Source organism: Pseudoalteromonas sp. 68 DY56-GL68 (assembly GCF_041414825.1).
Lineage (GTDB): Bacteria > Pseudomonadota > Gammaproteobacteria > Enterobacterales > Alteromonadaceae > Pseudoalteromonas.
Genome location: NZ_JAOCZL010000006.1, coordinates 576,715 through 692,057, shown reverse-complemented (window position 1 = coordinate 692,057; position 115,343 = coordinate 576,715). Strand labels below are relative to the sequence as shown.

Sequence of the window (115,343 nt, the reverse complement as noted above, 5' to 3'; positions counted from 1 at the left end):
TGCCTTAGTGCTTGCGCCAACTCGTGAACTTGCAGAGCAAATTGCCAATAACTTTAAAGCATTTGCAAAATACACGGAGTTAAAAACAGTGAGTTTATTTGGTGGAGTTAACCTAGCCGGCCAAGCAAATGATCTTAAAGCAGGTGTTGATATTGTCGTAGCGACACCAGGGCGCTTATTAGATCAACTACGTTTAGGTAATATCAGCTTAGCAAGTGTTAAACACCTTGTGCTTGATGAAGCTGATCGCATGCTTGATATGGGCTTTATTAATGACATGCAAACAGTCATTAATGGCTGTGATGAAGCTCGTCAGATTTTACTGTTCTCGGCGACGTTCCCTGCCGCAATTAAGCAGTTCGCAAGTAAAATACTTAAACAACCTGAAATCATCCGCGTTGACCAAACTAATAGTACTGCCGAAACCGTTCAGCACGTGGTTTATCCGGTTGAAGAGCGTCGTAAACAAGAGTTGTTGTCTGAGCTTATTGGTAAGAAAAATTGGCAACAGGTTTTGGTTTTCGTAAACATGAAAGAAACCGCTGATGAGCTTGTTGAAGAGCTAAACCTTGATGGTATTCCTGCAGTTGTATGTCATGGTGACAAAACCCAAGGCAATCGCCGTCGTGCATTACGTGAGTTCAAAGAAGGTAAAGTTCGCGTATTAGTTGCAACAGAGGTGGCAGCCCGCGGTATTGATATAGAAGGCTTACCACGTGTTATTAATATTGACCTGCCTTGGCTTGCTGAAGATTATGTACACCGTATCGGTCGTACTGGCCGTGCTGGTAAACCAGGACAAGCTATCTCATTCGTTAGCCGCGAAGAAGAAAATACCCTATTCGATATCGAAAAGTTAATCGGCCAGCGTATTAAACGTATTGTGTTGCCTGGCTATGAAGTCAGTAGTCGTGATGTACTGATTGATAAAATTGGTAAAAAGCCATCGCATTTACGCCGCAGCCGTACAAACAAGGCGTCTGGTCAGGCGACAGGCGAAGCACGTGCTAAGAATCGCTCGCGGATTGCCAAGGTACGTAAGTCGTTAAAAGGCGGAAAACTAAGCTTAAAAAAATAACTAATTGAATTTTCGTTAATTTTAAAAAGCCCTGTCGCGAATACGCTACGGGGCTTTTTGTTATCTGCTCAAAACTAATACAAATTGCGTATTTGTTAATTTTTATCGACAAAATTATTAACAAGTCTACCTCGTTGAATTACAATCGCTTTTCGATAAAATTAAATGGCGTGAAGGTCACGCTTGTATTTAAATGGATGTTTATGCAGTACGTAAGAAAAATAATTACCCGTGCTATTTTACCTGGCATTTTTTTTAGCCTTGCACATGTACCCCTCAAAGCTGTTGCTTATGATAAAGTCGAATTTTCATTAGCTCATATCAATGAGTCTATTCGTGTTGACGGTGTCATGGACGAAGCACATTGGCAGCACGCAACCCAGGTACCTCTTAAATATCAAAACGAACCCAATGAAAAAGGTGAGCCACCTGTACAAACTGATGCTTATATGTATGAAGATGGTAAGTATTTGTATGTTGGATTTGTTGCCAAAGATAATGATCCGAGTCAAATTCGTGCAGCACTTCGGGACCGTGATACGTTGTGGCAAGATGATAATGTCGCCTTAATGATCGATACCTTTAACGACGAGCGTACAGGGTATGAATTTTATGTAAATCCGCTTGGTGCTCAAGGGGATATGCGTATGACAGACATTGATGATTGGGTTGAAGACCCTTCATGGGATGCAATTTGGGATAGTGCAGGGCAGATCACTGAAGACGGTTATGTGGTGGAAATGCGGATCCCTTTTACTGCATTACGTTTTCCTAAAAACCAAGAGCAATTAACATGGAGCTTTGCTGTTTGGCGTAACTACCCGCGAGACGTATTTTATCAAATGTCGAATGTCGGTTTTGACCGTGATGTTAAGTGCAGTTTTTGTCAATTTGATAAATTAACTGGTTTTAGGAATATGAGTGAGAGTAAAAATATTCAGCTCACACCGACATTAACAGCACTTCGCCATGATACAAAAGACACTGTGCCAGGAGATTGGCAAAATGGAGATATCGACACTGAGGCTGGCCTTGATTTGCGTTGGGGGGTGACTCAAGATGCGGTCATTAACGCTACAATTAATCCTGATTTTTCGCAAGTTGAGGCTGACTCACTTGAGCTTGATGTGAATACCACTTATTCAATTTACTACGCCGAAAAACGTCCATTCTTCTTAGATGGTGCGTCTTACTTTGACACTAACCAACTTGAATTACTGTATACACGTACCATTGCAGAGCCAGAAGTCGGTGTTAAGTTAACAGGTAAAACAGGGACGCATAGCTATGGCTTTATGTATGCGGATGATGAAAATACCAGCGTTTTGCTACCGACTAACCAAGGCTCTGGTTTTGCCAATCTTGGTGATAAAACACATTCAGCTGTAGGACGTTATCAACTTGATATAGGCCAAAAGGGGACGATTGGGGTTATGACAACACACCGTGAAAGTGGTGATTATCACAACACGGTTTTATCCCTTGATGGTAGCTATTGGTTTAATCAAACCGATAGTCTTCAATACCAAGCTGTAACAACAGACACGAAAAACTCTGATTATTTAGTTGATGTGTATGGTCTTGAAAAAAATCAATCAGACGAAGCCTACAATATTGAGTTTAGCCGCAATAAACGTGACTACGAGCTTTACGCAAACTATGAAAATATAGGCAAAGACTATCGCTCTGACTTAGGTTATCAGGCAAAGGCTGACTATGAGCAAGTTCAACTTGGTGGAGGTCAAACTTGGTATCGTGACGCTGAGGATGTAATTACTGAGTACAGTTATAATGCTGAGTGGGATAAAACGTGGGCGCAAAATGGTGATTTACTCGAAGAAGAGTACGATGGCTTTATTACTTTTAAAGGCAAAATGCAGTCACAAACAGAAGTTGGTTTTATTCACCGTAATGAGTTTTATGCTGGTGAGTTCTTTAATCAAAATATTGGCTATATCTACGGTGGTTTTAGGCCTATTCGTGACGTGCGTTTCTTATTGTATGCACAATATGGTAGCAAAATAGATTATAGCAATGCTGCCCTTGGCACCATGGTACGAATTGAACCAGAAATGACATGGGACATTAACGACCATTGGCAGGTTCAATTAGAGCACAGTTACAGTTATTTAGATAACGAACAAAACGACCGTGTTTATACCGCTAACTTAACGGATCTGCGAGTTTATTATAAATTTAATATGCGCTCGATGTTGAAACTCGTTTTACAATTTGAAGATGTCGATCGAAATCATGAAGCTTATCTTTATGATGTAAGCCAAACGAATCGTGACTATGGTAGTCAACTGGTCTATTCCTACAAAATTAATGCCCAAACTTTATTTTACTTAGGTTACTCAGATAGAGGGTATGAGGATGACTCTCTTAAAGGACTAGAAAGAGACCAACGAACCTTTTTTACAAAGTTAAGTTATGCGTGGCAGCTTTAGTTTCATTTAAAAGTTGGTCAGCTTAGGGCTGACCAATTTCTTCGTTTACTTTACTTCGTACAACCCCTTCAAGGCTTTTTAAGCCCCATTGCTTTCCAATCTCGACAGCTTCATCAATTGGCTTTTTCAAGGTAATAGCATTGTAAAGCGCAACAAGTGCACCAACACGGTTGCTGCTAGCACAATGAAGCAAGGTTGTTTGCTGTTGATGTTCATTGAGCAAGTTTTGTAGCTTAGTGGCATTTTCAATCGTAATATCAGCTTTCGATTGCACAGGAATATGGTAATAATTCATGCCAAGCTCAGTCACTAAATCCTGCTCAGACCAATTAGTTTCATTATCTCCACGTAGGTTAATGATGTTTTCAACCCCCAGCTCTTTTAACTTTGCAAAATCAGTTTGATTTGGCTGACCTGAGGTCAATACATATTCAGACTGAGCTTTCAGGTTTAAAATATCCAACTCTGTGGTGACTGTTTGTGTAGCCAGCACAGAAAATGACAGCAAAGCGGTAAATACTAATTGTATTAACTTGTTCATATTTTTCCTTCAAATGTATTTAATTTTTACTGTAGACGGTTTTACCACGGCTAATAGTTTCTTCAAAGTGTTGATACGCAGGCCATGTTGTCATTGCTTGCAATGCAGTAAACACAGAACCCCGTTGCCCTGTGACGACATCATAGTCTGTTTACATAGCTTGTGTTTAAAAAATGGGCTTAAATTTGATTAAAGTCAAACTGGGTTTTCGAAGCTACTATCTGATTTTTACTATAAAGCTGAGTACCACAAGGGTAATTACACAGGCAAAAAAGCCAAGCGAGTGCTTGGCTTTTTCTTCAGAAGAGGTGCTAATTAAGGCTGATAATAAATCGGTGATTCAGGGCCCACTGGTAATCCCAGTACAAACACCCACAAGTAGAATAACGCGACCCAACCCACAAAGAAGATCATGCTGTAAGGAAGCATGGTCGCAACCAGTGTACCAATCCCCATATCTTTCTTATACTTAGTTGCAACAGCTAGTATTAAGCCAAAGTAACTCATCATTGGAGTAATAAGGTTTGTTACCGAGTCACCAATTCGATACGCTGCTTGAATAGTCTCTGGCGCATAGCCTATAAGCATTAACATTGGTACGAAGATTGGTGCAGTGACAGCCCATTGTGCTGATGAAGAGCCCAAGCTTAAGTTTACTAGCGCACACATTAAAATGAATAGCACGAAAACCTCAGGACCAGTTAGGTTTAGCGCTTGTAATAGAGCAGCGCCGTTAATGGCTAAAATTGTGCCTAAGTTGGTCCATTTAAAGAAGGCAACGAACTGTGCTGCAAAGAAAACCAGCACAATGTACATCCCCATCGAGCTCATGCTTTTACTCATGGCATCGATGACATCTTTATCGTTTTTCATGGTGCCAACAACGCGGCCGTAAACAAACCCTGGGATACCGAAAGTCACAAAGATAAATACTACAATGCCTTTTAAAAATGGCGAGTGTGCTACAAGGCCTGTTTCTGGGTTACGTAAAATGCCGTCGTCAGGAACAATTGTCCATGCAAGTAATAATGAAACCACTAACAATGAAACACCAGCCCACTTTAGGCCTGACTTTTCTTTATCGGTTAAACCGGCAATGTCGTTTTTTGGTAAATCATTACTAGCTTCTTCTGGGTTGTATTTGCCAAGCCGCGGCTCAACAATTTTCTCAGTAACGAGAGTACCCAAAATAGCGATTAAAAATACTGAAATCATCATGAAATACCAGTTTGCTTCAGCGCCAACTTGGTAGTTCGGATCAATCATTTGTGCTGCAGGCGTTGTGATACCGGCTAGTAAAGGGTCAATGGTGCCTAATAATAAGTTGGCACTGTAACCACCCGAAACACCCGCAAATGCGGCAGCAAGACCCGCAAGCGGATGACGACCAAGGCTGTGGAAGATCATTGCAGCGAGTGGAATAAGTACTACGTAACCAAGCTCTGATGCCGTATTTGATAAAATCGCAGCAAACACCACCATAAAGGTAACTAGGCGTTTAGATGCACCCATTACCATGCCACGCATAGCTGCAGAGAGTAAACCTGAGTGCTCTGCAACACTGACGCCCAATAAAGCAACCAGTACCGTACCAAGTGGCGCAAAGCTGGTAAAGTTAGTCACAAGCCCTGTAACGATACGTTGTAGGCCTTCGGCACTGAGTAAGCTGACAACTTCAATTACACCATCAGGGTCGCGACCTGCAGCACCTTCAGGGCGTGGGTCGATGGCACTTAAACCATACCAATCGGCAATACCACTGAATACGATGATCGCAACACAGAACATTGCAAATAATGTAATAGGGTGGGGTAACATATTACCCAGAAATTCAACGGTGGCTAAAAATCGGTTAAATAACCCATTATTGCCACCCTCATGGGTGTTGTGAGAGTTTATTGTTTTTGACATATCCAGTTCTCGTATTTTCAAAATGGCGCTAACCTAGCATTTTTTGCCGGACAGATCATGTTTTAGCGGTGGGAATCGTTCTAGGTACGCTCAATGACACCCTTGTATAGCAAGGGGTAGCGGCGCAAACGTTTACCAATATAATCATCAGCTAGAATTTGCGCGCAAATTTGCTCTACATCATTGCTTGCTTCAAACACCCAATCAAAGCGCTCAATTGCCAGCAGAAAACCACGCTTAAGAAACTGTTGCTCACGATAGTAGCTAAGGTTTTCGCGTATGATATCTAACTTATCTGGGTTAGATTTAAGTTCATTAATAACCTCATTGATAAATACAGCCTGTTGTTTTGACTCAGCTTTTACCCGTCGTTTCATTATGTATTTAGAGTTCCTTTTCTGCGATATAAAGCACTTTCTTTAAAAAGTCTTCTTTGTTTTTTTCGTGTTGATAGTCAAGGTGATAGGTATTGTGAAAACCAAAGCGTAGTAATACACCGCTGCCTTTTAGATATACTGTATAACCATCAATATCTGAAAAAGCGCAAATACCTTCGTAGAGTTTACCGTCTTCGTGATCTTCACCGTGTTGAATAATTTTCTCATACACAGAAAGAATTAATTTACCGTCTAACTCGTTTTTCATGATGACTCCTTTTTGATGTAATACGTTTACTATCTATAAAAAGTTTAGTGCTATTCTTAATGTTTTGAGTGTTAATAAGCTTCACTTTGCGATAAATCATTAAAATGACATTAGCATGGCTGATGTCGAAAATTTACAATCTTTTGGCTTACCTTACGCTTAAGCTAAGTTTTATTTGAGGATCGCACAATGAAATATAAGTTTTTTCCTTTGGTACTGCTAACAGGCTTGTTGCTTTTAAGCCAAAGAATATCGGCGAATACAACCCTCCTTGTTTTAGAAAATGAAGCAGGGCAAATTGTTAAACTTGGCAGTTACTTAGGCAAAAAACCAGTTTACTTAAAGTTTTGGGCTACGTGGTGCAAGCCATGTATGGAGCAGATGCCGCATTTTCAGCATGCTTATGAGCAATATGGCGATAAAATTCAATTTGTAGCTATTAATATTGACCTAAATGATGATGCACACGCTGTTGCTAAGGTTAAAGAACGTTTTTCACTTAGCATGCCTCTATTTACCGATCACACAGGCCAAGTTGCGAAACATTATGAGTTTATGGGCACCCCTTTTCATGTGTTAATTGATAGCGATGAGAAAGTGATTTTTCAAGGCCACGAAGCCGATAAATCGCTTGATAACACATTACGTTTGTTATCACACAATGGCAAAGTTGAAAAAGCACGACTGCTTAGCGAAAAACAAGGCCAAGCGACTCCATTGACTATTCCGAAAAAAGGCAAAAAAGCAGTACTATTTACCGCAACGTGGTGCGACTGGTACTTAGCCGACACTCGCCCTGCCATGGCAAAGCAGTGTGTATTAGCGCAGCAACATGTTAATAAGTTGGCAGAGCAAGGGATTGATGTAGAGGTTAAAGTGAGCCAGCTATGGACAGATCAAAGTGCAGTGCAAGAATATGTTGATAAATTCTCTGCAAGTATGTCGGTTTCAATCGATTATGGTAACGATTTATTTCTCGAAAATGGCATTAATTCGGTACCAACTTTACTTATCTACAACGATGGAAAGTTAGCCACTACACAGGCTAAATTTTAGCTAAAAACCGATTAATTTAGCTTTGTAATTATACAAATTTAGCCTATGCTCTAGGCTCATTACACAGTGAGCCTAGAGCATGATAGATAAGGCATTATTAGCAAAAACACGCGAGTTATCTGACCGATTAATCGCACTGCAAACACCCATTCGTATTCTTGATGCGATCAATTGGGATAAACAAATCAAAGAAGAGTTTTTTAAGCACAAATGCCAGAAAAACCCAACGGTTGATCAAGCCTATTACCAGCAACGTGATCTTGGTTTTGTACCAAGTGAGTTACGTCGTGCGTTCTCTGATTTAAATCGCGATATCATCAGCCAGTTAGGGCAACTCAATCCGATTGCCCAATACATGAGCAAGATGTGTACTGAATATAAAACTGTACTTAGTATGATTGAGTATCGTGGCACGCCTGAATTTCATGATTTGTCTGTTGAGCTGTTCGGTCATCCAAAAGATTTATTTCATGCTGGAGAGCCTTCACTTGCCGAGCTTGCCACCATGCTTGAGCAGCCGCTAAAGAGTATGCTTGATGCCGATATTTTACCTGATGATCCCAAAAATATTGATGCAGAAGATGCAGTTAAAATCCTTGCATCACAAGTGTCTCAAACGATGCCGGGTATCGATGTTGAGGTCATTCTGAGCGACGGTATTGTTAGTGACGCTGCAGCGGGTGCAAATAATATTAAACTTAATCAAGATGTTAAGTTTTCACAGCGTGAGCTTGATATTCTTGAAGTGCATGAAGGCTGGATCCATGTTGGTACGACCCAAAACGGTCTTGCGCAGCCTTATTTAACTTGTTTAAGTAAAGGCACACCGAGCTCTACGGTTACCCAAGAAGGCCTTGCGGTGTTGACCGAAATTATTACCTTAAAGTCGACGCCTCGACGTTTAGCAAAATTAGTTAACCGTATTCAAGGAATTACCAAGGTTATTGATGGCGCTGAGTTTGTTGATATTTATCGTGACTATGTAGCACAAGGTTTGAGTAAAGACGACAGTTATACACTTACTCAACGGGTGTTTAGAGGCAGTACAGCAACAGGCTTACCTTTTACAAAAGATATAGCCTATATTAAAGGTTTCGTGTTGGTGTATAACCTTATTCGTGTTGCTATACAGCTAGGCCGAATTGATCAATTGCACTTGCTATTGGTTGGTAAAATCTCAATCGATGATTTCAGATTGATATCGCAATTGCATGACTTAGGTGTGATTGAAGACCCTAAATTTATTCCGCCACACTTTAAAGACTTACGCGGCCTAGCAACCTGGCTAAGCTTTGGTCGTTTTATTGGTAACTTGTCGTTTGAACAATTAGAAAACGATTACAAACCATTGTTTATTTGATCTATGTATATGTGGAGCGACAATAATTTATTTAACTCCACACTTTCAAGTGTCTACTTAATTCAAGCTATAAAAATTATTGTTAACTTTATGTACTAAAAAGTCATTTAATGCATAAAGTGACACCTACTTCATTAAAACCTCCCCTAAAAAGCCCCCTTGCGTAAACCTTATATTTACAATTTTGATATTGTTTTGTTAATGGGTACAAATGGCTTTTTTTGAAGATGTTGTTGAATACAATATGTTTTTTTCTTAATAAATTGTTATCAGAAAGTTTCAATAAATACTTGTATATACCACGTGTTAATGGTAAAAATATTTTGTTACATCGAAAGTACGAAAGTAACTAAAATAATAATTCAGGGAAAATTATGATACATAAAAACAACATTTTCAAAAGAGCGGCTCTATGCGTTGCCGTATGCTCATCTTTAACACTTTATAGTGCGCAATCACTAGCAAGTAACGTTGATGGTGCAATTAAAGGGGTAGTAACACAGCAACAAGGCGATGCACCAATTGCAGGTGCAACAGTTACAATCACCAATGAAACGAATGGTTTTACAAAGACACTTGTTGTAGATTCTAAAGGTCAATTTAATTTAAATTCAATTCCTGTAGGTGTTTATAACATCCGCATTGAAAAAAGCGGTTATCAAACATCTGAACTTAAAGACGTAACAATCGGAATCGGTAAAGTTGCAGCACTTGAAGTTGAGATGACTGAAGGTAACTTAGAGGTTATTTCTGTTACAGGCAGCCGAATTGCACGCGTTGATACAACAAGCTCAGAGGCTTCTTTCAATATTTCTGCTGATGAACTAAACCGTTTACCAGTTGCACCTGATATCACATCAGTAGCGTTACTTGCTCCTGGTGTTAACTTAGGTGATTCTCGTTTCCAAGATGCGAAAGGTAACTCACTTGCAAGCTTTGGTGGTGCATCTCAAGCAGAAAACGTTTACTACGTGAACGGTCTTAACATGACAAACTTCCGTAACGGTGTTGGTGGTGCGTCAATTCCTTTCTTAGCTTATGAATCTTTCCAAGTTAAAACCGGTGGTTACTCAGCTGAATTCGGTCGCTCTACTGGCGGTGTAGTGAGCTCTGTAACGAAGTCAGGTACAAATGAGTTTAAATTTGGTCTACAGCACCGACAAGACTTAGGTTCATTGTATGGTGATCGCCCTAGTTCGTATTATCAAGCCGACGATTGCCAACAAAATGTTGTAAATGGTGAGATAGTTGAAACGTGTTCAAACCGTGTTGGTGATATTATTTCCGATAACAGCCGTGATGCACGTGAAACAAGCAAAACAGATATTTTTGCAAGTGGTGCCTTAATTGAAGATACATTATTCTTCTATGGCCTTTATGAAATGCGTGACAATGATTACGAAGATCTAATCAATCGTGGTAACGGTATGCGTATCCGTAAAGATGATGACCCATACTATTTGGCACGCTTAGATTGGAACATTAATGAAGATCACTCTTTATCTGCATGGATGTTCAAAGACGAAAGTACCCTAGCAACTACAGATTACGACTTAGATGAAGATGGCAATATCATAAAAGATACGGCTTTAAATTCTGAAACGCTATCTGGTGGTACAAGTTGGTCTGTTCGCTATAATGGTAACATCACAGATTACTTATCAATCTCTGCAATGGCTGGTAAAGTTGAGTTTACTGATACTACAACGGCTGATGGCGCAGATTGTCCAGTAATTTATGACCTTTCATCTGGTCAAAACCTAGGTTGTTGGGCGTCTTTCACTATTGAAGATAACAGTGACGAACGTAAGCAATATCGTTTTGATGTTGACTGGTTAGTAACAGATAATCACAACTTGCGCTTTGGTTATGATGCAGAGAAAAATACTTCAACGAGTGTTGTAAACCTTTCTGGTGATATCTACTACGCATACCAAAACTATGAAGCAGGTGCTGTACTACCTAATGGCTACACAATCCAAGACTCTGGCCGTTATGTTCGTGTACGTAACTACGAAGTTGGTGGTGAATTCGATATTAACAATGAAGCGTTCTACATTGAAGATATCTGGAATGTAAACGACCAACTAACTCTAAACATCGGTTTCCGTTGGGAGAGCTTCGAAAACTTAAATGCTGACGGTGAAACATTCGTTGAGATGAGCAACCAGTTTGCTCCTCGTTTAGGCATCGCATATGACATCTTTGCTGATGGTGAGCACAAAGTATACGCTAACGCGGGTCGTTACCACTTACCAGTGGCATCTAATACTAACGTACGTTTAGCAGGCGCAGAGCTTTATACTCATGACTATTACCAAATTGACAGCATCGGCTCTGATGATGTTCCACAATTAGGTGGTAAGCTTGGTGATACAGTTGTATTTGGTGATGGTACAGCACCTAGCCCTGTAAGTGTTCGTTCTTCAAACCTTGAAGCAATGTATCAAGACGAATTCATTATTGGTTATCAAGGTATGATCAATGAAGATTGGTCAGCAGGTATCAAATATACACGTCGTGAACTTAAGAGTGTAATTGATGATGCGAGTGCAGAAAAAGCATTTGAAAGCATCGGTATTGATGATGATCACTTCTTACTACTTAACCCAGGTAAAGGCGCATCTTTCCAATATGACGCTGATGGTGACGGTGTTTTAGAAGACTATAACTTCACTGCAGAGCAACTAGGTTACCCTGAAGCAAAACGTAACTATAACGCTGTTGACTTGATGCTTGAAAGAGCATGGGATGGTCAATGGATGCTTAAAGCAAACTACACATGGTCACAAAGCTATGGTAATGCGGAAGGTTATGTGAAATCTGATAACGGTCAGGATGATGCTGGTTTAACAACAGACTGGGATTACCCTTACCTAATGGACGGTGCTAATGGTTACTTACCTAATGACCGTCGCCACTCACTGAAAATCTTCGGTTCATATGCTATATCAGACAACTTAGTTGTTGGTATGAATACGCGTCTAACTTCAGGCCGTCCTCGTAACGCACTGGGTGCTGGTTACTACCCAGATCAAGGAAGCTATCACTATGGTGATACTTACTATGTAGGTGACACTAAGTTCTCACGTGGTAGCTTTGGTAGAACTCCTTGGACTGCGACAGTAGATGTTAACTTCAAGTATGATCTTAGTTATCTAGAAATGTTTGATTCTGCTTTCGTATCTCTTCAAATTGAAAACTTGTTTGATGCGACTAACGTAACGAACTATGAAGAGGTTGCTGAAACAGAAGCTGCATTCAATGGTAATGCACAGTTTGGTTCACCAGTTTCTTGGCAGACACCACGTACTGTTGAAATGGTTTTCAACATGACGTTCTAAAACTTAAGCTTATTGCTTGATTTTTAAACAAAAAGCGCCTACTTTATAAGAGGGCGCTTTTTTTATGGAGAAAAAATATGATTAAACATTCAAGCCTAGTAGTTTCAGCAGTTTTAATGACAGCATGTAGTGCGTTGCCTATTAAAAAGGATATAGATGAAGGTAAGTTCAGAGTTGAAAACTTTCAATATGAGCATGGTAAGCAAAGAGATTATGTGTACTTAATGTGTAATAGCAAGTCTGTTTCAGCTTGGGAGCAAGCAAGGCAGTACGAAGCTGGCGAGCACGTTCTTTGGGTTAAAGCTGTAATTAGTGAAAGAGATTTCCCATCTTCTGAAAAGAATGCTTTTGCTCGATTTGATATGAACTTTAAAGAAGGCGGAAACTACACGTTAAACCGTGAAGTTAAGGGAGATAAGATTTCTATTTGGTTCGCAGATAAAGAGACGGGTAATCAAGCCTCAGAAGTAATTACCAAAGAGCTAAAACGTCCTTTAGTAATCGAAGATCAGCTAAGAAAGAAACAGTGCCTTGAAGGTACTGTTTAATTGCGTTAAATAAAAACGCAGCTGGAATGAGCAGCTGCGTTTTGTAATGTAAAAGCATGTTGCCTTACATGCTTTTAGTCGAGGAAATTGTTAACCAGTGAGTGCATCAACCTGCACCACATCATTCAGTACGATAACTTCTGCACGTTTGAAAAAGTTAAAATCTGTTGCGGTTTCGAGTGTGTAAGCACCCATCATACGACTGATGATTAAATCGCCATTGTTTAATTTTGGCAACATGATTGACTCACTCACCACATCGATACTGTCGCAAGTTGGGCCTGCTAATACTGATTCTACACGCTCGTTTGACTGTTTTAGCGACTCTATTGGGTATGCGGCTTCATCAAACATTAAACCACTGAATGAGCCATAAATACCATCATCTAAGTAGTACCAAGGTTTACCTTCACGTACAGCTTGACCCATCACCGATGCAACACTGGTTACAGCATTGGCAACAATAAAGCGACCTGGTTCAGCAATGACGCGAACTGTCTCTGGTAACTGTGCTAAAGCATCATTAATCGGCGCACAAAACTCATCAATTGGTAGCACGTCTTTATTGTACGGCACTGGGAAACCACCGCCGATATCAAGCGTACTAAGTGCAGGTAACCCCAATGCAGCTACGTCGTTAATCACTTGGTTACATGCAGCAATTGCGGTTACATATTTAGCTGGGCTCGCTGTTTGTGAACCAACATGGAACGACAAACCTTTGATACGAATACCTAGTTGTTGCGCATAGCTAATGATTTCAATGGCCATTGCTGGGCTACAACCAAATTTTTTCGATAAATCAGCGAATGCTTCCGTATTACGAAAACTTAAGCGAACAAGTAACTCAACCTGGTCTTTGTATGCAATGAACTTTTCTAATTCATTGATGTTATCAACCACAAACACATTACAACCGTATTCAAGTGCATCACGAATATCACGATCACGTTTGATTGGGTGCGTGTGAATCGTACGATCACTTGGTACGCCTTGGCTGGCGACTAAGTCAACTTCACCGCTCGTTGCTAAATCAAAGCTAGCACCTTCTTCTAAAAGCGTGCGAACAACTGCTGCATGAGGAAGTGGCTTTAATGCAAAGTGTAAAACCACGCCCGGTAAAGCACGGCTTAATGCACGGTACTGGTGGCGTACAGATTCACAATCTAGCACCATTAATGGCGCACCATGTTGTGCAACAAGTTGCTCAATAAATTGATTTGATGGTTGTGCAGTAGACTCGTTTGCAGCAACCGACGCTGCAGGTACTTTGATTGTTAAGTCTTGTGTAAGTGTTGAAATAGCCATTTTACTCTCCGGCAATTAAGCAACTGCTCGGAAAAAATGGAAGTCCAAGTCAGTTGAGTGTTATTAAGCGCACAGTACGTTCTGTGCAATCAAATACACTCTTGGATAGTTGCTCTATCGCCTTGCTACAAACTAGGTTTGCAATGTACTCGGATTGGCTATCATCAAGAAGCGGCGAGATAATAGATCTGCTTTTTTATTTGCGCAAGCATTATTTTAAAATTTTTTTGGTTTATTTTTATTCAGTTTAAGCTGTGTGATTAGTGACTGTTTTTAAAGTGTATTCCATACCTTTGTGTGTAAATATCAAGCATCGCTTTTGCATCATCTGGGTGATTATTCTGACGATGTAATTGTTGAAGGTAGGCTGCCATTTCTGCACTTTTCATAAAGTTATCAATCAGTGCAATAGCACGATAACCTATGGTTGTTTTACTACATGCAAAAAAGCCGTTTATAAACTCAGGGTATTCAGCAATACGTCGTGAAGTAAGTAAGTCTAATTCGTGGGCGGGTATGTGAGCCTCTAGCGCCTGTTTGTACGCGATAATGTAATCAATACGCTTATTGATCAGGAGCTGACTTAATTGTAAAAAGGCATTTTCGCCATAAATAGCTGCAACGTTGTGGTGCTTATTTGCAAAAATTTCATCGAGCTCGCGGTAGCTGGTTGAACCAATAATACCGAAGCTGCCTTTATTTTTGAGTAGCTCTGCTACAGAGATTGGCTCTGAGCTAGGTTGCAACGCACTTTTAAGTGCATACAGTTGACGTTGCAAATGCATATAGGTGGGGACTTTGGAAAACACCATGTTTTCTTCGCGTTCAGGGGTTTTGATTGCGTTAAAGGTGCAACTGGGCTCATTACTTGATAGGTGTTTAATTACGCGCGCATGATTAGTAAATTCAACATCTATATTAAACGTCTTTGAAAGCGCTGGTTTTATGACAGCAGCAAGGTGGAGGTTAATGCTGAGTTTATCTGCTTCGCTGGCAAAATATGCATGAGACCAAATTGTAAGTTTGGGTTTTTCTGTTGCCGTTGCTGTGTTTAGGGTAAATAGAATTACGATAAACGCAATTAGTCTCATACATTTCCTTGTGTACCAACTCGCTTATTGCACTAAGCGAATTGGTATGTACTATTTATCGAGCATTGGTGCTCTCAAAAATTTTGTCTGCTGATGCTGCAACAAAACCTGTGTATAGCTCGCCATCTGGCTTTGCATAACGAAGAGCGAACTCATAAAAACAACTCGGTACGGCAACAACACCATCGCTAAATTCAACTTCGCTGTCATCAGCAAGGGTTGAAGATTGCTCAAGTAAAACCTCTGGTGAACCTTTGATTTCACCACCCGATGTATTTAGCGCAAAACCCGCATCTTTAAGTGCTTGGTTTACACTTTCGATATCATCGAATTTAGCCAATTCATTGATGCTCACGGTAAAGTGATTAGCACGGTAACCCCACGCCGACATCCATGCTGCATATTCGCTTTCTGCTAGCAGTTTTTTGTAAGTGTCTGAACTTACTTGCCAGTGCGTACCTGAGTAAAGGAAATTATCCGCTGTTACAGCGTTTTCGTCAATCTGTTCAACCATATCGTTAACGATAGCTTGTAATTCTTCTGAGCATTGCTCAACAAGTAATTCAGAGATGAAAACTTTAGGTTGCTTAGGATCTGAGTGTTCGAAGTGTTTAGCGTATAGTTTTTTCGCTTCGAAGTGATACTCGCCGCATTCTTTGTAGCCAACGGCTAAAAAGTGCGCAGCTAGTTTTTCTAAACCAATTTTTTCATGGTTAAAAGTACGTAGAGCGATGTGATCGTTAATCACGTCATCTTTTTGTGTAGAGCCAAGTAACTCATGTACTTTTACCGCCGATGGCGTAACTGATAAATAGTTGTCCCATAGGTTTTCAAATAGGGCGTTTACATCTGTGTGCATGTTTAATTCCTTCAATTAAGGCGGCGAGGCCGCCAAACAATTATTCAATAATTAAGCCCGGCGCAAGGGTCTGTGGTAAGTTAACTTTATCGGCTTCAACAGAAGCAACAGGGTATGCACAGTAGTCAGCAGCATAATAAGCGCTTGCTCTGTGGTTACCACTGGCACCAATACCACCAAACGGTGCGGCGCTTGATGCGCCTGTAATTGGTCGGTTCCAGTTAACGATACCGGCACGAATACGTTTTAAGAAATGCTGGTAGTCATCGCTATCATCACTTAATAAACCAGCAGATAAACCAAATGAGGTGTTATTTGCTTCATTAATCGCACTATCGAAATCTGTATAACGGTATACCTTGATAAGCGGACCAAAGTGCTCTTCATCAGGCATGTCTTTAACAGCCGTTACATCAATAATACCTGGGCTTACAAAACCAGTACCCGCTTCAAGATGCTTAAGCTCGACAAGCGAGGTTGCTCCCATATCAAGTAACTGCTGCTGAGCTGCAACCATACCTAAGGCTGCTTTTTCGCTGATCATTGCACCCATAAATGGTTGATCTTCGCTGAAGCTGTCGGCGACTTTAATGTGTTTTGTTGCAGCAATTAATTTTTCTAAAATTGCATCGCCATTTGCCGAGTTCTCAATGAATAAACGACGAGAACAGGTACAACGTTGGCCAGACGTAATGAAACCAGACTGAATAATGTCGTGAACAGCGGCACTTACATCTGCGACATCTTTTACGATCAGTGGGTTATTACCGCCCATTTCCAGCGCTAAAATTTTACCTGGGTGACCTGCAAATTGCTTATGTAATAAGTGGCCTGTATTAGAGCTACCCGTAAAGAATAAGCCATCAATGTCTTGATGAGAAGCCAATGCAATACCTGTGTCTACTTCACCCTGTACAAGGTTGATAACACCGGCTGGTAAGCCTGCTTTTAGCCAAAGCTTTAAAGTGAACTCAGCAACATGAGGCGTTAGTTCTGATGGCTTAAATACAACTGTATTACCCGCTAAAATAGCAGGCACAATATGACCGTTCGGTAAGTGACCCGGGAAGTTATAAGGACCAAACACCGCAACAACACCATGTGGCTTATGACGAATAAATGCTTTAGCGCCAGGCATTGGGTTTTCTGTGGTACCCGTACGTTCGTGATAGGCTCTGATTGAAATAGCAATTTTACCCGTCATCGCGCCTACTTCGGTTCGTGTTTCCCAAAGTGGTTTACCTGTTTCACGGGCGATAATCGTTGCAAACTCTTCGCTGTGCTCTTTAAGCTGAGCCGCAAAGTTTTCAAGAATAACAATACGCTCTTCAAGGGCCATATCAGCCCAGCCAAGCTGAGCACTGCGAGCTGCTTTGATTGCATCAGCGACTTGTTCAGCAGTGGCTGTTTTACCTTGCCAAACAACCTCGCCATTACTTGGGTTGATTGAGCTAAAATCATGACCAAGGCCTGCTTGCCATTGGTTATCGATAAGTTGAGTTGTGACACTCATTTTAAACTCCTTAAGTGGTTACAAACGGAAGAACCGTGCTGCATCCCCTTGTTTTAATTTAAGTGCATCTGCCACTTCTTGGCTGATGATTAGCGTGTGCTTAGCGTGGTTATAATGAGCATGTTTGGTGAATGTTGCTCTAAAGTCATTCACGCCTTGATTACAGATAGCTAATGTATCTGAGCTTTTCTCATTAATGTGTGCAAGCTCACCGATGGTGATAGGGCACACTTGTGACTCACGAACACTGCGAATATTGCCAAGTTTTGCTTCAACAGTGGGCCCTGCATCAAATAGGTCGACATACCCACGGTGCTCAAACCCTTCTTTTTCTAAAAGTTTAAGTGCAGGCTTAGTTTTTTCATGAACCTTACCAATCACAGCTTGCGCTTTTTTGCTCAGTAAGTTGGCATAAATAGGGTACTTAGGCATTAATTCGCTGATAAAAACTTTATCGCCTAAACCCACTAAGTGATCAGCCTGCGGGAACTCAATGCTAAAAAAGTGTTCTTGTAACCACTGCCAAAAAGGTGAATGACCGTCTTCATCACTCACACCACGCATTTCTGCGATGATGGTGTCAGCAAAACGCTCACTGTGCTGGGCCATAAATAAAAAGCGAGAACGTGATAAAAAGCGACCCGTTAAACCTTTGCGATTTTGCTCACGTAAGAACAAGGTGCAAATCTCTGAGCAGCCTGTGTAGTCATTACACATACTCAGAATATCAACGGTGTTATACACGTTGAGAGTACGTGAATGGTGAACAGTTTTTCCAAGATGATAATGATACAAAGGCACCGACATACCTACAGCGGCTTCAATAGCTGTAGTGCCGATAACGTTACCCGTTTTACTGTCTTCTAAAACAAATAAATAGGTTTCGTCTTGTGGTTTATTGATGTTTTTTGCAAAACTTTGCTCGGCGCGGTCGATTTTTTCTTGTAGCAAGGTGTCATCTACAGGTAATGAGGTAAACCCATGACCAGACTCCATTGCAATTTGCTTTAACGCAGCAAAATCATTTGCTGTGATAGGACGTAATACTTGCATTCATTGCTCTCCGATGGCGCACTGGTTTAACAGCACGCCAACTAGAATTAACCGTTTACAACGTCTGCAACCGCTTTTTCAAAGCGAGCTAAACCTTCTTTGATATCCTCAAGAGGGATAACCAAAGATGGCGTAAAGCGCACAACGTTTGTACCCGCAACAAGGCTCATTAAACCGTGTTTAGTGCTTGCTACAAGGAAGTCGCGTGCACGGCCTTCAAATTTGCTGTTAAGAACCGCACCTAATAATAGACCTTTACCACGTACTTCACTAAATACGTCGTATTTTTCGTTGATTGCAGCAAAACCGTCGCGTAAAAGTTGTTCACGCTCCTTAACACCTGCAAGTACTTCTTCGCTATTAACAGTATCAAAAGCCGCTTCAGCTACAGCACATGCAAGTGGGTTACCACCGTAAGTTGAACCATGTGTGCCTACTTTTAAATGCTCTGCAATGCTCGCCGTTGTGATCATCGCACCGATAGGGAAACCACCACCTAGCGCTTTTGCTGTCGTAAGAATATCTGGTGTTACACCTAAACCTTGGTATGCGTATAAATCGCCGGTACGGCCAACGCCTGTTTGTACTTCATCAAAAATAAGTAAAGCATTGTGTTTATCACATAATGCGCGAACACCTTTGATAAAATCGCTCGTTGGCGAAATGATGCCGCCTTCACCTTGTAATGGCTCCATCATTACGGCACATGTGTTGTCGCTGATAAGTGCTTCAAACGCAGCTAAATCGTTATAGTCACAGTGATCAACAGCAGCAGGTTTAGGGCCAAAGCCATCAGAGTAAGCAGCTTGACCACCTACGGTAACAGTGAAGAATGTACGACCGTGGAAACCTTTGTTAAACGCGATGATTTGGTTCTTTTGCTCGCCGTGTACATCTAATGCCCAGCGACGCGCTAATTTTAATGCTGCCTCGTTGGCTTCTGCACCTGAGTTTGCAAAATACACTTTATCTGCAAATGTAGCGTCCGTTAACTTTTTAGCTAAGCGCAGTGCAGGCTCGTTTGTCATTACGTTTGATAAGTGCCAAATTTTTTCGCCTTGCTCTTTAAGCGCATTGACAAGAGCAGGGTGACAATGGCCTAAACAGTTAACGGCAATACCACCTGCAAAATCGATAAATTCTTTACCGTTTTGATCCCAAACACGTGAGCCTTCACCGCGAACAGGAATAACCTCTGATGGGTTGTAGTTTGGTACCATTACGTCGTTAAAAAGTTCTCTTGTTACTTGCATTTGTTGCACCTAAATATGGCTTAGTATGAAAAAAGTTAAATTGCAAAAAATAGGTCAGTTAAGCCGTTCCTGCCTAATTAAGCACGATGAAATTATTTTTCTTATCTATTTTTACTATTATCTGGGTTAGGAACTTAAATTTGCAGTGCTATTTTGTGAAAAATGACTAAAATAAAAAGCAAATTAACGAAAAGAGTAGTCAAAGTGATAACGACACAAGACGAAAAGCTATTATCTATACTAAGAACAAATGCCCGTGCGAGTATTTCAGACCTTGCCAGGGCGCTTAACTTATCGCGCTCAACAGTGCAAAGCCGAATGTTAAAACTAGAAGAAACAGGTGTGATCAAAGGCTATAGCGTAGATTATGGCGATGCTTATTTGAGCCAAATGGTATCGGCTCACGTTTCGATTAAAGTGAAACAAAAATTGACCACCAAAACGAATCTTGAACTAAAGCAGATTGATGCTATTTCACAGCTCTATGCAATTAGTGGTGAGTTTGATTTGATTGCCGTTGTGCAAGCGCAAAACCTTGAAAAGCTGAGCCACCTGCTAGATGACATTGGTAACTTAGATGGTGTTGAGCGAACAACGTCATCGGTGATTTTAGAGACGAAGTTTAAACGTTAAGGTTATTTAGAGTACGGTGCTTTGTTAATAATTACTTTTTTAACTTCGTCTAACTTAATCACATAAGCATTGCCACCAATACCTTTAAATTCTTCATCGGTAAACACGATGGTGTTGTCATCGTAAAATGTGATGGCTTCTTTTTGAGTGACTATGCCTAAGTCTATACGTGATACATCACCTGAGAAGAACTTGTCGCCTTTGAAGTTTTCAAATAACCAGATGCTGGTCGAGTCAAGTAAAACAAGTTTACTTCTGTCAGGGCTTAATGCGGCAGATGTGACCCAGCATAACTTTTCCATCGTTGTACAGGTTTTGAATGAGTCAATTAATTCGGCATCGAAATTTGCTGCATGGTCACCTACTTTATAAACATTGGTAATGCCATCGAATGGCTCGGTACGGTTTTTGGTAAATAAATACAAATGATGGTTAAAAGCAACAAATGCTTCTAAGTCAAAGTTACGTTTATTGGGGAGGATTGGGCTGCCATCCATTTCAGGGTAGGTGAATTTTATGATTTCAGCTTGTGTTGTATTGCCTTTTATATCAATAGGATTTTCTATTTTATAAATGGTTAGCCATTTTCGGTCATTGTTATTATTGCCAAAATCCCCTAAAAAGAAATGCCCGAACCTATTTTGAGTCATATCTTCCCAATCAATGTTTTTGGCATTGGTGACTAGCACTTCTTTTGCGATTGAGCCATCCTCATTTAAACGATACAGTTTTGGCTGGTCGCCACTGTCGTTAATTGCCCATAGGCGATGCTTTTTATCAAATTCTATCCCTGATATTTCTTTGACTTTAGGATCAACAGATAAGCGTTTTTTACTGTATAAAGTATAAATTGATGTACCGATAAAAATACCGGTAAGTGTCACGCACAGGGTTAGTGTAATTAATAGGCTTTTTTTCAACATTAACAAGGAATTGGGATTTAGATATTAAATGTGATTATAGCTTATTAATGTTGTCTCTGTATATTCCAAACACTTGTGCCTGTTGTTGCAATAAAATTGACGTTATCTTGGAGTACTTTGTGGCCTACATTAAAAGATGATTCTGGTTGGCTAACTAAGTAACCCTGTACACTTCTAATACCCATTGATTTAACTAGCTCAAATTGTGCAAGCTCTTCAACGCCTTCAGCCACAATCTTTAAACCCAGTTTATGGCCTAACTCACTGACAGAGTGAAGTATTTTATTATATTTTGGGTTGTCATTGGCTTGCGCAATAAACAGTCTGTCCAGTTTTATTACATCAATCGGTAAGTCAGCAAGGGTGCTTAAAGAGCTAAAACCAGTACCAAAGTCATCAATGGCGATAGTGATACCCTCACGGCGTAATTTTTCTAGGTCGTTGATAATTTTTTTACTTGCGGTGATTAATGTCGACTCTGTTATTTCCAACATAACAGCAGTTGCTGGCAGTCCTGTTTTAGAAAGTTTGGCCATTACCCAATCATAAATTGCGCGGTGTTTTAACTGAATGCCAGAAATATTCACCGATATTTTAACTTTCTTCATCCCCGCGTTATACCATGCAGCCATCTGCCGACATGATTCAAGCATGATCCAATCACCGAGTTCTAAAATAAGATTCGATTCTTCAGCAATAGGAATAAACTCAACAGGTGAAATAGCACCCTCAACTGGATGCTCCCAGCGTACCAAAGCTTCAAAATAATCGATTGCGCAATCGTCAACATCTACGATCGGTTGAAAGAATAAATGAAAATTTTCAGAGGCAATTGCAAGGCGCATTTCCTCGAGTAAGTAATGATAGCGACGCATTTTATTGCCCATTTCAGGGGAATACACTTTAAAAATACCACGGCCATCAGTTTTGGCACGATACATCGCCACATCAGCCATTTGCAGTAATGCGTGAGGTGTCGCTGCGCTGTCAGGGTAGGTTGCAATGCCTATGCTTGCGCTGATCTTAATCAGCTTATTACCGAGCACAAAATCCCTCTCGATTTCTTTTAAAACATTTTTAGCAATTTCAAGTGCTTGTTCTTTCGAGGTTAGGTGATTAATAAAGATAGAAAATTCATCTCCTCCCAAGCGAGCTAAGTTTTGTTCAAGCTGGCTGGTGGCAGAAATATTATTGAGCTTGTGATGGCGAAGCACACCCGTTAAGCGAGCTGCTACCTGAATAAGTACTTCATCGCCAAAGCTGTGGCCAAATGAATCATTTACCTGCTTAAAACCATCTAAATCGATAAATAAAAGCGCACAATTGAGTTTATCTATCTCTGCAACACTTAGTTGTCTGGCTAAATGCTCTAAATATGCATGACGGTCTATCAGTAGGGTCAATTTGTCTTGGCAAATACTCGCCTGAGACTCGCGAGTGTAGGTGGTAATGTGCGCGCTCAAGGCATGAACATTTGCTTGCAAATTACAAAGCGTAGATTGCGAAGCTGAATGTGTGTTAGTAAGGTTTAGGCTGGAGAGTAGGGCTGAAGTTTGAATGTTAAGTTCTTTAATCGTCTGTTTCATGCTATCGCTTTGACGTCTTAGGCTGACCAACCATGTGATAGCAATAATTAACAGCAACAAAATGATAATATTAATAGGTGCCATCAAAGTTGAAGTAATGAGCTGCTTTGTCTCAATTGCCGTGACTGTTTGTGTGTCGGCTTTAACGACAACGTAATTTTGGTTGTTATGAGTGAGTGTGTATTGACCACTTAACAGGATGTTGTACCAAGGGGCAGGCTCTATATTCGATGAGGTGCTTGCAAAAGTTGAAAGCACAGTTGTGCTTGGTTGATAAGAAAGATCGTTAACTTGTTTAACTAATAAAATATTCAAACCATACAAGAAAGCTACTATGGTTATCATACAACTGCATACTATACGAAGAGCATTGGCCATTATTCACTACCGTCCTGGGCACTATTATATTGTTTACCAACCCATAAGTTAATTTTTTCAGTATATGGCTTGTCACTAAAATAGACAAACCTTTTGTAATGTAATTAGATTGTTAATGATTAAACAAGAAAAAAGTTGTACTTATTTAGTGCAATAATAAGCTCCCTGAGTGTTTAGAAAATGCTTTTAATTGCATAGTTAACTTCAATTTTATTCACTTTACCAACCCTTACTTATTAACTACTTTTTACTGAGAAATTACTTAAGTTTAGTACTAAGAGTAAATAATAACTTTAACTCTAAAATTGGTTCATTTATTGCTGACTTAAGGTTAGAAGTGTGATTAATCATGTTTTTGTTTGTTTTATGCACTGCTATGGTGCGGATGCAAATATTTTGCACTGTCATAATGCGTAAACAAAGATTTGATTTACTAAGTAAGGTACATGTTCTTTTAGGTAGTTTTTAGCGCATGTAATACACAGCCCCGACTGTTGAGTAGTTGAACACGGCACTGTGGCAAGGATTAATTAACCATTTGGTTGAATTGGAGCCCACTATGTTAAGTAAACGTTTTTTTAAAACCAAAGACGAAACCGAAGTTACTTTTGAATTTCAGCACCCTGATGCTGAAAATGTGCAATTAGTTGCAGAGTTTACAGATTGGCAGCCAGTGCCAATGAAATACAACAAAAAAGAACAGGTTTTCAAGTGCAAGCAGCGTTTACCGCTCGATAAACAATTTCACTTTCGTTACCTCATTAATGGTCATGTTTGGGATAACGACCATCAAGCTGACGCTTATACTCCTAACGTTTTTGGTACTGAGAATAGTGTTGTAAACACTCAACGCGCTTAATAGGTGCATTAATGCAGTCACTTTCGCAGTTATTTTATCTTTATGGTATTGGCTACGAGTATACAAAGTACACAGGTGAGCATGTTGTTTTCGATGAGAATACTCGCGCTTCTGCCTTACGTTGCTGCGGTATTCATACTGACGACATAAATACAATTGAACAGCTAAACTTTACGCTTGATGCAGGTAATTGGCTCAATTTATTGCCGCCGGTAAGCCTTGTTAGCGCTGAAAACCGACTATTAAAAGTACGTATAGATGAGCGCTTACTTGAGCATCATTGTGAGCTAATAATCCCGTCACTCGGAATAACCGCTCACAGAGAAAGCTTTGTAGGTTTAGATGTATTAGGTGACTATGGCTTAAATGGTGTTCGTTATATTGAGGTCGCGTTACCTGTGCCACATATGCCTATTGGTTATTATGATGCGTATATATCTGTGGCAGATCAACACAGTCGTAGTCAACTTTGGATAACCCCTCAAACATGTTATCAAGTTGAAGATAAAAGACGTTTGGGTTTATCTATTCAGCTCTACAGTTTAGTGAATCATGCAGGCTTTGGTATTGGTGATTTTGCTGACTTGGCTTCCCTTATTCGTGATGCGGCCAGCCATGGGATGGATTATATTTTACTAAACCCACTACATTTACTTTTTGAACACACCCCAGAGCGGGCAAGCCCATACAGCCCAAACAGCCGTGCTTTGTTAAATCCGCTGTATATAGCGGTGTCTCTATGTGAGGACGCAAAGCACAATACTGAGCTTGAAAAATTAATGGCTGAGCTGCCAATAAACTCAGAACAGTTCATAGATTACACCTTAGTCTCTGATTTTAAATATAAAGTATTCAATTGCTTATACGCACACTTTTGCAATACCGCATCGGACGAACGTAAAGCCCAATTCGACGAGTTTTGTAACGTACATAGCCAAAGCCTAGCAACACTGGATGCCGAAGATAGCCGATACGCAAGTTACTTACAGTGGCTTGCGCACTCTCAGCTAAACTTTTGCCAACAGTTAGCAGCTGATTGCTATATGGATATTGGTTTAATAAACGACTTGGCAGTGGGCTGCGCTGGAGATGGCAGTGAGTTTAAAAGTCAATATGCGTTATTTTCTCATGGTGCTTATGTTGGTGCACCACCGGACCCTTGGGCAGAGCAAGGCCAAAACTGGGGGCTACCTGCATTAGACCCACAAAAACTCAGCACAGATCACTTTGCATTTTACCGTTCTTTAATTCGCGCCAATATGGAAGATGTAGGCGGGCTGAGAATTGACCATGTTATGGCTATACGCAGATTATGGTGGTGTTTTGAGAGTCAAGGACAGCAAGATGGTTGTTATGTTTATTACCCATTTGAGCACCTTCTTGCCATTTTAAAAATAGAATCTCATCTTAATCAGTGTGTCGTAATTGGTGAGGATTTAGGGGTTGTCCCTAATGAAGTAAGAGAGGCACTTGCAGCAAGTGCTATTTATTCAAATGGTTTGTTTTATTTTGAAAAAGATCTGGATGGGGAGTTTCTCTCAGCTGAACATTTTTCGCAGCATAGTTTATTAATGATTGCTAATCATGATGTCCCGCCATTTTCTGGTTGGTGGACTGGTTATGATATCACTGTAAAACAGCAATATGGATTGATAGATGAGGCCGAGAGCTATGAACTCACTACAGCGCGAGACATTGAAAAGCAAAGGATGTTGCATTTTATTAATCGTCAAAGTGCTAAGGAGTTAAGCTCTAATGCACAGGCACAAGAAGTGTATGAAGCATTAGCGACATGTCTTGCTAAGGCTCCTGCACAGTTATTTACCATTCAAATAGATGATTTAGACGAGCAAGTATTGCCCGTAAACATCCCTGGCACTGATCAAGAATACCCAAATTGGCGGCGTTTATTGTCACGTCCGACAAAGCATATCATCGATTCTAAAGCATCATTGTTAGCCAATTTAATCTCCATAAGGAAGCAATAAATGCAAAGTCGTGTCCGCCAAGAGCACATTGAACAACCACAGATTTATCAGGCACAGATCACGGCTTTAACTGCGGGCTGCTTTAAAGATCCATTCAGCTTTTTAGGGCCACATAAAGTGAATAGTGAAAGTTATGAGGTACGTTGCTTTTTACCAGGAGCAAAAACAGTATCCGTTGTGCTCGACTCACTTACAGTGCCTGCACACAGACAAGGGCAGAGTGATTTGTTTGTTGCGACAATCCAAACAGAGTCTGCTCCTGAGTACAAACTTGATGTCAACTATGAGCAAGGGGGCGAGCAACAGTACGATGAATATAGCTTTGTTAGTACACTCGACGAGCAGGCAATGTATTTATTCAATGAGGGCAGCCTTGAGCATGCTTATAAACACTTTGGTGCTCATTTTACAGATCAGCAGGGTGTACAAGGGGTCCGTTTTGTAGTGTGGGCACCTAACGCCGCGAGTGTCTCAGTCATTGGAGATTTTAATTATTGGCAACGCAGCCGCCACTTTATGCGGTTTCATCCTGCAAGTGGTGTGTGGGAGTTATTTATTCCTGCACTTAAAGTAGACCAATGTTACAAGTTTGCGATTACCACTCTTAGTGGTGAAGTACTTGAAAAAGCGGATCCATTTGCATTCAAAATGCAACAGGCACCTGGCACTGCTTCTGTTTTACAGTGTATCAAGGCAGAGGTGCACCTTGATAAGCACGCACTGGCAAATCGTGCCAAGCGCAATAGTATTGATGCGCCAATAAGTATATATGAAGTGCATGTAGGTTCTTGGCAGCGTCAAGATAATAATCGATATCTAACATGGCGAGAGCTTGCAGATTGTCTGATCCCTTACACCAAAGAGCTTGGTTTTTCCCACTTACAGTTAATGCCAATTAGTGAATACCCATTTGATGGTTCATGGGGTTATCAACCGGTAGGTTTATTTGCGCCAACAAGCCGTTATGGTAGCTTTGAAGATTTTGTTTATTTTATTAATCAATGTCATCAAGCAAACTTAGGAATTATATTAGATTGGGTGCCTGGGCATTTTCCAAGTGACCCGCATGGTTTGCATTGTTTTGATGGCACTCACCTTTATGAGCATGCAGATATTCGTCAAGGGTTTCACCCAGATTGGAATACCTATATCTACAACTATGATCGGGCTGAAGTGCGCAGTTTTTTGATTGCGAATGCGATGTATTGGCTGCATGAATTTGGTATTGATGGCCTGCGTGTTGATGCTGTAGCGTCAATGCTTTACTTAGATTACAGCCGTGAAGAAGGACAGTGGGTTGCTAATCAATATGGCGGCCGTGAAAATCTCGGGGCCATTGAGTGTTTAAAACAAGTGAATATGCGCTGCTACGCAAATAATCCTGGCATCATGATGGTGGCAGAAGAATCAACAGCATGGCCTGGTGTTACACGCCAAGTTGATCATGATGGCTTAGGATTTGGCTACAAATGGAATATGGGCTGGATGAATGACAGTCTGCACTACATGCAGCGAGACCCACTATACCGTGCGCATCACCACCATGAAATGACTTTCTCAATGGTTTATGCCTATAGTGAAAATTATATTTTGCCACTCAGTCACGATGAGGTTGTACATGGCAAAAGGTCGCTTATTGAAAAAATGCCCGGCGATGACTGGCAAAAGTTCGCTAATTTAAGAGCCTATTATGCTTTTATGTGGGCTCACCCAGGCAAAAAGCTCCTTTTTATGGGGGCTGAAATAGCGCAACGTAACGAGTGGAATCACGACCAATCATTAGATTGGCACTTACTTGAACATATTAGTCACCGTGGTGTGCAGCAAACCATTAAAGAGTTAAATGAGCTCTATCGCAACACCCCCGCACTGTACGAACAAGACACCAGTCCTGCAGGATTTGCTTGGCTCGATAGCAACAATGCAAAGCAAAGTATTTTTAGTTTCATTCGCTATGCAAAACAAGCCGATGATTTTGTAATCGTGATCAGCAATTTAACCCCGCAGGTCTATCATGACTTCATCGTTGGCGTACCAAAAGCGGGTGATTATCAGGTTATTTTTAACACCGATAAGCAAGATTACTTTGGCTCAGGTGTAGAGGTGACAGGCGAGGTAAATCAAACAATAAGTACGCAAATGACGCTAAGTCATGGTTTTAAACAAAGTTTGAGTATTTCTTTACCTAGCCTTGCCACAATTTACCTTAAAAAGGTGAATCATGAGTCATAGTGTGCGATTGGAAGTCGGCTCTACGCAGCCTTTGGGGTCAGCCGTTGTTGAAGAAGGTGTAAACTTTGCCGTGTACGCGCCACAGGCAAAGCATATGTCACTGTGCTTGTTTGATAGTAGTGGTCACTCGGAAGTATTAACGCTACCGATGAATATGAACGAAGGGGGTGTGTGGACACTTTTGGTAAGCCCATTAAAAAAAGGGGCGTTATATGGCTTTCGTGCCGATGGTGAATATGCACCTGATAAAGGACTGTTTTTTAATAAACACAAACTCCTGTTAGATCCATACGCGCAGGACTTTTACGGTGAATTTACTTGGAGTGAACGCCACTATGGGCAAATGCCGGTAGGCACCTTAAGTGAAGTGAATAATGCCATTGATATGCCAAAATCGCGTGTCGGAGAAGTTACGCCATATTCGGGTAAAAGGCCAAATCACAGCTGGGGCAAAACCGTGATTTATGAGTGTCATGTTAAAGGGGCAACATGCAGACACCCAGACATTCCCAAATCATTACAGGGAAAGTTTTTAGGGTTGAGCCATCCTCGTTTCATTGAGCATTTACGTACGTTGGGCGTAACTTGCTTGGAGTTATTGCCTGTACAAGCCTTTATTAGTGAACAGTTTCTTACTGCCAAAGGGTTACAAAATTATTGGGGTTATAACACCTTAAACTTTTTTACTCCCCACAAAGATTACTTGGTTAAAGATGATGTCAGTGAATTTCAAGATATGGTGGCAGCCCTTCATAAAGCAGACATTGAAGTTATTTTAGATGTTGTTTACAACCACACTGCCGAGGCTGGCACGGATGGACCTTTATTATCACTGCGAGGCTTAGATAATCTAGGCTATTACCGAACAGTGGCTGATAAACCATCACATTATATTAATGATACGGGGTGTGGCAATACGCTCAACATCGACTCTCCACGCACATTACAATTGGTACTCGATAGTTTACGCTATTGGGTTGAAATAATGGGCGTGGATGGTTTTCGATTTGATCTTGCGACTATCCTAGGGCGCAACCCACATGGTTTTAATCAAGCCCATTCGTTTTTACAGGCAATAAACCAAGACCCTGTACTTAATAAAGTAAAGTTAATTGCTGAGCCTTGGGATATTGGGCCTGGAGGCTATCAACTTGGTGCTTTCCCTGCGCCTTGGCGTGAGTGGAATGATCAATACCGCGATACCGTTCGACGTTTTTGGAAACAAGAGCCAGGCTTAATAGGTGAACTTGCAAAGCGTTTGCATGGTTCTTTCGATCTATTTGAGCATAACTTACGAGGCCCATTAAATAGCATTAACTTTATTACTAGCCATGACGGATTTACGCTTGCAGATTTAGTCAGTTACGAACAAAAGCATAATGAAGCTAATGGTGAACAAAATCGTGATGGTCATAGTGCTAATTATTCATTTAACTGTGGAGTTGAAGGCTTTACTAACGATGCAAAAGTAAGCTCATTACGATTACAACAACAAAAAAATATGTTGCTAACTTTATTGCTTTCCAAAGGCGTGCCTATGCTTGCGTCGGGCAGTGAAATGGCTCACTCACAGGGCGGTAATAATAATGCGTATTGCCAAAATAACCGCACCAGTTGGCTTGCTTGGAAAGATTCTCAATTAAGCCACCCATTGACTCGATTCATTGACGATGTGCTGCGTTTACGCAAACAATTTAGTGTCTTTAAGCACCGTTTCTTTGTGCACGATGATGACACGCGGTATGACGTAGCATGGTTTACCGAAGAAGGTATCGCGATGCAACAGGACGACTGGCATGAAGCTGAGCGTCAGTTCCTAATGTATAGCTTAACCGATAAACATACACATCAAGCACTCTTAATCATTCTAAATGCAGGATCTGAGGCTGTTAGCTGTCAACTTCCTCATTTAGAAAAAGCGAAGTGGCAGCTCGCTGTTAGCAGTATTCATCCAATATCCGCCAATGAAGATATGGAACAACAAATAGCTGCAATGAGTAGCTGGGTTTTTACCGCCAATTCAGAGGACTAAAGTCATGACTAAAAATGCTGAGCAAGCATGTGTTGTAAAAGGGTGGCAAGACGCGCCAATTATTGATGAAAGCACCTTAGAGGATGATTTATCACGCCATTTTTACTACACCTTAGGGCGTGACAAGGTCGGCAAGTCACAACTGTATTTATATCATGCGTTAGCATTAACAATACGTGACAGACTGGTGGCTCGCTGCCGTGTTACTAAGCAGCAAATACATGAGCAAAAGCGTCGAAAAACTGCCTATTTATCACTGGAGTTTTTAATGGGACGGGCACTTGGCAATGCAATTTTGAATCTTGATTTAGATGAGCAAGTTGAAAAAGCATTGCAGCAATATTGTACTGAGCTTGAACAAGTTGCAGAAGCTGAACACGATGCAGGGCTTGGTAATGGCGGTTTAGGGCGTCTTGCAGCGTGTTTTTTGGATAGCTGCGCCAGTCTTGCTCTGCCTGTTATTGGTTATGGTATCCGTTACGAGTACGGTATGTTTAATCAGGCGCTAGAAAATGGTCATCAAGTTGAGCAACCAGATAACTGGCTACGAGAAGGGCATCCGTGGGAATTAAGCGCACCAGAGCAGTCAAAACGGGTTAAATTTTTTGGTCACCTAGAAAGCTATACAGATAAACAAGGACGAGTGCATCGTCAGTGGCTCGATACCCAAGACGTACTCGCCGTACCTTATGATGTGCCAATCCCTGGCTATAAAAATGACATAGTAAACACCTTGCGTTTGTGGAAATCAGAAGCCACTGATGAGTTTGACTTAAGTGAGTTCAATGCAGGTAGTTACTCTGAGGCAGTGGCACGTAAGAACTTAGCAGAGCAAATTACCATGGTGCTATATCCCAACGATAGTAGCGAAAACGGTAAAGAGCTGCGTTTACGTCAACAATATTTTTTATCATCGGCCAGTATTCAAGACATCATTGATATTTGGGTTAATCAGTACGGTGAAGACTTCTCTGACTTTGCCGATCATCATGTATTTCAGTTAAACGACACTCACCCTAGTATTGCGGTAGCAGAGCTAATGAGACTACTTGTGGATGATTATGAGCTTGATTGGGATGAAGCGTGGCTAATTACCACAAAAACAATGGCATACACAAACCATACACTTTTACCTGAAGCACTTGAAAAGTGGTCGGTGTCATTATTTTCTCGTTTACTCCCCCGTATTTTAGAAATTATTTATGAGATTAATGCACGTTTTCTAGCTGAGGTTGCACAAGCGTGGCCAGGGGATGTTGGCAAGCAACAAGCTTTGTCGTTAATTGAAGAAGGTAGCGAACCGCAAATTCGTATGGCGTATTTAGCGATTGTTGGTAGCTACTCCGTCAATGGTGTAGCAGCCCTGCATACTGAGCTGTTGAAAGCTGGCTTATTTAATGACTTTTATCAATTATGGCCTAACAAATTCAATAACAAGACAAATGGTGTGACTCCTCGTCGTTGGCTTGCTCATTGTAACCCTGCGTTAAGTACATTAATTACCAGCAAAATCGGTGATGATTGGGTTGCTGATTTCAGCAAAATTAGCCAGCTACGTCGTTATTACGACGATGAAGCCTTCCACAAACAATGGCAAGCAGTTAAATGCATTAATAAACAGCGTTTAGTTGACTTAGTCAAAGCTCGCTGTGGTGTTGAGTTTGATTCTTCAATGATGTTTGATGTGCAAGTTAAGCGTATTCATGAATACAAACGCCAGCTTTTAAATGTACTGCATATCATTCATTTATATGATCGAATTCGTCAAGGTCACACAGACAATATCGTGCCACGCTGTGTGCTACTTGGTGGCAAAGCAGCACCTGGCTATTACATGGCGAAGAAGATCATTAAGTTAATTAATAACGTCGCTGAGGTTATCAATAAAGATCCACTCGCTCAGCCCTACTTACGAGTTGCGTTTTTGCCTAATTATAACGTAACCGCTATGGAAACTATTTGTCCTGCAACGGATTTATCAGAGCAAATTTCAACAGCAGGTAAAGAAGCATCTGGCACGGGTAATATGAAATTCATGATGAATGGTGCACTGACCATTGGCACATTAGATGGTGCAAACATTGAGATTCGAGATGCGGTTGGTGCAGACAACTTTTTCTTATTTGGTGCCCGCGCAGAACAAATTGATGATATTAAAGCCCACTATAACCCTGAGCAAATTATCCAACAAACTGACAGCTTATATAAAGTGATGCAGCTCATTGAAAGTGGTCATTTTAATCTTTTTGAACCCAATTTATTTGACGACATAATTGCCGCGATTAAAAGTCCACACGATCCTTGGTTAGTCGCCCATGATTTTGCCAGCTTTGTACAAGCGCAAGAACATGTTGAGCAAGCCTATTTAGACACATCACATTGGACCAAAATGAGCATTTTGAATACGGCCGCCAGTGGTATGTTTTCGAGCGATAGAACCATAAGCCAATACAGTGACGACATATGGCATTTGGAGCCACTTTTGGATACTCGCACACAGCAACACACAGAAAAAAGTAGCTAACTTAAGACGGAGAGAGTTATGCCAAGTTATGCAAATCGATATATAAGTAGTTTAACAAGAGAAACGTATGCCCTAATTTTAGCGGGTGGGCGAGGTTCACGTTTACACGAATTAACAGATTGGCGAGCGAAACCGGCTGTGTACTTTGGTGGTAAGCATCGAATTATCGACTTCCCATTGTCCAACTGTATAAACTCAGGAATTCGTCGAGTGGGGATTGCTACTCAGTACAAATCACACTCATTAATTCGTCATGTGAATCGTGCTTGGGGGCACTTTAAGAAAGAGCTTGGAGAATCAGTTGAAATACTGCCAGCATCTCAGCGTTATGGTGATGAGTGGTATTGCGGTACTGCCGATGCTGTTTTTCAGAATATGGATATTATTCGCCATGAACTACCTAAGTATGTAATGATTTTATCTGGGGATCATGTTTACCGTATGGACTATGGCGGTCTGTTAGCAAAGCACGTAGAAACAGGGGCTGATATGACAGTATGCTGCATTGAAGTGCCTTGTGAAGAAGCCGCAAATACTTTTGGTGTGATGACAGTTGATGATACTAAACGGGTTCGCCGCTTTGATGAAAAGCCAGCAAACCCGAGTTCTGTGCCTGGCAAACCGGGCACTTGCTTAGCCTCAATGGGAAATTATGTTTTCAATACTGAGTTTTTGTTTGAACAGCTAAAAAAAGATGCTGAAACAGAGGGCTCTGGCCGAGACTTTGGTCATGATATTATTCCTGCCATAATCGAAGAGCATAATGTGTATGCTTACCCATTTAGAGATCCAGGCTTTGAAGGTCAGCCGTATTGGCGCGATGTAGGCACGCTTGACTCGTTTTGGGAAGCCAATATGGAGCTAGTGATGCCTGAACCGCAACTTGATTTATATGACCCAAGTTGGCCAATTTGGACATACCAAGAGCAACTACCACCTGCTAAGTTTATTTTTGATAATGATGAGAGGCGCGGTATGGCAGTGGATTCCACTGTTTCAGGTGGGTGTATTATTTCGGGCTCGTTAGTGAGAAAGTCACTGTTGTTTTCGAATGTGCATGTACACTCTTATTGTGAAATAGAACAGTCGGTGATTCTACCCGGTGCAAAAATTCAGCGTAATTGTCGAATCAAACGCGCAATTATTGACCGTAGCTGTGAAATTCCGGCAGGGCTGGAAATTGGCTACGATCATAAGGTCGATAAAGAGAATGGCTTTAGGGTATCCAAAAAAGGCATTGTGCTTGTTACCCGTGACATGTTGCATGAACTTGCAAAGAAACTAAAGCAACAAGAGCAGGATAACAAACGTCTTGCTTAATGCCGTGCTCATGCAGTTAGCGCGTATTGCCGTGGCTGCATGATTTAAATATATTCAAAAGGAGTACTGCAAACATGCATGTGTTGATGGTGGCTGCAGAGAATGATGCTTTACCCAATGCCAAAGTAGGTGGTGTAGCTGATGTTGTTAGAGATTGTCCAAAGGCTTTGATTGAAAAAGGCTTAACGGTTGATGTTGTTATACCTGATTATGGTTTTCATTATTTGGAGCGTCAGCACCTAGGCAGTATCTCGATTTCATTTGCAGGCAAAATAGAGCAATTAGAAATTTGGCAGCTAGCTCAGTCGGAACAGGGCATAAAGCAACTTGTTATTTCGCATTGGGAATTTAGCCGACATCACGGTGCTGTGTATTGTAATGATGAAATAGGCCGCCCATTTGCAACAGATGCCAGTAAGTTTGCTCTGTTCAATGCGGCAGTCTGTGAGGCTTTATTACAAGGAGTTATTAACACCCCAGATGTTTTGCACCTACACGATTGGCATAGTGCGTGTGTTGCATTGTTACTAAAAACTGATAAACGATTTAATCGGTTTTCAAACCTCTTTTTAGCCTACACGGTTCATAATCTAGCCCTACAAGGTATTCGTCCATTTAAGGGGGATAGCTCGAGCTTAGAAGCATGGTTTCCAAGTTTAGGCTACGATGGTCAAAAATTGTGTGATCCTCGCTACCCAGATTGTTTTAACCCGATGCGCACAGCGATTAATTTAGTTGATAAAGTCCACTTGGTGTCTCCAACTTATTGTCAAGAGGTCCTTAAAGCAAGCGATGCTGACAATGGTTTTTTTGGTGGCGAAGGATTAGAGCAAGACTTACAGGCAGCTAATAAAGAAGGGCGAGTAGTTGGCATACTCAATGGCTGTGAATACCCAGTTGCAGAGCCAGATCATTGTACTCTGGCTAGCCTGTATCAGCATGCCGAGTTGGCATTGTTTCAATGGATGGCAAAAAGTCCGATACTTGACTCAACCCACTACATTGCGCATCAACGGCTTTTACAGTTTAAAACACGTCCCTTTTCAGGCCCATTAGTAACCAGTGTCGGCCGTTTAACGGATCAAAAAGCCTTGCTGCTGCGCCAACCTTTTAATCAACATCCTGTTATTGATGAATTGTGTGCTCGTTTAAGCACATACCATGGCTATATGATTATATTGGGCTCGGGTGATGACTCGCTTGAGCAATTAATGACCGCGGCGATGGCGCGAAATACTAACTTATTATATTTAAAAGGCTACGCACACTTAACAGGCGAATACCTATACCAGTTAGGCGATTTATTCTTAATGCCTAGTTCGTTTGAACCATGCGGTATAAGCCAGATGCTAGCGATGCGAGCAGGCCAACCATGCCTTGTTCATAGTGTGGGAGGGCTTAAAGATACGGTCGTTGATTCAGAAAATGGTTTTAGTTTTGAAGGTGCTAATCTTAGCGAGCAAAGTAGTGCACTCATTAATCGTTTTAGTGAGGTATTAGCGTTAAAAGAAACAGACTCTGAATTATGGTGTACAATTTGCGAGCGAGCGAAAAGTGCTCGTTTTACTTGGCAGCAAGTCGCCTCAGATTATTTATCGAACTTATATCAATAAAAAGTGGACTATTATTGGGAATAGGGTGACTTTTGTTTCAATTTCAGCTATTAATTACTTAGTGTTACATAATAAATAAAAAGTAGGTAAAGTGGCTGTATTTGTTGCTAGGCAAGCTGTCTTTAATCGTCGTCAACAAGTTGTCGCCTATGAGTTACTATTTCGTGATAGTGAAAAAAACTGTTTTCCGAATGTTGCTGAGAGTACTGCGACAGCGCGACTCATTATGGAAAACCAGCTCAACTTAGGTACACGTCATATTACATCGGGGAAAAAAGCGTTAATTAATATTGGTCCAGAGTCTTTGAAACTGGATTTATGCGCTTTTTTGCCTAATAAGGATGTTGTTATCGAACTGTTGGAAACCATGGAGCCAACAGACGAAAACTACGCTTTTTGTCGTGAACTTTTTCATAATAACTTTAAGCTTGCTCTGGATGATTTCGTTTATCAACCAGAATGGGACCGTTTTTTAAAATTAGTACGATTGATTAAGTTTGATGTAAAACAAACGCCTTTCGAAGAAATTTCTCCTGTCGTTAATAAGCTAAAAAAGCACAAAAAAATAAAACTACTCGCTGAAAAGCTTGAAACAGAAGAAGATTATAAAAAAGCCTATGAAATGGGCTTTGATTTTTTTCAAGGCTACTTTTTTGCAAAACCAACCATGATCCAACAGCGTGACATTAACTATAACTACGCCTTAGTGTTGTCGATTTACGCCGAAGTTATGCGACCTTCACCTGATATTAATGAAGTGGCAGGTTTGTTTTCTCTTGATACTGCGCTTGCCTATAAGCTGTTGCGACTGATTAACAGTGGCGTATTTCCAATAAAAAGCAAGATAGGTTCTTTGAAACAGGCACTTGTTTATTTGGGTAATGAACGACTGAAAAAGTTTGTAAGTCTTATAATTACCGCCCATAGTGCGCAATCAAAACCAGCCGAGTTAACTCGGCTTTGTGTTGTTAGGGCACGCTTTTGTGAGTTAATAGCCTTGCAAGTCGCTAAAGAACACACTGGCGAAGCGTTTCTAACAGGCTTGTTTTCTTTGCTGGATGCTATACTTGACCAACCGATGGAAAAGCTGCTTGATAGGCTACCTTTTCCTGATGATATCCATGCGGCATTGATGCAGGAAAAGAATATTCTTTACTATATACTTGAGACTGTTAAAGCTTACGAAACAGGCAGTTGGTGGGCATTAGAGCAAGCTGTCGCTTATATTAATATTGAGAGTGCAGATCTTCCCAAAATCTATGAAAATGCGGTAAATTGGAGCGACAGCTGTCGGCAAAACTTATAAGTGATTTATGCGCAATATAAATATGGATGTTTTACGGGGTATTGCGGTACTTGGCCTGATGTTTATGAATGCCTATTTTTTCGGTGTTTTTGAATATGGATACGTGCCAAGTACACAACCACCTTTATCTGATAATATAATTCATACTGCCGATCTCATTTTTGTTGATGGGCGATTCAGAACACTCTTTTGCCTGTTATTTGGCGCAGGCTTAGTTATTCAACGGCAGCACCCTCAGTTACATGATAAACAATATAACCGTTTAAAAATACTTGCCTTTATTGGTCTAGCACATGGCCTTCTACTTTGGGCTGGCGATATTTTATTAATTTATGCGTGTGCAGGTTGGTTAACGTTAAAGTTTATTGACCAACCCTATAATCAACAACTAAAACAAGGCATTGGATTTTTAGCGCTTGGCGCAGTCATTTCATTTTTACTGGCTTTTATTGAACCTGATATGAGCCCTTTAACACGTGAATCAGATACTTTTGTAGAGGCTTACCAAGACTGGCATTCATCATTTTTTTCTGGGTTTATGAGTAACATACTTATGTTTGTTGTGATGCTAATAGCGCTCCCGCTTATAACATTATGGATGGCAGCGGGTATTATGCTTATTGGTGTAGCACTCTATAAACAAGGCATTTTTGTAAACGGTTTAACAACAAAGCAGCTTAACTTTATTTTACCAGCTGCCGTTGGATTTACGCTTTTAAGGTTAATAGTTGAGCCTAGCACAAGCGTTTTAACATATGCTTTAGCTGAACCATTTAACTGGTTTGCAGCCCTTAGTACTGCTTTACTTTATATTCATTTAATTGTGAAGCTTGTCGGAAATAATAAAAATAAATTTACAGTCTTACAAAATGCAGGTCGTATGTCATTGACCTTATATTTGATGCAAACAGTCATCTTTTTGTTGTGCTTTCGAGTTGTATTTCCTTCGTGGGTACTTACCTTTAATCGGATTGATTATTGGCTACTTAGCGTTTTTATTGCCGTGCTTCAGCTGAGCTTTTGTGCCTTATATTTACGTTTATTTAAGCATGGACCATGTGAATATGTATGGCGTAAATTATCGTCATAGTCGCACTGTGTGTACTACACTTAACTTAAAGAAAATTGTTCGGGGATGTTATGCGGTTTTGGATAATTAGCTTACTAATGTTATGCACAATGCCACTGTGCGCAGTCGAGCAATTTAATGTGTTATTTGTAAATCCATCCATTAAAGAAGAACCATTTTGGCAAAAAGTGACCGACGTAATGCAGGCGGCCGCAAAGCAAACTAATGTCGATTTGGATATTATCTATGGCGGGGCGAATCGCCATATTCAACTGGAAGAACTCAAGCAATACCTCAAATACAATGCGACACCTGATTATGTTGTCTTAATTAATTATCCAGGTGGCGCTGAGCAGTCGATGAGTTTGTTAGAAAAACACAAAGTTAAGTTTATTACCCTAGAAGAAACTATTCTAGGGGCTGAGCGAGATCAAGTCGGTGAGCCAAAACAGCATTTTAAATATTGGTTAGGCGAAGTGTATCACGACAACTTTAAAGCCGGTGAACAACTTGGCAAAGCTCTGCTAGACAGTGCTCAAAAAGCAGGTCAAACAGCGCATTTTGTTGCTATTAATGGCCACTATGGCACCGAATCTGACACACGTAGTAACGGCTTAAAGCACTTTTTAAAAAATCAGCAAGTTGAGCTAGAGCAGGTGGTGTATGCTAATTGGAACAAAACTGAGGCCACTGATAAAGTGCGCAGGCTATTACATCGCTACCCTCAAACAAACGTTATTTGGTGTGCTTCTGACTTAATGGCGCTTGGCGCACTGGATGCTGTTAAAGAGAAAAATAATAAACAGTACTTTATTGGTGGCATGGACTGGCTTGATGATAACTTAAGACTGATTGAACAAGGACGATTAACCGCAAGTGCCGGTGGGCATTTTATGATGGGGGCATGGGCATTAATAAGTCTGGTCGATCATCACAATGGTCACTCATATTGGACGAATAATAATTCTATAAAGTTTTTATTAGGTGTGATCACCAATCAAAACGTAAACGATTACAACTGGATAAGAGACATCGAAGATTGGTCTGAGGTTCCCTTTGACGCATTTTTGCTCAGCGGTTCAAATAATACTGCCTATCAGCTCGATTTTGAGCGGCTGCATTCCTTATTGCTGCAAAAAAACGCCGATGTGGCTATTGATGAATCCGCTTTTTAGACGGCCTCTATTGCGTCTGGTTTGCCTAAGCGTTCTGGTATAAACTAGCGGCTTTACAATTCTAATAGAAGTACGTTATGACACAGTTAAAGCGATTAAATAAATTTATCAGTGAAACAGGGTTCTGTTCACGTCGTGAGGCCGATAAATATATTGAAGAAGGTCGCGTAACGGTTAACGGCAATTTACCTGAAATGGGCGTTAAAGTCAGTGACTCCGACGACGTACTTATCGATGGCAAAGCACTCAAAGCAAAGCCTAAACTTGTTTATATCGCTTACAACAAACCTGTGGGGATAACTTGTACCACAGAACGTAAAATTCAAAGTAATATTGTAAAAGCAGTAAACTATCCCGAGCGAATTTTTCCTATTGGTCGTTTAGATCGCCCATCCGAAGGGTTAATATTTCTAACTAACGAAGGTGACATCGTTAACAAGATTTTGCGCGCGGGTAATAATCACGAAAAAGAATACGTCGTCACCGTTGATAAACCGTTAAACCGCCAATTTGTAAATAAAATGGCAAATGGTATTCCCATCCTCGATACGGTGACAAAGAAATGTAAAGTCACACAAACTGGCCCTCAGCAATTCACTATTGTATTGACACAAGGGCTCAACCGCCAAATTCGCCGCATGTGTGAATACCTAGGCTATGAAGTTGTGACTCTTAAACGCACGCGCATCATGAATGTGACGCTAAAAGGCTTGAAGGTAGGCCAATGGCGTCACCTGACAGAACAAGAAATGGCTGAAATTAATAACTCCATTGCAAACTCAGGTAAAACTGAAGAACGTTCCATAGATGAAAACAAACAGCAAACCAAACCTTCGTCAAAACCTCGTGCAGAAAACGATAAAAAGCGCGACTTTTCGAAGTACGTAAAAAAAGCGCGCACAGACTCAAAACAAACGAAAACTCATTCTGCAAAAAATACGCAAACAAAGCGCAGTAGTACTAAACGTGTAGGCACATTGAGCCTTAAAAAATAGCTAATAACAGAAAGCATATTTAGCTTTAGGTTAGAAAGGTTCTTGGTATTTAAATGGCAAAACACAAAAAATTTCAAATAACATTAGTAGTGCTTGTTGTCTGTATCATGGGCTTTAACCTCATTGATATTCGTGTCGATTTCTTTTTAAATCCGTTTTATATACTGAGTTTGGTCACTGCAATTATTTTGGTTGTTCAATCGATAAACTACACATGCCCTAAATGTGGTAAAAACCAAGTTATTCGCTCATTTTTAAAATATAACATGCCAAAAGAGAGCTGCTACTTTTGCGCAAGCCAGTTAGATAAAAATGATAAGTAAATAGACTTTTTGAGTCCAATTCCACGCACTTTGAATTAACCATATTTGTTTTATAGCCTCGGTAATATTACAAATAATGGTTAAGAATACCTTTGCTTATATTCTTGCGAACCAAGTGGTCAAATCGGATAGTAATCATTATGTTTACGATGGCTATAATCGCCGTATCAAGAGCATAGACTCAAAAGGTGTTAGCTATAGTTTATACAGTAAGGCAGGTAAATTGCTTTACCGAGAAACACCGAAAGGGGGCATTAATTATATATATCTTGGAGGTAAGCTAGTTGCTAAAGAAGGTACTGGAGTTACTGTCGCGCCATCGGTTATGAATTATAAGCCGTATGGGGATAGCATTGAAGCAGCAAAAGATGATGTGGGCTACACAGGGCATAAATTCGACACGGATTTAGGGTTGAGTTATATGCAGGCACGATACTATGATCCAGTCATAGGTCGTTTCTACAGCAATGATCCTGTAGGAACTGTCGAACACTTGAGTACAAGCAACGGAATACATGGTTTTAATAGGTATACTTATGCGAACAACAATCCATACCGTTATACTGACCCTACAGGTGGAAGCTCCTTAGATATGTCTGTCAATCGTCCTCCGGGAGTGACGATTAAACAGCATAGGGCCGCTGCTGGTAAGGCTAGTGGGGTAGTTGCTAGAAGAAATCCTTACGTAATGGCTGCGTCAATTGCTGTAGAAGTATTGACACCTGTTTTAAATGAGTCTGTTGATGATTGGGAAGCAGATTATGAAGACTGGGCTAATGGCAATAGTGATGATACAACAGAGCATGGTAAGGAGAGAAATAGCCGAGGAGTTGATAAAGATAAAACACGTAAAAATGGTGAGAAATTTAGAGATACAGAATCTGGTGGAACCGTGTACGTTGATGGGAATAACGTGGTAATTGATGGCGAAAATGGAAACATGACATCATGGGGAGATCAAACGGAAAAAGAAACAACTGGTAAAGTTGAAAGTGGGAAATGGGAGCCGATTGAATAAGATGGCTAATGAGATATTAAAATGAATGATAAGTATTGTATTGAAGATAAATTGACTCAATTTATTCATGATGTTTTTCTAAATCTGGAATATAAAAGTTGGCGAAATAAACTTTTTAATTTTGAAGTAGATCGGTGGTATTCGCTGATTGTTGAGCTAGACAAATCACAGGTAGCCCTTAATCATATAAAAGAATTCGATGAAGGTATATATTCTAAGCTTGTTTATAGGTGTATTCGTTCCCCAAATTGGAAAAATACAGGTGAGATAATGATTGTTTTTAATGTGTCAGGAATGATTTGGAGCAGCATAGTTTTTCAAACACCTAATATTAAATAGTACGGAAGAGTCTCCTTCTAGTCTTTGAATCCAAAGCCTCGCACTAGCGGGGCTTTGTTTTTTCTGGCTCTTGGATTTGTTTTCAAGGCTGGCTGAGCGCCTCAATGAAAAAATCCGTTTGGTGCCAAATTCAATTGGGTGATCTGCTCAGGTGAAAAGCCGTGGCGAAGGAGTTCGAAGTCTTTTAGCTGCACTTGTGCAACATCACCACTGCCGATCACATGATAGAAACTGCCACTTGCTGTAATGATTAATCGTTTGTTAGGAATAATCATTTAAATCTTTGATGTACCGATAGCTTCTCGGTGCAAATCGGTAAGTCTCATCTTTTCACGTACTACTTCAATGCCAGCAAACAGCTTGACTATGTAACAGGAAGTAAAAGCTACGATTTTAGTTACGATGACAAAGGCAACGTTACAGACAATGGCAAACGAGGCTTTGTTTATAATACAGCAGATCAGCTGGTAGAGAGTGATGGTTACTCCTATACGTATGATGGGTAATAATAAGCGGGTAAAAGAAGTCGGCTCGACAGGCATAAGCTATTCGTTTTATGCAAGTAATGGTAAGTTAATGTACCGCCAAGTAAATGGTGATCATGTAGATTATTACTATTTAGGTGGAAAGCTGATTGCGAAGAAAAAAGGGGCGGCAGTAATGCAAGGAGCTAAAACTCTTTACCCAAGGATGAGAGTGGGGACATCAGTTGGTAAGCCGAAGGTTAAAGTTAATAAAGATGGGCAGTATATTGTCGACTAGTACACACGTTTATTACAACCGTATAGCACTGTTGCATATATTATTTTTAGTAGTGCTATACGTGATTGTTGATGGTTTTATAATTAACTATGGTACAGATCAAAGTGCTTTCTCTAAGGGATTTTACTCAAAAATTGTGCTGAGCATTCTGTATTTGATAGGTAGTAAGGATAAAAGTACTATCAAGCGAACTGATAATTCAATTGATGCTGCATTTCATTTTTCAGTATTTGTACTGTGCATTTGGATGGGAGCAGCAAGTTTTGTGTTGGAAGGCGTCAGTATCAGTCGGATTGTAGGTATCTTTTTAATCTTTGGAGGTCTTGCAGCATTTAACTTGATTGATGAGCTTTTAAAAGTTATTAGATCAAAAAAGACATCCCCATCCATTTTATCGTATGCCACAGAGGCCGCATTAAAAATATCTTTATTTTCAGTGTTTTGCTTAGCATTTTTTTTCTTAGTAGTGGGCGAATGGGTTTGGGAACTAAAGCCTTTTTATGAATGGTAAGGGTCATATGATTTTGCCTTAGCTTTAAGTTCTCTAAAATCATTTTAAATTCTCAGTTCAAGGAGTGAACAATACGGTTAGACAGAAGTAGTAAATTAGTTTGTCAGAAATGCGATTTTTGACAATTTATATTAAGTCCAAAGCCTCGTACTCGCGGGGCTTTATTTTTCTGGTTTGTTGATATTAAAACTCTAATTTTAAAAAATATTGTGTTTGAGGGATCATTGTCCAATAGTTGGCTGTAAATTTATAGGGTTGTAGTTCGTACTAATTTATATGCAGGCACGATACTATGATCCAGTTATCGGGCGTTTTTATTCGAATGATCCCTTAGGATTTCGTGATGTTCATAGTTTTAACCTTTATGCTTATGCGAATAATAATCCATACAAATACACGGACCCTGATGGTAATAACCCTGTTGCGATAGGGAGATTTGTTACTCCTCCTCCAATAATACAACCCACCTCAAGCGGTGTTGGTCAGTCAACACAGCCTGCATATATTACTAGTGGAGGAAGAAATTCCGAAAGAACTGATAGGTTCGGAAATTTGGTGTTTAATGAATCGTCAGAAGGAGGTATCCGAGGTCAGAATGGTAGATCGACAGACGACCCCGTAGATATGGAAGAAGATTTGGCGGGACAAGAAATATTAGGTGATTTTGCTAGCGGTGGCGGTAACGATATTAGTGAAAAAATGGGTGATAAAGCACGTTATGGCGAAAATGGCACTCACGACAAGCTTACAGGCAGCAAAGAACACTCCGATGGAACAAAAACAGAAGTGCATGGAGATAGGGATAGAAAAACAGGCGAGCTTTCAGGTACTAAGTTTAAGGATGCGCCTGACAATAGTAAAAGCCGAAATGAAATATATCCATAATAGTAGGTTCTGAATATGAGAGTGAAGTTACGTGAGAATAAAGTCTCTAAAATTATTAGAACAGATGCAGCTTATAATGTTTACGCTGTGTATATTTCCGAGAAAAAAACTGAGTTTATGGTTATGACAGAGTTACATTCATTTCCTATGGCGATCGATAGATCTGATGTAGATATTATTGATAATAGAATTTCTGGTGCGTGGGTTTATGGAAGCGATAATGGTTCTTCAAAAAATGTAATTTTGTCCTTTCCTGAATGGGCAAACGATTCATACTTTTACCAAAACCTTGTAGAGAGTAATGGGGATGCTGGGAGTATATTCAGAGCATACCAACATGAATTGGAAATGGAATTTGCAGATAGTGATATTTCGATATCTGCGGTTATTTTGCAAGATAGTTGGATTCAATGTCCCAAATGTGGTGAAGCTTGGGAGTTGAATAAGGGGGGGGAAGCTATAGAATGTCCCAAATGCGACTCTAAATTGCTAAACCCTTTTGTTTGATTTGCTTATATGAACGTGGAGCTTCGTACTCGCGGTGCTCTTATGGGTAACAGCGAGAAGGTGGCACCAATGCTCGAAGAAAAGGTGAATGATATGAGTCAATGATGTATGGATTTCCCTAATGACGATAGAGTTGAGCAGCAATAAAAATGAGTGACATAATCCTTGAACTCAATGAAACAAAAGACTACTTCTATGCAAACATAGCCCCTTGTTCGAATTTGATTGTGAGAGAAGTTCGTTGGGGTAACTTTAGTAGTGCGGTTCTTTTGTCACGTTACACTGGTGTCGAAAATTCAGATCTCGATAATCATGTATCTAAGCGCATTAAAAGCGATAGTATTGAAGCTTCTCCTAACAGTGATCAAATATTATTGGAATGGATGAATGAGAATGGATTAAGTCTTTTCACAAAGGATTTTGCTTTTGACAAGCCCGTTAATAAAGCTATAGAGGAAACTGATTTCGCTATACTTGAAGACGAGCTTTTTTATAAGATATATAATGGAAACGAGAGAGCTGAGCTATTATTATAATTAGCAAAGTCATGGTGTTTTTTTGGATTTCTAGTCGAGGATTTCCCTGCTCGTTTAAGTCAGCAATCAATCTCAGGTATTGTAATGGGGGTTCATAAATTGGATTCTTACTTAGTTGTTAAGTAGCTAGGAAGTATGCTTTTTATTAAATCCAAAGCCTCGCAGTCGCGGGGCTTTATTTTTTCTGGAGGAGCTGGCTTGGGCTTTTGTTTCAAGTGAACAGTGGCTCAATGAAAAAATCCGATTGGTGTGATAGATCATGCTAATACAGAAAATGGCATTGTTCATGGTTTCAATTGATATGCTTACGCAAATAATAACCCGTACAAATTTACTTGGAATTAAAATTAGTGAAAATGGAGTAGAAAATGTATCTGGACAACCCAACTCCGCAAATGGAAGTATTGGACTTCCCAGAGTTTGCTAGACACTCAACTAGCGAGTTTTTTAATGCTTAAACTATTTGAGGAGTTGATTAGACAACAAACAACTTAAACACATGTATAAAATTTTTATTTATTATAAAAACGTAAGTTCAGGTAAGGTTGGCATTAATGAAAGCGTTGATACAAAGTGCAGCTTTAAATTTAGCGGTGTTAATGATTAGTGCGCTTGTACTTTCATTTTTAATATTTAATTGGTTTAACTCTCTATTATTTGCTTCCTTGTTTTTTATTGGTTTTTGGGGGCTGATTTACTTTTATCCAAAAGGTGGGCGAAAAGTGAGGCGGGTTGCTGTCGATAAGATCGCAACTCAACTGATTGTCCAGAAGGAAATAAAGCCATTTTTATGTATGTCTAATTGGCTCAAAGGGGTCGGAGTTTTGTCAGATACTAATCAACCCATGTGGGTTAGTGTAAATGAGGAGGGAATTTTATTATATTTTCTTTGCTATCGGAAAAAACCGCCTGTTTTATTGCCTTGGGATAATATCTTCAGTATTAAACTGGCAGAAAAAAATGGGGAAAGTTATGCAAGCTTATCTATAAACCACTTCAATGATAATTTTTCTGTTCCATGGCAAAAAAGTTTTGATATACCAGAATATGTGAAAAAGAGTTAAGCAATGTATTTCAATTATTTTAAAAAAAGGGCGATAAAACAATATTTGACAAAGCTACCAAAACTTCTGAAAAAAGATTATGGAAGCTTTAATGGTTGCACCCCAAGTCAAATAGAAGCAACAATAACCAGACATAAGTTGAATCAAAAATACTCGTATCTTGCTTGTTTTATGTTTGTTGATAGGCAGTCATTTGAGTCTAGTAGGTTTGGAACTCAATACGATTATCAAGAAATTGAAAAAGAATATGTGAGTAGTTCTCCTAGTTCAAATTCTATGTTGAGTAACAGTGTTGATTTCATAGGGGGAGACGGGGGAAATGATTTGGGAGGAAGTGGAGATTAAAAGCACATCGACCGGTATGTGTAATTCCATAAGTTTGCTTAAAACTTTTACAATTTAAAAGCCCATCTAATCAATACTAGATGGGCTAACATTAATTAAAAAGTAGCTCGTACGCTAAGTGCGTAAATACGGTCAGTCGTAAAGCTTAGGGCATCTGTGCGGGTGCCTGCTTGGTCCATTTGATATTCTGTTTTAGTTTCTGTGTCGAGTAAATTACTTGCTTCGAAACCAATTTTCCAATGTTCATTTAGCGTGTAGTAAATACTCGCATCCATCATGCCTGCTGGTTTTACATAGGCTGGCACGTACTCTTCTGACTCTCTTAAGGTCAACAGGTATTCTGAGCGCCAAGTATAAGCTAGACGAAACGAAATGTTTTCGTACTCGTACATACCGACAATATTCATGTTTTGGTCTGAGTAGCCTTGAAGTGGCAAACCACTAAATACACGGAATGTATTTCGGTTGTCAGTGATTGGGTTACCGTTTTCATCAAACCCGAGTGTGCCGGTCGATACTTCATTGGGATCTTCTAAGCCGTTTTGGTCGATGTAGGTGTAGTTAAATTGTAAACCAAGTCCGCTCCATGCACCTGGCAACATATCGTAAAATTGAGAGTAAGCGAATTCAGCACCACGAATAGTACCTGAACCTGTATTGGCTGGTCCGTAGGCCGAAATTGCATAGTCTTCGCCATTGAAGTTTGCATTTAAATCAAATGCACGGCTGCGAATTATGTCGTCGAGTCGCTTATGGAATAAACCAACAGTAACGTAACCGGCAGGGGCAAAATACCACTCAGCAGAAAGGTCTGTATTGATTGACTTTTCAGGTTTTAAATTGGGATTGCCAGATAGGGCTGTCAGTTCAATATCATCCAAAGCTACAACAGGATTATTAACTTCGTCATAATCAGCGCCAGGGGTTTGTAAGCGGCGAGTATAATCAAGGTTTACGATGTTTATATTTCGGGTATCAATCAGGTTAGGGAAGTAAAGTGCTTTAGAGGCACCAAAACGAATAACCACATCATCTGTTAATGCCACGCTAAAGTTAAAACTTGGTAGAACGGTACTGTAATCAGTGCCTTCGACTGTACTTAAAGTAGACTCCCCAGTTGCAATATCGTAGTAGCGTTTATATTCAGGTTGTTGCATTACTTCATTTAGTGAGGTGCCAGGCTCGCCACGCTTTATTTCCATGGGTTGTACAAATGCACCGGTTGACTCTAATTGGTAGTTCACGTAACGCAGGCCTACATTACCTACAACAGGTAGGTCTTGAACGAGAAAATCAAAGTCTGCACGCACATAAAACTCGCTACGTTTTTCATTGGTTGAGCTAATATTATGAGCTGCAAACGGACCTTCAACACGGTTAGGTTTGTCTTCATAAGGCACATAGGTGCCACTGCAAACACCGTTATTGGCTGCGCTATTGGTAGCATTATGCCAACCATCCTGGCAGCCTTGACGAAGTGAGTCAGCGTAATTTTTTACCAGATCCATACTAGGGAAAAGGAAGCTATTCACATCGCCTTGCAGTACTTGGCCATGATAATAGTCTGAAAAATCAACACGCTCGAACAGTTCAGGGCGGTTAATAGCTGCTGCAGCATTTCGGTCTGCTTGTATCCATGGCGTGCCGATTGCCGACCAGCCTTCATAAGCAGTATCGCGTACCGTTAGGTCTTTATCTGAGTAGTAGGCACCAGCTTGCACACTGGTAAAGCTACCATCAAGTTCGTATTTAAAATCTAATTTATAGCTGTTTGCTTTAGCGGTATTGTGCTCTTCTTGCTCCATACCACTTCCTAGAAAAGTATTCGGAACGGGTCCGTCCCAATCTTCATTGGGTGACCAGCCCGCAGTTAAAATATTATCACTTAAAAATTCAACGCTTGGTCTTGAGCCTCGTGTATCAAGGTAATAAGGAAGTACCGCATGAACATGGTTTCCTCGAGTTTGTGCCGACATACTGTAGTTATGGACTACTTTTTCAGAATCGACGTGCTGGTAATCAAACTCCATGCTTAATCTGTCTGTTGGTTTGAGCTTTAAATTAAATGAAGTGTCTTCAACGGTATTTTCATTATGGTTCCAGCGACTACGGTAAAAGAATGGGGTTTCAGGGCTAACACCAAGTACAACTCCCGACGTAACAAAGTTATCGTCTACCGTGAGCGGGTAGCCATTCTCGCTATCATCTTGCCAGTTTTGAGAAGATCCCATGAAGCCTTTAAAACCTTGTGCGGCCTGACCCAATTGTCTTTCATTCCATTCTAAAGAAGCTTTTGAACGAATATGCTCAACGGTTGCAATAATTGTGTCATCACTATTTGCCCATTGAAAGGAGGTTGTTAAGCCTTTTCTTTTGCGATCATTTTCTGCTGTGCTCATATGAATAGCTACCGGTACATGCCACGTGCTACCAGTAGGTTGTCCTGGCAGTGCAGGGCCATCTACGGGTGAATTTGGATCAACCCCCGTAATACCTCCCCACTGGTCAAGAGTAGGCATAAATGAGTCACCACGAGAGTGGTAGTTTCCTAAGCCAACACCGTCACCACGGGTTTTATATTCACTCGATGAAACCGCAATTAAGAAACCAAATTTACCTGCTTGTGTTTCCCAGTTATCTGAAAAGAGCGCAGAGAAAGAGGGCGTGGTTTCTTCTCTAAAATCGCCATAATTTGCTTTGGCATTAAATGATATTAACTGATCTGTAGAATCAAAAGGTTTTCTTGTAATGAGGTTTACGGTACCTGCAACAGCACCTGCTGTTAGGTCGGCGGTTTGGTTTTTTACAACTTCCACTGCGCCTAATAACTCCGCAGGAAAGTCTTCATAGCTTAGCCCGCCAGAAGAGTTCGCGCTAAACGCATCTCTGCCATTGACCTCAGAACGAACACGGTCTAGGCCACGAACAAGTACGCCAGTTCCTTCATCAGCATAATGTTTAGGATCGTCTGAAGACGCAAATCGTTCGATGGTCACACCGGGAACACGCTGTAATGCCTCTGTAACCGATTTGTCAGGTAGCGCACCAATATCCGACGCGGTTATGACATCTTTAACCGTGTCAGCGTAACGTTTAAGGTTTTGCGCACTAAAAATGCTTCCCTTAATACCAGAAACCTCTATTACTTCCATTTGCTCATCTTTTTCATTAATGACACCGCTGTCATTTTGTGGCGCATTTTGCGCAAAAACAGACAATGAGCTTAGGCTCAATAGAGCGGTAGAAATGGCAAGGCTGAGCTTGGTGCGTTTATTACAGTAAGTAGTTATGTTGTTCTGAGATGCCGACATGTTTATAGTCCTTTGATTTTTATTATATTTACTTTGTTGCATGGTAACGATTTTAGGCATAACTACAGACTATGCCTGTCTGTGAAAAAAACGCGATACTAAGTAACATTGTTTTTATATTCACCTGTTAATTTTTAACATGAATTTCAAAAAAGTAAATATTATGATCATAATTTCTTATTAGGCACTCGATTTTCGAATTAAAAATAAACCTCTCAGAGCGAGAGCATCCAAAAGAGCATTGTTATCAGTTGCTTGGTTTTATGGGGGAAATATAGCTAGAAACGATTATATGGTTTTTATAAATAAAGGGTTTGCTGCTGGTTAATATGTGTGTTCCTTATTTAGGCTATTTTCTAATAAAAACATAGTTTTATTGAAATTTTTGTCATTTTTTTATCAATCTTTGTCTATAATATTTTTCGTACTGAATTTATTAATGGATACGAAAAATTGACTATTAAACAAAAACTTTATGCAATGTTTGCCGCTGTGTTGTTTTTAATGTTGGGGTTGGGTGTGTACGCTTCATTTTCATTAAAATCTCAAGCAACACAAACAGACATAATGTTAAATCTCACATTTGCAGATGCAAGTTTATATACATCACGACTGGCTCAAGCTGATTATATGATTCAGGAAAACCCTGATTTCACCAAAAAAGTATTGAGCGAAGCGCAAGAAGCAATTAGCACATTGAATGCGGCTAAAAGCCAAATGGCAGTTGAGCAGAGTGTGACTCAAGTCAATACAATAAAACAGGGAATTAACGATTTCACGCAATTGTTTGAACGTTTCGTATCCGCTAAGAAAAAACAAATCAATGCGCGCGATGAGGTTAACCAAGCAGCTCATTCTGTCATCAATGGCATCGACGAGACGCTAAACAGCATTGAGCAATACTTTTCAACCAATCAATCCGACTTTTCGGAGTTTGGTCGTTTTTTAAAAGCCAAGCAAGTACGGGATGATTTTGCAGAAATTCGTGTCAATGTGTGGCGTTATAATACTGCACCTACTAAGCAACTAGAGAGCGATATTTCTAATCAAATTAGCCAACTTAAAAGTAATGTTAATAGTCTAAAGAAAATAATGCTTGCTGCCAGTACACAAGCCTTACTCAATGATTTATTGGATGATATAGCTCATTATTATCAAGTGTTTAAATCGACAGTTGCTACTTACGATGAATTAAACACTATTCAAGCTGATATGCTACGCGTTGCTAACAGCGCTTCAGAGGCAGCATCAAAACTTGTTGAAGAAGAACAAGTGATTGCCAGTGAGCGAGAAAACGCCGTGCAGTTGATAATGGCTATTGTTGTTATGATTGCGTTTGCCATTGCGATATCTGTTGGCTGGTGGATTATTCGCAGCATTATGGGGCCGTTAAATCTGTCTATTGATTTTGCATCTCATATAGCGAAGGGGGATCTGAGCCAAACTATTCAGGTTACAGGCAGCGATGAGTTTAGCCAGTTAAATACCGCGTTGAGCGAATCGGCGAATGCGTTACGTAATGTTGTTGATCAAGTTGTTCAAGTTACCAAGGAAATAGAAGCATCAAGTTGCCAAATAACAAATTCAGTATCGGGCGCAACAGATTCTGTTTCTCAACAGCAACTTGAAACAGACATGGTCGCAACTGCTATAAACGAAATGGCTGCCGCTGCGTTACAAATTGCACAAAGTGCAAGTGGGGCTTCACAAACAAGCCACAATGCAGAAGAGGGCGTAGAACAGTCTAAAGCTGTGGTTGGCCAAACCGATGTTGCAATGAGTGAGCTTGCGGATGCGTTATTAAATGCGATGGAAGTAGTCACAAGTTTAAGCTCAAATACAGCTAACATTGAAGGGATATTAGATGTGATCCGCAATATAGCAGATCAAACCAATCTACTTGCCTTGAATGCAGCCATTGAAGCGGCCCGTGCCGGTGAGCAAGGGCGCGGTTTTGCGGTAGTTGCTGACGAGGTACGCACGCTGGCACAGCGCACTCAAGACTCTATTAGTGAGATCACCAACATTATCGAAGCAATCAAGCTTGGTGCTGACAATGTCGTTGATGTTATGAAAACATCAAATGAAAAAGGGCAAATGGTTGCAGCTTTAACAAATGATTCGACCGCATCACTTGAGAAAATTGTGTATTCGATTAACGATATCGTTGAGGCCAATAATCAAGTTGCCGTGGGGGCTGAAGAGCAGTCATCTGTTGCCGCAGAAGTCGATGCGAATGTTGTGAAAATAAAGGCGCTTGCGGATGATAACGCATCGAGCTTAAGTGATATCAGCAAACAAACGCGACTACTCGAAAATCAAACACAAGCTATGGTTAAACTTATAAGTTTCTTTAAGGTTTAAGCCTACTAAAAATGGAGCAATGCTGGGTGTTTCTAGCATTGCCCCAATTCAGCATATTCTAATATAACAGCCCACACCCATTCGTTATTTACTTTTCGATATTTAAAGCCTAAAAACTAGCGCCCTTCATTCTAATCAGGGTAGACTATAAATCGGTACTGATACTAATCTGCAAAAATACTTAATCATTTTAGAGGGTTAATTTTACGCTCACTGCGTTAAAAGTTGCAGATTGCTCTTGCATGAAAGTAGAACAATGCAGCAGTAATTGCTAAGAACAACCCTATAAAAATTATGAAAAAGGGGTAAAAAATGTACATAGGAAAAAACAAGGTTAGGCGTATGCTCATTAAGTTAACATTAGGCTTATCTTTAATGACAATGTGTTTGAGTTTTAAATTATCTGCAAACGAAAACACACCCGTTACAGAGCAAAGGTCTCAAGCGATAAAAGAAATTGTTCAACAAAGTACTATTCCACAACTCATTCAAGCGATGAAAGCTAATCAGCTAACTTCAACTGAATTAACACAATTTTTTATTCAACAAGTAGAGACACTTAATCCGCAACTCAATGCAGTGATTGCAATGAATCCAAACGCTTTAGGTATTGCAAAGCAACTGGATGAAGAGTTAAGTAAAGGGAAAATACGTGGTCCTCTACACGGCATACCTCTGTTAATAAAAGATAACATTGAAACTAAAGAGATGGCGACAACGGCAGGCTCGTTGGCATTAAAAGATAACTTGACACATAGAGATGCGCCGATTATCGCCAAGCTTAGAAATGCAGGTGCCATTATTTTAGGTAAAACAAACTTAAGCGAATGGGCTAATATGCGTTCCGAGCGTTCATCGTCTGGGTGGAGTGCGACTGGTGGCCAAACACGTAATCCTCATGATTTAAATCGTTCTACATGTGGTTCTAGTTCTGGCTCTGGTGCAGCTGTTGCGGCATTTTTAAGTGTTGCAGCGATTGGCACTGAAACCAATGGCTCAATTACTTGTCCGTCTTCTGCAAATGGGATTGTTGGTATCAAGCCCACAGTGGGTTTGTTAAGTCGCACTGGTATTGTGCCAATTTCACATACGCAAGATACCGCAGGCCCTATGACTCGCTCTGTGGTTGATGCGGCTATTTTACTTTCAGTGATGCAAGGTGTTGATGATAAAGACGCTGCAACAAAAATAGCCAAAGAGCGTATGAACGATGACTATATGCCTGAAACTTCAAAACATTCTCTAAAAGGAAAACGCTTAGGCGTGCTTTATGCTGCGCCACTCGTTCATGAGCACGTTGAGTTACTTTTCAATAAGACTAAAAAAGTCCTTGAAAAAGAGGGAGCGGTATTAGTGGAGGGGTTATCGACAGAGCCTTATGCTAATTTTTATCAAGATAGCTATGATGTATTGCTGTATGAATTCAAAGCGTCGTTAAACGACTACCTCGCTCAATTACCAAACGAGTACAATACACTGACACTGAAAAAATTAATCGAATTTAATCAAACACACGCAGCCCTCGAAATGCCTTATTTTCAACAAGAGATATTTGAAAAGTCTCAGAAAAAAGCCAAGTTAACTGACCCAAGTTACATAAAAGCATTGCAAAATATTCACCAAGCGACCAGAGAAGACGGCCTAGATAAAATGCTCAAGGAGCATGACCTCGATGCCATTATTACCGTAACTTTAACGCCCGCTTGGTCAATAGACCGCATTAATGGCGATCACTTTACTGGCAGCTTTTCTAGTTTTCCTGCTGTTTCGGGGTACCCTCATTTAACTCTGCCAATGGGGAAAGTGCATCATATGCCTGTTGGGCTATCTGTTACAGGTGGCTCATTAAGTGAGAAAGAATTAATAGCGATTGCTTATCGCATAGAGCAGTTAATTGGTTATAAATACTAGAGTATCCCTTGAAAATAATTTTCAAGGGATACCTTAAGTAAGCGTATTTAGCTGCTATGACGCTGTTTAGGCACCTTGATTTTGAACAGCATAGTGTATAGAACAGGCACGACGATAAGCGTAAGTACTGTCGCAAAACCTAGACCAAACATAATGGTTACTGCCATTGATTGGAAGAACACATCAAATAACAGTGGGATCATCCCTAAAATGGTGGTGATTGCAGCCATAGCAACAGGACGAACACGACTCACGCCTGAATCGAATACCGCTTTGTATGGTTCTTTGCCACTATCTAGTTCAATATTTATTTGATCAACCAAGACGATACCATTTTTAATTAACATACCGCTTAAGCTGAGTAAGCCCAGTAGAGCCATAAAGCTAAAAGCCGCATTCATTAGTAATAAGCCTGCGCTCACACCAACAATGGCAAGCGGCACGGTTGCCCAAATTACGAGAGGCTGCTTCACTGAGTTGAATAACAATACAGTAATGGCAAACATAGCTAGATAGCCAAGCGGCAATGAGCCAAAGATTGCTTTTTGGGCGTCTGTTGATGATTCATATTCACCACCCCATTGCAGCTCATAACCACGTGGTAAATCAATAGCTTCTATATCTTTACGGACACGGGCGAACAGCTTGGCTGGGGTTTCATCGCCAATAACATCATGATCAGCCATGACTGTAATAGTTCGTTTGCGATCGCGACGCATGATGAGGCTGTCTTCCCACTCAACCACAAAGTCATCAACTACCTGTGTCACTGGCACAAATACACCTAGTACAGGGCTGTAAATTTGTAAGTCACGTAAGCTCTCAACGTTTAAACGCTCTTCCGCAGGTGAGCGAGCAATGATAGGTAGCATTTGTGTGCCATCTTTATAAACACCAACTTGCTTGCCTGATAAGCTGGTGAGTAGTAGCTGGTCTAGATCAGATTTGGCAATACCCAAGCGACGCGCTTTTTGCTCGTTAAACTGTGGGCGGATAAGTTTCGAACGTGCTCGCCAATCATCACGAATATTAAATGCACCTGCATCTTGATGCAGTATATCTTTAGCCTGCTTAGCCAATTGACGAAGTATGACAGGATCAGCACCCGAAAAACGCGCTTCAATTTTAGCATCAGTCGACGGGCCAATTTCCATGCGCTTAACCTTTAGTTGAGCGTCAAGCACATGTTTGTGTTGATAATCTCGCACCTTCTCGATCATGGTTGTAACGGCTTCTCGATCTGTTACGCGAATAATCAATTGCCCATAGGCTGGGTATGATTTTTCAGGTGCGTAGGTCAACATGAAGCGCGGCGCACCTTGGCCCACCGTGGTGGTGATTTCCTCAACTAGCGGGTCTGCTTGTAAGAATTTTTCAAGCTTAGCAACACCGTCTATCGTACTGCGTATATCAGTACCTTGTGTTTGCCAGTAATCAACATAAAACATCGGTGTGTTTGATGCTGGGAAGAATGATTGCTTTATAAACTTAAAACCAAACACCGCACTCACTAACATCACAACCATCAGTAAAAGGGTGGTTTTCCGATAACGCATAGAGGTATGAAGAACACCCTTATAAACGTTGAAAATGACACCTTGGTAGGGGTCTTCGTCATGGTGCGGTTCTTTCTCTTTGGCTTGTTTAAACATTAAGTCAGCAAAGAAAGGAGTGAGGGTAATTGCAGTAATCCAACTGAGTAATAATGAAATAAAGAGCACCCAGAAAAGGCTTCCGGCAAATTCACCACTTGCATCTGAGCTCAAACCAATCGGAGCAAATGCAGTGATAGCAATAACCGTTGCACCTAACAAAGGCCATTTTGTTTGATTAACAATATTGGTTGCGGCTTGTAGTTTTGTTTGCCCGCGCTTTAGGTTGATAAGTATGCCTTCGGTGACAACAATTGCATTATCAACCAACATACCGAGTGCAATGATTAACGCACCTAGTGAAATACGCTGTAAATCGATGGCAAATAACTTCATAAATATGAAAGTACCTAGCACGGTCAAAAGCAAAATAACGCCAATTAAGACACCACTTTTAAAGCCCATAAAGAGCAGCAGCACGACAATTACAATGGCAACAGCTTCAAGTAAGCTGATAATAAAGCCACTGACAGACTTTTCAACTTCAGCAGGTTGATTATATACACTGTTAATTTCCATACCATGGGGGCGTTGGTATTCTAGTGAAGCTAAGTGCTCATCAATGTTCATGCCTACATCAACAACGTTAACGCCTGAGCTGAAAGACACACCTACCAATAAAGCCTGTTGTTGATTGTAGCGAATGATGTTGGTGGGGACTTCGGCGTATTCGCGAAACACGGTTGCTACATCACCTAGGTAAATAAGCTCGTTTTCACCTGGCTTTGAAATAAGCAGGTTTTCAAGCTCTTTAACATCTTTAAATTCACCTGTTGGGTGTAAGCGAATTGATTCATCACCGACACGTACTTTACCCGCATTAGAGACGCTATTTTGAGTCTGTAACAGTTGATAAATACGGTTTGGTGAAATGCCGAGTTGGGCAAGTTTACGCGTAGAGATTTCGACCATCACTTGGGCTTGTTGTTCACCGCCTACGGTCACTTTGCTTACACCCTCGACTAGTACAAGTTCGCGTTTTAAATAATCAACGTAATCCTTGAGTTCATCATAAGAATAGCCGTCACCGGTTACGGCGTACATCACACCGTATACATCCCCAAAATCATCCATGATCTTGCTTGGGTATACCCCTGATGGCATTGAGGATGCTTGATCATTAATTTTTCGGCGCAGTTCATCCCAAATTTGACGTAGGTCTTGTTTGCGATAACTACTTTTCATCTCAACGGTTATTTGCGACTTACCAGGAGATGAAATACTTGTTACATAATCAACATAGGGGAGTTGTTGAATGGCATTTTCTATAGGGAAGGTGACCTCTTCTTCAACTTGCTGGGGAGAGGCCCCTGGGTATAGAGTGATCACCATCGCTTTTTTTAAAGTAAACTCAGGGTCTTCAAGCTGTCCTAAGCCAAAATATGCCACTGTGCCACCAATTAGCAGAAACAGGGCAAACATCCAGCTTACGACTTTACGTTCAATGGCCAGTGCTGCAAAACTCATTATAAGCCTCGCTCTTTTTGCCATGGACGAACTTTCATACCTTCTTCTAAAAAGTGTACGCCAGCCGCGACAACTGTTTGGCCTTTTTCAATGCCCGAAAGCACTTCAATTCCATCGCGGTGTAATTGCCCGACTTTAACAGCTTGTTTATGTACTTGGCCGCTATTTTCATCAAAAACCCATACATAACTATTCTTTCCTTCAGGCTCTGTAGGCTCAGAGAAAACCGCTTCAATTGGCAGTAATGTGTAGGCTGATTGTGAGCTAGTGATTTTGCTTAAATCAATATCCACACGACCTGTCATACCTGCAAGTAGGTTAAAATCTTCTGGCACAGGTAACGAAAATACCACTTTATAGGTCAGCGTTGTCGGGTCGGCTTGGGTATCAAACTCTTTTATTGTCAGCTGATAAGATTTATCTGGATAACCATCAAAGACGACTTCTGGTTGGTATTGCACGTCTTTGTCTATACGAGCGATAAGCTTTTCAGGTATTTGGATAACCACATCCATTAAGTCGCGGGTTTCAAGTCGTAAAATATTTTGTTTAGCTTGGATATTCTCAAAGTTTTTCACAAATACTTTTGCGACAGTGCCTGCAAATGGAGCGCGTAATTCACTGTTATCTAGGTTGGTTTTGGCAATTTTCATTGCAGATTCTGCCACTTGTTTATTGGCAATGGCCTGATCTAACTCTGACTGGCTGGCAATGGAGCGGTCAAATAATTTCTGTACACGTTCAAGTTGCGATTCAGCAAGTTCAAAACGTGCTTTACGCTCTTCATACTGAAGTTCGAAATCTTCTGGATCGAGTTTGGCTAAAAGCTCTCCTTTTTCAACATGTTGGCCTGCAAGTGCTGGAAACTCAAGTAACTCTCCGTTAACTCTAAAAGCGAGATAAGAGCCTTGGTTAGCCACAACTTCAGCTGGAAAGCTGCGGATTGCTTGATCTGAGTTACTGTTTATATTGAAAAGTTTAACTGGGCGAACAACTTGTTCAACGTCACTTTGTGCTGCTTGCTCTGTACATGCCGTAAGTAACAAAAACACGCTGCTCATTAATACGGCGGATGCCAATCTCATTGTCTTCTCCATAGATATGAAAGCATAAATTTGATGCAGGATACGCTGCAAAGATATAAAATAAAAATTATTAAATTTTAGAAACATCATTAGTTTTTTTAATGGTTTTGGCGATTAATGAATTTAAATCAATTAACAATTTTAGATGCAATCGTGCAAAGCTCTAGTTTAAGCCAAGCAGCTGTGGCATTACACAAAACACAACCTGCATTGACGCTTGCTATAAAGAAGCTTGAGTCGGAGCTTGGTTTTGAACTGTTAGACCGAAATCAGTATCGCTTAGGTTTAACAGAGAAAGGGCGCATTTTTTATCGTGAAGCACGCCAATTACTCAATGCAAACAGTGAGTTGGCTTCTTTAGCAAAAGAACTTGCGCTGGGTAATGAAGCCAGTTATAGAATTTGCTACGAGCAACTGTGTCATCAGCATAGTTATAATCAAGTGATAAGCGAAACCTTTAAGTGCTTTGCAAGTACTGAGTTTAGTATTTCTTCAGGAAAACGATTTGTGTCTTTAGAGCAAGTCAATAGCTTGCAGGCAGATTTAGGTATTGGGCCATGGTTTGATTTGTTTCATGCAACAGGGGATCTCGAAAGTTTACCGATAGGTAAGTTTGATATTGGTATTGTCAGTGCTCCTCATGTCGTGCCAAGAGAGATTAGTTTTGCCGAGATACAAAATTACCCATGTCTGGCTATGTTTGAAAGTGATCTGAGTTTTGACTCTGACAGACTATCTTACAACCTTGGCTCAGCTTTAATGAAAATAGATGATATTACCAGTGTTAAGTCGTTTTTACTCTCTGGTGCTGGCTGGGCAATGATAAGTCTGCAACATTGTCAGGCTGAAATAGAATCAGGTTTGTTACAGCAAATAAAAATTACGGATAGAGAGCACCAGTTTGGCGCAGAAATTCGCGTGTTTAGGCAACATTCAGTGCATCATGGTCCAGTTGCAAGATCAATTTGGCAAGCCTTTAGTGAGGTAAGTAAAGAATATACGGAGCAAGCCTATGCAACAGGCAACTAAAGAAGAGTTAATTTTTACAATAATAGCCTCTATTCCTTCAGGTAAAGTAGCAAGTTATGGGCAAGTTGCTACGCTTGCGGGTTACCCGCAAAATGCCAGACTGGTTGGCCGCTTATTAAAAGAAATGCCTAGTGATTCAATTATTCCATGGCATCGTGTTGTGAATAGCCAAGGTAAAATCTCTTTTCCAGAAGGGACGAGTAAACACCTTGAACAACGGCAAAAATTAATCAGTGAAGGGGTGAGCTTTAATAAAGCTAAAATCAATATGCGTTTACACCAATGGGATTAAAAAACATATAAACTGATTGATAGGTAGTGACATACACACCCAACAAGTACAAATACGTGCCAAATAGCATGGCTATAGTGGCGTGTTTTAGCACTGTAAAAAAAAGTACCAAGACTGTAAGCAATGCCTCCAGCTAATAACCACCACAAGGCACTGTGATCTAAATTTAAGTACAGGGGGTAGACAAGGGCAAGGGCAAACCAACCCATTAATAAGTAGGTTGCGAGTGATACTTTTTTATTGCCATTTTTTACCGCCAACTTATAAATGACCCCGCCTATTGCTAAACTCCAAATAAATACCAGCGCTGCAATTGCCCACATTCCCGATAATGATATGACGAGATATGGTGTGTAAGTGCCAGCAATTAGTAAATAAATAGCGCAATGATCACATTTTTTATAGATGGCACGCAAACGCTCTTTGGTACTTGCATGGTAAAGTGTTGATGCCATAAAAAGCACCAGCAAACTTGAACCATAAACAATCGCACTGACTGTTGCTGACACAGCTTTTGATTGCGAAATCAAATCCCACAGTACGTAAAAAGCAAATAACACGCCCAAGCTATGAGTGAGTACATTGATTTGTTCTTCTTGACGTGAGTAGGGTAACTGAACAGTCATAAACTCTCTAAAAGTGATTGTAAAAACAATTTCAGTGTACAAGTGTACGCTGAACATATCAACGTTTATTTTTTCGCTAATAGTTAGTCAAAAACATTAAGGTGATTGGTTTTATTAACCAATACTGAATAGAGTGGAAAAATAAAATTAATTAAAAGTCTTTAAAAATTAATTGGTTGTAAAATATTTTCATGCTGGCACAACCTTTGATTAAGTAGTTACGACTAATTACTTAAAGAGACAAGGAATATCATTATGAATAACTCACTTAAACTTACGACAGCTGCGTTACTTGTATTAGGGTCTACTCAAGCAAGTGCGACTGACTTTGAATTAGATATTAGTAACACAATTACTCAATCGCTAAAAAGTTATGTTCAACAAGCGAGTAATGAGCTTAAACAAAATGTGACAAACAGTATTGAATTTGATGCTCAGCAATTACTCAATGAATACATGAGCGAAGAGGTTGTTAAGGAAAATGACAAATCAACCGTTATTGCTAAAGCACCTGTTGTAGAAAATAAGCAGTAAGGAAACACCTAATGAGTAGTGAAATCAGTTTATTTTTACTTATGGTTGCACCCGTTTTGAGTTTACTGAGTGCGTACGCGTCAATCGAATTATTTAGAAACGTTGCACAATGGTTCAACTTTTAATTTATGGGCATAAATGAAGATTTCATGAAATATTGATCGGCAAATGAAAAGCGCACGTAATTAGAGGCATGTGGTATTTTGAATAGTAGACTTTATGAAGCGTGCGATTTTTCCCCTACCGGTTTTTATTCTTCCAGAGGGGGCAACTAAACTTAGAATATTTGAGCAGCGTTATCTTGACATGGTTAAAGAAGCCGCGAAAGATAACACGGGATTTGTGCTTTGTACTTATCAGCACGATACTGAGTTCAACTTGCCTAACCTAGGTTGTTTGATGCAAATTAATGACTTCAATCAAGACGACAGTGGTCAGCTCTTGATAGATGTTTATGCACAAACTGCTGTCACAATTCACAATCCATTCCAAGACAAAAATATGCTTCGTTATGCTGATGTTGAAGCAATAATTGAGCCTGCTTGGTATAAAAAAACACCTTTGGATCAGAACAATGCTTTATTAAGCGAGACGCTTCGTTCAGTGTTTGCTAATCAGCCTGATTTATCTGCACTCTACCCAGCGCCACACTACGATGATTTGGCTTGGGTTGCTGCGCGTTGGCTTGAAATTTTACCTATTTCACTAGTTAAAAAACAACAACTTGCCTTTGAATCTAACTTTGAAAACTTACTCACTTTCCTCCATACTCTAATTAATACAGAATTTACTGATTAATATGATCCGAACCCAGTCTGAATGCGTATTGCTTTTTACGACAATAATTGGATGACATTAAAATGGTAAGTCAACAACTTCAAACAGGTTGTAAACCTAAAACAGGTCAATTTACTGCCATGCCAGAGACACCGAGCAAAGAGCTTGCTGATTCGCTATTCGCTGTTGCCACTTCCCGTGACAAGCGTGCATTTGCTTTTCTTTTCCAATATTTTTCGCCAAAAATAAAGCGTTTTGGAATCAAACAGTTTGGTTCTGAGGCTCAAGCTATGGAATTGGTACAGGAAACGCTCACTTCGGTTTGGAGAAAGGCACACTTATACCATCCAGAAAAAGGTGCTGCGACAACGTGGGTATACACAGTGATGCGAAATGCATCTTTCGATATGCTCAGAAAAATGAAAAGCAGCAAAGAAGAGTGTATTAGTGAAGATATTTGGCCGCTTATTGACGAAGCTGAGTCTGGGCAACATGAGTTCAGCGATCACCTTGAAGATAAGCAAATTAAACAGTATCTAGATCGTTTACCACAAGCTCAACGTGAAGTAGTGCGTGGCGTTTATTTTCAAGATATGTCACAAGAGCAACTTGCAGAGCATTTAAACATTCCCGTAGGTACGGTGAAGTCTCGACTTCGTCTAGCCTTGCAGAAGTTACGCAACGAAATGGGAGAGCAACATGATTAAGCATCATCCGAGCAACGAATTATTAGTGCAATTTAGTGAGGGCAATTTGCCGGCTACGCTAAGTGTCGCGGTTGCTATTCATGTTGAGATGTGTCCTGTTTGTCAAAAGCAACTCGCTACACTTGAAGCTAAAAATGCAAACACTGCATTTGAAGACGTCGTTAATGACAATGACATTTGCTTTGATCAAATTATGTTCGACAACATCACCTCGGATGAGAGTGTTGATGAAGTATATGAACAACCGGCTATCAAAGTAGAGGTGAAGGGAAGAGAGTACACCTTACCTAGAGCGCTAACTCGCATTGGGCACAGTAGCTTTATGCAAATAGGTAAATTAGCACGTTCACGAATTGCATTGGATGATGGGGCGCTCAGAGCAAGTCTTTTACATATCGACGCCGGTGGTGAAATTCCAGAGCACACTCACACAGGTTTTGAGCTAACCTTATTACTTGATGGTGAGTTTAGTGATGAAGATGGCAGTTATGTACCAGGAGATTTTATGCTGCTGGATGGACGCCATAACCACACACCAAAAACGGCTGAAGGGTGTTTGTGTTTTACAGTGGTAAGTAGTGCGCTGCATTTTAACAAAGGTATTAGCAAATTACTTAACCCAATTGGTAATTTAATTTATTAGGGATCCTATGCTGCAATCAACAATTAAAATAGGTATTAGTGCCTGTCTTGCTGGCGATAAAGTTCGTTTTGATAGTGGTCATAAAAAATCTAACTTTTGTATGGACGAGCTCGCTAACCATGTTGAGTATAAGAAGTTTTGCCCTGAAGTGGCTGTCGGATTACCTATTCCACGACCAACCATCCGCCAAGTGAGAGTGGGTGACACAATTAAAGTTTGTCGCCCTGACGGCACGGGAGACGTAGGACCAAAACTTACAGAATACGGAAAGCGAGTTGCTACAGAGCAAACAGCTGAGTTAAGTGGTTTTGTTTTTTGCGCCAAAAGCCCTAGCTGTGGTATGGAGCGTATCAAAATTTACAACGAACAAGGCACAGGTAACACCTCTGAAGGTGTGGGCTTTTTTGCTGAGCAAATAATGGCGCATAATCCACTATTGCCATGTGAAGAGAACGGGCGCTTGAACGACATGCATTTACGAGAGAATTTCGTCATGCGTGTATACACTTACAAACATTGGCAAACGCTAAATGAACAACCTTTAACCGTGCATCGTTTGACCCAATTTCATGCTCAGTATAAGTATCTTTTGATGGCTCACAACTACGAAGCATACCGTAATTTAGGCAATTTACTGGGCACATTTGATGGTCACGACATTCAAGCATTAGCAAGTGATTACATCCTTGGTTTGATGACAGCTTTGAAAAAGCCTGCTTCTCGCAAAAATAATGCGAACACGCTTATGCACTTGCAAGGTTATTTTAAAAAGTCACTCTCTAAGATTGAAAAGCAAGAGTTACGCGATGCAATAGACGAGTATCGGCAAGGGTTAGTGCCACTGTATGTGCCATTAACGCTGATAAAGCATCACCTCAAAGTTCATCCAAATGAATATCTAAGTCAACAAGTGTACTTAGACCCTTATCCGAACGAACTTAAACTACGCTACGGAATTTAATGAACACACTATTCTGGTTTAGGCGCGATTTGCGCCTTTTTAATAACGACGCTCTGTATCAAGCGAGCGAGAATGGCTGCCGACATGCTGTATTTTTTATAACTGAAAAGCAGTGGCAAGCCCATGATGTCGCTGATATTCAGCTAGATTTATTAAAACGCAGGCTTGCCTTTTTAGGCGAGTTATTAGCAACTAAAGGTATAAAGTTGCATCTCATTGATGCTGGAGACTATGCCGGTTGCGTTGAGAAACTAGCCGATTTTTGCGAAGAAAATGCAGTAAAAAATGTTTACGTTAATAACGAGTATGAGCTAAATGAAGTTGAGCGTGACCGTGCCTTTGTAGATAAAGCCGACAGCCTTGGGGTTTCATTTTACACTTATGATGGTGATGTGATTGCCCCCCCAGGTAGTATCAAAAACCAAAGTGGTGAGATGTTTAAGGTTTATACTCCATTTAAAAATGCTTGGCTTAAAGAGTATCAAGATACACATTTCTACTTTGCTGAGCCGCCTAAAATGCATGACAAAATCGAGTGGCAAGAAAGTAAATTACTCAAGTCAGATGGAAGCTCGCAAAAGTGGCCCGTTGATGATGAGACCTTAAGTCATGTTTGCGCCCGCTTTATAGATGAAAAGCTTGCCTCTTATCAAGAGCAGCGAGATATCCCCAGCATTAAAGGTACATCAGGTCTGAGTCCTTATTTAGCGTTAGGTATTATCAGTGTTCATCAGCTTCTTGCGCTGATTCAACAGCGTCACCCTGATATATTAAAAAGTGCGAAAAGCAATTTGTTTTGCTGGGTCAATGAGTTAATTTGGCGAGAATTTTACCGACACCTCATATCGGTTTATCCACGCCTAAGCAAGTACGCAAACTTTAACGACAAATATAATGCGGTTGAGTGGCGTAACGACGACAGTGACTTTAAAGCATGGTGCGAGGGGAAAACGGGTTATCCTCTTGTTGATGCTGCAATGCGCCAGTTAGTGCAAACAGGCTGGATGCATAACCGTTTACGTATGGTGGTTGCGAGCTTTTTAACAAAGCACCTACTTATTGATTGGCGAAAGGGTGAGCGCTTTTTCATGAAGCATTTGATTGATGGTGATTTGGCTTCAAATAATGGCGGCTGGCAGTGGGCAGCAAGCACTGGATGTGACGCACAACCTTATTTCCGTATTTTTAATCCAATTACTCAAAGTGAGCGTTTTGATCCAGATGGTGAATTTATTCGTAAATATCTACCAGAGCTGGAAAAAATACCTGCGAAGCAAATTCACTTTCCTCATGATTATTTAGCTAAGCAAGGAAAGTCTAGCAGTTATTGGCCAGCAATTGTTGATCATAAAGCTGCACGAGAACGTGCGCTAAACGCATTTAAGGTGTGATATGGATAAGGTGACTCTCGATAGGTTTATTGAAATTTACCAATCACTGAACAAAAATAACGTGCAGCTACTTGATGATATCTATCACCCAGATATCCAATTTACTGATCCACTGCATACCGTGAACGGTCTTGAGTCACTCCATCATTACTTTGAAAATTTATACGCAAATGTGTTGTCTTGCCAGTTTTCGATAAAAGACACTGAAAGTAGCAATAATAAAGCCTTTATCTATTGGACGATGCATTATCGCCACCCAAAACTAAATAATGGCAATAGCATTGCCGTTGAGGGACACAGCCGTTTAGTTTTTGAGGGAGATAAAATAGTTAATCATCAGGATTACTTTGATGTAGGCGCACTCCTATATAGGCATATTCCGCTTCTTGGTACAGCAATACGTTATATTGATAAAAGGACAAGTGCATAATGACTACTTTAATTACAGGAGCAACCTCAGGGATTGGTGAAGCACTTGCTAGGCTATACGCAGAGCACGGAGAAAACGTTATTGCCTGTGGTAGAAATACAGAGAAACTTACTAAGCTGAGTCAACATAGCCACATCGAAAGCTGCCAATTTGATGCTACAAACTTACAGGATATACGCTCCAGTACAGTTGCTTATAACGAGTTTGACCGCGTTATTTTAAACGCAGGTAATTGTGAGTACATTGATGATGCACGTCACTTTGACAGCAGCTTGTTTGAGCGTGTTGTTACCACCAACTTACTGAGTATGGGATATTGCTTAGAGGCATTGCTGCCAAGAATTAAATCTGGTGGCCAGCTTGTTATTGTAAGTTCCAGTGTGACATATCTTCCTTTGCCTCGCAGTCAAGCATATGGAGCTTCCAAAGCCGGAGTGAGTTATTTAGCCAATAGCCTCGCGGTGGATTTAACTGATGTAGATGTCACTCTTGTTCACCCAGGTTTTGTGAAAACGCCATTAACAGATAAAAATGACTTCCCAATGCCTATGGCTGTAACGGCTGAACAGGCTGCAAATTATATTTACAAAGGGGTTAAGAAAAGGCGCAAAGAAGTGCATTTCCCCCATCGTTTTACCTTCATTTTAAAATTTTTAAGAATGCTTCCAATGCCATTATGGTTGAAGCTTGCAAAAGGATTATCACGTTGAAAAAAGTGGCTGTAATTGGGTCTGGCATAGCGGGATTAAGCTGCGCACACCTACTGCATAAACATTACGATGTAACTGTATTTGAGAAAAACGATTACATAGGCGGCCATACTGCAACCATCGATGTTAACCTCGGTGGCGTTGAATATGCTGTTGATACGGGGTTTATAGTTTTTAACGATAGAACATACCCGTATTTTGAAAAGTTATTAGACCGTTTAGGTGTCGATCGACAAAAGACACAAATGAGTTTTAGTGTGCATAATGAAGGCACTGGCTTTGAGTATAATGGTCATACTTTTTTCAGTTTATTTGCTCAAAAGCGCAATATTTTCCGCCCTAAATTTTGGAAGTTATTGAAAGATATTGTGCGCTTCAATGATGTCTGTAAAGCGCTGCATGCCAAACAAACTTATACAGAAAATCAAACGCTGGGCGAGCTTTTAGATGAGCACAATTTTAATGAATTTTTCCGCTTACATTATATTTTACCGATGGGCGCAGCTATTTGGTCGACTAGCATAAAAGAGATGACCCAAGTAGGCGTTGAGTTTTTTGTTAAGTTCTTCTATAACCATGGTTTATTGGACATTACTAATCGCCCACAGTGGTACGTAATACCAGGTGGATCGCGCGAGTATATTAAACCTATGATACAAGGTTTTGCGGAAAAAATTCGTTTGAACAGCAACATTAGCTCGGTTTCACGCACTGAAGACTGTGCTCATATTCATTTTGACGATGGTCATACTGAAACCTTTGATAAAGTGGTGTTTGCCTGTCATTCAGATCAAGCCCTCAAATTATTACTAGACCCAAGTGAAGATGAAAAAGCAGTGCTAGCTGCAATGCCATATACAGCTAATTCAGTGGTGCTACATACAGACACGGCGCTCTTACCTAAACGTAAAGCTGCTTGGGCCAGTTGGAATTACTTACTGAATGACAACACGGATAAAGCGGCTGTAGTAACATATCAAATGAATATATTACAGGGTATCAAAAGTGATACGCAATTTTGTGTCACGTTGAACCACCTTGAAGGGATCAGTAAAGATAAAATCCTCAGAGAGTTTACATATCATCACCCTGTTTTTAATAAACAATCTATTGCGGCCCAAAAGAAAAAGTCACTCATAGACGGAAAAAATAACAGTTATTTTTGTGGTGCCTATTGGTATAACGGCTTCCATGAAGATGGTGTTAGAAGTGCTGTAAATGTCGCAAAGCAACTCGGAGTAGAGTTTGAATAGCGCAATTTATGTCGGTGATATTCGTCACCGACGATTTGCGGTGAAGGAGCACCACTTCAAATACCCACTTTATATGATGTGGGTTGATTTATCACGGCCTGAAGAATTGAACGGTATTCATCCTTGGCTCGGCTGTGATGGTTTTAAAGCGCTGAAGTTCAATCAAAGCGACTATTTTAACTATCAAACTGACATGCAATTACCTGTAAAACAGCGAGCACTCGATAAAATCGCACAGCTCGGTGTCACGCAAACATTCAGTCATGTTTTCATGCTTGGGCAAATGCGCTGCTTCGGAATTTATTTTAGCCCTGTAAACTTTTTCTTTTATCAGACACCGAATGGCGAATTTAGCCACATGCTTGCTGAGGTAAGTAATACCCCTTGGAATGAACGTCATTATTATGTCGTACCCCTGCAAAAAAAAGTGAACTTTAAAAAGGTTTTCTCCGTATCACCTTTCATGAACTTAGATATGAACTATCATTGGAGTGTCAGACAAAGTTCTGATAACACCATGATTCATATTGAAAATAAAAAAGACGAAAAACTCTTGTTTGATGCAACATTGAGACTGCAAAGGCAGCCGCTTACTAAACAACAAGTAAGTGCTGTACTTAAACGTTTCCCAGCGATGACCCTTAGTATTTTCAAGGGGATTTATATTCATGCGCTGAAGTTGTTTTGTAAACGTGTGCCTTTTATTGGTCACTCGGGCAAGCAAGAGAAACAAACTAGGTGATGTGATGGAAAAGGTATCAAACTTAACACAGACTCATACAACGAGTTGGTTAACAAAAATCTACAAAAAGCTTGTAACCGGTGCTTTTAATAGCATTAATATTGGTTGCATCACACTTGTTGAAGAAAATGAACGTATTCAATTCGGTAACCCAAGTAGCTCTTTAAATGTGACAGTGACTGTGAAAGATCCTGCAATGTATAAGTTGTTTGCATTATCCGGTAGTGTAGGGGCTGGGGAAGCGTATATTTTAGGTTATTGGGAGTGCGATAATCTAACACAGCTGATTGAAATATTTGCATTAAATCAAGATCAGCTTGACGCGTTTGAGAAAAAATTTGCCTTTTTGAGTGGCTTATCGCATCGCATTAATCATTTAAAAAATAAGAACTCATCAAGTGGTTCAAAAAAGAATATTGCTGCTCATTATGACTTAGGCAATGATTTGTATAGCTCTTTTCTAAGTGACGAAATGCTTTATTCTTGCGCTGTCTACCCATCCCAAAAAGCAACACTAGAGCAAGCCCAGTCGCACAAGCTAGCGCTTATTTGCGAGCAAGTTGATTTGCAAGCGGGCGACAAGGTAATTGAAATTGGTACAGGGTGGGGCGCATTTGCAATATATGCTGCCACCCATTACGATTGCCATGTGACAACTACGACGATTTCTGATGAACAACACGCTTATGTGGCTGAGAAAATTCAACAGCTAAACTTAGAAAGTAAAATTACGTTACTCAAACAAGATTACCGTTTGCTTGAAGGGCGTTACGATAAGCTTGTCTCCATAGAAATGATTGAAGCAGTGGGTCATGAGTATTTACCAGGCTTTTTCGCTAAGTGTCAATCACTGTTAAAAGAAAACGGCGCTATGTTAATTCAAGCGATTACCATTGCCGACCAACGCTACAAACATTATCTAAAAAATTCTGACTTTATTCAGCAGTATATCTTTCCAGGTGGTTGTTTGCCGTGTTTAGACGAGATGAACAAACAAATAAAGCTGAAAACGGACATGGTCGTACACAGTGTAAAAGATATTGGAGTGCATTATGCCCGAACCCTTGCTGATTGGCGTGAACGTTTTATTGCCAGTTGGCCCGAAATCGATAAAGTAAAGTTTGATCAACGTTTCTATCGTTTGTGGTTATTTTACCTTGCCTACTGCGAAGGGGCGTTTAGAACGCGTGCGATAAGCACGGTTCATCTTGTTGCCCGCAGACCACGCTTTGTGCATTCCGGCGATGACATTGCGCTCAATTATTAATTTTGCCTTGTTCCAAGGGGTTTGGTTTATGGCCTTACTCCTTGAACAAAAGTCTATTTTGCCGGCCCTTGTTTGTGTTTCACTGATGATGTATTTGTCATTGCAACGAAGACAAGATGCTTTTTTACTGGTTTTTGCCCTACCTATTGCACTGACTTTTGAATGGTTGGCTACATCATTTAATTTACTGAGTTTTAAAGTGTCCCCATTTCCTTTTTGGCTGGCGGTGCTTTGGGCTGCTTTACTGCTTACCGTTAATACTTCAATGCAATTTTTGCAAAAGCTTCCTTGGTACTTAGCGTGGTTAATTTGCGCTGTATTTGCGCCAGCCAGTTACTTTGCTGGTGCGCGTTTTGGTGTGCTTAATATCGAGTTACCTGTATGGCAGTTTTGGATTATGTATGGCACAGGCTGGGCATCAATGTTTCTCGTTATAATTACTTTAAATAACAGAATGCTTGCCAATAAATGATCAACTTCTTAGCTTAAGTCGTAGTGTCTATAAATTCACTTTTAGGCAAGCAATTATGAAGTTAATACATGTAACGCTTTTATTTATCACGTTGACCTTGTCAGCGTATGTCAATGCTAACGGCTTCAAGACAGTCGGTGAAGCGAAAATGGAGTATTTATTTTGGGATGTCTATGACGCGAAACTAGAAACTCCCACAGGAAGCTATGAGTTTGGTGAACATCCGGTGAAATTAACACTTACTTATTTGCGTAATTTTGATGCAAAAGACATCGTCAAAGCGACCAATGAACAATGGCAGCATCTCGGTTTGGTCGATATGGTTAACACTTATGACGAAAAATTGTTAGCGCTTTGGCCAAATATCGAAAAAAACGACTCTTTATCATTTGAAACGAACCCACAAGGCATAGGTACTTTTTACTTTAATAACGATAAGCTAGGTGTTGTTGAAGACAAGAAGTTTGCAGACCATTTTTTAGCAATTTGGCTCAGTAGTGATACCTCAGAGCCGTCACTTCGAAAACAGCTTATTGGAGGGAAACATGATTAAGCTCAAAGCAATTTTTATTTTTATCATGGTAATGTTAGTCACCAGTTGTTCTGCACCTGACGTTGATTATTACCAAGGAACAGAGCCACAGTTTGATTTTAAACGCTTCTTTAATGGCGAGTTGAAAGCCTATGGTGTTGTCCAAGACCACAAAGGCGAGTTAACGCGTAAGTTAGTGGTTGATATGCAAGCAAGCTGGCAAGGTAATCAAGGAGTTATTGATGAGCAATTTGTCTATGATGATGGTGAAACTCAAACGCGTACTTGGTATATCACTCTAAAAGAGGATGGCAGCATTGAGGGGACAGCATCTGATGTTATCGGTACGGCTTACGGTGACAGCAATGGCAGTGTTTTTCATTGGACCTACTCGGTGGAATTACCTTATGATGGTAGTACTTTAGTAGTGAATTTTGATGATTGGATGTATTTGGTAACACAATCACGCTTGATTAACCGTACTGCTATTGATAAGTTTGGCATCGAGGTCGGGGAAGTGACCTTGGTTATCGAGAAAATCGAACGATAGTTTAATTGTCTCTAAGCCATTTGAAAGATGGTTAAATTCAGTCTTTATTAACCCTGAAGTCACTAGATTAGTGACAGATAGTTAAAATGTAGTCATTTTTGAAGAATTTACGTAAAAATAGCAATTTGCTGTTGCTAACTTTTCAAAAATACATAAAGATAGGTTTTGCGAAGGCAAAATAATAACGAATAGGAATCTAACAATGAATAAAGCTCAATTAGTTGAAAAAATTGCTACTGATGCAGAAATCTCAAAAGCGGCAGCAACACGTGCACTTGATGCGTTCACTGGCGCGGTTACTAACTCTCTTAAAGAAGGTAACTCAGTAGCATTAGTTGGTTTCGGTACATTCTCAGTAAAAGAGCGTGCAGCGCGTACTGGCCGTAACCCACAAACTGGTGCAGAAATTCAAATCGCAGCAGCAACTATCCCAAGCTTTAAAGCGGGTAAAGGTCTTAAAGATCAAGTTAATCCTTAATAAGACTGATTGCTTATTATTAAAAAAAGGGCTAATAAGCCCTTTTTTTGTCTCTTTGATTTAGCTTTAAAACGTTTACGCTTTTAGCGCTTTGTCACCTCGACCAATGCCAACCGCACCAGAACGTACAACTTCAATAAGATCTGTTTCATGGCGCAGTGTATCAAGGAAAGACTCTATTTTTTCAGTACTAGCCACTAGTTGTAACGTGTAGCTATGGCGACCCATATCAAGAATCGCACCTTGAAATACATCAACCACACGGGTGACCGCTGCGCGAGTGTTTTCGTCTTGGGCAAACACTTTCACAAGTAACAATTCGCGCTCAATATGTGCCATTTCAGTTAGATCAATGATCTTAAGTACATCAACAAGTTTATTAACTTGCTTAGTGATTTGCTCAACGATACGGTCGTCACCCATAGTTGTGATGGTAATTCTTGATAATGAGTGATCATCCGTTGTGCCGACGGTTAGGCTGTCAATGTTGTAAGCTCGCTGTGAAAACAAACCAACAATGCGTGATAACGAGCCTGGTTCATTTTCTAATAAGATTGATAAAATACGGCGCATTATGCTTTTACTCCTTTACGTAACCACATGTCGTCTACAGCTCCTAACTTGATTTGCATAGGGTAAACATGTTCTTTCTCATCAACACAAATATCTAAAAATACGAGCCTGTCGTTGATTGACATAGCTTTGTCGATTGCTGGTTCTAGTTCATCGATATGGTCAACGCGAATACCTACATGGCCGTAGCTTTCTACTAGCTTTACAAAGTCAGGTAATGATTCCATATAAGAAGACGAATGACGTCCTGAATACATCATATCTTGCCATTGGCGAACCATGCCAAGTGAACGATTGTTAAGTGAGACTACTTTTACAGCTAAATTGTATTGTAAACAGGTTGATAGCTCTTGAATATTCATTTGAATAGATCCATCCCCTGTCACACAGATTGATTCTTTATCAGGGAAAGCAAGCTTTACTCCCATTGCAGCTGGCAACCCAAAGCCCATGGTGCCTAAGCCACCTGAATTAATCCATTGACGTGGGTGTTTGAACGGGTAGTACTGAGCTGCAAACATTTGGTGCTGGCCTACATCAGAGCTTACATAAGCATCGCCATTGGTTGCTTTATAAATGGCTTCAATTACAGCTTGCGGCTTAATTTTATCGCCATCTGTGCTGTAGCTTAAACACTTTTGTTCACGCCAGCTAATGATTTGTCGCCACCAATCTTCTTGTGCTGAGCGGTCGATCGCAATAGAACTTTTATCTATCGCTGTTTGAAGTTGTTCAAGAACCGTGTTTAAGCAACCAACCACCGGAATGTGGGCTTTAATGGTTTTAGAGATTGATGTTGGATCTACGTCTACATGGACAATCGTTGCATTTGGGCAAAACTTTTTAACGTTATTAGTTACCCGATCATCGAAACGGGCGCCAAGCGCTAAAATAACATCTGCGTTGGCCATTGCTTTATTGGCTTCTAAACTGCCATGCATTCCAAGCATACCAATAAAGTTTGGATGTGTGCCGCTAATGCCACCTAAACCCATTAATGTATTCGTAATAGGCGCATTGAGTGACTCAACAAGTCGAGTTAACTGCTCAGAGGTATTAGAGAGCACAATACCACCACCTGAATAGATAACTAATTTCTTGGCTTCTAGAATCGCAGTAACGGCTTTTCTTATTTGCTTTGAATGCCCTTTCGTATTGGGGTTGTAGGTTCTTAGCTCTGTTGCTTTGGGGAAATCAAATTCAAAAGTAAGCGCAGGGTTTAGCATATCTTTTGGTAGTTCAACAACAACAGGACCAGGACGCCCCGTGCTGGCTATATAGAATGCTTTTGCAAGAATGGCAGGGATATCTTTAGCACTACGGCAATTAAAGCTGTGCTTTACTATGGGCCTTGAGCAGCCAACGATATCTGTTTCTTGGAAAGCGTCGTCACCAATTAGGCCTGTGGGCACTTGGCCAGATAAAACCACCATAGGAATAGAATCCATATAAGCGGTAGCAATACCGGTAATACAGTTTGTCGCCCCTGGGCCTGAAGTTGCAAGCACAACACCGACCTCACCCGTGGCACGGGCATAACCATCTGCCATATGTGTAGCGGCTTGTTCATGACGCACTAAGATATGTTCAATATCGTCTTGTTGAAAAAGTGCATCATATAGGTCTAGTACAGAGCCACCGGGGTAGCCGAAAATATACTTAACCTTTAATTCTTTTAATGCCCGAACTACCAGTTCTGACCCATTGTATTGTGTTTTACTCATCCTCATTCCTCTGTGTGCTAGCTGCGAGAGCATAAAAAAACCCCCGCATAGGGCGGGGGTTTTTTAAAAGCATGCTTTCACCTTTTAATAGCTCCCCGCTGGGCTTGTTAAAAAGACCAGTACGAGAACGTTGACGACTAAAAGGTGACTGCGAATATTCATAGTTTTAAAATTCTTATAAAAGGGCAACTCCTAAATAGAGTTGCTGCCTAAAAAATGATTGACTTATTTTTAAGCTTTTTAGCAAGGGATGTCAACTGTAAAAGGTGGTTTTTGCATTATTTTTTCTTATTTTTGTTGTTGTGGTTATTTTTGTTCTTTTGTTTGTTTTTATTGGCGGCTTTAAGGGAATAACTATGCATTAATTTGATTATGTTGTTTTATGGCTTAACAGTAATAAATAATATAACCACTCCTTAGTTATGCATAATCTAGCCATAAAAAAAGCCAGTCGGGTGACTGGCTTTTTAAAATGAGTTTGTGACTAAAATTACAGGCGGTCGATTACTGCTTGCGTGAAGTCAGTTGTACCATGGCTACCACCTAGGTCACGTGTAGTACGGTCACCTGTCTTAATAACGTCTGCTACAGCGTTACGAATACGCTCAGCTGTTTCACCCATTTCAAGGTGCTCTAGCATTTGAATTGACGCTAAGATAACTGAAGTTGGGTTAGCAAGGTTCTTACCTGCGATATCAGGAGCACTACCGTGAACAGCTTCAAAGATAGCTGCATCTTCACCGATGTTTGCACCTGGTGCCATACCTAAACCACCAACAAGACCAGCACATAGGTCAGATAGAATGTCACCGAATAAGTTCGTTGTAACAATTACATCAAACTCGTCTGGCGTCATTACTAGCTTCATACATGTTGCATCAACGATCATCTCAGTTGATTCGATTTGCGGGTAACGCTCAGCGACTTCACGTGCAACTTTTAAGAATAAACCAGACGTTGATTTAAGGATGTTAGCTTTGTGCACCGCAGTGACTTTTTTACGGCCTTCGCGTACTGCTAATTCGTATGCAAAAGTAACGATTTTTTCTGCACCTTCACGTGTGATTTTTGACATCGCTTCAGCTTCGTTACCATCTTCTGACACAACTTGGCCAAGACCTGAGTACATACCTTGTGTGTTTTCGCGAACCGTGATGATATCGATGTCATCGTAACGCGCTTTTGTACCTGCAAAAGACTTAACAGGGCGTACGTTAGCGTATAGGCCAAACTTTTTACGTAATGTAACGTTGATAGATGTGAAACCTTCACCCACTGGTGTAGTTAAAGGACCTTTTAAAGTGATCTTGTTACGTGCAATAGTATCAATGGTTTCTTGCGGAAGTAACTCACCAGTTTTTTCTAGGGCAGCAAGGCCAGCATCAACGAATTCATAATCAAAATCGCAACCTGCAGCTTTAAGGATCTCAAGTGCTGAATCAATAATGCTAGGACCAATGCCGTCGCCTTTGATCACTGTGATGGTTTGTTTAGCCATTTACTTTTCCTATTTATGAGTAGATATACACGTAAATACATCGCGAAATTGAGCACGACTTTGCTTGTTAGAAACTTTACGTGGATGTGTTTGAAAATTTAAGCGGCTTTTATAGCAATTTATTCAGCTTTTTGCCAGTTTATCCTGTGAATACTGACTATAAATAGGCGAAAGTTCATAATTATTTAACGATTTTGCACGTTTTAACAACACAATTTAAAAATTATCGGCAAACTCGCAGGTTTGTAGATATGAATAAAAATCCGCTTTTGATTGCCAGCCAACTAGATTAAGGCTTTGCGCCATAATTTGTTCTTGCCAACTGCTGAAAACTGCGTTGGGTTGAAAGACATAGTGAGCAAATAATTTTATTGCAATCCAGTGTTTCTCCTCGATACTTAATTGCTGTTTTTCCTTTTGTTCGCTGTTTAGTAAGTATCCAGTCCATGGATTATCACCGAGTAATTGCGTGAGGTATTCATTGAGTGATGTTTGATCAATTGCACTTACGCCAAATAAACAGGCTAAAGGGGCACTAACTATGTTTGATTCGGCTTGTTCAAATAATGTTTTTCGGGATAAGGCAGTAGCATGATTTTCGCATAAAAACACACAGTACGCGTATAAGGGCAGGGTGACTTGTTCAAACTGTTGAATCGTTGAGTGCTTAAAAAAAGCTTGAATAATAACAGCAATATTTTCTAGTCGCTTAACTATGTGTAGTTCTAATGGGTGTGAAATGGTTGCGACTAAACGTTGAAAGAGCACCTTTTGAATAATAGCAGGGGCATTGTCGTAACCCACCATCGATAAACAATGACGTAAGTCTTTAGCACGTTGATGCTCTTTATTATAGGGTTTAACGGCTAGAGTTAATTGCAAAATGAGCTCAGGAAATGGGCTTAGTAACTTATTAAGTGAACTAAAGCTGTATTCTTTCGATATTTTTAACTGGCGAATGAGATTGAGGTATTTTTGTCGCTGAGATTTAGCAATGTCTTCAGGGTGCGCAAAATTTATATTGTCGCTGAACCAAACCGTATAGAGTAAGCGGTTATCACTACATGCTCGTTGTTTCTCAAAGGTATTAAGCGTTGCTTTCACTCTATGCCAACGCACTTTTTCAGGGCGAGAAACATCGACAAGTATATGCCGTGCACGATCATCCGTTGCTAAATAAATGAGTGACTGCTCGGCATAATTTACTTCACTGGCTGGAAGGTATGAGCCGGTGTGGGCAATAAAGTTTTTTATCGCTTTTTGAGCAAATTCATTTGGGGTTCGTAAGTAAATGTCAGCCAGTGCTTTATGTAAACTAATGTGCTCGCCTGTTTGACGGTAAGTTATATTCATTGCAATGATATTAGCTAAGGCAACAAGAGTCGTCGCACCATCGTAAATCATTGTTTTTGGAGCACTTAATAAGGCTTGTTTGTATTTATTAAGGCGCGCAAGTATATGTTGCACACTTAATGTCATAGGGCCAGAGGCATGCAATAACTTTACTGCGAGCTGGTGGCGACATTGCCACAGTTTTTTATCTTGCGCTGTGAGAGTTTGTGCACAGGCTAACTTATTGCTTTGTGATTGCACACATAAATAATTAGCCAAGCAGGTTGCAATAATTTGTTCGCTGATCGCTTGGTTGTAGTTAAGAGCTCGACATAACACACAGGCGAGTACACATTGGTTTACAACTAAATTAGTTGTATAGCCATAATCTGGAACGTATAAGCTTAGTTGGGCTTGCAGGCCTTTAGGACAAGCTTGATAAATGAGGTAGTAACGCTCAGCAAGATTATTTAATAGGGGATATATTTGTGGCCATTTATTTTTGTGATGATAAAGCTTTAATAATTGGTGTGTGCTATCAAACAAGCGCGCCAACTCCCGTGGCGTGACTGACTCCATCATAGCGTGTTAGCCTTCTTGTTGATAGCTTTCATAGGCACTGGGTCCCCATAGCACAAGTTGACCGTTTTTAAATAATAGACCAGTACACTCATCAATTGTTGTAATGCCATCAGATTTAACATGTTGCGTGCGATAAAAAACAATTTGCCATACAACATCTTCTGCTCGTTTCGCATAGGTTAGGTCTGGACTACCTAAATAATCAAGTACGGCATTAAGGTTTTCAGGTTTATCGATTGAAAGCTTGGCAATATAACGTTTATTGAACGCTTCACGATCTTGCCAAATCATTGCTTGAGGGTCATCTTTATAAAAAGTGATAACTAAGGCTGCTATGAGTGCGTAAACACCCAATCCTAGTATCAGATATTGGAAAACCTTTTTAAACATGTGTCACTCTTCAATACGAACGCTGTTTTTAGTATACGATCAGTTGTTCTACAGTGCTAATGGATTGCGACTAATTGAGTCTTAACTGCTTTAAACTAAAGCCTAAGTTTATATCTGTTCGCAAGGTAACCAAGTTTTTGGAAATGATAAACAAATCCATTTCGGCAATGAGCTTACGTTTTAAAGTCGCGTTAAGCGTTTCATCGTCTATGGCATCATCAATCACATTATATTGATTTATCAATTGTTGTGCTGATTTATTGCCAATCCCTTTAACGCCTGGGATATCGTTGGTTTTATCACCTGCTAAAGCCCAAAAATCAATTAGCCTGTGCTGTGGCACTGAAAAGCGCGTATGAATATCATCTTGGCTGATAAAGTGTTTTTTAAAGTAGTCAAAAACGCTTATGTATTCAGATAAAAATGGTAAAAACCCTTTATCAGTTGAAACGATGGTTGAGGGCACTTTATTTGAGGCGGCCTTGTAGGCGAGAGTTGCGATAATGTCATCTGCTTCGTCGTTATCAGGGGAGAAAACAACAATGCCCGTTTGTTCTATCGCTTGCTTAAATAATGCAAGGTTCTTCTTAAGTAAATCAGGCATTGGAGCCCGAGAAGATTTGTAATCTTTAAAGTAATGATAGCGCCAGCTTCTGTCGCCATCAAACACCGCAACGCCGTGGGTGGCGTTACATTGCGCACGTAACTTTTTGCAAGCATGAGCTACACGGGCACAACTTGCTTTGATCATATGCTCTTCACTGTGGTGACTTTGATTACTATCAACAGCATAGATGCGCCTGATTAGATTAAGCGCATCTATTAAAAGTAACTGGGTGCTCACAAAGTCTCCTTGTTAGGCTTTAATCTCATAACAAGGAATATACTTGCTGCCTGGTAGCTTCATTCGGCCCTGGGCAACAAAGGCTGCAAGCAACTTGTCCATGTCGGTCATTAATGTAGGCTCACCGCTGAGTATAAAGCGGCCATGCTGTTTTATAGCCTGAATACCTTCATCTTTAACGTTACCTGCCACAATACCCGAAAAGGCACGGCGTAAATTTGCTGCTAATTGTTGTGTAGGTTGATTTAAATGCAAGTCCAAACTTGCCATGTTTTCGTGCGTTGGTACAAAGGGCTGCTGGAAATCATTATCAATTTTCAATGTCCAATTGAAGTAGTAGGCATCACCTTGGCTCTTACGGTAGTCGCGAACTTCGGCCATTTGGGTTTTAAGTGATTTACCTACACGGGCAGGGTCATCAATAATAACTTCGAACTTTTCAAGAGCGACTTTACCGAGTGTTTTCTCAACAAATTTGCAAAGCTCGATAAAGTAATTTTCACTCTCTTTAGGGCCCGTAAGTATAACAGGTAAACGTTGTTTTTCGTTATCAGGGTGGAGCAAAATACCGAGCAAATACAATAGCTCTTCAGCTGTTCCTGCACCGCCTGGGAAAATAATAATGCCATGTGCCGTTCTTACAAAAGCTTCGAGGCGCTTTTCGATATCGGGTAAAATAACTAATTCATTTACAATCGGGTTCGGTGGCTCAGCAGCAATAATGCTAGGTTCTGTTAACCCTAAATAACGGTTATCTGAAATACGTTGTTTAGCGTGTCCGATAGTGGCCCCTTTCATTGGCCCTTTCATTGCGCCAGGACCACAACCTGTACAAATGTTTAAACCACGTAGGCCAAGCTCATAACCCACCTGCTTGGTGTATTTATATTCAACTTCGTTAATTGAATGACCGCCCCAGCAAACAATCATACTAGGATCACTGTTGACGCGGAGCGCACCCGCATTTCTTAGCATGTCAAACACCATATGCGTGATGGCTTTTTGTTCGGTCAGGTTTTTCTCATATTTTTGGCAGATAAACAAAATATCGCGGATAACTGAGAAAATATGTTCATGAATACCGGTGATAATTTCGCCATCGACAAACGCCGACTCAGGAGGGTTTTCAAGTTCTATTTTAATACCACGCTCACGGCTTAAAAGGCGAATATCAAAATCTTCAAATTTATCGTATATCTCAGAGCTTGAGTCGGTATGACTGCCCACATTTAGGACGGCGAGCACACAGTTTCTAAATAATTTATAGCGCTCACTGGTGGATGATTGTTCGAGTAAGTCTACTTCTAGTTGTGATAATAAATCCAGTACGCCTGTAGGATTCAATTGTTTTAACATAAGCACTCTCCTAGCTCATCTATGAGCCTTTATCATTGTGTATGTACAAGACTTAAACTAATACCTGTCGCAATAATACTTAATCATTTTGAGGTGTAGGTTGCTCAATTAATTAAGTAAATTGGTATAATTAATTTATCGACTGACGCACACTCTATTACGTCCTTCGTTCTTGGCACGATAGAGTGCATCGTCAGCACGGTCGAATGCGATAATAGGTGTGTCACCTTTTTTAAGTTGTGTAGCACCGATTGAAATGGTTATTTCAACTTGAGTATCTTTAAATTTAAATGGAATGGCTTGAATCGTTTTACGCAGTTTTTCAAGCGGCAATGATGCATTATCAAGAGACATTCCGGTCATTAACATGACAAATTCTTCACCGCCATAACGGGCAATAAAGTCAGATTTACGAATTGATTTTTGTAGTGCTTTGGCTATCACTTGTAGTGTTTTATCACCGGCACTGTGACCATATTTATCATTAATTGATTTAAAATGGTCAACATCAATCACAACTAATGTGAGGTCTGATTCCTGGGCATCAAACAGATGAAACTCATGGTTAAAGCGCTCATCAAATGCAGCTCGATTTGGTAACTTAGTTAACCCATCAAGCAAGCTTTTGAACCTTTGTTCATTCAAACGCTGCTTGTAAGTGGTCAGTTTAGATTCTAAATGACCAATTCGACTATTTATGTCGTTGAAACTTGCTAATAAGTTTTCACGCTCGGTATGCTCAAGCTTTTCTTTTGCAATTAAGTCGTCACTTAGCGATTTTAGCTCTTCTTCTACCAGCTCTTTCAGCGCTGAAATAGATGTCGCATCTTGTGTTTTTTTATGCAAATTCTTAATTTTACTTTCTATTTGTTTATTGAGCGTTTCATATTCAGCACTGAGTGATTCTGAATGCTTACTGGTTGATACAATCGAGTGATGTAGGTCTTCGATTGTTTGGTTTAATGAGATTAAAAAGCTTTGCGCAGATTGGCGCTCTTTGCTCATATTACGTGTAATGATAGTGATAATATCGATTGCTGTATCTAGCAGGTCATCGACACTATCATTGTAGGTAATTTTATTTTTTATACTCTTTATTTGTTCTGCACTTTCATCTTCTAGCACAAGGTCATTGGCAAGGAGCATTAACTGTTTGGCAAGTTCTGGCTTTATGAGTGCTTCAGCTTCATTTGCTGCGGAGAGTTTCGCTTGCAATGCTTGATGGTAGATTACAATCAACTTTGAAAGTAATGGAACAAAGTCATGATTTGACTGGATATTATTTAATTCATGATCAAGCAGATGACGAAGTGTTCTGCGCGCATCGTCTGGTAAACCTTTTACTTTTTGAAGTTGCTTACCGGCATCAAGGACAGTGTCATTCAACTCGCGTTGTAGCGCCATTTGTTTCGTTTCTTGGTTTTTTAACAGCCCAAGAATATCGTTAATAAAGGGCTCTAGTAGCTGAAAGTCTACTCCTTTTCTTAATGCATTACGGTATTTTGCAAGACGGTTGTCTAGTTCAATGTCTAGCCCTTTACAGCTGAGCGATAATTTCGCCGCAAACTGTGAGAGCAATTCAACTTGATGCTTACGAGCGTCTTCGACGACCATGCGTGCGTCGATCGCTTGTTTTAACTTTTTATTAAGGACATCATGCTGCTGTTGCACCGAGTAATACCGCCATTAAGATTCAAATTTCAATACCCTAAGTTTACAACAAATTAATGCGAAATGTAGGCGCGAAGTCAAAAACTTAGCGAATTTGTTTATCAAGCTTATTGCATTGGGGCTTTATCGGTTTTTAATTCACATTTTTTTACTCAGTTGGTAGGCTAGCTCGTAATTTTGATACTAAGAAAAAAGAGTTGTTATGAAAAAGTTGTTGGCCATGTCAATATTAGCGGCGTGCTCAAGCAGTGCATTTGCTGATGTTAATTATTCACTGTCTATTACTGAACCTGAACACCATTTAGGTAATGTGAGTGTTGAGTTTCCTGAAACTGCGCAAGCACATTTAGATATTAAACTTCCCGCTTGGCGTACAGGTCGTTACGAAATTTTAAATCTTGCCAATGGCGTACGCTTTTTCGAAGCAAAAGATGATGACGGTAAGGCGTTAAAGTGGGAGAAAATTGACCACAGCACTTGGCGTGTTCACCTAAACGAGCCAACGCAAGTAAATGTTGATTACCAAGTATATGCCAATGAGCTTGGTAAGCGTGCTCGTCACATTGATGATAGCCATGCCTTTATTGATGCCTCGGGCTTTTTCATGTTCAGTGAATCATTTCGCCAAGACCCTGTTACTGTGAATCTAAACGTACCAAAAGCGTGGCGTTCAGTGTCAGGTATGGAAAATGCGGGTTCTAAACACAGCTTTAAAGCCGCGGATTACGACATTTTAGTAGATTCGCCAATTGAAAGTGGTATCAATGAGCTACACAAGTTCACTGTTGATGGTCGTGAATACGAACTCGTTATTTGGGGTGAGGGCAACTACAACGTAGAGCAAATGCTAACCGACCTTAAAAAGCTAGTGGCAACCGGCAATGTAATTTGGGACAGCTATCCGTATGAACGTTATGTATTTATGGTACATGCTACATCAGGTGCAGGCGGGGCAACAGAGCATTTAAACTCAACCATTATCCAGCGCCCACGTGACCGTTTTGGTTCTCGTAAAGATTACCTCGCGTTTATTAGCACTGCTGCCCACGAATTTATTCATACGTGGAATGTTAAAGCGTATCGTCCAAAGGGGATTGCCCCTTACGATTACACAAATATTAACTACACGAAAACGTTGTGGATAGCAGAAGGTTCAACCAGCTACTTTGAAGATCACTTAATGGTGCGCTCGGGTATTGAAACAACCGATGAGTTTTTTGGTACGTTAACCAAAACAATTAATCGTCACTTACAAACACCGGGTCGCGAAGTCCAAAGCGCAACCGAAACCAGTTTTGATAAGTGGATCAACCAAGGCGGCGACCACGCTCGCAACTACAGCACTAATATCTATCTAGAAGGGTCATTGATTTCAATGGCGCTTGAGATTGATTTACTTGAAAAAAGCGATGGAAAAATTAGCTACCGTGATGTTCACCGTGCACTTTACAACAAGCACCGTTTACCAGATGGTTTTACGCCAGATGATGTTAAAGCAATTTTAAAAGAGCTAACAGGTCGTGATTATAGCGCTTGGTGGCAAGCGAATGTGGATGAGCCAGCTGCTATCGACTTCGATGCATTACTTGAAAAAGTAGGCTTAGGTTTAATTCGCCCAGAAGGGGCAAAACCAGTACCGAGTATTGATTCGTTCGCTAAAAACAGTGGTGAGTTACTTACATTGACTCACGTTCGCCGTGGTGGCGCTGCTTGGCAAGCGGGTTTAACGACAGATGACAAAATTGTTGCATTCAACAAAAAGCATGTTGGTAAAGATTTAACAGCTAGCCTTGAAACATTTAAAGCAGGCGACACTGTGACTGTTGATTTCATTAGACGTGATGCCCTGCAAAGCACGACGCTGACACTGAGTGAAGACTTTGATAAAGAGAAAAAGGTAAAAGCATTAAAAGATGCAACACCCGCTCAAATGGCATTGTTTAAAGCATGGATGGGTGTTGACCACCCAAACCAAGAAAAATAACAGCCAATCTAATGTTTAATGATTTTTGACTGGTAAGAGAGGAGCTGCGGCTCCTTTCTTTTTGTTTGGAGTTTGCTGCGCTTTCACAAACTGCTTAGTGTACTTTGTGTTTAATAATGCGCTGTGAAGTTGCTGCTTTTTACGTCGCCAAAATGATTTTTTAACCTTGTTTGATCTATCCCTAATATCGCTTTGTGAATTTTTAGGTTGCGATACCGGGTAGGGTAGCAAAGAGTAGCCATAAACGCCCGTTTCCCAAACATGTTGTAAATCGCAATCAACGGGACGGCCAAATGTGGCAGTGGCTTTTAACAGCGCTTTTGCGCCTGCCAAGCTAACAGCTGTTGCACAACAGCCAGACATCAGCTTTTTGTGAATGACTAAATGCTGCTCATCAGCAAGGGGTTTGGTAAAAGCAATGCCACGCTGACGGTCTTTATAAGCCGCCAATTTTATTAGCTGCCAAGGCTGCTTTAACGTATTAATGTTTTCAATTGCACTGTGAATGGAGCGGTCGAGAACAAAGTCATCTTCTAAAATAATCGCATAATCTAGTTGTCTATCGACAATTGTTTGCCACGCTTTTCGGTGGCTCAGGTAACAACCAATTTCACCTTTACTTAACGGCTTATGGTATTTTTTTAGGTTTAAATCAGCACTGTAATGCTGAGCAATCGCTGATTCAGACAGTTCCCTACCATCAACTGCATTAATGCGCTCAAAGGGTAAGTTTTGTGCCTTTAGCTCTTGGCTTACATGATTTAGCCGCTCAGCTGAGCTTACTAAATTAATTACAAAAATAGCAGTCATGATAATTACCTAATTAGCCGTTTTAAGCAGGCTAGCAATCGTCAATGACGCTTGAGTGTCAGTACTATTTATTTTTTATGTCAGGGCGAGGGGTATTTAAAATTGTTTGCTTTTCTTGCTCGGATAAAATGATCCAATCAAAAATTTCATCATTGCTGCGACCACAGCCTGTGCAATAGCCATTAAGGCGATGACACTGACCTACACAGTCTGTTTTAAATTGGCTATTTTCTTTATGGGAATTTGTCATAGTGTTCTGAAGGCTAATTGTCTTAGCCTTCAATAAATCAGCTATTTACCTTCAACTGGTTTACCAATTTCGAGCGTTGTAGACCATTGTTTTTTACGTGAAAGGGTTTTACCTGTATGAATTGAGATAACAGGATTGTTTTCGTCAAGCACAAAAGTTGTGCGCAACGATTCTGCGGACTCTTTTTGTGTTTGATGCCAATTGTTATCTGCTAAACATGCTTGAGTAAAGTTAACTGCACGAGTGTGATCGGCGACAGCTTGTTGTTGTTGCTCATAACTACCTACGCAGCGGTAGGTAACATTGTCTTTATCAAGCGCGGTAATTTGGCAGTTATCACTAATTAGATTGTATTTTGCTGTCCATGTTTCCATGTACTTAGTATTTACACGGCTACGTTTTAAGCCTTCAAAGCGGTTATCATAAGCACCTAGTAGTGCGTTAATTTTCTCGCAAGGGGTTAAGTTATCAATGGCAGCTTGTTGCTCAGTTGTCAGTCCCGTACATCCTGTTAAAACAAGGCTAGTTAGTAAAGCGGCGAGTGGCTTTTTCATATCAGGCTATCCTTTTAAATAGCAGTTCCTTAAACGTTTTATAAAGGATACCTAAGCCCTTGTAAAAATGCTATGAAAGACATAAAAATATTAATTTTGAATTAATTAGGCTTGATCTAATGCACAGATATCAGCACTTGATTTTTTCCAGTTATCCTTTTTATTTGATGGGCTTCTTTTTCTTCATCATTTATCTAATAAAACAATCTTAAAATCTAATCCAACTCTGTCAATTGAAGATGCAAATAAAAACAGTTATCATAAATTATAATATAATAACCTTTTCTCATCTCGGAGTTCCCAATGAATTTACATAAAAGTGCCTTAGCAGTAATGGCTGGCCTTATTTATGTGAGTGCGCCTGTATATGCCCAAACACAACAATCTAAAGAAAACAATAATGGCGATATTGAGCATATAACTGTTAATGCATCTCAAGTTGAGCTACGCGATAGCTTTGCTGGTGGACAGGTATCTCGTGGCGGTAGAGCAGGGATCTTGGGTAACCTTGATATGATGGATTCGCCATTTAACAGCACTAACTTTACTGCTGAGCTTATTCGTGAGCAACAAGCGAAAAGTGTGGCTGATGTGTTGCAAAATGATCCTGTGGTGAGAGTTGCGAAAGGCTTCGGTAACTTTCAAGAACTCTATGTCATGCGTGGTTTCCCTGTTTACTCAGATGATATGACCTACAATGGCTTATACGGTATTTTACCGCGTCAGTATGTCGCCGCTGAGTTATTAGAACGTGTGGAAGTATTTCGTGGCGCAAGTGCCTTTTTAAATGGCGCAGCACCTGGCGGTAGTGGTTTAGGTGGCTCTGTAAACATTGTTCCTAAACGTGCAGGTGATGAGCCACTTAATCGCGTGACACTTGGTTATGAATCGCAAGGCCACATGTATGGCGCAGCCGATGTTAGCCGCCGTTTTGGTGATGAAGAAAACAGCACCGGTGTCCGTGTAAATTTAGTTCAGCGTGGCGGTGAAACCAGTGTTGATAACCAAGACCGTGACTTGACTGTCGCGTCAGTCGGAGTTGATCACCAGAGTGAGAATTTTCGCGTGTCGTTAGATTTAGGTTTTCAAGATCACCAAGTTGACGCTCCGCGTCCTGCCGTGACTCCATCAGGTGTTATTTTAGACGCGCCCGATAGCGACACTAATTTTGCTCAAGATTGGACCTACACTGATGAGCGCCAATTATTTGGGGCTGTTCGTGGTGAATACGATTTTACCGATAATATCAGCGGCTGGGTCGCTTACGGTTTTAGAAGTGGCGAAGAAGATAACCGCTTTGCAAACCCAACCATGCAAGACAACGGCGACTTAAGCGCATACCGCTTTGATAATGTGCGCAATGAAGATGTGCAGTCGGGTGAAGTGGGCGTTAATATTCAGTTTGATACTGGCTCAGTTGGCCACACGCTGATTTCATCAGCATCAGTGTTCTCCCTAGAAGCAGAAAATGCGTATGCATTCTCAAGTTTTACGGGCTTTAGTGCCGGCACCTTATACAGACCTGAAACTGCCGATATGCCTGATGCCGACTTTTTCATTGGCGGTGACTTAAACAACCCTTTGGTTACTGAAAAAACCGAACTTTCAAGTTTTGCACTCGCTGATATGTTGTCATTCAACGATGGAAAACTGCTTGTTACCTTAGGTGGTCGTTTGCAAAATATTGAAACCAATACCTATGATTACAATAGCGGCGACGAGTTATCAGGCTACGATGAGTCACAATTCACCCCAGTTGCAGGTGTGGTGTACAAGCCGTCAGAGCAGCTTTCGTACTACGCAAACTACATTGAAGGTTTATTACCAGGTGAAGTTGCACCTACCACCAGTGGAGGAGAAGCTGTTGTAAACGCTGGGGAAGTATTTGACCCATACCGTGCTGAACAAATTGAAGTTGGTTTAAAATACGATGCGGGCCAATACGGCGGCTCAGTCAGTGTGTTTAATACTTCAAAGCAAACATCTGTGATCAACAACAATGTATTTAGCATTGATGGCGAACAACAAAATCAAGGTCTAGAAGTCAGTGTATTTGGTATGCCAGCAGATAACCTGCGTGTGATTGGTGGTTTTACCTGGATTGACGCTGAAATGAAAAAAACGCAAGACGGCTTACTTGATGGTAATACCGCCATTGGCGTGCCTGACTTACAAGCCAACGTAAACTTTGAGTGGGACGTAACTGCACTACCAGGCTTAACCCTCGATGCTCGTGCAGCTTATACCTCAGAGCAATACGCAAGCGCCGATAACAGTTTAGAAGTTGATGCATCAAACCGCTTTGATTTAGGTGCACGTTATAACTTCTTAGTTGGTATGACTGATATAACAATTCGTGCCCGTGTCGATAATGTTTTTGACAACAACTACTGGGCATCAGTAGGTGGCTACCCAGGCTCAAATTACCTTGTTCTAAGTGAGCCTCGCACCGTTAAATTATCTGCATCATTCAGCTTCTAATAGGGTAATTTATGTGGATGTCTATCGCTGCCTTTATTGGCAGCGCAATGGCGATTGGGTTGTTTTACCGTGCTTGGCAAAGCAACCTTATAGCCTTTAAATGTATAGCCAAACTCGGTGCGTTGGCACTGATGTTTGGCTCTTTTATGTTATGGGTTCAGCAGCATGGTCCAGAATTGGGCATATGTTACGGCGTTGTAGCGTTTTCTTTGCAGGCATGGAGTTGGATTTATTTTGCTCGCCAACGTATCGATAAAGATATAAAACGCATCAGCTTGCCTTTTGTCAGCGGCATTACTCAACCTCGTTTAGTGATATGTGTTAACGCGTTAATAAAAGCCGCTGCATGTGTCGGGTTAAGTGCCGTTTGTGCCATGTTAGTGACAGTTATCTGGACCACGGCATTGAATATGAGCAAAGTGAATCAAATCGCCTTAGGTATTTATACTATGCCTATTTTATGGGGAGCTGCGGCTTATTGGTTATGTGCCGATAGCAAATTGTGGCGACCTATTTGTGTGCTAGCGGGCCTCAGTGCGCTGAGTTATTTGTTTATTTATAGTGTGTAGTATGAGTTTATCTATTTCCCCAAATGCCAATAAGAGCGCGTTAAAAAGTCATGCATGGATCGGCCTTGCAGTGAGCGTGCTGATGTATTGGGTGTGTTTTTCCGGTGCTTTGTCTGTGTTTTCTCAAGAGTTGTTACGTTGGGAGCAACCACATATTGCAGATGACTTAAATTACACACCAAGCAGTATTCAAACCGCTTATGAGCGCTTTTTAGAAATGAAAGGCGGCAGCACTGACGGTAACATTGTGGTGCGCTTGCCGACGCAAGATTTACCCCGCGCGCGTATTAGCGCTGAGGGAGAGGCCTGGAATATATCGCCAACAGGTGAGTTAAGTGAACCCTCAACAACCCCCATTACAGATTTAATTGTTGATTTGCATACAGCCCTTCATTTACCTGAAGATCTCGGCATGATGATAGTTAGTACGCTTGGCGCAATCTTAAGCGCGTTAATTATTTCAGGCATTATTGCCCATAGACGCATATTTAAAGACGCCTTTCGCCTGCGTACAGGTAATAACGAGCAGCTTACACAAGGTGATTTGCACAACCGTATGAGTGTATGGGGTTTGCCATTTCACTTAATGATAGCGCTTACTGGGGTGTATTTTGGTTTAGCATCATTTCTAACCTCGATTTATGCCGACACCTTATATGACGGGAACAAAATGGGTTTATTCGCTGACATTTATGGCTCATCTATTGTTGTTGAAAACCAGCCCAAAGTGGCCGACATAGCTCGCGCTATTAATGAAATTAGAGCCATGGAGCCTAACACGCAACCTGTTTTCGTTACGCTTGAGAATGCCACCAAAGACAATCAATACATTTTGCTTGGCTCGCAGCACCTCGATAAGTTGATTTATTCTGAGCAATATCGTTTTGATTCATACGGGCAATACATAGACAAAGTAGGCTACTCAGACGGTGAAGTAGGGCAGCAGGCCATTTTTTCTGTGTACCGTATTCACTTTGGCCATTTTGGCCCTGAAGCTATGAAAATCTTTTTTGGTTTAATGGGGTTTGCACTGACCATAATCTCGGTCACAGGCATTAATTTATGGTTGGCGAAAAGGCAAAAACAAGACGCCCTCAACCAATTATGGATGGGGTTTGTTTGGGGCACCCCGATTGCGTTTATTTGTGCGGCGTTGTTAGAGCTCATGCTACATATTCCTACTAAGCCGGTATTTTGGTTGGTGTTAGTGGCTATATTAGTCGGTTCGTTAATACAAAAGATGCTGGTAAAGACGCACTTGGTCTTGCTTAACGTGTTGGCGATGTTGTTAGTTATATTGCCAATAACGCACCTTTTAGTACATTACCCTGATGCCTTAGTGCCTAACTCAATTGCCATAAATATCACGTTTATCGTATTCGCTTTATGTGTGTGGCGATACCGTTATTCACGCGTGAAAAAAGGTTGGGATAGCTAATTAAAAAGGTGTATCAATGCCCCCAATTCCAAGAGGGTGTTAGCAGCCCTTTGCTGCTGGTTTTATATTTAGTGTATTTTACCATAGGGTTTTCATGCATATAATTTAATCCCTAGGGCAGACAGAATTAATTGCAAATGCGGTGCCCCTAATTAGCACCGCCTTTTTAGTAATACTATGCTTACATCTTTGTTTTACCAGCAATGTTGGTTACTTTTACTGAGCCAGAACCATCAGTTAATAATTCAAAGTTTGCCGCAGTATCAACGCGAATGCTTCCTGAACCATCTGAAACGACTACATCGCCCGAGATATCATTTAAATCAATACCACCAGAGCCATCGTGCACTTCAATATTACCTTGTGCGTTGGCAACATCAATATTACCTGAGCCGTCATGAATTTTAATATCACCGCTGATATTACGTGCATCTATGCTACCCGAACCATCATTGATTTCTAATGTACCTTCAATGTCATTCGCTGTAATTGAACCAGAACCATCGTTGATCACTGTATTGGCAACTTTGCTAATAATAATTTCACCGGAGCCATCGTGCACATCAACATTGAATGAACGAGGGATTGCAACGCTTAAATCAATGCGAGTTTGTTTGTTGGTTTGATATTCACATTGACCTGCACTAAGTGCTGCGTTATTGCCTTTGGCTTTAAGGTCTAAGCAGTATTCATCATGAGGCTTTTCTTGATAAATCTCGGCTTTAACGGTCACTTGATCACTGTCACTACCGGTTATGTGTAAAAAGCCAGAGCCTGCTTCTACTTTTAAAGCGCTTAATGATGTTGCATCTAGCGTTAGGTTTTTAGTTGCTTGTAGTGGCATATCACCCCAAGCAAAGGTTTGTGCTGATAATAAGCCTGCGGCAATTAGTGAGAGTGTTTTTACTGTACTTAACATGGTTCTTCCCTTTCATATGTGTGGTGTTACTAGCTTAGTCGCAGGTGCTGATAAAAAAGGTTTAAAGGGTTTAAAAGTTTTTTACAAAAATAGGCAAGAAAGCGCGAGCTTCAGGCATTTATGGTTTTTAACTATGCTTTAGACTGAAATAGTAGAGCAAAACCTAAGCAACCCCAGGAGAAACATATGAGTGATTCAGCGCAAACAAACGATATGCAAGTAATTAAGTCAGGTTCTCAAGATCCAATCGCAGGGCCAGCCGAATGTTTCACAGGTAAAGTGCAAATTAGTACTTTATTTAATGCACCAGCACCTGCTCGCGTTGGTGTTGCTGTGGTGGAGTTTTCAAAAGGAGCTCGCACAAATTGGCATTCTCATCCACTCGGCCAAGTTTTATTAGTTACAGAAGGTCAAGGTTGGACACAGTGCGAGGGTGGCGAGAAAACAGTCATCAATCCGGGTGATTTAATTTGGTGTAACTGCGGGAAGCGACACTGGCATGGTGCGACAGCTGATAGTGCAATGAAGCATGTAGCAGTTCAAGAAGCACTCGATGGTAAACCAGTTGATTGGTTTGAAGCTGTTTCTGATGAAGATTATTTAGCATAAGGTACATTGAAATGTGTGACAAACATGAAACGCAAGACTTATCACGTCGTAATTTTATTAAAACGAGTTCAGCTCTAGGCGCAGGCCTTTTATTAGGTGGCTTTGCGGCGCCTTCATTTGCAGCATCATCTGAGCAGCTTGCAAATGGCAATATAAAATCTCGTGGCTATGCGGCTTTTGATAATTCAGGCTTACTAAAGCCATGGGAGTTCGAAAGACACCCAGTAGGCGATAACGATATTTTAATCGAAATTAAATTCGCCAGTATTTGCCACTCAGATATTCATCAGATGAAAGGGCATTGGGGCGCACAGCAATACCCTCAAGTACCAGGTCATGAAATTGCAGGTATCGTAACTGCGGTCGGTAAGAATGTGACTAAGTTTAAAGTGGGCGACCGTGCTGGTGTAGGCTGTATGGTTGATAGCTGTCTTGACTGTAATAGCTGTAAAGATCAAGGCGAGCAATATTGCCCAGAAACAAAATTCACTTATGGTTACCCTGATGAACGCTCACCGACGGGTATCACACAAGGTGGTTACTCGAATAACATTGTTGTTCGCGATCATTTTGCAGTGCATATTCCTGAAAACATTAGTTTAGAGCATGCTGCTCCTTTATTATGTGCCGGCATTACAACGTATTCTCCGCTGCTTAAATTCAACTTGAAAAAAGGCGATAAAGTAGGTGTTGTTGGTATTGGTGGACTTGGGCACTTAGCTGTTAAATTAGCTGTGTCGCAAGGTGCTGATGTCTACGCGTTCACTAGCTCTAAAGACAAAGTAGCCGATATTAAAGCCTTTGGCGCTAAAGTGGTTGTTGTGGACGGTGAAGACGCTTACAACGAGCATAAGTCGCAGCTTGATTATTTAATTAATACCTTGCCAGTTAAATATGATGTCGCTAAATATGCTTCACTAGTTAAACCATTCGGCACGTACACCCAAGTGGGGATGCCAGAAGAATTTTCATTAAACATGAATGCATTAGCATTGGCTGCAAGCCGCGTAAACTTTAATGCTTCGTTAATTGGTGATATGCAAGAAACGCAAGACGTTGTTGATTACTGTGCTAAGAATAACATTCTGCCAGCAACCCAGTTAATCAAAGCCTCTGAAATCAATAATGCATGGCAAAGCGTGGTGGATAAAAAAGCGCGCTATCGTTATGTAATTGATGCCTCGACATTTTAAATAATTTTTTAGATTGAGTAAGCCAAACGCCATACCCAGTATGGCGCTTTTTGTTGTTCCTTTTTTATTCAGTGATTTGTCGCTTAAAGAGCGAATACTGCCGTAAAAACATATCATTATTTTTTTCTTTTGCTAACTTAGGCTTTTTGGCCCCCAAGGAGTAATAATGAAAAAAATAACCTTCCTAAGTACGTTGTTGTGCTCCAGCTTTTTTGTTTGTAGCGAAGAAACAGATACAACTTTAAACGCCTATGCCGCTGGGTACGTCGCCAATTTTACCTGTAGTGCTACGTTTAACGCTGGCAAAAGCAAAGATCAAATCGATATTGATGAACTTACCGGTATTTACCCTTTAATCGCAGATACTGTAAAAACACTAAAAGCGAACATTGATACTGAGCACAAGCGAGTCATTGTTGATTACGATAAAGATAAACAGCGCATATCGGTGTGGCGTTCTCGTTTAGGCTGTGTTGATTTACCCGTAGGGGCAAGCCTTAAAGCTGCAACACTTGTGCAAGCACCGTTTAAAGAAAACTTAGCCTACCAAAAGGATGATGGTAAGCCTTGGCAAACGTTAAATGGTGTTAATAAAGCAACGGGTAATAAGGCGCTTGATGAGATTATTGCTCAGGCTTTTACTCGTCATTATGGTGAAGGCGCACGCACTTCAGCTATTTTAATAGCAAGCCCTGAGGCGATTTTAGCAGAGCAATATAAAGCAGGTTTTACCCCTGAAACCGCCCAGCGTACTTGGTCTGTTGCAAAAAGTATTGGCGCTAGCATCATTGGTGTGGCGGTAGCGCAAAAGCGACTTGATGTTACTAAGCCTGCGGGGCTTGAAAGCTGGTCTCACCCGCTTGACCCACGTGGCGAAATTACCCTTGAAAACTTACTTCACATGGCATCAGGCTTAGACAGTAATAAAGCGGGCAACCGGACAGATCGGGTGTATATGGGGGGCGGTTTAGTGTCTGATACTGCAACGCATACTGCGTTAGAAGTAAAGCCAGGTAGCCGCTGGAAATACGCCAATAACGACACCATGTTAGCGCTACGTACCTTACGAGAAACGTTCAACGATGAGGCGAGCTATTTACGTTACCCATATGACAACTTACTCGATAAAATCGGCATGCAGCACACGTTTTTAGAGTCAGATTGGCAAAGTGACTTTATTTTGTCATCGCAAGTGTGGACTACTTCACGGGATCTTGCTCGTTTAGGGCTATTACACCTAAATAATGGTCGCTGGCAAGGTGAGCAAATATTACCAAAAGACTGGTTAAGTTATATTAGTAAACCTGCCCCTGCTCAACCCCCTGAAACGGCGCCAGGATACGGCGCACAGTGGTGGCTTTATAACGAACGTTTTCCTGAATTACCAAACGATACTATTGCTGCGCGAGGTAACCGTGGTCAATATTTGGTGATTATTCCAAGCGAGCAGTTAGTGATTGTTAGGCGAGGGTATGACCTTGCAGGGCTTAAAGGCTTTAGTGAACATGACTTTACACGTGATGTTTTAAAAGCACTGGGTAGATAAAGTTAGGCAATAAAAAAGCTGCTTTGTGGCGTACAGAAGCAGCTTTGCTAACTGGAGAGTTAGTATCTACTACAAAGGCTCTATAGTGACATCCGCTTGGCCTAAACTTTTAAAAAACTGACTATCGCCCGTTATTTTGCCAAGTTTTATCAGGCCATTTGCGTAACTTTGCGGCTTATAAAAGAGCGCAAGGTTACCCCAAGGTGCGTAATAAGTGATGTCTCCTGCATCGGCATCGGTGCCAGCAGGCAAGCCTTGTAGATTTAATTTCTCTGGTAAAGTGGCAATTTTCTCCGCATTGGCAAAGTCTTCTACCTTAAGAGTCAATGGTAGAAGTTGATAAAAATGCTTAGCGGCATTGTTACTTTCCAGAGTCGCTTGCATAGTTTTGCTGTTACTGGTGAACTTTATTTGCATTTCACTGACCATCTTTACTGCTTTTTTAAATATTGCTTATCTGTTACTGGCTCTAACCAATCAACAACCTTACCGTCTTTTGACTCTTGAATAGCTAAGTGCATCATGGCTGTTTTATCTGTCGCGCCGTGCCAATGTTTAACATTAGCAGGAATATGGACAACGTCACCTGGTTTTATAACCTGAGGTTGTCCATGCCACTGATTAACCCAGCCCATACCTGATGTAACAATTAAGGTTTGGCCAACAGGATGAGTGTGCCAGTTTGTTCGAGCGCCGGGCTCAAAGGTTACCATGGCACCAGCGGCTTTCGCTTCGCCATGAGCTTGGAAACTAGGCTCGACGCGTACTTTGCCCGTGAAATACTTGTCGAGCCCAGTCATTGGGTACTGAGTGCCATTTTTTTGCACTGTGATTTGCGGTAATTCTAAACGTTGTGAAGAGGCGTTTTCTGCATGACTAAATGCGCTCATCGTTAAGATAAGGGTGCCGATAATATACTTCATACTTTTCTCCATGTGTTTGTAACCGAATGAATCTTCATTTTGGCTAATAATTGTGCCTTTAAAAAGTACAATGCACGCAAGTTATTGCCTATTAGTCCGAGGTGGCAAATTTATTACTAGTCAATATTGTATAACCGAGCGTATAGTTAAGTATCTTAAATTTAATAAGGTTGGTTATGCATTCAGATCATGAAGCTGTTGCTAAAATGAGCGCCGCTTTAGCAGATAAAATTGCACCACTTATCGGCCAGCAAGAAACCGCTGATAGTGTAATTGAGGATTTGTTTTTTTATCGACAAACTCAGGCCGCCACCTCTTGTTCTATGTGTGTGGTTGAACCAAGTATTGCACTGGTTTTACAAGGGGCGAAAAGCATGACCTTGGGCGAAGATGTGTTCAAGTATGATCCACACAAGTATTTGATTACTTCTATAGATTTGCCAGCAAAAATGCAAGTTCTTGAAGCGGAAGACGACGCACCTTATTTAGGTTTAGTGTTAAAGCTTGATTTGGCTATGTTAGGTGAACTAATTTCGCAAGTGCCGCTCGATAAATTAAACAAGCAATCACTGAACAAGGGTATGACCTTAGGTGAGATGACAGAGCCACTGCTTAACGCTTTTACACGACTAGTTGAGCTGGTTGATGATCCTGAGTCTATGCCTGTGCTTGCGCCATTAATAAAGCGCGAAATTTTTTGGCGTGTACTTAATAGTGAGCATGGGGCGGAGCTTCGCCATATAGTATCGACTGGTAGCCAAGGGCTGAGAATTGCACGTAGTGTTAAATGGTTAAAAGAAAACTATGATCAACCCTTGAGTGTAGAGGACTTAGCGGGTCTTGCGAAAATGAGTAAATCAACTTTCCACCATCATTTTCGAGACCTAACTTCAATGAGCCCGTTGCAATATCAAAAGCGTTTAAGGTTAATGGAAGCAAGAAGGTTAATGGTTGGCGAGAGTATGGATGCGTCAGGAGCTGCTTTTAAGGTTGGTTACGAAAGCCCTTCACAATTTTCTCGCGAGTATTCTCGGTTTTTTGGTTTATCACCAAAACGAGATGTTGAGGCGTTTTTAGCTACGGCTAAATAGCCCTTTACGTATAAAAAACGAATGGGCATATCCCTATGTCCCATTCGTTACCATGACACGTTTTAGTTAAAGACTTGCTGTGAAAAACTCAGCAATCTTAGTGAATGGAATTAAACTTACATCATCATATAAATCAACATGGCCTGCATTTGGCACAACTAATAATTGCTTAGGCTCAGCTGCTAAATCATAGGCTTGTTGGCTAAACTTAAATGAGTGAGCCTGTTCACCAGCAACAAACAGTAATGGACGTGGTGAAATAGTTTCAATATCGTTAAATGGATAAAAGTTCATAAAACGCACATTGCTGCTTAATGTAGGATGTGTAGTTAAATCTGCTGATGAGCGCTCTGGTGTATATTCACCTCGCTCAGTGCGGTAAAAGTCATAAAACTCTTTTGCAATTGGGTGTGAGCTTTCATCAATGTGATGCGGGCAGCCGCCAGTGTACTGCACTTCGCCACCTAGGTACTCTACATTACGTTGCTCAGCGGCTTCATCAAGCATACCTTTACGCATATCAAGGTCGATAGAGTTACCTAAACCATTGCGCGTTGCGCCACCCATGTCATACATACTCACTGTTGCCACAGCTTTGATACGTGGGTCAATTTTAGCGGCACTAATGATGAACCCACCACTACCACATACACCTAAACCACCAATGCTTTCTTTGTTGACGTATGAACGGCTAGCAAGGTAATCGACACCGGCACTGAATGACTCTGCGTATAAATCAGGCAGCACAGTATTACGTGGCTCGCCGTCACTTTCGCCCCAGAAGCTAAGATCAATTGCCAAAGTAACAAAGCCAAGTTCTGCAAGTTTAGTTGCATATAAAGTAGCACTTTGCTCTTTTACCGCACCCATAGGATGACCAATTACAAGTGCCGGAAGGTTCGCGCCTTTCTCAGCATTTTTTGGTGTAAAAAGATTACCGACTACATTCATTTGTAATTGGTTTTTGAAAATTACTTTTTCAAAGTTAACAGCATCGCTTTGGTAAAAATTATCAGTTGAGGTTGTCATAACACTCTCCTATTTTGTGATTAACAGGGACTGCAATTTGTTTTCACAATGCAGCTTTGATGAGGTTATTGTCGGTTATTTGTGCAGTTTGGCGTTATATTAGAACAGTCGATTTATTGCCTAAAAGTGTCGAATGTATTTTTAGGTGCTTAAAATGAACATTAGGTAGCCCAAGTATGAGCTACCTAATGCTTTTTTAGTGTGTTTTTATACTGAAATAGCTGGCAATAGCTGCAAAAAATAAGATAACTGCGCTAACAAAGAAGGTAATAGAGTAGTCATAAACATCGAATAATATACCGCCAAACGTTGAGCCTAGCGCTATCGAAAACTGAATAATTGCGACCATCAACCCTCCTGCAACTTCAGCATCTTTTGGTAAAGCACGAGCTACCCAGCTCCACCAAGCAACAGGCGCTGCAGTTGCAATTAATCCCCATAATCCAAGTAATACGATGTTGATGTTAAAAAGAGATATTTGATTAGCTAAACAAAATGCAATTAATGCCATAACTGCAGGAGCAGCTATTAATGCAAACGCTAAACTGAGTTTTATGACTTTGCTTATCAGTAAGGTTCCAATAAAGCCTGCAAAACCAATAACAAATAACACCATAGAGACTTGTTGGCTGGTGGCTTGAAACGCTGACTCTAAAAAGGGCCTTACATAGGTAAATAAAGTAAATTGCCCCATAAATAGCAGCGCGACAGCTAGCATACCAAAACGGACGAGTGGCTTTTTAAATAACTTAAATGCAGAAAAAGGTCCTTTTGATTGCTGATGGACTGGCATGCTAGGCAAAGCCTGCCATTGCCAAAATACAGCAATAGCGATAAATGGCACTAAACACATAAACGCGCCTCGCCAGCCAAGAACACTGCCTAAATAACTGCCAAGTGGTGCTGCAATTATCATGGCAAGACCATTACCACCATTAAATACTGCCAGTGCTTTAGGCACTTTTTCCTCAGGAACTAAGCGCATTGCAGAAGCCGTTGAAAGTGACCAATAGCCGCCAATGACTAAGCCGATTAATGCACGACCAAGCATATAAACAGCGTAACTATCAGCTATAGAGATTGTTAAAGTTGACAGTAGCATTATCAAGGTCAGAGCGACTAGTAAGGTCTTTCGATCACTTTTAGCAAATAAAGGACTCATAAATAGACTCGTGATCACCGCAAAAAAGCCCGATATTGCTAACCCCTGACCAACCATGCCTTTACTAATTGATAAATCTTCAGCCATAGGTGTTAATAAGCTTACAGGCATAAACTCGCAGGCTATTAAGGCGAAAATACATAATGTCATCGCAAAAACCCCACTCCAATTAGCTTGCTGCTCGATAGGCTGATCATCTTGATAGGTTGAGTAATTTGTCATGCTAGTCCATACAGTTAAATGTGATGGAGTATTTTTTCAGACATAGGTTGAATAGACTAGCTAATGAATACTAATGTGCTTTATTAGTAATACTTATTAATAGGCTGATGGATGATCAAACAAAACCTCAATGAATTGAACTATTTTGTCATTGTGGCAAGAACTGGCAGTTTTACGCGTGCTGCTGCGCAGTTAGGAGTAACTCAGTCAGCTTTGAGTCAGGCTATTCGTTCACTAGAAGCAAATTTAGATATTCGTTTGTTAACCAGAACAACTCGAAGCGTATCGCCTACACTCGCCGGGGAGCGTTTACTCAATGCAATAGGGCATCGTTTTGATGATATTGAAAATGAGTTAGAAGCGTTAACTGAACTCAGAGACAAACCTGCGGGTACGGTAAAAATTACTTGTGGTGATTTTATCATTCAGAACACATTACTCCCAAAACTGGCCAATGTATTAAAGCAATACCCCGATATTAATATTGAATTTAATGTTAACTATGGCTACACAGACATTGTTGCTCAGCGTATCGACGCTGGCGTTCGTCTTGGCGAAACTATAGATAAAGATATGATTGCAGTGCCTATTGGTAAAGAGCTCAATATGGCAGCCGTTGCAAGCCCTGAGTATTTTGCTAAGCATCAAAAGCCTAACACGCCAAAGGATCTTACTGCACATAATTGTATCAACATTCGTTTTCCGACCCATGGCGGTTTGTATGCGTGGGAGTTTGAAAAAGAGGGTGAAGAACTTAATGTGAATGTACGCGGTCAATTAATCTTTAATACCTCTCATCATATTGTTGAGGCGGCGTTACAGGGGTTAGGTATTGCGTTTCTACCTGAAGAAGAGTTCGTTGAGCATATAAAAAATGGTAATTTAATTAAGGTGTTAGCTGATTGGTGCCCCTCATTTCCCGGTTATTATTTGTATTACCCGAGCCGTAGACAACCGTCTCCGGCATTTAAAATTGTGTTAGAAGCGTTAAAACAGCAATAGAGTGCGGTATTTAGATACCACACTCTATATTTATTACTTATGGCGGCCTTGTAAACAGCTAACCACATCAGCCAGCGATAGGCCCTGGCGCTGTAATAACACAGTTAAGTGATACAGTAAGTCTGCCGATTCATTGGTTAATTCATCGTTATCATGTTTCATGGCTGCAAGGGCAACTTCAACACCTTCTTCACCTACTTTTTGGCAACTACGGCTTAAGTCTTTTGCAAACAAAGACGCAGTGTAGCTTTTGTTTGGATCATCGTCTTTACGTGAAACAATCACTTGTTCAAGCTCAGCTAAAAACGACAAGCTAGGTTTAGCATCATCGCCGAAGCAGCTTTGTGTGCCTAGGTGGCATGTTGGCCCAAGTGGGTTTGCCAGCACTAATAGTGAGTCGTAATCGCAGTCGGTATGTACTGAGACTACTTCAAGGTAGTTTTCTGATGTTTCGCCTTTGGTCCATAAACGCTCTTTAGAGCGCGAGTAAAAGGTTACTTTTTGTTTGTCGAAAGTGGCAGCTAATGCGTCTTGATTCATAAAGCCTTGCATTAAAATCATCCCAGAGTGTGCATCTTGCACAATAGCTGGGATCAATTCGCTTTTGGCAAAGTCGACTTGAGAAAGAGTGTCTTTGGTTAATTGCATAGTCTTGCCGCTACATTATTATCAGTTAAAAATTGTTTTAGTTCGCCAATATCAATGACGTTCTTGTGAAATACGCTGGCAGCGAGCGCGCCATCAACTTGGCTTTGCTGAAACACATCAACAAAGTCTTGCATCGTCCCTGCGCCGCCCGATGCAATTAGTGGAATATCGCACAGTGCACGCATTTTTGATAGCTGAACATTGTCGTAGCCTTTACGCACGCCATCTTGGTTCATGCAATTGAGCACTATTTCACCAGCACCTAGGTCTTGCACGCGCTTAACCCATTCTTCGGTTTTATAGCGAGTACGGCTTGATGCATTTGGGTCGCCAGTCAGCTGGTACACTAAATACTCGCCAGTGTTTTCATCATAAAAGCTATCAATACCCACAACTACGCATTGTTTACCAAACTCATCGTGTAACTCTTTGATAAGCTCTGGGCGAGCAATTGCAGGGCTATTAATACTGATTTTATCTGCGCCACGTTCTAAAACACGTGCTGCATCGGCAACAGATTTAATGCCGCCCGCCACACAAAATGGAATATCAATGTGGCGCGCAATGTTCTCTACCCAATTGACATCAAGTAGGCGTTTTTCGACGCTGGCACTGATTTCATAAAACACCAGTTCATCTGCACCAGCACCACTGTATGCCTTGGCGAGCGTTAAAATATCACCAACTACTTCATGGCCTTTAAATTTAACGCCTTTAACGACTTGGCCGTCTTTTACATCTAAACAAGGAATTATGCGTTTTGATAACATGCTAGCGCCTCCTCAACATTAAAGGCACCATCGAGTAATGATTTACCTAAGATTACACCGCCAACACCCAGTTTTTTCAGCTTTGCAATATCATCAAGAGAGCTTACACCGCCTGATGCTTGAACTTTAATCTCGCTGTTGTGGTTGGTTAAATCTTCATAAAGAGCAAATGAAGGGCCAGTCATGGTGCCGTCTTTACTGATGTCAGTACACAGAAAATCAACCACACCAAGTGCCACGTAAAAATCAACAAGTTCGAACAAACCAAACTCAGATTCACTTAACCAACCATGTGTTGCTGGTGCCCAGCCGTTGTCAGTTTTATTAACATCCAGTGCGATAACAAAGTGAGAGCTGCCAAACTTTTCAATCCAAGCCTTTACTTGCTCGCGCTTTTCAACAGCCATTGAGCCAATCACGACTTGGTTAGCACCGGCTTCAAGCCAGTCAGCAACATCTTGCTCAGAGCGAATACCACCGCCCACTTGATAAGGCACATTAAGCGCTTTGGTTGCAGCTTGAATATGCTGCCACTGTTTTTTATTTGGATCGCGCGCGCCTTCTAAATCAACTAGGTGCAGTTTACCTGCGCCGCTATTTGCGTACTCTTGTAAGCGGGCGCCAAGTTCGTAAGGGTAAAATTGTGCGGTATCATACTTACCTTGGTATAAGCGCACAATTTGGTTTTGTAATACATCGAGTGCTGGAATAATCACGTTTATTTCTCTTATTTTTTGCTGCGCTTACAGCTGCCAATCTAAAAAGTTTTGTAAAAGTCGGGTGCCTACTTTGGCGCTTCGCTCTGGGTGGAACTGCATGCCTGCGTAGTTATCTTTGGCAACAATTGCTGAAAAAGCTTGCCCGTATTCACCGCTAACTAGGGTGGCATCGTTTACTGTGTGCGCAAAGCTATGCACAAAGTACACTTGATCTTGCGCTGATAACCCTTTGGTAAGGGCATGCTCTTTTAACACGCTTAGGTCATTCCACCCCATGTGCGGTGAGGTTAATGTACCCACATCTAAGTGCTTAACAATACCTGGAATTTTGCCAAGGCAATCAACGTTGCCTTCTTCAGTGCTGTCGCAAAGTAATTGCATACCTAAACAAATGCCCATCAGCGGGCGCTGATATTCATCAATTGCTTGCTGCCAACCACCGTCTTTTAGGCGTTTCATGGCAACAGAAGCATGGCCTACGCCTGGTAAAATAGCACGTTCAAAGCCTTTTAGTTGCTCAGGTGAGGTGATCACCTCAGGTTTTTCGCCCAAGCGTTCAAAGGCAAAACGAACAGAGTTAATGTTGGCACAACCGGTATTAATTATGGCAATCATAAACACCCCTTAGAGCTTGCTGTTTGTTGTGAAGCATCTTTTGCAATCGCAGCGCGAAGTGCTCTTGCAAACGCTTTAAATAGACCTTCAACTTGGTGGTGACAGTTACCATCGCTAACCGACAAAATAAGGCTCATGGCGGCATTATCACTTAAGCTTTTAAAGAAGTGTTCAACCATTTGCACGTCTAAGTCGCCCACTTTTTCACGGCTAAAATCGGCGTTTAATACAAATGAGGCACGGCCTGATAAGTCAATTTGCGCTTCTGCTTTGCATTCATCCATAGGGAGTGCAAAACCATAGCGACCAATTTGCGTTTTTGTTCCTAGTGCTTGTTTAAGGGCAAGGCCAAGTGCAATGCCGATATCTTCAACTAGGTGGTGCTCATCAATGTGTAAGTCGCCAGTGGCTTGAATATTAAGTCCGATATTGGCGTGTGTACGAATTTGGTCAAGCATGTGATCGAAAAAGCCAAGGCCAGTGCTAATTTCGCCATTTTTTGTTTGGTCTAAATTAACTTGCACATCGATTTGCGTTTCTTTGGTATTGCGAGTGACACGGCCTTCACGGTTCGCGGTTGTCAGCTTAGTGACAATGGCATCCCAACTGCCATCATACAAAATGCCTTCGCAGCATAAGTTATTGGCAAGTCCAATATCAGTTTGGCGGTCACCAATCACAAATGAACGCGCTAAATCGACTTTACCCGAGCGCATCAGCTCAGTAAGTAAGCCGGTTTTTGGTTTACGGCAGTCACAATTTTGTTCATCAAAGTGAGGGCAGATCAGAACGTCATCAAATTTAATCCCTTGGCTGTTTAAGATATTCATCATCTTGTCTTGAGCAATATCAAAATCAGCTGTCGGGAAGCTATCAGTGCCTAAACCATCTTGGTTTGAAACCATCACAAGGCGGTAACCTGCCGCTTGAAGTTGTAATAGAGCAGGGATCACATTCGGCAAGAACACTAATTTTTCTAGGCTATCAACCTGTTTGTCGGTGATAGGCTCTTCGATAATCGTGCCATCGCGGTCAATAAATAAATACGGGTTGCTCATGATAATTCCTGTTCTACTGTTTTACTGGTCAGTGATAAGCCATCTAACCAAACTTTTACCTGTTCTAGTTCTTGCTCGTTACCGATAGAAATTCGTAACCAATCATCTTCGCCATATAAAGTGAAGGCACGCATTACGAGTCCTTGCTCAAGTGCGATATTAAATGATTGTTTGTCTTTTAATTTTAAGGTGACAAAGTTACCTTCACCGCTCAGTACTTTGATAACAGCAGGTGATTGCTCAAGCCAGCTTTTCAGTTTGGCTTTTAAGCTATTTAGAATTGTCACCTGACGGCGCATTGAAGCGATGTTGTCGCTACTTAATGCATCTGCAGCAATGCTCGCAACCACCGTAGATACTGGGTAAGGCGCAATCACTTTACGAATAGGCGCAAGTAGCTCGTTATTGGCTAATGTGAAGCCAGTTCTTAAACCCGCTAGTGCAAATGCTTTTGATAAAGTTCTTAGTACCACAAGGTTACTAAACTCGTTGATCAGGCTTGCCGCTGTTTGTTCTGGGCAAAATTCTATATAAGCTTCATCAACCACTACAATCGCTTTACCCGCAAGTTGTTGAGTGATTTTTCTGATTTTGTCTAGGCTTGTCATGCTGCCGGTAGGGTTATTTGGATTACAAATAAACACCAGCTTTGAATCAGCAACTGCAGTGACAATCTCATCAACCGTGCCTTTTAATAACAGCTCTTGAGTTAAACCGTTAATCGCGATGTTGTGGGTATCAGCTGTGACTTTGTACATGCCGTAAGTTGGCAAAAAGAGTGCAATGCTATCTTTACTAGGGCTACAAAAAGTACGTACTAATAGTTCGATACCTTCATCAGCACCACGAGTCATCAGTACCTGCTCTGACTCTAAATTAGCATAGCAAGCGTAACGATTGATCACTTGCTGAGGCTGTGGATCTGGGTAGCGATTTAAATCAGTTAAATTGATATTTGGCGTACGTGAATACGGGCTTTCATTGGCATTTAACCAAGTAGTGCCTGTTAGCTTTTCACTTTTCGCCGAACTGTAGGCTTTAAGCGCAGCAATGTTATCTGGCAACAGTGTTGCTATTTTTGAATTATCGCTCATTGTTCATAGCCTCAAGACGAATTGAAACAGCATTAGCGTGAGCATCAAGCCCCTCTGCTGCGGCCAAAGGTAATATTGCTTTAGATAATTCACGTAAGCCATTTTTACTGATGGTTTGCACTGTGTAAGTTCTAAAGAAGTCCAGTAAGTTTAAGCTCGAATAGGTCGCACTGTAACCATACGTTGGTAGTACGTGGTTCGTACCCGATGCATAGTCTCCGGCAGACTCCGGAGTGTAATCACCCACAAATACTGAACCGGCATTTTTCACTAAGCTTAAATAAGGCTGCGCATCAGCAAGCTGTAGAATAAGGTGCTCAGGGCCATATTCAGCAGATACCGCAAAAGCTTGCTCAACCGAGTCGACTAATATCAAGCTTGAATTAGCAAGGGCTTGCTCGGCAGTGTCTTTACGACTTAACTTTGCAAGCTGCTCTGTTAATGCTTGCTGTGTTTTTTCAATAATGCGTTCGCTGTTACACAGTAAAATAACTTGCGAATCAGCGCCGTGCTCTGCTTGCGATAATAAATCTGCCGCAATAAACTCTGGGTTTGCACGCTCATCAGCAATCACTAGCACTTCAGAAGGGCCCGCTGGCATATCAATCGCCATGCCCGGAATAGTTTGCGCAACAAGTTGTTTTGCCATGGTGACAAAGCTATTTCCTGGGCCAAAAATCTTGTTCACTTTAGGCACTGATTCTGTACCGTATGCCATTGCTGCAATCGCTCCGGCGCCGCCACTTTCTACAATGGTTTTAATACCACATAGTTTTGCCGCATATAAAATGGCAGGATTGATAGTTTCATCAGCTTTTACAGGTGTAGTAAGCACAACGGTTTGTGCACCACTTAATTGTGCAAGCACCCCTTGCATGATCACTGACGATGGCAATGGTGCACTGCCACCAGGTACGTAAATACCTACCGCTTCTATGGCTTGATATTTAAGTTCACATAACACGCCAGGTTGCGTGGTTAACTTAATGTCTTTAGGTAATTGTGCTTGGTGAAAGCGTTTAACATTGGCATAGGCCGTTTCGATGGCGGCTTTTAACTCGTTTGATAATAACTGCTCAGCTTGATTAATTTCTTCAATTGGCACTAATAAGCGAGGTGTTTCGCGCTTATCAAACTCTTTTGCCATCTTTAATAACGCTGCGTCATCTTCAGTTTTAACTGCATTTAAGATGTCGATGCAAATTGCTTCAACCTCTTTACTTGCAGTAACAGCAGGGCGGGTAAGTACCGCCTGCTGTGCTTGTTGATTTTCCTCATTCCAGCGAAACATGGATAATTACTCCATCATTTTTTCAATTGGCATAACAAGAATTGAGTTGGCACCTAGTGCTTTTAACTGTTCCATTGTTTCCCAGAAAAGGGTTTCGCTGCTAACCATATGAAGTGCTACATAATCGTCGCTACCAGCAAGTGATAGTAAAGTCGGTTGGCCTGTGCCTGGTAGTAAGTCGCATACTTCATCAAGCTTTGCTTTTGGTGCGTGTAGCATGATGTACTTGCTTTCTTTTGCTTGGCGCACACCACGTAAACGCGGCATTAGCGTATTGATTAAATCAAGTTTGCTTTGATCAGTAAGGTCCTTGTTTTGAATTAAACATGCGTTTGATTCTAAGATGGTCTCGCCTTGCATTAAGCCGTTGGCTTCTAACGTTGCACCGGTAGACACTAGGTCACAGATTGCATCAGCTAAACCAGCACGCGGTGCAACTTCAACAGAGCCCGTTAACATTACCGTGCTTGCGTTAATACCTTCGCGCTTTAGATATTGGCTTAAGATTTCAGGGTAAGTAGTGGCAATGCGTTTACCTTCGAACCAGCTTTTTTCCTGAGGGCCAAGTTCTTGTGGCCATGCAAGTGCTAGGCGGCAGTAACCAAAATCAAGTTTAGAAAGTTTATTTACTTCGAATGCCACACCTTGGCGTTCGCGCTCGGCTTGTACTTCAACAAGTACGTTTTCACCAACGATACCTAGGTCACACACACCGTCCATTACTAGGCCCGGAATATCGTCATCGCGTACACGAAGTACATCAATTGGCATGTTGGTAGAGTGTGCGATTAAACGTTGTTCACGAAGATTTAATTTAACACCAAGTTGCTTTAATAACTCTTGGCAGTCTTTTGATAAGCGGCCGCCTTTTTGGATGGCGATTCGTAAACGGTTGGTATTGCTCATTATTCATTTTCCTTTAATTCAAAAACTAAAAAACCCGAGGGAACCTCAGGGCGAAAATAAATAATTTGGTTGATTGCTCGCCAGAGGTTCCTTTTAGGAATAACCTCTCAGCGAAAAACCTGACAGGCTATTCCGGTGAATGATGGTGATGATGGATAGTTGTCAGATTGAAGCGCATAATTTTTCCTATATTGCACTCGTTTGTATAAACCAGTGCGTAAATCTGTTTAAATAAGTTACGTATATAGATAAACATGCTTTGCTAATCTTTGGCAAGCATTTTTTTGCGAAATTAAAGTATATGCTATAACTGCCGATAATAAATGGATAGGTAGGAGGTACAAATGGATATCATGATCCCCTTTTTAGGTCGAATTACGCGCTTACAGTTGGAAAGTAAAGGTGCATTTCACATTGCGGGCGTAAAAGACGCGAACGTGCAGCGAATTGAGCTTGAAAAGCGACAAAAGCGAGAGATTGAGTTACGAAAAAAAACAGCCCAAAAAGCGGATGAAAATAATAAAAACACCACCGAAGAAGATGAAGAAGGCAATCAGCATCTCGATACGTGGGCATAGCGAATTTTCTCGTCTGCGGTCTTATTTAGTAACTAAAAAGTTAGCTGGTGGTGGTCGTATGTGCAAGAAGCGTAAAAAGGCTCGATAAACGAGCCTTTATGGTTTTAAAGCAGTGCTTAATTTTTCGCTTCTGCTGATTGAATACTACTTTGGATCAGCGGCGATATTGTTAAGCCTTGTACGATAATCGAAAAGATCACCACCACATAGGTGACAATAACAATTAGGTTGTGCAGGTCAGAGCCTGCAATCATCACTTGATCGCGTGGGATAGCTGCAGCCATTGCCAGCGCTAAACCACCCCTTAAGCCTCCCCAAGTGAGAATTTTCACTGAGTGCTTGTCGTACTGACGATACTTTTTAAAGAACACAAACGGTGCACCCACACTTACAAAGCGTGCCAGTAGCACCACAGGTACCATAAGTAAGCCAAGGCCAATCTCTTCAAGAGTAATAGGCATAGTGACAATGAGCATACCGATGATCAAAAACAGCAAGGCATTTAAAAAGCTATCGGTGGCATGCCAGAAGTCTTTTACGTAGCGAGTATCTTCAGGACCCGTGCGCTCTGTTGCTTTTGAGCGAGTGATATTACCTAGTAAAATCCCACTTGTTACCATCGCCAATGCGCCTGAGATTTCCCAAATGTTTGCAGCAGCAAAGCCAGCGGTTGGAATGGTCAGGGTTAGTAGCAAACGAATGTTCACATCGCGGCTATTAATAATTAAAAAATGTCCGACTAAAGCAATCACTAAACCAAATACAATGCCACCAATTGCATCAACTAAGAATAGCTCGGCAACATCGGTAAAGTTTGCTTCGGTACCATAAAATGCAACTGAAAATATAGTAGTAAAAATCACCAAACCAATACCATCATTAAACAAAGACTCACCTTCGACTTGCACAGAAATACCTTCTGGGGCTCGCATTTGTTTAATAATGGCTAACACTGCAATCGGGTCGGTTGGGCTGATTAATGCACCAAATAATAAGCAGTAAATAAATGGCACCGGCCAGCCAACAAAAGCAAATAAGTAGTAGCTTAAGTAACCAACGATGACCGTGGATGTAATGGTTGAAAATAGCACTAATGCGGTTATTTCCCAGCGTTGTTTACGAAGGGCTGCTAAGTTGATTTCAAGTGCACCTGCGAACAGTAAAAACCCGAGCATGCCTTTTAATAGCAACTGATTAAAGTTGATACTAGAGACTATTTGGGTCATTTCGAGGGCGGTGCTATCACCGAGCATTTTAACGGCAAGTATAAGCAGTAAAGAAATAACAACAGAGCCTGTTGTTATAGCAATTGTGGTTTGCATTTTGAGGATATATTGGTTAGCAAAAGCAATAAAAATAGCTAATGCTGAAAGAAAACAAATGAGGTACCAAGCATTCATTGTTTGACCTTAAATATTTGTATAACAAGACGCAGAAAGCTGTCACTTTCTGGCCGCATATGGTACGCCTCTATCTCACGTATGTCACAGTGTTTATGCGATTTTTATGATATTTTAGAGTAAAAATTCAGGTGGCTGATTGCAATTGTATAATTGCTGTTAAAAATGTCTCAAAAGAGACAAAATAAACCTGATTAAAAGTACGCTGAGGATTAGTTTAGCTAGGTCAATCAACTTTTTTTAATTGCGTCGATTCCTGACTCGTATTAATAGCCCTTATTGGATAAGGGATCACAATTCCTTCTTCAGCGTAACGCTTGTGCAGTGCCTTAATAAAAGCAGATTTTACCCAAAATCGATTGAAGTATTCTTTTGCTCTTAGCATCACGGTAAAATTGATGCTTGATTGATCAAAGGTATGAAATACCACAAATGTATCGTAGTCAGCCACGCCCCATTTATGACTTTTTAAAACCTGCCTTGCTACATCCAGTGTCACTTGTTCAACTTTTTCTAGGTCCGACCCATAATGAACACCCACTTCAACAGGTACACTGAGCTCTTTTTCGGGGTAAAAGTAATTAATGATGCGTGATTTAGAAAGCTGACTGTTTGGGATGACTATCATGTTATTCGGCAACATTTTTACCCAAGTTGAGCGCCAACCAATTTTCTCGACAAAGCCTTGGTCGCCACTTTCAAGCTCTATAAAGTCACCCACCCGAATCGGTTTATCAATCACCAACTGAACGCCAGAGAAGAAGTTTTCAAGTGTAGGCTGCAAAGCGAGTGCAACAGCAAGAGACGTAATACCAAGTGATGCAATTATAGGTGTGATTGATATGCCCAAAGTACCCAATAAAACCAGCAGGCCAACACATACAATTACACAGCGTATGAGTCCTTTAATAATGCTATGACTATTCGATACCATTACTGAACGCGCACTATAATAATCAACTGTGCCAAATAAAAAATGATCTAAAAACAATATAAACGCAATAATACATATTGTTTTAGCAGTGGTTGAAATAGGCAAGGGGTGCTCTGTCATAAATCCGGTAACACTTAATAACTGCCCAAATATGATCACAAGCACCATCATTGTGCACAAGGTCAGCGGAGTAATAAGTGAGTCAACAAGTAGTGAATCGAATACAAAGTCTGTTCGTCTTGTCCATTTCTTTAAACAGTAAACAATTAAAAACCTTATTATAAACAAGGTAATAGCAGCTAGGGTTGTGCCACCAATTATTAGCAACCATGGTTTGTTTACCCATTCGCTTTGCGACAGCTCGCCTAACATAGTTAATCCTATAAGCTAAAGTCTGTGTCGTCGTTGCAATTTATGTACCCAGCTTTAAAGTGCTCAACGAACAGGAAATGAATGGGGAGCTGATTAAACAACGCTAAGAAATAATCAATAAAAAAGGGACTAATGTAGTAAAATTGTTAACGATCTGTAATTATTTTTTTACAATTTCACGCCGATTCTAAGCTTTATCTATCATGTCTTTTTGTTAACCTACTAAAAAATAAGCGCTTTAAAGAGATCTTGTAATTTCAATTGTTAATTTATTGTTTAATTTTTGTTTTCTTTTTGATCGCGCTAGGCTGGTTAGCAATCGGGAACGTGTGTAACCCGATTATTAGGAAAATATTAAATAACAATCTAACGGAGCGTAAACGTGAATTTATCAAAACTCACAATAGCTACTCTTGCTGCTTTGGCATTAGCTCAAGCAACAAATGCAGAAGCTGCAAATAAAAAATATCTAAACAAGCAAACAGGCATTAATAAGGCATTACAGACTAATGCTGCATCAGTATTAATGTCTAATCCGAAACATTTAATTGGTTTGGAAGCTGGAAATGAACTAACTGTTTTAAAAGAAATAAAAAGCAATAACGGTACGACAACCCGCCGTTACCAGCAAATGTATAAGAATATCCCAGTTATTGGTGATACAGTTATTCTTACCTTTGATGATGCGGGGCAGTTAAAAACAGCACATGGTGCTGCGGTCTATGATATTGCTTCAGATATCGGTTCTGTTTCGCCTGCTTTACCAAAACAAAAAGCGCTAGCGCATGGCCTTGCTAATTCAGCCGTTGCAAAAAAATCGTCAGGCCTAGAGAGACACAATGAGCAGTCTCGTTTAGCTATTTGGCTTGATGAGAATAGCGTTGCGCATTTGGTTTACGAAGTGTCATACGTCACTTATGGTGAAAACCCGTCTCGCCCTTATCAAATTATTGATGCGAATACTGGTGAAGTACTCTTTAGTATGGATAACCTCCAACATGCAAGTGCAACAGGCCCAGGCGGTAATTTAAAAACGGGTAAGTACCTCTATGGCAGTGACTTCAGTAGCCTTGATGTTTCTCAGTCGGGCAACACATGTACGATGAATAACGCCAACGTAAGAACGATTAACCTCAATGGCGGTACGAGTGGTTCTACGGCTTATTCGTTTACGTGCCCTGAAAATACCTTTAAAGAAATTAATGGTGCATATTCACCACTCAATGACGCACATTATTTTGGTAACGTTATTTTTAATATGTATAACGATTGGTTAGGTACTGCACCTTTAACTTTCCAATTAAAAATGCGTGTTCACTATGGTAATAATTACGAAAATGCATTTTGGGATGGCAGTGCTATGACCTTTGGTGATGGCCAAAATACGTTTTACCCTCTAGTAAGTCTAGACGTATCAGCTCATGAGGTGAGCCACGGCTTTACTGAGCAAAACTCAGGACTTGTTTATTCTGGTAAATCGGGTGGTTTAAACGAAGCTTTCTCTGATATGGCTGGTGAAGCCGCTGAGTTTTACATGAAAGGCTCAAACGACTGGTTAGTTGGTCAGGAGATCTTCAAAGGTAATGGCGCACTTCGCTACATGAATAATCCAACTCAAGATGGTAGCTCAATTGATCATCAAAATGATTACTACTCAGGTATGGATGTTCACTACAGCTCAGGCGTATTCAATAAAGCATTTTATAATCTTGCAACCACATCGGGGTGGGATACGCAAAAGGCATTTGTGGTTATGGCACGCGCTAACCAACTTTATTGGACAGCAAGCACTAACTGGGACCTTGCAGGTAATGGCGTTATGGATGCGGCATGTGACTTAAACTACGATCCTGCCGATGTTCAAGCAGCGCTTGCTGCGGTAGGTGTTAGTTCAAACTTAAGCGCAGGTAGTAGCTGTGGTGGTACAACTGAGCCACCGACTGACGAAGCGTTAACAAATGGTGTTGCGCGCACAGGGATTAGTGGCGCAGCCAAAGAACAGCTGTTCTTCACTTTAGATGTTCCGAGCGGTGCTACAAACCTGCAATTCAATACCACAGGTGGAAGTGGCGATGCCGATCTGTATGTAATGTATGGCTCTAGACCAACACTTAACAACTTTGATTGTAAGAGTACGTCATCTACTAGCACTGAAAGCTGTGCAATCAGTAATGTACAAGCAGGCACATACTATGTGATGGTAGAAGCATGGAACCAAATCTCTGGTGTGTCTTTAACAGGTAGTTTTGATAATGGTTCAGGTGGAGTGACACCTATCAATCGTACAGAATCAAATGTGAGTGTTGCATCAGGTAGCTGGACACGCTTCACACAAGATTTAACGGCGGGTTATTCATCACTGGATGTCACTATTTCAGGTGGCACTGGCGATGCAGATCTTTACGTTAAGTTTGGTTCGCAATCAACAACTTCTAGCTATGATTGCCGTCCGTATAAAAATGGTAACAGCGAAACGTGTACCTTTACCAATCCTCAAGCAGGCACTTGGTATATTGACTTACGTGGTTACAACGCAGCGAGTGGCGTAACACTCTCCATCTCGGCTAATTAGCCAATCATAAAAAGGGAGCATTCGCTCCCTTTACTTTCCCTCACAAAGAAAAGGACCCATTATGACAACCCTTCTTAAGCAGTGCTTAGTCGGTGTAGCCTCACTGTCGTTAAGCCAAATGTGTTTCGCTCAAGATGATGAAACAGTCTGGGTGACAATTGATGCCCTAGCCGCAAAACATTTTCAACAAGATGCGCTAAGTAAACAAAAACAAACACGTAATCTCGCTTTGCAATCGTCAGTTATAAATGATGTAAACTTTATGCGTGTCAATAAACAAGACATAGCAGGGTTAAGCGAATTTATGCACGATAACTACCATCGCTGTGGTGGTTTTGTGGCTCATGAATCTCTTGCCGATGCCGAACTGTATACTCAAAAGCTAAATAGTGTTTCACAACTTGCTTCGACGAGCAGCTTTGCAAGTTATACTATTGATAACGCTACGACAGTCAATGCGTTGCTTTCATCAATTAATGCAAGTGAGCTGACTGATACAGTGAATAGTATGATGAATTTCCATAATCGATACTATTCAGTGCAAAGCGGTGTAGATGCAGCTCAGTGGTTAAAAAATCACTGGCAACAAATAGCAAGTAGCCGTAGTGATATTAGCGTCGAATACTTCAATCATAGCTTTTCACAGTCGTCTGTTGTTGTGACTATTCCAGGTGCTGAAAAAGCCGATGAAATTGTCGTGATTGGTGGTCACCTAGATTCAATAAATCAATCAAACCCAAGCAATGGGCGTGCGCCTGGTGCAGACGATAACGCATCAGGCATTGCTGTGCTTACCCAGGCCTTAAAAGCGATTGTTGATAATAACTATCAACCTCAACGAACTATCCAAATTATGGGGTTTGCTGCAGAAGAAGTCGGCCTTCGGGGCTCTAAAGATATTGCCCAGAGTTATAAATCACAGGCTAAAAATGTAGTTGGTATGGTGCAATTTGATATGACAGGTAATAACGGCAGCAGCACAGACATTGTGATGATGACAGATTACACCAATTCACCACAAAACCAGTATTTATCGCAATTACTAGATGCTTATCAACCAAGTGTTAGCTACGGTTTTGACCAATGCGGTTATGGCTGTTCAGATCATGCATCTTGGTATCAGCAAGGTTTTGCTGCATCAATGCCATTTGAATCAAGAATGAGCGATATTAACCCTCTCATCCATACTTCAAACGATTCGCAGTTCGACGCGCAACATGCCAGCAAATTTGCCAAACTGGCTGTGAGCTACCTTGCTGAAATGGCAAAAAATGCCGGTGATGTTGTGAGCGAACCAAGTAATGAACTTGAAAATGGTGTAGCAAAAACGGGTTTATCTGCGGCTGCAAAACAGCAACTATTTTTTACCCTTGAAGTGCCAGCAATGAGCAACAACCTAGAGTTTACGACACAAGGTGGTACAGGTGATGCCGATTTATATGTCAAATTTGGCAGCAAGCCGACTTTACAAGATTTTGATTGTAAAAGTACAACATCTTCAAGTAACGAAAGCTGTGCGATTTCATCAATACAAGCGGGGACTTATCACGTTATGGTTGAAGCATGGAATGAAATTGCTGGTGTTGCATTAACGGGAAGTTATAGCCAAAGCTCTGGCAGTACACCTATAGACCGCACAGAAACGAATGTTAATGTACCCAGTGGTACTTGGCAGAGGTTTACTCAAGCGATCCCTAGCGGTATGAGTAATCTAACAGTGACTATTTCTGGGGGCAGTGGTGATGCTGATTTATATGTTAATTACGGCTCACCTTCGACGAGTTCAAATTATCAATGTCGACCTTATAAAAATGGCAACGAAGAGACATGTCAGATTAGTAATCCTCAAGCGGGTACTTGGTATATAGACTTGCAAGGTTATAGCTCTGCATTGGGTGTGACACTCACTATAGAAGCACAATAACCCATGTTTTTAATGATGAGGAAGCCTTGCTTCCTCATTTAGTCTTGCCCTAGGTTAACCAGTTACGTAGAATCTGCCCACCACTTTTAATCTTATTGGCGAAGTTTATCAAACAACTTTTCAGTGCCACGGGCCCGCTTGCACTTTCTCTTGATGGATACACTCCAAGACAGCCACAAATTGACATGGCTGTTGCGGTTGATGATGCCTTGAAAAAACGTCACCAATTAGTGGTTGAGGCGGGAACAGGTACAGGTAAAACTTATGCTTACTTAGCGCCTGCGTTAAAATCAAAAGGTAAAACTATCATCTCAACGGGTTCAAAAGCGCTGCAAGAACAGTTGTTTCATCGTGATTTACCCAACTTAGTAAAAGTACTCAGTGCCACGAAAAAAGTAGCCCTATTAAAAGGCCGTGCAAATTATTTATGTACCTATCGCTTGAGTCAGCACGTTGCGCATGTACCAACAGATGATCCAGATGTCATGCATCAACTGGCGATGGTGGCAAAGTTTGCCAGTGAAACGCGTTCTGGCGATTTAGCAGATTGTGTTGGTATTGAAGAAGACGCCAAAGTACTGCCTTATGTTAGC

At 40.8% G+C, this 115,343-nt stretch carries 104 protein-coding genes (2 of these 104 only partly in view); 61 read left to right on the top strand and 43 right to left on the bottom strand.

What is annotated here, in order from left to right; all coding sequences use genetic code 11:
• Together NYF15_RS03900 and NYF15_RS03895 are read left to right on the top strand one after the other, a co-directional pair.
• Positions 1-1,078, top strand: the 3' portion of a protein-coding gene (locus NYF15_RS03900) for a DEAD/DEAH box helicase (protein ID WP_371352843.1). Its footprint begins 224 nt before the window's first position; 1,078 of the gene's 1,302 nt are visible here — the last part of the coding sequence; its start codon lies beyond the left edge, outside the window; its stop codon occupies positions 1,076-1,078.
• A 203-nt stretch (positions 1,079-1,281) separates the two neighbouring features.
• Positions 1,282-3,528 carry a DUF5916 domain-containing protein gene (locus NYF15_RS03895; protein ID WP_371352842.1) on the top strand — a complete coding sequence of 749 codons (2,247 nt, stop codon included), beginning with the start codon at positions 1,282-1,284 and terminating at the stop codon, positions 3,526-3,528.
• 22 nt (positions 3,529-3,550) lie between these two features.
• On the opposite strand, the gene NYF15_RS03890 is transcribed toward NYF15_RS03895, so the two are convergent.
• The 4 genes from NYF15_RS03890 to NYF15_RS03875 all read right to left on the bottom strand — a co-directional run bounded on the left by NYF15_RS03890 (position 3,551) and on the right by NYF15_RS03875 (position 6,625).
• Positions 3,551-4,069 carry a protein tyrosine phosphatase family protein gene (locus tag NYF15_RS03890; protein ID WP_237119026.1) on the bottom strand — a complete coding sequence of 173 codons (519 nt, stop codon included), beginning with the start codon at positions 4,067-4,069 and terminating at the stop codon, positions 3,551-3,553.
• Positions 4,070-4,384: 315 nt separating this feature from the next.
• The gene (locus NYF15_RS03885; RefSeq protein WP_130152315.1) at positions 4,385-5,980 is read right to left on the bottom strand and encodes an AbgT family transporter; all 1,596 of its coding nucleotides are present in this window, start codon (positions 5,978-5,980) and stop codon (positions 4,385-4,387) included.
• Positions 5,981-6,060: 80 nt separating this feature from the next.
• Positions 6,061-6,357 carry a hypothetical protein gene (locus NYF15_RS03880; RefSeq protein ID WP_371352841.1) on the bottom strand — a complete coding sequence of 99 codons (297 nt, stop codon included), beginning with the start codon at positions 6,355-6,357 and terminating at the stop codon, positions 6,061-6,063.
• 7 nt (positions 6,358-6,364) lie between these two features.
• Entirely contained in the window at positions 6,365-6,625 is a 261-nt protein-coding gene (locus NYF15_RS03875) for a DUF3081 domain-containing protein (RefSeq protein WP_062567116.1), read from the bottom strand.
• Positions 6,626-6,814: 189 nt separating this feature from the next.
• On the opposite strand from NYF15_RS03875, the gene NYF15_RS03870 reads away from it, so the two are divergent.
• The 4 genes from NYF15_RS03870 to NYF15_RS03855 all read left to right on the top strand — a co-directional run bounded on the left by NYF15_RS03870 (position 6,815) and on the right by NYF15_RS03855 (position 12,933).
• Positions 6,815-7,681 carry a TlpA family protein disulfide reductase gene (locus tag NYF15_RS03870; RefSeq protein ID WP_371352840.1) on the top strand — a complete coding sequence of 289 codons (867 nt, stop codon included), beginning with the start codon at positions 6,815-6,817 and terminating at the stop codon, positions 7,679-7,681.
• Between the two features lie 79 nt (positions 7,682-7,760).
• Positions 7,761-9,041 carry a flavohemoglobin expression-modulating QEGLA motif protein gene (locus NYF15_RS03865; protein WP_130152312.1) on the top strand — a complete coding sequence of 427 codons (1,281 nt, stop codon included), beginning with the start codon at positions 7,761-7,763 and terminating at the stop codon, positions 9,039-9,041.
• Between the two features lie 374 nt (positions 9,042-9,415).
• Positions 9,416-12,385 carry a TonB-dependent receptor domain-containing protein gene (locus tag NYF15_RS03860; RefSeq protein WP_237119023.1) on the top strand — a complete coding sequence of 990 codons (2,970 nt, stop codon included), beginning with the start codon at positions 9,416-9,418 and terminating at the stop codon, positions 12,383-12,385.
• Between the two features lie 77 nt (positions 12,386-12,462).
• Positions 12,463-12,933 (top strand): hypothetical protein, encoded by a 471-nt coding sequence (locus NYF15_RS03855; protein ID WP_237119022.1) that lies wholly within the window; start codon positions 12,463-12,465, stop codon positions 12,931-12,933.
• Positions 12,934-13,023: 90 nt separating this feature from the next.
• Here the strand turns inward: NYF15_RS03855 and NYF15_RS03850 are convergent, their stop codons facing one another.
• The 6 genes from NYF15_RS03850 to NYF15_RS03825 form a co-directional block, all read right to left on the bottom strand.
• Positions 13,024-14,241 (bottom strand): type III PLP-dependent enzyme, encoded by a 1,218-nt coding sequence (locus NYF15_RS03850; protein WP_371352839.1) that lies wholly within the window; start codon positions 14,239-14,241, stop codon positions 13,024-13,026.
• Positions 14,242-14,501: 260 nt separating this feature from the next.
• Complete coding sequence (locus tag NYF15_RS03845) at positions 14,502-15,332, bottom strand: hypothetical protein (protein WP_371352838.1); 831 nt, start codon at positions 15,330-15,332, stop codon at positions 14,502-14,504.
• Between the two features lie 55 nt (positions 15,333-15,387).
• Positions 15,388-16,191 carry a DUF1338 domain-containing protein gene (locus NYF15_RS03840; protein ID WP_062567109.1) on the bottom strand — a complete coding sequence of 268 codons (804 nt, stop codon included), beginning with the start codon at positions 16,189-16,191 and terminating at the stop codon, positions 15,388-15,390.
• 40 nt (positions 16,192-16,231) lie between these two features.
• Positions 16,232-17,704, bottom strand: a complete 1,473-nt coding sequence (gene astD, locus NYF15_RS03835; RefSeq protein WP_371352837.1) for a succinylglutamate-semialdehyde dehydrogenase — start codon at positions 17,702-17,704, stop codon at positions 16,232-16,234.
• Between the two features lie 18 nt (positions 17,705-17,722).
• Complete coding sequence (gene astA / locus NYF15_RS03830) at positions 17,723-18,757, bottom strand: arginine N-succinyltransferase (RefSeq protein WP_130152307.1); 1,035 nt, start codon at positions 18,755-18,757, stop codon at positions 17,723-17,725.
• A gap of 47 nt (positions 18,758-18,804) precedes the next feature.
• Positions 18,805-20,010: an aspartate aminotransferase family protein gene (locus NYF15_RS03825; protein ID WP_371352836.1), complete on the bottom strand. Its 1,206-nt coding sequence runs from the start codon at positions 20,008-20,010 to the stop codon at positions 18,805-18,807.
• A 204-nt stretch (positions 20,011-20,214) separates the two neighbouring features.
• Between NYF15_RS03825 and NYF15_RS03820 the strand changes: the two genes are divergently transcribed.
• Positions 20,215-20,643 (top strand): Lrp/AsnC family transcriptional regulator, encoded by a 429-nt coding sequence (locus NYF15_RS03820; protein ID WP_130152305.1) that lies wholly within the window; start codon positions 20,215-20,217, stop codon positions 20,641-20,643.
• Between the two features lie 2 nt (positions 20,644-20,645).
• Here the strand turns inward: NYF15_RS03820 and NYF15_RS03815 are convergent, their stop codons facing one another.
• Positions 20,646-21,566: a hypothetical protein gene (locus tag NYF15_RS03815; RefSeq protein WP_130152304.1), complete on the bottom strand. Its 921-nt coding sequence runs from the start codon at positions 21,564-21,566 to the stop codon at positions 20,646-20,648.
• Between the two features lie 44 nt (positions 21,567-21,610).
• Positions 21,611-23,497: an EAL domain-containing protein gene (locus NYF15_RS03810; protein ID WP_341804682.1), complete on the bottom strand. Its 1,887-nt coding sequence runs from the start codon at positions 23,495-23,497 to the stop codon at positions 21,611-21,613.
• A gap of 592 nt (positions 23,498-24,089) precedes the next feature.
• Here NYF15_RS03810 and NYF15_RS03805 point away from each other — a divergent pair.
• The 14 genes from NYF15_RS03805 to NYF15_RS03740 all read left to right on the top strand — a co-directional run bounded on the left by NYF15_RS03805 (position 24,090) and on the right by NYF15_RS03740 (position 42,323).
• Positions 24,090-24,389: an isoamylase early set domain-containing protein gene (locus NYF15_RS03805; RefSeq protein WP_062567102.1), complete on the top strand. Its 300-nt coding sequence runs from the start codon at positions 24,090-24,092 to the stop codon at positions 24,387-24,389.
• Positions 24,390-24,400: 11 nt separating this feature from the next.
• On the top strand, positions 24,401-26,377 hold the full coding sequence (gene malQ, locus NYF15_RS03800; RefSeq protein ID WP_371352835.1) for a 4-alpha-glucanotransferase: 1,977 nt from the start codon (positions 24,401-24,403) through the stop codon (positions 26,375-26,377).
• Positions 26,378-28,609 carry a 1,4-alpha-glucan branching protein GlgB gene (glgB, locus tag NYF15_RS03795; protein ID WP_371352834.1) on the top strand — a complete coding sequence of 744 codons (2,232 nt, stop codon included), beginning with the start codon at positions 26,378-26,380 and terminating at the stop codon, positions 28,607-28,609.
• Complete coding sequence (glgX, locus tag NYF15_RS03790; RefSeq protein ID WP_341804685.1) at positions 28,599-30,641, top strand: glycogen debranching protein GlgX; 2,043 nt, start codon at positions 28,599-28,601, stop codon at positions 30,639-30,641. The genes glgB and glgX overlap by 11 nt, the downstream gene beginning before the upstream one ends.
• A gap of 4 nt (positions 30,642-30,645) precedes the next feature.
• Positions 30,646-33,165, top strand: a complete 2,520-nt coding sequence (locus NYF15_RS03785; RefSeq protein ID WP_130152299.1) for a glycogen/starch/alpha-glucan phosphorylase — start codon at positions 30,646-30,648, stop codon at positions 33,163-33,165.
• A gap of 18 nt (positions 33,166-33,183) precedes the next feature.
• Entirely contained in the window at positions 33,184-34,485 is a 1,302-nt protein-coding gene (glgC, locus tag NYF15_RS03780) for a glucose-1-phosphate adenylyltransferase (protein WP_341804687.1), read from the top strand.
• A 74-nt stretch (positions 34,486-34,559) separates the two neighbouring features.
• Complete coding sequence (locus NYF15_RS03775; RefSeq protein WP_371352833.1) at positions 34,560-36,098, top strand: glycogen synthase; 1,539 nt, start codon at positions 34,560-34,562, stop codon at positions 36,096-36,098.
• A gap of 91 nt (positions 36,099-36,189) precedes the next feature.
• Positions 36,190-37,404 carry an EAL and HDOD domain-containing protein gene (locus NYF15_RS03770; protein ID WP_130152296.1) on the top strand — a complete coding sequence of 405 codons (1,215 nt, stop codon included), beginning with the start codon at positions 36,190-36,192 and terminating at the stop codon, positions 37,402-37,404.
• A 7-nt stretch (positions 37,405-37,411) separates the two neighbouring features.
• Positions 37,412-38,494 carry a DUF418 domain-containing protein gene (locus NYF15_RS03765; protein WP_237119012.1) on the top strand — a complete coding sequence of 361 codons (1,083 nt, stop codon included), beginning with the start codon at positions 37,412-37,414 and terminating at the stop codon, positions 38,492-38,494.
• A 50-nt stretch (positions 38,495-38,544) separates the two neighbouring features.
• Positions 38,545-39,648, top strand: a complete 1,104-nt coding sequence (locus NYF15_RS03760) for an ABC transporter substrate-binding protein (RefSeq protein ID WP_371352832.1) — start codon at positions 38,545-38,547, stop codon at positions 39,646-39,648.
• Between the two features lie 77 nt (positions 39,649-39,725).
• Positions 39,726-40,643: a 23S rRNA pseudouridine(2604) synthase RluF gene (gene rluF / locus NYF15_RS03755; protein WP_371352831.1), complete on the top strand. Its 918-nt coding sequence runs from the start codon at positions 39,726-39,728 to the stop codon at positions 40,641-40,643.
• A 53-nt stretch (positions 40,644-40,696) separates the two neighbouring features.
• Complete coding sequence (locus NYF15_RS03750; RefSeq protein ID WP_371352830.1) at positions 40,697-40,966, top strand: hypothetical protein; 270 nt, start codon at positions 40,697-40,699, stop codon at positions 40,964-40,966.
• 76 nt (positions 40,967-41,042) lie between these two features.
• On the top strand, positions 41,043-41,984 hold the full coding sequence (locus NYF15_RS03745; RefSeq protein ID WP_371352829.1) for an RHS repeat-associated core domain-containing protein: 942 nt from the start codon (positions 41,043-41,045) through the stop codon (positions 41,982-41,984).
• 21 nt (positions 41,985-42,005) lie between these two features.
• Positions 42,006-42,323, top strand: coding sequence for a hypothetical protein (locus NYF15_RS03740; protein ID WP_371352828.1), 318 nt, complete (start codon positions 42,006-42,008; stop codon positions 42,321-42,323).
• Positions 42,324-42,424: 101 nt separating this feature from the next.
• Here NYF15_RS03740 and NYF15_RS03735 read toward each other — a convergent pair whose 3' ends face one another.
• On the bottom strand, positions 42,425-42,598 hold the full coding sequence (locus tag NYF15_RS03735) for a hypothetical protein (protein WP_371352827.1): 174 nt from the start codon (positions 42,596-42,598) through the stop codon (positions 42,425-42,427).
• A gap of 30 nt (positions 42,599-42,628) precedes the next feature.
• Between NYF15_RS03735 and NYF15_RS03730 the strand changes: the two genes are divergently transcribed.
• The 8 genes from NYF15_RS03730 (at position 42,629) to NYF15_RS03695 (ending at position 46,933) form a co-directional block, all read left to right on the top strand.
• Positions 42,629-42,829 carry a hypothetical protein gene (locus NYF15_RS03730; RefSeq protein ID WP_371352826.1) on the top strand — a complete coding sequence of 67 codons (201 nt, stop codon included), beginning with the start codon at positions 42,629-42,631 and terminating at the stop codon, positions 42,827-42,829.
• Entirely contained in the window at positions 42,819-43,085 is a 267-nt protein-coding gene (locus tag NYF15_RS03725) for a hypothetical protein (RefSeq protein ID WP_371352825.1), read from the top strand. Before NYF15_RS03730 ends, NYF15_RS03725 begins: the two co-directional genes overlap by 11 nt.
• A gap of 61 nt (positions 43,086-43,146) precedes the next feature.
• Positions 43,147-43,596, top strand: coding sequence for a hypothetical protein (locus tag NYF15_RS03720; RefSeq protein ID WP_371352824.1), 450 nt, complete (start codon positions 43,147-43,149; stop codon positions 43,594-43,596).
• Positions 43,597-43,872: 276 nt separating this feature from the next.
• Positions 43,873-44,481 carry an RHS repeat-associated core domain-containing protein gene (locus tag NYF15_RS03715; protein ID WP_371352823.1) on the top strand — a complete coding sequence of 203 codons (609 nt, stop codon included), beginning with the start codon at positions 43,873-43,875 and terminating at the stop codon, positions 44,479-44,481.
• Positions 44,482-44,496: 15 nt separating this feature from the next.
• On the top strand, positions 44,497-44,988 hold the full coding sequence (locus NYF15_RS03710) for a hypothetical protein (RefSeq protein ID WP_371352822.1): 492 nt from the start codon (positions 44,497-44,499) through the stop codon (positions 44,986-44,988).
• A gap of 149 nt (positions 44,989-45,137) precedes the next feature.
• Positions 45,138-45,524 carry a hypothetical protein gene (locus NYF15_RS03705; RefSeq protein ID WP_371352821.1) on the top strand — a complete coding sequence of 129 codons (387 nt, stop codon included), beginning with the start codon at positions 45,138-45,140 and terminating at the stop codon, positions 45,522-45,524.
• 554 nt (positions 45,525-46,078) lie between these two features.
• A complete protein-coding gene (locus tag NYF15_RS03700; protein ID WP_371352820.1) occupies positions 46,079-46,588 on the top strand; it encodes a hypothetical protein in 510 nt (169 codons plus the stop codon).
• A gap of 3 nt (positions 46,589-46,591) precedes the next feature.
• Entirely contained in the window at positions 46,592-46,933 is a 342-nt protein-coding gene (locus tag NYF15_RS03695; RefSeq protein WP_371352819.1) for a DUF6559 family protein, read from the top strand.
• Positions 46,934-47,028: 95 nt separating this feature from the next.
• On the opposite strand, the gene NYF15_RS03690 is transcribed toward NYF15_RS03695, so the two are convergent.
• Positions 47,029-50,244: a TonB-dependent receptor gene (locus NYF15_RS03690; RefSeq protein WP_371352818.1), complete on the bottom strand. Its 3,216-nt coding sequence runs from the start codon at positions 50,242-50,244 to the stop codon at positions 47,029-47,031.
• A 453-nt stretch (positions 50,245-50,697) separates the two neighbouring features.
• Here NYF15_RS03690 and NYF15_RS03685 point away from each other — a divergent pair, with 453 nt between their 5' ends.
• The gene (locus NYF15_RS03685; protein WP_371352817.1) at positions 50,698-52,608 is read left to right on the top strand and encodes a methyl-accepting chemotaxis protein; all 1,911 of its coding nucleotides are present in this window, start codon (positions 50,698-50,700) and stop codon (positions 52,606-52,608) included.
• Positions 52,609-52,950: 342 nt separating this feature from the next.
• Positions 52,951-54,519: an amidase gene (locus NYF15_RS03680; protein WP_371352816.1), complete on the top strand. Its 1,569-nt coding sequence runs from the start codon at positions 52,951-52,953 to the stop codon at positions 54,517-54,519.
• 47 nt (positions 54,520-54,566) lie between these two features.
• On the opposite strand, the gene NYF15_RS03675 is transcribed toward NYF15_RS03680, so the two are convergent.
• Both NYF15_RS03675 and NYF15_RS03670 read right to left on the bottom strand, forming a co-directional pair.
• Positions 54,567-57,638 carry an efflux RND transporter permease subunit gene (locus NYF15_RS03675; protein WP_371352815.1) on the bottom strand — a complete coding sequence of 1,024 codons (3,072 nt, stop codon included), beginning with the start codon at positions 57,636-57,638 and terminating at the stop codon, positions 54,567-54,569.
• On the bottom strand, positions 57,638-58,723 hold the full coding sequence (locus NYF15_RS03670) for an efflux RND transporter periplasmic adaptor subunit (RefSeq protein WP_371352814.1): 1,086 nt from the start codon (positions 58,721-58,723) through the stop codon (positions 57,638-57,640). Before NYF15_RS03670 ends, NYF15_RS03675 begins: the two co-directional genes overlap by 1 nt.
• Positions 58,724-58,840: 117 nt before the next feature.
• Between NYF15_RS03670 and NYF15_RS03665 the strand changes: the two genes are divergently transcribed.
• The gene (locus NYF15_RS03665) at positions 58,841-59,752 is read left to right on the top strand and encodes a LysR family transcriptional regulator (protein ID WP_130152287.1); all 912 of its coding nucleotides are present in this window, start codon (positions 58,841-58,843) and stop codon (positions 59,750-59,752) included.
• Positions 59,736-60,044, top strand: a complete 309-nt coding sequence (locus NYF15_RS03660) for an MGMT family protein (RefSeq protein ID WP_130152286.1) — start codon at positions 59,736-59,738, stop codon at positions 60,042-60,044. Before NYF15_RS03665 ends, NYF15_RS03660 begins: the two co-directional genes overlap by 17 nt.
• On the opposite strand, the gene NYF15_RS03655 is transcribed toward NYF15_RS03660, so the two are convergent.
• Entirely contained in the window at positions 60,041-60,670 is a 630-nt protein-coding gene (locus NYF15_RS03655; protein ID WP_371352813.1) for a hemolysin III family protein, read from the bottom strand. The two genes, NYF15_RS03660 and NYF15_RS03655, sit on opposite strands and share 4 nt — an antisense overlap.
• A gap of 255 nt (positions 60,671-60,925) precedes the next feature.
• Here NYF15_RS03655 and NYF15_RS03650 point away from each other — a divergent pair, with 255 nt between their 5' ends.
• The 15 genes from NYF15_RS03650 to NYF15_RS03580 all read left to right on the top strand — a co-directional run bounded on the left by NYF15_RS03650 (position 60,926) and on the right by NYF15_RS03580 (position 72,117).
• Positions 60,926-61,204, top strand: a complete 279-nt coding sequence (locus tag NYF15_RS03650; RefSeq protein ID WP_062568123.1) for a hypothetical protein — start codon at positions 60,926-60,928, stop codon at positions 61,202-61,204.
• Positions 61,205-61,423: 219 nt separating this feature from the next.
• Entirely contained in the window at positions 61,424-62,002 is a 579-nt protein-coding gene (locus NYF15_RS03645; protein ID WP_237119005.1) for an LON peptidase substrate-binding domain-containing protein, read from the top strand.
• Between the two features lie 62 nt (positions 62,003-62,064).
• Positions 62,065-62,688: a sigma-70 family RNA polymerase sigma factor gene (locus tag NYF15_RS03640; protein WP_371352812.1), complete on the top strand. Its 624-nt coding sequence runs from the start codon at positions 62,065-62,067 to the stop codon at positions 62,686-62,688.
• Complete coding sequence (locus NYF15_RS03635) at positions 62,681-63,331, top strand: ChrR family anti-sigma-E factor (protein WP_371352811.1); 651 nt, start codon at positions 62,681-62,683, stop codon at positions 63,329-63,331. Before NYF15_RS03640 ends, NYF15_RS03635 begins: the two co-directional genes overlap by 8 nt.
• A gap of 7 nt (positions 63,332-63,338) precedes the next feature.
• Entirely contained in the window at positions 63,339-64,292 is a 954-nt protein-coding gene (locus NYF15_RS03630) for a YbgA family protein (protein ID WP_371352810.1), read from the top strand.
• Positions 64,292-65,683, top strand: a complete 1,392-nt coding sequence (phrB, locus tag NYF15_RS03625; RefSeq protein WP_371352809.1) for a deoxyribodipyrimidine photo-lyase — start codon at positions 64,292-64,294, stop codon at positions 65,681-65,683. Before NYF15_RS03630 ends, phrB begins: the two co-directional genes overlap by 1 nt.
• Before the next feature lies 1 nt (position 65,684).
• Positions 65,685-66,113 (top strand): nuclear transport factor 2 family protein, encoded by a 429-nt coding sequence (locus NYF15_RS03620; RefSeq protein WP_237119001.1) that lies wholly within the window; start codon positions 65,685-65,687, stop codon positions 66,111-66,113.
• A complete protein-coding gene (locus NYF15_RS03615; RefSeq protein WP_237119000.1) occupies positions 66,113-66,823 on the top strand; it encodes an SDR family NAD(P)-dependent oxidoreductase in 711 nt (236 codons plus the stop codon). The genes NYF15_RS03620 and NYF15_RS03615 overlap by 1 nt, the downstream gene beginning before the upstream one ends.
• The gene (locus tag NYF15_RS03610; protein WP_341804701.1) at positions 66,820-68,076 is read left to right on the top strand and encodes an FAD-dependent oxidoreductase; all 1,257 of its coding nucleotides are present in this window, start codon (positions 66,820-66,822) and stop codon (positions 68,074-68,076) included. The genes NYF15_RS03615 and NYF15_RS03610 overlap by 4 nt, the downstream gene beginning before the upstream one ends.
• Positions 68,069-68,818, top strand: coding sequence for a DUF1365 domain-containing protein (locus tag NYF15_RS03605; protein ID WP_237118998.1), 750 nt, complete (start codon positions 68,069-68,071; stop codon positions 68,816-68,818). Before NYF15_RS03610 ends, NYF15_RS03605 begins: the two co-directional genes overlap by 8 nt.
• 4 nt (positions 68,819-68,822) lie before the next feature.
• The gene (locus NYF15_RS03600; protein ID WP_371352808.1) at positions 68,823-70,085 is read left to right on the top strand and encodes a class I SAM-dependent methyltransferase; all 1,263 of its coding nucleotides are present in this window, start codon (positions 68,823-68,825) and stop codon (positions 70,083-70,085) included.
• A gap of 28 nt (positions 70,086-70,113) precedes the next feature.
• Positions 70,114-70,557: a DUF2878 family protein gene (locus NYF15_RS03595; RefSeq protein ID WP_371352807.1), complete on the top strand. Its 444-nt coding sequence runs from the start codon at positions 70,114-70,116 to the stop codon at positions 70,555-70,557.
• A gap of 55 nt (positions 70,558-70,612) precedes the next feature.
• The gene (locus NYF15_RS03590; protein WP_371352806.1) at positions 70,613-71,110 is read left to right on the top strand and encodes a chalcone isomerase family protein; all 498 of its coding nucleotides are present in this window, start codon (positions 70,613-70,615) and stop codon (positions 71,108-71,110) included.
• On the top strand, positions 71,103-71,639 hold the full coding sequence (locus NYF15_RS03585; RefSeq protein WP_371352805.1) for a DUF3833 domain-containing protein: 537 nt from the start codon (positions 71,103-71,105) through the stop codon (positions 71,637-71,639). The genes NYF15_RS03590 and NYF15_RS03585 overlap by 8 nt, the downstream gene beginning before the upstream one ends.
• 202 nt (positions 71,640-71,841) lie before the next feature.
• A complete protein-coding gene (locus NYF15_RS03580) occupies positions 71,842-72,117 on the top strand; it encodes an HU family DNA-binding protein (protein ID WP_036972004.1) in 276 nt (91 codons plus the stop codon).
• A gap of 75 nt (positions 72,118-72,192) precedes the next feature.
• On the opposite strand, the gene ilvN is transcribed toward NYF15_RS03580, so the two are convergent.
• The 8 genes from ilvN to NYF15_RS03540 form a co-directional block, all read right to left on the bottom strand.
• A complete protein-coding gene (ilvN, locus tag NYF15_RS03575; RefSeq protein WP_036972002.1) occupies positions 72,193-72,690 on the bottom strand; it encodes an acetolactate synthase small subunit in 498 nt (165 codons plus the stop codon).
• A complete protein-coding gene (locus NYF15_RS03570) occupies positions 72,690-74,414 on the bottom strand; it encodes an acetolactate synthase 3 large subunit (RefSeq protein WP_130152271.1) in 1,725 nt (574 codons plus the stop codon). Before NYF15_RS03570 ends, ilvN begins: the two co-directional genes overlap by 1 nt.
• Positions 74,415-74,904: 490 nt before the next feature.
• Entirely contained in the window at positions 74,905-75,912 is a 1,008-nt protein-coding gene (locus tag NYF15_RS03565; protein WP_062568108.1) for an isocitrate dehydrogenase, read from the bottom strand.
• Between the two features lie 216 nt (positions 75,913-76,128).
• Complete coding sequence (locus NYF15_RS03560) at positions 76,129-77,826, bottom strand: hypothetical protein (RefSeq protein WP_371352804.1); 1,698 nt, start codon at positions 77,824-77,826, stop codon at positions 76,129-76,131.
• 6 nt (positions 77,827-77,832) lie between these two features.
• A complete protein-coding gene (locus NYF15_RS03555; RefSeq protein WP_062568106.1) occupies positions 77,833-78,216 on the bottom strand; it encodes a DUF3192 domain-containing protein in 384 nt (127 codons plus the stop codon).
• Positions 78,217-78,286: 70 nt separating this feature from the next.
• Positions 78,287-79,060, bottom strand: a complete 774-nt coding sequence (gene xni, locus NYF15_RS03550; protein WP_371352803.1) for a flap endonuclease Xni — start codon at positions 79,058-79,060, stop codon at positions 78,287-78,289.
• 12 nt (positions 79,061-79,072) lie between these two features.
• Complete coding sequence (gene ppnN, locus NYF15_RS03545) at positions 79,073-80,416, bottom strand: nucleotide 5'-monophosphate nucleosidase PpnN (protein WP_062568104.1); 1,344 nt, start codon at positions 80,414-80,416, stop codon at positions 79,073-79,075.
• A 135-nt stretch (positions 80,417-80,551) separates the two neighbouring features.
• Positions 80,552-82,087, bottom strand: a complete 1,536-nt coding sequence (locus NYF15_RS03540) for a diguanylate cyclase (protein ID WP_346427438.1) — start codon at positions 82,085-82,087, stop codon at positions 80,552-80,554.
• 202 nt (positions 82,088-82,289) lie between these two features.
• Between NYF15_RS03540 and NYF15_RS03535 the strand changes: the two genes are divergently transcribed.
• Positions 82,290-84,071 carry a M61 family metallopeptidase gene (locus NYF15_RS03535; RefSeq protein WP_371352802.1) on the top strand — a complete coding sequence of 594 codons (1,782 nt, stop codon included), beginning with the start codon at positions 82,290-82,292 and terminating at the stop codon, positions 84,069-84,071.
• A 15-nt stretch (positions 84,072-84,086) separates the two neighbouring features.
• Here the strand turns inward: NYF15_RS03535 and NYF15_RS03530 are convergent, their stop codons facing one another.
• The 3 genes from NYF15_RS03530 to NYF15_RS03520 all read right to left on the bottom strand — a co-directional run bounded on the left by NYF15_RS03530 (position 84,087) and on the right by NYF15_RS03520 (position 85,685).
• Positions 84,087-84,881, bottom strand: coding sequence for a glycosyltransferase family 25 protein (locus NYF15_RS03530; RefSeq protein ID WP_371352801.1), 795 nt, complete (start codon positions 84,879-84,881; stop codon positions 84,087-84,089).
• Between the two features lie 64 nt (positions 84,882-84,945).
• Positions 84,946-85,131, bottom strand: a complete 186-nt coding sequence (locus NYF15_RS03525) for a DUF1289 domain-containing protein (protein WP_237118991.1) — start codon at positions 85,129-85,131, stop codon at positions 84,946-84,948.
• A gap of 41 nt (positions 85,132-85,172) precedes the next feature.
• Complete coding sequence (locus NYF15_RS03520) at positions 85,173-85,685, bottom strand: hypothetical protein (protein WP_130152265.1); 513 nt, start codon at positions 85,683-85,685, stop codon at positions 85,173-85,175.
• Between the two features lie 303 nt (positions 85,686-85,988).
• On the opposite strand from NYF15_RS03520, the gene NYF15_RS03515 reads away from it, so the two are divergent.
• The 3 genes from NYF15_RS03515 to NYF15_RS03505 are packed head-to-tail and all read left to right on the top strand — an operon-like array spanning position 85,989 to position 90,173.
• Positions 85,989-88,166, top strand: a complete 2,178-nt coding sequence (locus NYF15_RS03515) for a TonB-dependent receptor (RefSeq protein WP_371352800.1) — start codon at positions 85,989-85,991, stop codon at positions 88,164-88,166.
• Positions 88,167-88,177: 11 nt separating this feature from the next.
• A complete protein-coding gene (locus NYF15_RS03510; protein ID WP_237118989.1) occupies positions 88,178-88,735 on the top strand; it encodes a hypothetical protein in 558 nt (185 codons plus the stop codon).
• A 1-nt stretch (position 88,736) separates the two neighbouring features.
• Positions 88,737-90,173 carry a PepSY-associated TM helix domain-containing protein gene (locus NYF15_RS03505; protein ID WP_371352799.1) on the top strand — a complete coding sequence of 479 codons (1,437 nt, stop codon included), beginning with the start codon at positions 88,737-88,739 and terminating at the stop codon, positions 90,171-90,173.
• Positions 90,174-90,354: 181 nt separating this feature from the next.
• Here the strand turns inward: NYF15_RS03505 and NYF15_RS03500 are convergent, their stop codons facing one another.
• A complete protein-coding gene (locus NYF15_RS03500; protein WP_371352798.1) occupies positions 90,355-91,092 on the bottom strand; it encodes a hypothetical protein in 738 nt (245 codons plus the stop codon).
• Between the two features lie 186 nt (positions 91,093-91,278).
• Between NYF15_RS03500 and NYF15_RS03495 the strand changes: the two genes are divergently transcribed.
• The 3 genes from NYF15_RS03495 (at position 91,279) to NYF15_RS03485 (ending at position 94,440) form a co-directional block, all read left to right on the top strand.
• Positions 91,279-91,701, top strand: coding sequence for a cupin domain-containing protein (locus NYF15_RS03495; protein WP_055021700.1), 423 nt, complete (start codon positions 91,279-91,281; stop codon positions 91,699-91,701).
• An 11-nt stretch (positions 91,702-91,712) separates the two neighbouring features.
• Entirely contained in the window at positions 91,713-92,894 is a 1,182-nt protein-coding gene (locus tag NYF15_RS03490; protein ID WP_371352797.1) for an NAD(P)-dependent alcohol dehydrogenase, read from the top strand.
• Between the two features lie 166 nt (positions 92,895-93,060).
• Complete coding sequence (locus NYF15_RS03485; protein WP_371352796.1) at positions 93,061-94,440, top strand: serine hydrolase domain-containing protein; 1,380 nt, start codon at positions 93,061-93,063, stop codon at positions 94,438-94,440.
• Positions 94,441-94,509: 69 nt separating this feature from the next.
• On the opposite strand, the gene NYF15_RS03480 is transcribed toward NYF15_RS03485, so the two are convergent.
• A complete protein-coding gene (locus NYF15_RS03480; protein ID WP_371352795.1) occupies positions 94,510-94,857 on the bottom strand; it encodes a cyclophilin-like fold protein in 348 nt (115 codons plus the stop codon).
• A gap of 14 nt (positions 94,858-94,871) precedes the next feature.
• A complete protein-coding gene (locus NYF15_RS03475) occupies positions 94,872-95,363 on the bottom strand; it encodes a cupin domain-containing protein (protein ID WP_105181850.1) in 492 nt (163 codons plus the stop codon).
• A gap of 176 nt (positions 95,364-95,539) precedes the next feature.
• Between NYF15_RS03475 and NYF15_RS03470 the strand changes: the two genes are divergently transcribed.
• Complete coding sequence (locus NYF15_RS03470; protein WP_371352794.1) at positions 95,540-96,454, top strand: AraC family transcriptional regulator N-terminal domain-containing protein; 915 nt, start codon at positions 95,540-95,542, stop codon at positions 96,452-96,454.
• Between the two features lie 66 nt (positions 96,455-96,520).
• On the opposite strand, the gene NYF15_RS03465 is transcribed toward NYF15_RS03470, so the two are convergent.
• Both NYF15_RS03465 and NYF15_RS03460 read right to left on the bottom strand, forming a co-directional pair.
• Positions 96,521-97,483 carry an alpha/beta hydrolase gene (locus NYF15_RS03465; protein WP_371352793.1) on the bottom strand — a complete coding sequence of 321 codons (963 nt, stop codon included), beginning with the start codon at positions 97,481-97,483 and terminating at the stop codon, positions 96,521-96,523.
• Between the two features lie 196 nt (positions 97,484-97,679).
• Positions 97,680-98,867 (bottom strand): MFS transporter, encoded by a 1,188-nt coding sequence (locus tag NYF15_RS03460; RefSeq protein WP_371352792.1) that lies wholly within the window; start codon positions 98,865-98,867, stop codon positions 97,680-97,682.
• Between the two features lie 111 nt (positions 98,868-98,978).
• Here NYF15_RS03460 and NYF15_RS03455 point away from each other — a divergent pair, with 111 nt between their 5' ends.
• Positions 98,979-99,869 (top strand): LysR family transcriptional regulator, encoded by an 891-nt coding sequence (locus tag NYF15_RS03455; protein ID WP_371352791.1) that lies wholly within the window; start codon positions 98,979-98,981, stop codon positions 99,867-99,869.
• A gap of 33 nt (positions 99,870-99,902) precedes the next feature.
• Here NYF15_RS03455 and hisIE read toward each other — a convergent pair whose 3' ends face one another.
• From hisIE to hisG, 8 genes are read right to left on the bottom strand one after another with little or no spacing between them, the layout of a single operon-like run.
• A complete protein-coding gene (hisIE, locus tag NYF15_RS03450) occupies positions 99,903-100,517 on the bottom strand; it encodes a bifunctional phosphoribosyl-AMP cyclohydrolase/phosphoribosyl-ATP diphosphatase HisIE (RefSeq protein ID WP_371352790.1) in 615 nt (204 codons plus the stop codon).
• A complete protein-coding gene (gene hisF, locus NYF15_RS03445; protein ID WP_371352789.1) occupies positions 100,508-101,287 on the bottom strand; it encodes an imidazole glycerol phosphate synthase subunit HisF in 780 nt (259 codons plus the stop codon). Before hisF ends, hisIE begins: the two co-directional genes overlap by 10 nt.
• On the bottom strand, positions 101,269-102,003 hold the full coding sequence (locus NYF15_RS03440) for a 1-(5-phosphoribosyl)-5-[(5-phosphoribosylamino)methylideneamino] imidazole-4-carboxamide isomerase (protein ID WP_063707479.1): 735 nt from the start codon (positions 102,001-102,003) through the stop codon (positions 101,269-101,271). Before NYF15_RS03440 ends, hisF begins: the two co-directional genes overlap by 19 nt.
• A 27-nt stretch (positions 102,004-102,030) precedes the next feature.
• The gene (gene hisH / locus NYF15_RS03435; RefSeq protein ID WP_237118978.1) at positions 102,031-102,621 is read right to left on the bottom strand and encodes an imidazole glycerol phosphate synthase subunit HisH; all 591 of its coding nucleotides are present in this window, start codon (positions 102,619-102,621) and stop codon (positions 102,031-102,033) included.
• Complete coding sequence (hisB, locus tag NYF15_RS03430) at positions 102,618-103,679, bottom strand: bifunctional histidinol-phosphatase/imidazoleglycerol-phosphate dehydratase HisB (RefSeq protein WP_371352788.1); 1,062 nt, start codon at positions 103,677-103,679, stop codon at positions 102,618-102,620. The genes hisH and hisB overlap by 4 nt, the downstream gene beginning before the upstream one ends.
• On the bottom strand, positions 103,676-104,773 hold the full coding sequence (gene hisC / locus NYF15_RS03425; RefSeq protein ID WP_371352787.1) for a histidinol-phosphate transaminase: 1,098 nt from the start codon (positions 104,771-104,773) through the stop codon (positions 103,676-103,678). Before hisC ends, hisB begins: the two co-directional genes overlap by 4 nt.
• Positions 104,763-106,064 carry a histidinol dehydrogenase gene (gene hisD, locus NYF15_RS03420; RefSeq protein ID WP_371352786.1) on the bottom strand — a complete coding sequence of 434 codons (1,302 nt, stop codon included), beginning with the start codon at positions 106,062-106,064 and terminating at the stop codon, positions 104,763-104,765. The genes hisC and hisD overlap by 11 nt, the downstream gene beginning before the upstream one ends.
• A gap of 6 nt (positions 106,065-106,070) precedes the next feature.
• Positions 106,071-106,970: an ATP phosphoribosyltransferase gene (gene hisG, locus NYF15_RS03415; protein ID WP_237118974.1), complete on the bottom strand. Its 900-nt coding sequence runs from the start codon at positions 106,968-106,970 to the stop codon at positions 106,071-106,073.
• A 344-nt stretch (positions 106,971-107,314) separates the two neighbouring features.
• Between hisG and NYF15_RS03410 the strand changes: the two genes are divergently transcribed.
• Complete coding sequence (locus NYF15_RS03410) at positions 107,315-107,548, top strand: hypothetical protein (RefSeq protein WP_371352785.1); 234 nt, start codon at positions 107,315-107,317, stop codon at positions 107,546-107,548.
• Positions 107,549-107,664: 116 nt separating this feature from the next.
• On the opposite strand, the gene NYF15_RS03405 is transcribed toward NYF15_RS03410, so the two are convergent.
• Both NYF15_RS03405 and NYF15_RS03400 read right to left on the bottom strand, forming a co-directional pair.
• Positions 107,665-108,948, bottom strand: a complete 1,284-nt coding sequence (locus NYF15_RS03405) for a sodium:proton antiporter (RefSeq protein WP_237118973.1) — start codon at positions 108,946-108,948, stop codon at positions 107,665-107,667.
• A gap of 226 nt (positions 108,949-109,174) precedes the next feature.
• Entirely contained in the window at positions 109,175-110,254 is a 1,080-nt protein-coding gene (locus tag NYF15_RS03400; RefSeq protein ID WP_371352784.1) for a mechanosensitive ion channel family protein, read from the bottom strand.
• Between the two features lie 382 nt (positions 110,255-110,636).
• On the opposite strand from NYF15_RS03400, the gene NYF15_RS03395 reads away from it, so the two are divergent.
• The 3 genes from NYF15_RS03395 to NYF15_RS03385 form a co-directional block, all read left to right on the top strand.
• Positions 110,637-112,826 carry a pre-peptidase C-terminal domain-containing protein gene (locus NYF15_RS03395; protein WP_237118971.1) on the top strand — a complete coding sequence of 730 codons (2,190 nt, stop codon included), beginning with the start codon at positions 110,637-110,639 and terminating at the stop codon, positions 112,824-112,826.
• Between the two features lie 61 nt (positions 112,827-112,887).
• Positions 112,888-114,750 (top strand): M28 family metallopeptidase, encoded by a 1,863-nt coding sequence (locus NYF15_RS03390; RefSeq protein WP_371352783.1) that lies wholly within the window; start codon positions 112,888-112,890, stop codon positions 114,748-114,750.
• A 95-nt stretch (positions 114,751-114,845) separates the two neighbouring features.
• Positions 114,846-115,343, top strand: the beginning of a protein-coding gene (locus tag NYF15_RS03385; protein ID WP_371352782.1) for an ATP-dependent DNA helicase. 1,419 nt of this gene lie beyond the right edge of the window; the window shows 498 of its 1,917 coding nt (coding positions 1-498); the start codon lies at positions 114,846-114,848; its stop codon lies off the right edge, out of view.

What these genes read in the sequence shown, in the direction of transcription:
- NYF15_RS03750 (WP_371352830.1), top strand. Translation starts at nt 40,697, where the DNA reads ATGGCAAAACACAAAAAATTTCAAATAACATTAGTAGTGCTTGTTGTC.
- phrB (WP_371352809.1), top strand. Translation starts at nt 64,292, where the DNA reads ATGAACACACTATTCTGGTTTAGGCGCGATTTGCGCCTTTTTAATAAC.
- NYF15_RS03865 (WP_130152312.1), top strand. Translation starts at nt 7,761, where the DNA reads ATGATAGATAAGGCATTATTAGCAAAAACACGCGAGTTATCTGACCGA.
- NYF15_RS03455 (WP_371352791.1), top strand. Translation starts at nt 98,979, where the DNA reads ATGATCAAACAAAACCTCAATGAATTGAACTATTTTGTCATTGTGGCA.
- NYF15_RS03815 (WP_130152304.1), bottom strand. Translation starts at nt 21,566, where the DNA reads ATGTTGAAAAAAAGCCTATTAATTACACTAACCCTGTGCGTGACACTT.
- hisB (WP_371352788.1), bottom strand. Translation starts at nt 103,679, where the DNA reads ATGAGCAACCCGTATTTATTTATTGACCGCGATGGCACGATTATCGAA.
- NYF15_RS03715 (WP_371352823.1), top strand. Translation starts at nt 43,873, where the DNA reads ATGCAGGCACGATACTATGATCCAGTTATCGGGCGTTTTTATTCGAAT.
- NYF15_RS03855 (WP_237119022.1), top strand. Translation starts at nt 12,463, where the DNA reads ATGATTAAACATTCAAGCCTAGTAGTTTCAGCAGTTTTAATGACAGCA.
- astA (WP_130152307.1), bottom strand. Translation starts at nt 18,757, where the DNA reads ATGCAAGTATTACGTCCTATCACAGCAAATGATTTTGCTGCGTTAAAG.
- NYF15_RS03740 (WP_371352828.1), top strand. Translation starts at nt 42,006, where the DNA reads ATGAATGATAAGTATTGTATTGAAGATAAATTGACTCAATTTATTCAT.
- hisIE (WP_371352790.1), bottom strand. Translation starts at nt 100,517, where the DNA reads ATGCAATTAACCAAAGACACTCTTTCTCAAGTCGACTTTGCCAAAAGC.
- NYF15_RS03655 (WP_371352813.1), bottom strand. Translation starts at nt 60,670, where the DNA reads ATGACTGTTCAGTTACCCTACTCACGTCAAGAAGAACAAATCAATGTA.
- NYF15_RS03390 (WP_371352783.1), top strand. Translation starts at nt 112,888, where the DNA reads ATGACAACCCTTCTTAAGCAGTGCTTAGTCGGTGTAGCCTCACTGTCG.
- NYF15_RS03600 (WP_371352808.1), top strand. Translation starts at nt 68,823, where the DNA reads ATGGAAAAGGTATCAAACTTAACACAGACTCATACAACGAGTTGGTTA.
- NYF15_RS03765 (WP_237119012.1), top strand. Translation starts at nt 37,412, where the DNA reads ATGCGCAATATAAATATGGATGTTTTACGGGGTATTGCGGTACTTGGC.
- NYF15_RS03805 (WP_062567102.1), top strand. Translation starts at nt 24,090, where the DNA reads ATGTTAAGTAAACGTTTTTTTAAAACCAAAGACGAAACCGAAGTTACT.
- NYF15_RS03485 (WP_371352796.1), top strand. Translation starts at nt 93,061, where the DNA reads ATGAAAAAAATAACCTTCCTAAGTACGTTGTTGTGCTCCAGCTTTTTT.
- NYF15_RS03460 (WP_371352792.1), bottom strand. Translation starts at nt 98,867, where the DNA reads ATGACAAATTACTCAACCTATCAAGATGATCAGCCTATCGAGCAGCAA.
- ilvN (WP_036972002.1), bottom strand. Translation starts at nt 72,690, where the DNA reads ATGCGCCGTATTTTATCAATCTTATTAGAAAATGAACCAGGCTCGTTA.
- NYF15_RS03680 (WP_371352816.1), top strand. Translation starts at nt 52,951, where the DNA reads ATGCTCATTAAGTTAACATTAGGCTTATCTTTAATGACAATGTGTTTG.
- NYF15_RS03810 (WP_341804682.1), bottom strand. Translation starts at nt 23,497, where the DNA reads ATGATAACCATAGTAGCTTTCTTGTATGGTTTGAATATTTTATTAGTT.
- NYF15_RS03560 (WP_371352804.1), bottom strand. Translation starts at nt 77,826, where the DNA reads ATGATGGAGTCAGTCACGCCACGGGAGTTGGCGCGCTTGTTTGATAGC.
- NYF15_RS03675 (WP_371352815.1), bottom strand. Translation starts at nt 57,638, where the DNA reads ATGAGTTTTGCAGCACTGGCCATTGAACGTAAAGTCGTAAGCTGGATG.
- NYF15_RS03645 (WP_237119005.1), top strand. Translation starts at nt 61,424, where the DNA reads ATGAAGCGTGCGATTTTTCCCCTACCGGTTTTTATTCTTCCAGAGGGG.
- NYF15_RS03745 (WP_371352829.1), top strand. Translation starts at nt 41,043, where the DNA reads ATGGTTAAGAATACCTTTGCTTATATTCTTGCGAACCAAGTGGTCAAA.
- NYF15_RS03410 (WP_371352785.1), top strand. Translation starts at nt 107,315, where the DNA reads ATGGATATCATGATCCCCTTTTTAGGTCGAATTACGCGCTTACAGTTG.
- NYF15_RS03665 (WP_130152287.1), top strand. Translation starts at nt 58,841, where the DNA reads ATGAATTTAAATCAATTAACAATTTTAGATGCAATCGTGCAAAGCTCT.
- NYF15_RS03825 (WP_371352836.1), bottom strand. Translation starts at nt 20,010, where the DNA reads ATGCAAGTAACAAGAGAACTTTTTAACGACGTAATGGTACCAAACTAC.
- NYF15_RS03705 (WP_371352821.1), top strand. Translation starts at nt 45,138, where the DNA reads ATGAGTGACATAATCCTTGAACTCAATGAAACAAAAGACTACTTCTAT.
- astD (WP_371352837.1), bottom strand. Translation starts at nt 17,704, where the DNA reads ATGAGTGTCACAACTCAACTTATCGATAACCAATGGCAAGCAGGCCTT.
- NYF15_RS03710 (WP_371352822.1), top strand. Translation starts at nt 44,497, where the DNA reads ATGAGAGTGAAGTTACGTGAGAATAAAGTCTCTAAAATTATTAGAACA.
- NYF15_RS03690 (WP_371352818.1), bottom strand. Translation starts at nt 50,244, where the DNA reads ATGTCGGCATCTCAGAACAACATAACTACTTACTGTAATAAACGCACC.
- glgB (WP_371352834.1), top strand. Translation starts at nt 26,378, where the DNA reads ATGCAAAGTCGTGTCCGCCAAGAGCACATTGAACAACCACAGATTTAT.
- hisH (WP_237118978.1), bottom strand. Translation starts at nt 102,621, where the DNA reads ATGATTGCCATAATTAATACCGGTTGTGCCAACATTAACTCTGTTCGT.
- NYF15_RS03630 (WP_371352810.1), top strand. Translation starts at nt 63,339, where the DNA reads ATGCTGCAATCAACAATTAAAATAGGTATTAGTGCCTGTCTTGCTGGC.
- NYF15_RS03785 (WP_130152299.1), top strand. Translation starts at nt 30,646, where the DNA reads ATGACTAAAAATGCTGAGCAAGCATGTGTTGTAAAAGGGTGGCAAGAC.
- NYF15_RS03495 (WP_055021700.1), top strand. Translation starts at nt 91,279, where the DNA reads ATGAGTGATTCAGCGCAAACAAACGATATGCAAGTAATTAAGTCAGGT.
- NYF15_RS03570 (WP_130152271.1), bottom strand. Translation starts at nt 74,414, where the DNA reads ATGAGTAAAACACAATACAATGGGTCAGAACTGGTAGTTCGGGCATTA.
- NYF15_RS03590 (WP_371352806.1), top strand. Translation starts at nt 70,613, where the DNA reads ATGAAGTTAATACATGTAACGCTTTTATTTATCACGTTGACCTTGTCA.
- NYF15_RS03520 (WP_130152265.1), bottom strand. Translation starts at nt 85,685, where the DNA reads ATGAAAAAGCCACTCGCCGCTTTACTAACTAGCCTTGTTTTAACAGGA.
- hisG (WP_237118974.1), bottom strand. Translation starts at nt 106,970, where the DNA reads ATGAGCAATACCAACCGTTTACGAATCGCCATCCAAAAAGGCGGCCGC.
- NYF15_RS03595 (WP_371352807.1), top strand. Translation starts at nt 70,114, where the DNA reads ATGGCCTTACTCCTTGAACAAAAGTCTATTTTGCCGGCCCTTGTTTGT.
- rluF (WP_371352831.1), top strand. Translation starts at nt 39,726, where the DNA reads ATGACACAGTTAAAGCGATTAAATAAATTTATCAGTGAAACAGGGTTC.
- NYF15_RS03565 (WP_062568108.1), bottom strand. Translation starts at nt 75,912, where the DNA reads ATGGCTAAACAAACCATCACAGTGATCAAAGGCGACGGCATTGGTCCT.
- NYF15_RS03845 (WP_371352838.1), bottom strand. Translation starts at nt 15,332, where the DNA reads ATGAGACTAATTGCGTTTATCGTAATTCTATTTACCCTAAACACAGCA.
- NYF15_RS03465 (WP_371352793.1), bottom strand. Translation starts at nt 97,483, where the DNA reads ATGACAACCTCAACTGATAATTTTTACCAAAGCGATGCTGTTAACTTT.
- NYF15_RS03840 (WP_062567109.1), bottom strand. Translation starts at nt 16,191, where the DNA reads ATGCACACAGATGTAAACGCCCTATTTGAAAACCTATGGGACAACTAT.
- NYF15_RS03510 (WP_237118989.1), top strand. Translation starts at nt 88,178, where the DNA reads ATGTGGATGTCTATCGCTGCCTTTATTGGCAGCGCAATGGCGATTGGG.
- NYF15_RS03760 (WP_371352832.1), top strand. Translation starts at nt 38,545, where the DNA reads ATGCGGTTTTGGATAATTAGCTTACTAATGTTATGCACAATGCCACTG.
- hisD (WP_371352786.1), bottom strand. Translation starts at nt 106,064, where the DNA reads ATGTTTCGCTGGAATGAGGAAAATCAACAAGCACAGCAGGCGGTACTT.
- ppnN (WP_062568104.1), bottom strand. Translation starts at nt 80,416, where the DNA reads ATGTTAAAACAATTGAATCCTACAGGCGTACTGGATTTATTATCACAA.
- NYF15_RS03530 (WP_371352801.1), bottom strand. Translation starts at nt 84,881, where the DNA reads ATGACTGCTATTTTTGTAATTAATTTAGTAAGCTCAGCTGAGCGGCTA.
- NYF15_RS03400 (WP_371352784.1), bottom strand. Translation starts at nt 110,254, where the DNA reads ATGTTAGGCGAGCTGTCGCAAAGCGAATGGGTAAACAAACCATGGTTG.
- NYF15_RS03615 (WP_237119000.1), top strand. Translation starts at nt 66,113, where the DNA reads ATGACTACTTTAATTACAGGAGCAACCTCAGGGATTGGTGAAGCACTT.
- NYF15_RS03660 (WP_130152286.1), top strand. Translation starts at nt 59,736, where the DNA reads ATGCAACAGGCAACTAAAGAAGAGTTAATTTTTACAATAATAGCCTCT.
- NYF15_RS03870 (WP_371352840.1), top strand. Translation starts at nt 6,815, where the DNA reads ATGAAATATAAGTTTTTTCCTTTGGTACTGCTAACAGGCTTGTTGCTT.
- glgC (WP_341804687.1), top strand. Translation starts at nt 33,184, where the DNA reads ATGCCAAGTTATGCAAATCGATATATAAGTAGTTTAACAAGAGAAACG.
- NYF15_RS03500 (WP_371352798.1), bottom strand. Translation starts at nt 91,092, where the DNA reads ATGTTAAGTACAGTAAAAACACTCTCACTAATTGCCGCAGGCTTATTA.
- NYF15_RS03585 (WP_371352805.1), top strand. Translation starts at nt 71,103, where the DNA reads ATGATTAAGCTCAAAGCAATTTTTATTTTTATCATGGTAATGTTAGTC.
- NYF15_RS03875 (WP_062567116.1), bottom strand. Translation starts at nt 6,625, where the DNA reads ATGAAAAACGAGTTAGACGGTAAATTAATTCTTTCTGTGTATGAGAAA.
- NYF15_RS03895 (WP_371352842.1), top strand. Translation starts at nt 1,282, where the DNA reads ATGCAGTACGTAAGAAAAATAATTACCCGTGCTATTTTACCTGGCATT.
- NYF15_RS03775 (WP_371352833.1), top strand. Translation starts at nt 34,560, where the DNA reads ATGCATGTGTTGATGGTGGCTGCAGAGAATGATGCTTTACCCAATGCC.
- malQ (WP_371352835.1), top strand. Translation starts at nt 24,401, where the DNA reads ATGCAGTCACTTTCGCAGTTATTTTATCTTTATGGTATTGGCTACGAG.
- NYF15_RS03735 (WP_371352827.1), bottom strand. Translation starts at nt 42,598, where the DNA reads ATGATTATTCCTAACAAACGATTAATCATTACAGCAAGTGGCAGTTTC.
- NYF15_RS03640 (WP_371352812.1), top strand. Translation starts at nt 62,065, where the DNA reads ATGGTAAGTCAACAACTTCAAACAGGTTGTAAACCTAAAACAGGTCAA.
- NYF15_RS03890 (WP_237119026.1), bottom strand. Translation starts at nt 4,069, where the DNA reads ATGAACAAGTTAATACAATTAGTATTTACCGCTTTGCTGTCATTTTCT.
- NYF15_RS03885 (WP_130152315.1), bottom strand. Translation starts at nt 5,980, where the DNA reads ATGTCAAAAACAATAAACTCTCACAACACCCATGAGGGTGGCAATAAT.
- NYF15_RS03405 (WP_237118973.1), bottom strand. Translation starts at nt 108,948, where the DNA reads ATGAATGCTTGGTACCTCATTTGTTTTCTTTCAGCATTAGCTATTTTT.
- NYF15_RS03635 (WP_371352811.1), top strand. Translation starts at nt 62,681, where the DNA reads ATGATTAAGCATCATCCGAGCAACGAATTATTAGTGCAATTTAGTGAG.
- NYF15_RS03650 (WP_062568123.1), top strand. Translation starts at nt 60,926, where the DNA reads ATGAATAACTCACTTAAACTTACGACAGCTGCGTTACTTGTATTAGGG.
- NYF15_RS03670 (WP_371352814.1), bottom strand. Translation starts at nt 58,723, where the DNA reads ATGAGATTGGCATCCGCCGTATTAATGAGCAGCGTGTTTTTGTTACTT.
- NYF15_RS03620 (WP_237119001.1), top strand. Translation starts at nt 65,685, where the DNA reads ATGGATAAGGTGACTCTCGATAGGTTTATTGAAATTTACCAATCACTG.
- NYF15_RS03700 (WP_371352820.1), top strand. Translation starts at nt 46,079, where the DNA reads ATGAAAGCGTTGATACAAAGTGCAGCTTTAAATTTAGCGGTGTTAATG.
- glgX (WP_341804685.1), top strand. Translation starts at nt 28,599, where the DNA reads ATGAGTCATAGTGTGCGATTGGAAGTCGGCTCTACGCAGCCTTTGGGG.
- NYF15_RS03525 (WP_237118991.1), bottom strand. Translation starts at nt 85,131, where the DNA reads ATGACAAATTCCCATAAAGAAAATAGCCAATTTAAAACAGACTGTGTA.
- NYF15_RS03555 (WP_062568106.1), bottom strand. Translation starts at nt 78,216, where the DNA reads ATGTTTAAAAAGGTTTTCCAATATCTGATACTAGGATTGGGTGTTTAC.
- NYF15_RS03515 (WP_371352800.1), top strand. Translation starts at nt 85,989, where the DNA reads ATGAATTTACATAAAAGTGCCTTAGCAGTAATGGCTGGCCTTATTTAT.
- NYF15_RS03695 (WP_371352819.1), top strand. Translation starts at nt 46,592, where the DNA reads ATGTATTTCAATTATTTTAAAAAAAGGGCGATAAAACAATATTTGACA.
- NYF15_RS03580 (WP_036972004.1), top strand. Translation starts at nt 71,842, where the DNA reads ATGAATAAAGCTCAATTAGTTGAAAAAATTGCTACTGATGCAGAAATC.
- NYF15_RS03535 (WP_371352802.1), top strand. Translation starts at nt 82,290, where the DNA reads ATGAAAAAGTTGTTGGCCATGTCAATATTAGCGGCGTGCTCAAGCAGT.
- NYF15_RS03880 (WP_371352841.1), bottom strand. Translation starts at nt 6,357, where the DNA reads ATGAAACGACGGGTAAAAGCTGAGTCAAAACAACAGGCTGTATTTATC.
- NYF15_RS03480 (WP_371352795.1), bottom strand. Translation starts at nt 94,857, where the DNA reads ATGCAAATAAAGTTCACCAGTAACAGCAAAACTATGCAAGCGACTCTG.
- NYF15_RS03475 (WP_105181850.1), bottom strand. Translation starts at nt 95,363, where the DNA reads ATGAAGTATATTATCGGCACCCTTATCTTAACGATGAGCGCATTTAGT.
- NYF15_RS03490 (WP_371352797.1), top strand. Translation starts at nt 91,713, where the DNA reads ATGTGTGACAAACATGAAACGCAAGACTTATCACGTCGTAATTTTATT.
- hisF (WP_371352789.1), bottom strand. Translation starts at nt 101,287, where the DNA reads ATGTTATCAAAACGCATAATTCCTTGTTTAGATGTAAAAGACGGCCAA.
- NYF15_RS03725 (WP_371352825.1), top strand. Translation starts at nt 42,819, where the DNA reads ATGATGGGTAATAATAAGCGGGTAAAAGAAGTCGGCTCGACAGGCATA.
- NYF15_RS03470 (WP_371352794.1), top strand. Translation starts at nt 95,540, where the DNA reads ATGCATTCAGATCATGAAGCTGTTGCTAAAATGAGCGCCGCTTTAGCA.
- NYF15_RS03850 (WP_371352839.1), bottom strand. Translation starts at nt 14,241, where the DNA reads ATGGCTATTTCAACACTTACACAAGACTTAACAATCAAAGTACCTGCA.
- hisC (WP_371352787.1), bottom strand. Translation starts at nt 104,773, where the DNA reads ATGAGCGATAATTCAAAAATAGCAACACTGTTGCCAGATAACATTGCT.
- NYF15_RS03505 (WP_371352799.1), top strand. Translation starts at nt 88,737, where the DNA reads ATGAGTTTATCTATTTCCCCAAATGCCAATAAGAGCGCGTTAAAAAGT.
- NYF15_RS03860 (WP_237119023.1), top strand. Translation starts at nt 9,416, where the DNA reads ATGATACATAAAAACAACATTTTCAAAAGAGCGGCTCTATGCGTTGCC.